Raw genomic sequence first — 115,343 nt, 5'->3', positions numbered from 1 at the left:
AGTTAAAAGATGTGAACGATGCTCACAATAAAAGGGTGTTACTTCGTGGTGACTACTTTAAATTTAATTACAACTTCATCAGCGACCATGCTGGTGTCTTTCCATTCGCCATCACCGATACCAAAGGCAAGGCGCTTAATCGGCAAACTACCTTCAAACAATTGTCCAGTTCCATCTGCTTTGTAGCTTAAAGGAAAACTGGTCGCGACAACTTTGCCTTTGATGGTCAGATTTCCGCTCACTTGAAGCTTGCCAGGTGCAATAAGCTTCATGGCTGTTGAAGTGAAAGTCGCTTTGGGGAATTGTGCGGCGTTAAACCATTCTTTCTTTTGCACCTCTTTGTTGTACTCGGGCGCGGGCAATTCTAAGCTATTCATATCGATTTCAACTTGAGCTTTCGACTGCTCGATTTGTTTTTCGTTGAGATCAATAATCACCGCATAGCGCTTGAAACTTGCCTGGACTGGTACTTCCATTTGCTTGAAGGTGATTTGCAGGCTACTTTTGGCATTGTCGAGTTTGAGGCTTCCCGCAAATACCAGCCCCGTTGTGATGCTCAATAAAGTAGCACTGCTGAGACGCAGAAAATTTTTCATTTGAAAATTCATATTCATTCCTTATCTTTAGTTTTTACCTGGAAGCATGCGCTCTAGGGTTCCATCTTTATCGATGAGTTTATGTTTCAATGCTGCTGCGAAATGCATTGCAACCAAGATTGCCATGATAGTCGTCAGAATTTCATGTACTTCTTTGAACGAATCTTTGAGTTCCGGCATGGGCGGAATCAATGCTGGCAATTGCACGATACCGAGGTAGACAACTGGAAAGCCTGCCGCATAGGAATACAAGTAACCAGAAATTGGCACTGCGAACATTAAAAAGTATAAAAACAGATGGGTGGCTGTCGCCAGATTCTTCTCCCAAGGCTTGAGTGATGCTTGATATGCAGGCGCACCTTTCCACAAACGCACCAGCAAACGAATCGCCACCAAGCCCAGTACCGTGACCCCCAGCCACTTATGCCAAGCGTAGTACTGTAATTTGGCTGGGCTAATGCGCATTTCTGTCATGTAGGTACCTAGCGCGAACGCCGCAACAATGAGGATCGCGATCAACCAATGCAAGAAAATACTAATGCCTGAATATTTTTGCATACCAGAAGCTCCAAGGAAATTAGTTCGAACTAGAACTAATATAGCAAAAAAAATGAAGTTGCGCAGAAAATATTCAAAATTCTGTCAAAGTTTCTAAGCTTCTTGAAGGCCCGTTTGTGCTGCTATTTGAGGGGAAAGCAGGGTGAAATTTAGTCATGTTAAAAGTGTAATTTAAAGTTTAATTTCGACAAGCTTTTTGGGTAATAAAATGAAAAAAAACAATCAAAATCAATTTCTTTGACGATAATACCACTTGTATTTTATATTGATACAAATTGAGACAAATGTAGATATTTTTGGAAATTTGTCGAAGAAAATTCAATTTTAGAGGGTTGGTTCTAGTCTTTTTAGAAAAAAACACCGTTTTTCTCTAATTCTTGCAATAAATTTGTAACTGGGAAATTAATTGCTTTTGATACCAGTTGCATTTTCAATACACTTTTGTCGTAAAAATGCAAAGAACAACAAAATCTTCATTTTTTTTCACAAAAAACCAAATTTCCGATTCATTTTTTGCGAAACGCATGTCATATTCTAGTCACACAGAGGTTGTAGTGAAGTGATAAAAAATACAGATTTTAATTTTTAATCAATTGAAACCGAGTTAAGTTTTATCGCTGTTGGGAGGGGGTTAATCGTAACCATCCATTACGAGGCGCCATCAAATTGAGTTATCAAACTCTTAATAATTATATGTAAAGGCCTAAAATGAAGAAATCAAACGTAATCGTTCGTCCGTTATTGTTGTCAATTCTCGTTGGCAGTGCATGCAACGCGATGGCTGCAGACCGTGTGGATTTGGAAAAAAATAACGGTGCAGCACGTGCATCTATTATGTCGATCGGCGGCCGCGTAACGGCAGCTCAGCATATCGGTTTGTCTAGCGATGAATTGAAAGAAGTCCGTTCACAAGCTTATGCTGGCGGCAAAACAATTACTCGTCACCAACAGTTTCACCAAGGCATTCCAGTGTGGGGTGAAGCGGTTATTGAGCACCGTGGCGCGAGCGACAATACACCAACAATGAGTGGTGCGATGTTGTCCGGTTTGGCACAAGATTTGCCAAGCGTGAAGCCAACATATAGCGCATCTCAAATTTTGTCTTTGGCAAAATCCAAAGCACAAGTTTCCCGTTCCAGCAACGATCAAGCTAAATTGTTCGTTAAGCAAGATGACAATGGCGTAGCACGTTTGGTTTATCAAGTGTCTTTCTTGGCTGATGATGCAGGCAAACCAAGCCGTCCATCATTCTTGATCGATGCGAATTCTGGCGCGGTATTGCAACAATGGGATGGCATTACACATTCTTTGACAGGAACAGGTCCTGGCGGTAATGCGAAAACTGGTCAACGTGAATACGGTACAACTGCTGGTTACGGTTACCTCGACGTATTGGTGAGTGGCTCTACATGTAAGTTGAGCAGCACTAATGTTGATACTTACAACATGAACGGTGCAACATCTGGTACAGGTACATTGCATTCTTTCACATGCCCACGTAACACTGTAAAAACAATCAACGGCGCTTATTCTCCAATGAATGACGCGCACTACTTCGGTAACAAAGTATTCGATATGTACCAAGCGTGGTTGGGTGTGCGTCCAATCAGCCAAAAATTGGTCATGAAAGTGCATTACGGCACAAACTACGAAAATGCATTCTGGGATGGTTCAGCAATGAGCTATGGTGACGGTGCAACTACGTTCTATCCATTGGTATCTTTGGACGTAACTAGCCATGAAGTTAGCCATGGTTTCACGGAGCAAAACTCTGGCCTGGTTTACTCTGGTATGTCTGGTGGTATGAATGAAGCGTTCTCCGACATGGCTGGTGAAGCTGCTAAGTACTATGTCACAGGCACGAACGATTTTAAAGTTGGTGTAGACATTTTCAAAGCAGCTGGCGCATTGCGTTATATGTACAACCCACCATTGGATGGTGCATCCATTGACAACGCAAGCAAGTACACAAGCAGCTTAGACGTTCACTATTCCAGTGGCGTGTATAACAAAGCTTTCTATTTGTTAGCAACGAAAGCCGGCTGGAACACACGTAAAGCATTTGAAGTAATGGCTGATGCGAACCGTTTGTACTGGACTGCAAGCAGCACATTCAATGCTGGCGCATGTGGCGTTGAAAAAGCAGCTGCTGCACGTGGTTATACAGTAGCAGACGTAACTGCCGCATTCGCAGGTGTTGGTGTGAGCTGCTCTGGTACAACGCCTCCACCAGCTGCAACAGCGTTGACAAGCGGTGTGACAGTAACAGGTATTACATTGGCTAAAGGTGCTACTAAGTTGTACAGCATTGTTGTTCCAGCAGGCAAAACAAGCTTGACAGTGAAATTGTCGGGCGGTACAGGTGACGGCGATATCTACTTGAAAGCTGGCGCTGCTCCAACAACAACTTCGTACACATTGAAGTCTGATGGTTCTACAAATACTGAAACGATCACTGTGACTTCACCAGCTGCTAATACTTACTACATTTTGGTAAGTGCTTATGCTGCGGTGTCTTCAACAACGATCAATGCAACAGTGAAGTAAAAAGGGAGGGTACGAGCACAGTATGAATTCATATTGTGTTCGTCAAAGTCAAACAATGCGTGTCATAGCGTATTGTTGATGAAAAAAGAAAGCGGCAAATTCAGAGATGAATTTGCCGCTTTTTCATTGGGACCTAGGTTTACGTATTGTTGTGAGTCTCAACTCAATATTCAAAGCTGAGACTTAAACTCGAAACCTAGATTGCTTTCGCCAATTTTGCTGCGATCCCCGTGTAGTTACCAGGGGTCATTGCCATCAAGTGATCTTTCGCTTCTTGCGGAATTTGCAGTTTGGCGATGAACTCACGCAAGGCTTCTTTAGAAATACCTTTGCCGCGGGTCAATTCTTTGAGTTGCTCGTACGGATTTTCGATGCCGTAACGACGCATTACTGTTTGCACAGGCTCCGCTAACACTTCCCAGCTATTGTCTAAGTCTTCAGCGAGGCGAGCGTGATTAGTTTCGAGTTTATTCAGGCCACGAACGCAGCTGTCGTATGCCAATAAAGTGTAACCGAGGGCAACGCCGATATTACGCAAGACAGTAGAATCAGTGAGGTCACGCTGCCAACGTGACACAGGTAATTTTTCTGCTAAGTGCTTGAGTAGGGAGTTGGCTAAACCCAAGTTACCTTCGGAGTTTTCGAAATCAATTGGGTTAACTTTGTGCGGCATGGTCGAGGAGCCAATTTCGCCTGCTTTGGTTTTTTGCTTGAAGTAACCAACAGAAATATAACCCCAAATATCACGGTTCAAATCGAGCAAAATCGTGTTGGCGCGAGCGAAGGCATCAAACATTTCAGCCATATAATCGTGCGGTTCAATTTGAATTGTGTAAGGGTTGTAGGTCAAACCCAAACGTTGTTCAATCACATTCTTGGAAAAGCTTTCCCAATCATGTTGTGGATAAGCTGATAAATGTGCATTGTAGTTACCAACCGCACCATTCATTTTGCCCAAAATTTCGACTTGTGCAATTCGTTGTGCGGCGCGCTGCAGGCGAGCAACCACGTTGGCCATCTCTTTGCCCAAAGTCGTTGGGCTTGCTGTTTGACCATGCGTACGCGAAAGCATAGGCACTTCAGCATTCTCAATCGCGATTTCTTTCAGGCGATTGATGAGCTTGTTTAACGCCGGCAACATGACCGAGTCACGTGCTGTCTTTAACATCATGCCGTGGGACGTGTTGTTGATATCTTCTGACGTGCAAGCGAAGTGAATAAACTCCGCCGCCGCTTTGAGCTCTTGGGTAATTTCAGATGCAATATTCAGGTCACGTTTTGGTAAATGCGCGTAGCTATCTGGTAGTGCCAAACCTACGGATTCTTTCAACCAATATTCAACTGCTTTTACGTCATGGTTGGTAACTGCTTCAATAGACTTGATCCGTGCTGCATCTTCTTCAGAAAAATCGGCCGCAATACGATTTAGTAACGCATTCGCTGCTTCTGAAAACGGTTTGATCTCGTTAAAGCCAGCTTGGGAAAGAGCTTGCAACCATGAGATCTCAACTTTGACGCGATGATGCATAAAGCCCGCTTCAGATAAGGTTGCGCGCAAAGCGTCGACCTTAGATGCGTAGCGGCCATCCAATGGCGAAAGAGCAGATAGGGTAGAAAGTGACATAGGTGTGGACCGTAAAGTGAAGATGAAACTTGCAGGCAAGAGAAAAACAACAGTTTAGAGAAATAGCGGAATTTGTTTAGTTCGCGGTGAAAAACACACAAACATGAAAGTATGGCTATTCATAATCGCCAAGAAATACCGCAAATTACGCCCAAAAAGGCTGTAATTTCTTTCATTCGACTTGCCGGAAAGCTCGTATTTTAACACGGCTTGATACGCTTTTTTCGTCATGGTTGACTGTCGATTGGGATCTGAAGGTCTTCTCGATCCAAGCATGTGACTGACAATGTTATAATTTCACCTAATTGAAACCCCCACTGAAATTGTTATTAATTCATTTTTCTAACAGTTCAATCGAATAGCTTATGAAACTCATTGGTTCCCTCGCCAGCCCTTATGTGCGAAAAGTCCGCGTCGTTATGGCGGAAAAGAAGTTGGACTACGCATTAATTCTCGAAAACGTTTGGGCAGCAGACACGACGATTCAGCAATCCAACCCATTGGGTAAAGTTCCTTGTTTGTTGATGGAAGACGGTGGCGCCATGTTTGATTCGCGCGTTATCGTTGAATATCTCGATACGCTAACCCCAGTAGGTAAATTGATTCCACCACATGGTCGTGAACGTGCTGAGGTCAAAAACTGGGAGGCATTAGCTGACGGTATTCTGGATGCAGCAGTGATGGTGTTCGTCGAACGCACGAAACGTGAGCCTGAGTTCCGCAGCGAAGCTTGGATAGGTCGTCAACTCGATAAAGTGAATGCGGGTTTGAAAGCGATGTCTCTAGGCTTAGGTGAGTCTGCTTATTGCGTGAGTAACCACCTAACCTTGGCAGATATCGCTGTAGCCTGTTGTTTAGGCTGGTTATCGTTCCGTTTCCCTGAAATACAATGGCGCGACGAATATCCGAATTTGGCGAAGTTGTTTGATAAATTGGGTGAGCGCCAATCGTTTAAGGATACTGTGCCACAGTGATCCTTTGCATCAAATAAGAAAGCGTGTAGAGCCATTTTTTCTCTACACGCTTTTTTTACGTCCCTAACACTCAATAATCGCCGGAATCAGCCTCGCAATGAGAAGTTAATGCTTGCCGTGGCAAGAACGGTCACCGATTTTCCATCTTCAACATAAGGCTTGAAAATCGCACGCATTAAAGCTGTTTTCGCAGATTCGTCTAATCGATTGAAGCCCGAGGATTTGATGATTTCAACTTTCTCCGCGCGGCCTTTGTCGTTCACCAGCACTTGCATCACCACACGACCTTCTTCGCCCATACGTTTGGCCATAGGCGGATAGTCTGCTTGTGGTGCTTGAATGTATTCAACGGCACTAATGACTTTGGGGCCACTTGGCTCTGCTTTCGCTACACTGGGCATTGCCGTAACTGGAACATGGCTAGGCGCTGGTGGTATTTCACTGACCGCCGGCGCTACTTGAATCGCATCTGGATTATCGGCTTTACTCGCCACAGCCGTTGGCATGTTAGTCGTAACAATATTCTCTTGTTTGCTGAGTTTTTCAGTCTTTTGTGCGGGAGGAACCTGGGCGGGCGGCTGTGCGGTCGGCACCATCATCACTATCGTTTGCTTTGGTTGAGTGGTGAGACGGGAAATCGGATTAGCTAAGATGGCTGCGAGCAGCACAACGTGAGCGAAAGCAATCATCGCAATTGTTGCGAATTGTCTTTGTGACTGAGGTGCCGTTGAAAAGTGCATGATATCCAATCTCCGCTAAACGAGTCGCTGTTTCCGCAAATCGATGCAAATAATCTAAATAAGAATAATTCGTATTTAGATTATGCTCGATTTTTTAAGCGACTGCAAGAATTTTGTGCAGTGCAAACCTCGGAGATTGATATTTCACAAACGAAATGCTGTGAAGAAGATCAATGCTGACGTGGTTCCTAGGCTGGTGCGATTGCGGGGGAGCATTGGAATGGGGGGGGGGATGGATTCGAGTCTCTAGATTCAAATCCACTTTTTTTGCGGTAGAAAGAGCTCAGCTACCCATTACTTCACCGAGGCGCACGGCGCCAGCAGGTTTCCATAAGGGATTAAATTGCATGCTTTCTTTTTGGAATAGCATCACCACTGTTGAACCCAGAAGAAAGCGTCCCATTTCTTCGCCTTTCTTCAGTTCAATCTGTTGGTCTGTATAAGTCCATTCACGAACTTGATTCGTGCGAGGCGGATTGACAATGCCGTGCCATGCAGTTTGCATGCTACCGACGATGGTAGCACCTACTAGTACCAGCACAAACTCACCCGCGGGGGAGTCAAACACGCAGACCACACGCTCATTACGAGCAAATAAACCAGGCACGCCGCGCGCCGTCGTTGGGTTCACAGAAAATAACTCGCCAGGTACATAGATCATGCGTTTCAATCGGCCATCGCAAGGCATATGAATACGGTGATAATCGCGTGGGCTCAGGTAGATATTGGCAAATTGACCGTCGTGATATTTTGCAGCGAGACTGGCGTCACCGCCAACAAGCGCGGTGGCACTAAATTCATGACCTTTCGCCTGAAAGATTTGTCCGGCATTGATTTGACCAAATTCACTGATTGCTCCATCGACAGGACAAACGTAGGCAGTGTCGGCAATCGGACGGGCGCCTTCACATAGCGGGCGAGTGAAAAATTCGTTAAAGCTGGCGTAGCTTGCCGTATCAGGGTTCGCTGCTTCCGCCATATTTACATTGTATTTCTTGACGAACCAATTGATGAGCTTAGTGGTGCGTGCACCGCCCCGATCATTGGCAACTAAACCTGCAAAAGCGGTCAGCAAATATTTAGGTAAAAGATACTGCGGCAAAACGGCAAGGCGGTCAGACACGGCAAGCTCATCATGTAATAAAAGATTCGCGATTATAACGGTTCATACTTGGAAACTGAAAATTTGCAGCCAATTTCGTCTCGAAATTAGCTTTCTTGAGATGTCATACGCCTTTAGTGAAATTGGCATAAGATGATTGCTAAGGGGTTGCGACGAAGAAAAATGCTTGTTTAGGATTTGACTAAAGATGATTTAGAAATATTCTATTGGATTAGTGAAATTCATAGTGATAAGCTTCTAGTCATCGAATCAGAAAACTATTCGCGGTACAGTTTATTGAGCAAGACTTGAAAATAGACTGAACGGCAATAAATGAAATACTCATTTCAATTTACTAGGAGAACTTAATGAAAACAGTAGGACAAAAACTCGAAGCGTTCAGCGTACCATCAGCAAAGCCAGGTTTTAATCATCATGAAGAAAACGGCGTTTCCGCATTCGAAACGATCACTGAGGCGTCTTTCCCAGGTAAATGGAAAATTATCTATTTCTATCCAAAAGATTTCACATTCGTTTGCCCAACAGAAATCGTTGAATTTGCAAAATTGGCAAATGACTTCGCTGATCGCGATGCAGTGTTGATGGGCGGTTCAACTGATAACGAGTTCTGTAAATTGGCATGGCGCCGTGAACACAAAGACTTGGATAAATTGAATCACTATGCATTTGGTGATGCAACAGGTTCTTTGGTAGACATGTTGGGCGTCCGTGATGTCAACGCTGGTGTAGCTTTGCGTGCAACTTTCATCGTTGATCCTGACAATGTCATTCAGCACGTTTCTGTGAACAACTTGAACGTAGGCCGTAACCCAACTGAAATCTTGCGTATTTTGGACGGTTTGCAAACGGATGAGTTGTGCCCATGCAACCGTACAGTGGGCGGCGCCACTTTGTAAATTCAATTGTAGGGGACATAGCGTTGTTGCTTGTCCTCGCAATACTCAAGTATTGCTGCAAGGGTTTGCAAGTTGGGCGCCTACCTCTGTCTCCCTAAAATTGAATTTCCAGCAGAATTTGGATTTTGAGGGTGATGAGTTCGAATCTCTGCAATGGCAGTACAATCAACCCGCTTCGGCGGGTTTTAAAACCACTTTTTAATAGGTGAAAACTATGGAATTTCTTACTTCAATTAAAAATAGCATTCCTGACTATGCTAAAGACATCCGTTTGAACGTGGATAGCACAATTGCTCGTTCTAGTCTCGAAGGAAACGATGCCGTAGGTGTAGCCTTGGCAGCAGCGTTCGCGGCGAAGAGTAAAGTGATCGTTGATCTGATTAAGAACTCCGGCAATATCTCTCCAGAAGAAATTCAGGCAGCGATGACAGCAGCGGCATTGATGGGCATGAATAATGTCTGGTATCCATTTGTCGAAATGGCCGATGATGAGGACTTGAAAACCCAAGGCGCGCAGCTGCGTATGAACGCATATGCGACCAACGGTGGTGTCGATAAGCGCCGTTTTGAGATGTATGCCTTAGCGGCATCGATTGTTGGTAAATGTCATTTCTGCGTGAAATCGCACTTTGACCTGTTGAAGAAAGAAGGCATGAGCACCGTACAATTGCGCGATGTAGGTCGTATTGCAGCTGTGATTAATGCAGCGTCTCAAGTGATTGCAGCAGAGGCTTGAGTCTAAGGGCGGCATTTCAGCGAACAGACAAATGTCTCCGCTTTCGTGCTAAAGCAACAGCTTTCCTCTCGGACAAAGATCACCATCTACCCTTGGTCGGCTTTTGATTGCCGACCATTTTCTTTTCTGTTAGCGTGCTTGCTCGGCTTTTTTCATTCGACTTCGGCTGGATGGGAAATTTAGTGCAACTGCAGACAGGACATAAGAAATGCAACATCCAGCATTCGATGAATTCAAACGTGCTTTTAACTCTAAACAATTTGATCAAGCTCTGAACCACGTAGAGCAACTTCTGCAAGAATTCCCGAATTCTGCCGCTTTGCGTTGGCATCGTGCGAATTGCCTCGAAAAGCTTGAGCGCTATATCGATCTACCCGACACTTTAGAAATCGTCATTCAAAAACTGCCAGACCATTTACCAGCACGCTTAATGCGTGTGGAGTACAGTGATTGGTATATGGAAAAAGAATTGCCTTTGATCGATGGCGAAGATGAGGCTGACGAAGATGACTTACCTGCCGCTGTGCAAGAAGTAAGAGCGCGCCGAGCTGAGAGACAAGTCGAACTCGATGCCCGCAATGAATCTGATTTACGCTTGATTTTAGCTAAAGAGCCTGAACACGCACAGGCAAGTTTTTTGCTCTCAAATCACTTACGTCAGATTGAATCGAGCGATGAGGTTAATGCCTTGCAGTTGGAGGAACGTGAACGTGAGGCCGCACAACTGCTTGATCAAGCCATTCAGGCAGCACCCAAACAAGCCGACTATTACTTAGCGCGCGCCGGTCATGCGCGCGCAAATGCATTTGCGAATATCAATGAGGAAGATGCAAATGCGGAATTGCCCGCCAACGTGGTGCGCACCTATAGTGGCATCTATTATTTGAAAGATCGTCTGCAAGCCGCAGCTGCCGACTACCGCACTGCTTGGAGCTTGTCGCAGCAACCAGGTCACGCGCTCAAATTGGCAACCACATTGCATGATTTAGGCCAATTCGATGAAGCCTTGGCTATTTATGATGATGCTCTCGCCAAAATGCCAGAAGATGCACCATTACGTGCCTACTTCATTGAACGCCGCACGATGTCTGAAAATAATGGAGCCGGTGAGCGCGAGCACTTTGCCAATATGTTGTTAAATGGCTTGGATGATAGCGGTAAGGATCGCAATCTGTCAGACAATATCGCTGCGCAAGCCATCATGGGAGCAGCCGATGCCATCCGCCGTGGCGCTAGTGTTTCAGACGCGCTAGCTGCCAATATCAGCGACGACCCCGATACCATGCGCGCCATGAGTTTGGCGAGGCAGTTATTGAATTTGGTCAATGAACCTCACCCTGAGTTGGCCGAAGTGGATGCGAAAGACTACCCAACGTATCAACGTCAACATGCGGACAAAACAGAGAAAGCCGCGCTGAAGGCCGGTATGCACAAGATTTGCGATGCCGAAGCCATGGGCATGTTCAAAATGTTGGGCCAACACGTGCTGCTGCGCTTTTATCGAGATGAGAGTGGTGAAATCGGCATGGCTAGCTTTAAGATGAAACACAAATGGCCAGGCTTTGTGGCGGTGATGATTTTGTTTGTGATGGGCAAATGGAAAGCTCATGCGATGGTCGAGTGTGTCACAACTTTCGATGATGGCACCTTGATTTCGACTCAGCCGGAAAGCATTTCGCCATTTAGTTATGGTGATCGCGTCATTCTACGTAAGCTGCCGAAAAACGTTAGCGTTGCTGAACTCATCACTGTTCATCAAGAAGCAGTGGCGGACTACAAGCTACAACATCCTGAAGCCAAAGCGCGTATCGTCAATGACTTAGCGGGTGTCGAAGCACGTTGGATAGAGGGCCAGCAAATTAAGGCAGCTTATCGGAAATCGATTGGTTACGCGAGTGATGAAGAGCTCCATAAAATGCTCGGTGCGCAATACGATAATTTAGCTGAAAAAATTCGCAAGCAATTGCAAATCATGACGGCTTAAGGCGTAACTTCGATTCGAAAAGATCTGGGTTCGAAGCAAAGGACTTGGATTTTTCGTGATTGCCCCGATCTATTAGAAATCTAGCGATAAGTATCGCCAGCTCCTATCGCAAATACGGGGGACGGTGCTACTATCCCCCACATTTCCTCGTCCCCTGATAATTTTTCCTTCATGCGCTTCTTTACACCACGCCCGACCTTCACCGAGTTACCCGCGATAGGACTGCAAGCGCAAGATATTCATATCTTACATTCCGCTGCAAGCTTTAAGCAGCGGTTACTGCAGCAGATCGCCTCCGCGAAGCGCAGAATTATTTTATGCTGCTTGTATTTGCAGCACGATGAGGCAGGACAAGAAATTTTAGATGCTTTATATGCAGCGAAAAAAGCCTCTCCCTCGTTGGAGGTTTTTGTTTTCGTTGACTGGCATCGCGGTCAACGCGGTCTCATCGGCGAACAAAAAATTCCCGGCAAAATTGCGGGGAATGCAGCGTGGTATCAAGCGCAAAGTGCGCTGCATGGCGGAACTGTTCCTATTTATGGTGTGCCCGTACAAACACGCGAATTATTCGGTGTGTTGCATTTAAAAGGCTATGTGATTGATGACACCGTGATTTATAGCGGGGCGAGTATCAATAATGTGTATCTGCAACAGTTCGAAAAATATAGACATGATCGATACTGGCTCATTAAGAACACGACGCTTGCCGACAGTATGGCTAGTTGGATGCGCGAACAGTTTTTAAACAGTTCCGCAGTTCATCGACTTGATCAAAACCAAGTACCTGCGACGCGCGCTATCCGCTCCGATATTCGTGCTTCCCGTGAAAAGATGAAGAAGGCCAGCTATCAATTGTCTATTGCGCAGAGCTTGCCGACTTTATCTCAGCAAAAAGCCTTGGCGGTGACTAATATTGTCGGCTTGGGTAATAATAATCGACTCAATCGCTACATTTGCCAGCTACTCGCTTCGGCACAGAAGCAGTTGACGATATGTACACCTTATTTCAATTTCCCTCTAGCGATTACGCGTGAAGTCAATCGTGCCATCAAGCGTGGGGTAAAAGTGCAAATCATCGTGGGCGATAAGCTTGCGAATGATTTCTTTATTCCGCCTGATCAAGCGTTCAAAGCGATTAGCTGTTTGCCCTACCTTTACGAGATGAATTTGCGACGCTTCGCCAAGAAACATCAGCAAGATATCGCAAGTGGTGCACTGAAGATCCAGCTCTGGCGAGATGGTGATAACACCTATCATCTGAAAGGGATTTGGGTTGATGAGCTATACACCTTGGTGACGGGGAATAATCTCAATCCGCGCGCTTTTAGATTAGATCTTGAGAACGCCTTGTTATTCAGTGATCCACAAGGCGAATTGCTGGCGCAGCGCGAAGCCGAATTGCAGCAAATTTTGCAGCACACGAAACTGGTCGAACACTATCAAGATTTGCAAAAACTGAATGATTATCCGCCGAAAGTGAGGCAGTTCTTGGCAAGGCTAAGCCGTGTCAGATTGGACCGGCTCGCCTACCGAGTTTTGTGATGAAGTTATCTTAGCGTGCGGTTAAAAAGTTCAAGGGTGCGTGACCAAGCGAGTTGCGCGGCTGTTTTGTCATAGCGTGGTGTCGTGTCATTGTTGAAACCATGCTCAACGCCTTCATACACGAAGCCCTGATACTTCACGCCAGCGGCTTTCAGTGCATCCTCATATTTTGGCCATCCCGCAACCAGTCGTTCATCTTTGCTCGCATGATGCACTAACACTTCTGCTTTAATGTTGGCTACTGTTTCTGCTGCTGGCGCTCCCCCGTAGAATGGTACTGCGGCTTTCAGATCGGGTATCTTCGTCGCCAGGAAATTAGCGATCGCTCCACCGTAGCAGAAACCCACCACACCAACTTTGCCGTTTCCACCATCAATGGTTTTTAGTATGCCAGCTGCGGTGATAAAGTCTTCTCGCGTTTTCGCTTGTTCGAGTTTTGGGAACAGTTCGCGTGCTTTTTCTTCAGTACCAGGATAGCCGCCTAATGGAAACAAAGCGTCGGGGGCAAAAGCGATGAACCCATCTAGCGCGAGGCGTCGTGCAACATCTTCAATATGCGGATTCAAACCACGATTTTCATGCACCACGAGTACGGTCGGTAGTGGTCCCTTAGCGTTTGCTGGGCGCACCAAGTAAGCTCGCAAGCTGCCATAGCCATTGGGAGAAGGGTATTCAACGTAACTGGCGACAATACGTTTGTCATCGGGAGCGATTTGCTGTGCCGCTGCGAAGTTCGGGCTGAGTGCCTGCAATAGGCCTTCGGCAGTGACGACACCAGCAGCGTATTTACTAGCTGAACTAAGAAATCCACGGCGACTAATTCCACCATGTACATATTGATCAAATAATTTAAGCACCTCTGGATGGAAGTCTTTTGCTGTTTGCATCCTTACTCTCCTCTTGGATAGATTGATGTACCGCTGAATTGTGTGCATACGATACACAAAATCCAGGTGATTTGCACTGACTTGGTCACTTTGACCCGCTTCTTCAAATTTGGAAAACGCATATCGATGTTCGAAATGATTCGTTTTCTGTATCTCTCCCACTCTTTATGCTCTCGTTTTCAAAGTTCAATTTGAGCTTAACTTAAATTTGGAGCACGTTTCTATGAAAGTATTTCGTGGTGTTAGTACCTACATTTTTTCCCTAATTATCGGACTCGCAACTCCGGCCCTCGCTTTTGCAGCAGACCTAAGTCTTCTGAACGTATCCTACGATCCGACCCGCGAGTTGTATCAGGAAATTAATCCCGCATTTGCCAAATACTGGAAAGCAAAAACGGGCGATAACGTCACGGTTAAGCAATCTCATGGCGGATCAGGAAAACAAGCGCGTTCTGTTATTGATGGCTTGAGTGCTGACGTGTTAACCCTTGCGCTCGCCTATGACATCGATGCAGTAGCCGAGAAAAATTTGTTGGCCAAGAATTGGCAAAAACGATTAACAAAGAATGCAGCACCCTACACATCAACCATCGTTTTCTTGGTGCGCAAAGGAAATCCAAAAGCCGTCAAAGATTGGCAAGATTTGCTTAAACCCAATCTCGCTGTGATTACACCAAATCCCAAAACTTCCGGCGGTGCACGATGGAATTACCTTGCTGCATGGGCCTATGCTTTGCAGCAGAAAGGCGCTACCGAAGCAAGCGCGCAAGAGTTTGTTAAGAAACTGTATAAGAACGTTCCTGTTTTAGATTCAGGTGCTCGAGGATCTACAGTGACATTTGCGGAACGCGGAATTGGTGACGTGCTATTGACCTGGGAAAACGAAGCCTACCTAGCGTTGAAGGAGTTCGGCGCCGATAAATTGGAAATTGTGACGCCTTCCATTAGTATTTTGGCAGAGCCGCCTGTGACTGTCGTTGATAGTGTGGTCGACAAGAAAGGTACTCGCACGGTTGCTGAGGCTTACCTCAATTTTCTGTATAGCGATGAGGCTCAAGACATCATTGGTAAAAATTTCTACCGTCCTAGTTCAGAAAAAGCTGCACAAAAATATGCAAAGCAGTTTGCTAAGTTGAAGTTGGTCAACGTCGACGACAGTTTTGGCGGTTGGACGAAGGCACAGAAAACTCACTTCGCTGACGGCGGCGTATTCGACCAAATTTACCAGCGTTGATCCGTATCTATCGAACGGTTCTGGTTTCGCCCTCATCGTTCCGCACCTCATGAATCATGGTCTGATAGATAACTACCTAAGTCTCTTTATGCGAAAAACGACTAAGTAAATAATAATTTATTCGTTTTTCGCATAACCGTTCTGTGGAAAGATGCGGAACCTTGAGCCAGCGATCTTCAATTGACTGGCGATCGCATCTACGAATTTCTTCTCAAAGGCAGCAAATGGCATTCTTAAGTACCAATCGAGCGAAGGCGAGACGCGTTATTCCTGGCTTCCACCTGTCGGTCGGATTCACTATCTTCTATTTGGGACTGATCGTTCTGATTCCTTTATCTGCCGTGTTTGTGAAGACTTTCACCATGACTTGGGATGCGTTTTGGCATACGGTGACTTCTGAGCGCGTGATGGCTTCTTATCGCCTCACCTTTGGTGCTTCTTTGTTGGCAGCTTTTATCAACGTCATTTTTGGCGGCATTTTGGCGTGGGTCTTGGTGCGCTATAAATTTCCAGGCAAGCGCTTGATTGATGCTTTCGTCGATTTGCCGTTTGCCTTACCTACCGCTGTCGCTGGTATCACCTTGGCGACTTTGTATAGCCCGAATGGATGGCTCGGTAGATTACTAGCGCCATTCGATATCAAAGTGGCCTACACGCCGCTCGGTGTCTTGGTGGCATTGATTTTTATTGGCTTGCCTTTTGTGGTTCGCACCGTGCAACCAGTCTTGGAAGAAGCTGAGAAAGAGTTGGAAGAGGCTGCCATTAGTCTGGGCGCAAGCCACTGGCAAACTTTTACCCGAGTGATTTTTCCAACGATCTTGCCTGCGGTATTAACAGGTTTTGCTTTGGCCTTTGCCCGCGCCACAGGTGAATATGGTTCCGTGATTTTCATAGCCGGCAATATGCCGATGATTTCAGAAATTACACCATTGTTCATGATCACGAAACTCGAACAGTATGACTACGCAGGCGCAACTGCTATTGCAGTCGTGATGTTGATTATTTCCTTTATTTTGTTATTGACGATCAATGCTTTGCAAGCCTGGACTCGTCGCCGCCAAACTGCTGGCAAAGCTTAAGGTTCATCCGTGCTATGACTACTACCGCTATCAATCCTTCATTGTCTGCTTCGGTCCCGAATCCGAGTCTTCGTATCGAGCCTCCCCTGCAATTGCAGGCCACACTTGAGCCATTGTGGGTGAGAATTACCTTGGTGACGGTGGCCTTGGCCTTTGTCATCCTGTTTCTCTTCGTACCTCTCGCTGCGGTGTTCACCGAAGCTTTGCGCAAAGGTTGGGAAGTCTATCTGACATCGATCCAAGAGCCTGATGCCTTATCTGCCATCAAATTGACTTTGACGGCCGCCGCCATCGCAGTGCCACTGAATTTAGTATTTGGTGTCGCCGCTGCTTGGGCCATTGCCAAGTTTGAGTTTCGTGGCAAGAACGTTTTGTTGACGCTGATCGACTTGCCGTTCTCGGTATCGCCTGTGATTTCTGGTTTGATTTATGTCTTGTTGTTCGGTGCTCAAGGCTGGTTTGGTGACTGGCTACGTGCGCACGATATCAAGATTTTGTTCGCGGTCCCCGGCATCGTATTAGCCACTATTTTTGTCACCTTTCCATTTATTGCACGTGAGTTGATTCCATTGATGCAAGCGCAGGGTAGTGAAGAGGAGGAAGCAGCGTTGGTACTCGGCGCTTCAGGCTGGAAAACGTTTTGGCATGTCACCTTGCCCAATATTAAATGGGGTCTGTTGTACGGCGTGATCCTGTGTAATGCACGTGCCATGGGCGAGTTCGGTGCGGTGTCGGTCGTGTCTGGCCATATTCGCGGTGAGACCAATACCATGCCTTTGCAAGTTGAGATTCTCTATAACGAATACAACTTCACTGCCGCTTTTGCGGTGGCCTCACTGTTGACTTTGTTAGCGCTGGTGACATTGGCATTGAAGACTATCGTCGAGTGGAAGACGGACGAATCACGTCAACGTATTCCGCAAGAGTGAGTGAAACATTCGAATTTCATCAGCACATTGTATTCCGAATTTAATCGTATTAAGTGTTAAGAAAGTGTCAGGAAAAGATTATGAGCATCGCCGTTAATCAATTGCACAAACGTTTTGGAAATTTCACCGCTTTGGATAATGTATCCCTCGATTTTCCGAACGGCGAATTGACCGCTTTGTTGGGGCCTTCGGGCTGCGGCAAAACTACGCTGCTGCGTATTATTGCTGGCTTAGAGTACGCTGACCAAGGCCAAGTCTTGCTAGACGGTGAGGATGCGTCGAATCAGCATGTGCGCGAACGCCAAGTTGGTTTCGTGTTTCAGCACTATGCTTTGTTCAAGCATATGACGATCTTCGAAAATATCGCTTTTGGCTTGCGTGTGAAACCGCGCCATCTGCGCCCAACAGAAGCGCAAATCAAAGAAAAAGTGACGAAGCTATTGGAGTTAGTGCAGCTTGATTGGTTGGCTGATCGTTATCCACCACAATTATCTGGTGGGCAGCGCCAACGTATCGCTTTGGCACGCGCCTTAGCGGTTGAGCCGCGTGTTCTGTTACTCGATGAACCATTCGGGGCCCTCGACGCCAAGGTGCGTAAAGAGTTGCGTCGTTGGTTGCGTCGTTTGCATGATGAACTTCATGTGACCAGTATTTTCGTCACGCATGATCAGGAAGAAGCCTTGGAAGTGGCGGATCAAATCGTGGTGATGAACCACGGTAAAGTTGAGCAAGTCGGCGCGCCGAATGAAGTCTATCAACATCCAGCGACACCATTTGTCTATGGTTTCTTGGGTAATGTGAACCTCTTCCATGGCCGAGTGCATGAAGGCATTTTGGATGCAGACGGTGTTGCCTTTGCTGCACCAGGCCATGCAGAAACGCGCGATGCAATCGGTACGGGTTATGTGCGTCCACACGAATTGGAAATCGATCGTTACACCGCTGGCGCTGAAGGTTTGCCAGTCAAATTGCGTCGTGTACATGGGATTGGTCCATTAGCGCAATTGGAGCTGGTGCGTGAAGATAATGGTCAGTTGATCGAGGCGATGATCAGCGCCGAAAGAGCTGTGCATTTGACTTTGCAAGTCGGCGAAATTTTGCTCGTGAAGCCGAAGCGCCTGCACGTGTTCGTTGAAAACCTTCCTGCGTAACGTGAGGACTTCCCCAAAACAGACGCTGGCGTTGTTGTGTTCGCCTCGCCGTGCAGGCGCACTGTCTTCGGCTCCACGCCTAGTCAGCGCAATTTTGAGTAAGTCCTGTTTGATTAAAGGGTGTTTATGAACTTCCAACAATTACGCTCAATACGTGAAGCCTGCCGTTGCGGTTATAACCTGACGGAAGTGGCTAATGTGTTATTTACATCCCAACCGGGCGTGAGCCGTCAGATTCGTGAAGTCGAAGAAGAATTAGGCGTCGATATTTTTGAACGGAATGGCAAACGTCTGACAGGCTTAACCGAGCCAGGCAAAGGTATTTTGCCAATTATTGAGCGATTACTTCTCGAAGCTGAGAACCTACGCCAAGCGGGCAATGATTATTCCGATCAAGCCCGCGGTACTTTGGCGATTGCGACGACACATACCCAGGCGCGTTATGTCTTGCCAAAAGTGGTGCAACAATTCCGTCATGCGTTTCCTGAAGTGCGTATCGCTCTACAGCAAAGTGCACCTGAACATATCGCGGAATGGGTGTTGTCAGGTAAGGCTGATATTGGAATTGCGACCGAAGGTCTATCTCAGTTTAAAGATCTTGTTTCTTTCCCTTGTTACGAATGGAATCACGTGGTCGTGGTTCCCGAAGATCATCCTCTGCTCAGTATTGAAGAATTGAGTTTGGCTGATCTTGCTAAGTATCCTTTGATTACCTATGACGTTGGCTTTACTGGTCGCGGGCATATTGATGAAGCCTTCCGTCAAGCGGGTTTGCGCACAGACATCGTGCTCACCGCGATGGATTCAGATGTGATTCAACAATATGTTGCTTTGGGTTTGGGCGTGGGTTTAGTCGCTTCGATGGCGATTGAAAGTAGCGCTGATAATCAACGTTCAAAAGGTTTGAGAACGCTCTCGGCTAGCCATTTGTTCCGTACCAATGTCACACGTTTGGCCGTGCGTCGCGGTGCTTATTTGCGCGCTTACACTTACGATTTCATCCAAAAGTTCGCGCCATCATTGAGTCGCGAAGATATTCGTAAGGCGATCGCAGAAGTCGAACTTGCCTAAAATTTATCATCCAAGCTAAAGCAATAGCCATTGGCGTTTCCTTATTGAGAACACATGCCATGCCTGAGCATGATTTGGTGTTCTTCTATAGAATCGTGCCTTTGCCGCGTCATTAACGCTCGTTCAGAGTGAGCTTTGGCGGTGGCTGTGCTGAATAACAAGAACAAGGCGAGTACGACGTGATTAAAATCGAAGCTTTAGAAAAAGAATACGTAGTGGGGCAGCGTCGAATTGCTGCCTTGCGCCGCATTGACCTACAGGTTGAGAAGGGCGAAATTTTCGGCATCATTGGCCGTTCTGGTGCGGGTAAGAGCACTTTACTACGTGCCCTCAATTTATTGGAACGTCCGACCGCGGGTAAAGTCATCATCGAAGGTGAAGATATAACCCAATACGACACGCAACAATTGCTGGCGCTGCGTCAGCGCATCGGTATGGTGTTTCAACACTTTAATTTGTTGAGCGCGAAAACCGTCGAACAGAACATTGCCTTTCCACTTAAACTCAGTGGCAAGTACAGCAAAGAGCAACGTCAACAACGGGTTGACGAATTGTTGGAGTTAGTTGGGCTGAGTGCACATCGTCACCAGTACCCTTCACAACTTTCCGGCGGTCAAAAGCAGCGTGTTGGTATTGCCCGTGCCTTGGCGAACTATCCGCACCTTCTCTTGTGCGACGAAGCGACCTCTGCGCTCGATCCTGAAACCACACAATCCATTTTGCGCTTGCTGCTCGACATCAACCAAAAACTGGGTTTAACCATCGTTTTGATTACCCATGAAATGCAAGTGATTCGCAGTATTTGCGACCGTGTTGCGGTGATTGATGGTGGTGAGATCGTGGAAAGTGGTGAAGTGGTCGATGTATTCCTCCACCCGCAACATCCATTGACACAAGGTTTAGTCGCCGAAAATCAAGCTTTAGATTTGGAACTCTTGCAGCAATTGCGCCAACGTGAGAACAGCGATTTGCTCCGTTTAACTTATGTGGGTGATGCGACCCACGAACCAATTCTTCACAGAATCGCCGCACAAACCTCGGCAGATATCGTGATTTTGCAAGGTGTGATCGCACGTATTAAAAACACGCCGTATGGCCAATTGATTGTAGAGCTGGCTGGTGAAACGAGTGAACGCATCAAGGTGAGACAGTTGCTGACCGCTGCGCAAGTGCGCATCGATGACTTGCACTCAAGTGCAGTGGAAGGAGTGCAATAATGGATTTTTCTGTCATTGATTGGGAAGATATTCTACAAGCGACGTGGGACACATTAACCATGACGGGCGTGTCACTGTTTTTTACTTTGTTACTGGGTTTGCCTCTGGGCGTCTTATTGTTTTTGACCAGTAAGCGACAATTGCTGGAGCAGGGCCTTGTGTATAACTTATTGTCTTTCGTGGTCAACATTCTGCGCTCAGTGCCCTTTATTATTTTGCTGATTGTATTGATCCCCTTAACTTTGTTATTGGTCGGCACATCGTTGGGCGTTGCCGGAACTATCCCGCCTTTAGTGATAGGCACGACCCCCTTTTTCGCTCGCCTCGTTGAGAACGTGTTACGCGAGGTCGATCGCGGCATTGTCGAAGCTTGCCAAGCGATGGGCGCGAAAACTCATCAGATTATTTTGCACGCCTTGTTACCAGAAGCATTACCGGGCTTATTAGCAGCCACCACGGTGACGACGATCGCTTTAGTCTCATACTCAGCAATGTCGGGTGTGATTGGCGGTGGTGGTTTGGGTGACTTGGCATTGCGGTTTGGATACCAACGATTCCAAACCGAGGTCATGATCGTGACCGTTGCGATCTTGGTGATCTTGGTGCAAGCGATGCAGTATTTGGGTGATTTCTTGGTGCGTAAATTCACGCGAAAATAAGCCTTTAAGCTATTAGGAGTTTTTAATATGTCATTCAACCTCAACCGTCGTCGCTCGTTAGCGGCATTGCCTGCGCTTATGGCAGGCATCGCTTTCGTATGCACTAGCCACTTGTCTGTGGCGCATGCGCAAGCGACTGATACCTTGACCATCGCCGCTAGCCCAGTACCGCATGCTGAGATTTTGGAGTTCGTTAAACCGATCTTGGCAAAGCAGGGTGTCGACTTAAAGATCAAGGTTTTTACCGACTATATTCAGCCAGGCGTGCAAGTGAATGAGAAACATCTCGATGGCAATTACTATTTGCATCAGCCTTTCTTAAACGAGTTTAAGAAAAGTCATAAGAATGATTTGCAGGTAGTGATCGCCAAAGTACACGTCGAGCCATTTGCTGCTTACTCAACGAAATACAAGAAGCTCAGTGATTTGCCAAATGGCGCGACAATCGCCATTCCAAACGACCCTTCGAATTCGGGGCGCTCTTTGCTGCTGTTGGCGAAGCAAGGTTTGTTGAAATTGAAGGACCCGAATAATATCTCCGCGACCAAGCGCGATATTATCGAGAATCCAAAGAATTTCAAATTCAAAGAACTTGAAGCAGCAACCTTGCCACGTATTTTGGGGCAAGTGGATTTGGCTTTGATTAATACGAATTACGCGATCGAAGCGAAATTGAATCCAGTCAAAGATTCTTTGTTTATTGAAGACGCAAATTCACCGTATGCGAATCTCTTGGTGGCACGCGACGACAATAAAGATCGCCCAGCCTTCAAAAAACTAGCTGCGGTATTGAACTCGGCGGAAGTGAAGAAATTTATTCAAGAACGCTATAGAGGCGCGGTAGTACCAGCGTTCTAATAAACGATAGACGTATTAATTTGCGCCAAGCCAAGTCACATGATTGGCTTGGCGCAGAACGATTAGCCGAAGCGCTTACGAATTGACAACTCAATACCTTCGGCATTCAATCCACATTGAGCTAGCAAAAGAGCAGGGTCGCCATGATCGACGAACTTGTCTGGTAAGCCCAGCATCAACACCGGTTTAGCCAAGCCTATTTCGGTCAAAGCTTCAGCCACCGCAGACCCAGCGCCACCCATGGTGCAACCTTCTTCGATGGTCACGATATTGTCATGACGGTTGGCGATGTCTTTGATCATCTCGATATCGAGTGGTTTCACAAAGCGCATATTGACCACAGTCGCATCAAGATTCTCCGCTGCTTTGAGTGCGGGATGCACCATAGAACCAAAGGCGAGGATGGCGACTTTCGAACCCTGACGTAGCAAATCGGCTTTGCCGATCACAAGATCTGTCAATGTGGCTTCGGTTACTTTACCGATACCAGCACCGCGCGGATAGCGCACTGCGGCTGGACCTGGATAGTGATAGGCCGTCGTCAGCATTTGACGACATTCGTTTTCATCAGCAGGCGCCATGATCACCATGTTCGGAATACAGCGTAAGTAGGCGAGGTCATAATTACCTGCATGCGTGGCGCCATCCGCACCCACTAGACCTGCGCGATCCAAGGCGAAAGTCACATCGAGATTTTGCAAAGCGACATCGTGGATCAATTGATCATAGGCGCGTTGCAAGAATGTCGAATAAATAGCCACTACCGGCTTTAAACCTTCGGTCGCCATGCCTGCCGCGAAAGTGACGGAATGTTGTTCAGCGATGCCGACGTCGTAATAGCGTTTCGGAAAACGCTGCTCGAATTCAACCATGCCTGAGCCTTCGCGCATCGCAGGCGTGATGCCGATGAGTTTTTCATCTGCGGCCGCCATGTCACACAACCATTCGCCAAACACTTGTGTGTACGTTTTTTTGGCGGGTGTGGCAGCAGGTTTGATGCCTTCTGCAGGATTGAACTTACCTGGGCCGTGATACAAGATTGGATCGGCTTCTGCCAACTTGTAGCCTTGTCCTTTTTTCGTCACTACATGTAAGAACTGTGGGCCTTTCAGATTCTTAATGTTTTGCAGTGTTGGAATCAAAGACTCTAAATCATGGCCATCGATTGGACCGATATAGTTAAAGCCAAATTCTTCGAACATGGTGGCTGGCACGATCATGCCTTTGGCGTGTTCTTCAAATTTACGTGCAAGTTCCAACATCGGCTGCGGCAACACAGATTTGCCGACATTGCGCGCCGCTGCATAAAACTTGCCGGACATTAAGCGTGCCAAGTAGCGATTCAATGCTCCGACTGGTGGCGAGATCGACATGTCGTTGTCGTTTAAGACCACCAGCATATTGATATCATCGTAGACACCGGCATTATTCATCGCTTCGAAGGCCATACCTGCAGTCATGGAGCCATCGCCAATGATGGCAACCGCATGGCGTGACTCACCCTTGGTGCGGGCGGCTAGTGCCATACCCAGAGCGGCAGAAATCGATGTCGATGAGTGCGCAGTGCCAAAGGTATCGTATTCACTTTCACTGCGACGCGGGAAGCCTGAAATACCGTTGAGTTGGCGCAGACTATGCATTTGATCGCGGCGGCCCGTTAAGATTTTGTGCGGGTAAGTTTGATGACCAACGTCCCACACCAAACGATCTTCGGGCGTGTTGAAGACATAGTGCAAAGCGATTGTGAGTTCGACTGTACCCAAATTCGATGATAAATGACCGCCTGTTTTAGAAACCGATTCGATCACGAAATTACGTAACTCATCGGCCAACGCAGGTAGTTGCGTGCGGCTGAGGTTGCGCAGGTCCGATGGTGAGTTGATAGTGTTGAGTAAGGACATTGTTATGCTTTCCGCTGAACGATCAAGTCTGCTAAATCATGCAGATGCTGGGCGGATTCTCCGAAAATAGCCAAGGCTTGATGTGCATCCTGGCAGAGCTGTTGTGCTAATTGTTGTGATGCTTCCAAACCTAATAATGACACGTAAGTTGGTTTGTTGTCGGCGGCGTCTTTGCCGGCCGTTTTGCCAAGCGTAGCGGAATCCGCCGTGGCGTCGAGTACATCATCGACGACTTGGAATGCGAGACCAACCGCAGCCGAATACGCATCTAAAGCCGCAATTTCATTGGTCTCTAAACGCTTACCACTCATCGCACCAAGAATAACCGAAGCACGTAGTAGTGCGCCTGTCTTTAAGCGGTGCATTTGTTCAAGTTGTTCACGTGTTAGTGAAAGACCGACGCTGGCTAAGTCAATTGCCTGACCGCCGCACATTCCTACTGAACCGGAGGCCTGTGCTAACAGTTGAATCATCGGCAGTTTTTGATCAGCATTGGCTTCAGATTCACTAAGTACTAAAAATGCTTGCGCTTGTAGTGCATCGCCGACAAGTAATGCCGTTGCTTCATCATATTTCTTATGAACGGTGGGTTTGCCACGACGAAGCGCATCATCATCCATGCATGGCATGTCATCATGTACTAAAGAGTAGGCATGAATCATTTCAACCGCACAAGCTGCTCGTGAGAGTAGTTCTTGAGGCGCATTGAATAGTTTGCCTGCTGCAAACACTAAGAGTGGACGCACGCGCTTACCACCGTCTAAAACAGCGTAGGCCATTGCTTCATGTAAACGCTGTGGCGTGGCTTGTACTGATGGTAAATATTCTTGTAAGGAGACTTCGACTTCACCTTGTATGGACTTCATCCATAGCTGAAACGTCCTGCTCATGCCTGACCCTCATTGCTATCTTCAGAATGAAAGGCCTTTAACATGCCGGCATCGAGGATCTTGACCTGTTGTTCTACTTTTTCTAATTGTGCAGCACAAAATTGAATCAGTTCGGAACCACGTTGATAAGCAGTCACTGACGCTTCAAGCGGAAGTTGACCGGATTCCATTTGTGAAACCAAAGCCGTGAGTTCGGCCATTGCTTCTTCGAATGACGCTGGTGTCACACTTGGGGGTAATTTCTTTGACATAGATTACTTTGCAAGGTAGATTGCAGGAGTGGCAAGCTAAACCCCGTATTTTAGATCAAAGGGGGCTTGCTATGGGGGATATCCATTAAGTCGACTTAGTGAGATTGCATTATAAAAAATCATGTTTTTCACGTTTGGGCTGTTGACACGTAAAAAAATGCTTAAAAAATGAGCGAAATTGCGTTTCAAACATTTCCATGTGGAAATAAAGTGGATATAGTCAAGGTTGTGTAGAGGCGCAATTTTGGCTTGACGGAGCAGTGTTGGAACAGTTTATGTCGACAAATCAAGCAGATCCGAAGTTATCGGGTAAGTTTTCTAAGGCCGAATACAAAGTGCCTTTAGAGAAGCTCGAAACCTGGCAGGCCCTGATACAACAGGCTTGCCAACTATGTGCGCCGCAAATCGAGCCATTTGCCGGTCGTTTGTCGCATGCCCTATTTGGGCAATCAGAAGACGCCAGTGATTCCAAATTAGCCAATACCTGCTTTCACGGCGCGCAGCTACTGAAAAACAGCACCTACACCTATTATTATTTATGCACTGCCGCTTTAGAGAAAATACTCAAATCGGAAGTGAAAGAATTTACACATAGTGATCCAAGCACACGCGCCGTCAAAAGTACAGAAGGCGAAGTGGAAATGAGTTTGGTTTCCTATGAGGAAATGGAACTTAAGCTGAGCTATAGCCGTGCCAGCCGTTCCTTAGAATTAGCGCACGCCGAGCCACTAGCAGCCTTGAATATGCGATTTGCCAGCATGCTTGGTCTGGAAAGCGTAGGTGTCGCGCAAAACCCTTTCCGACCTGAAGTCTTCTTGCGTGCGTTAAATAGCGCGTGGTGTGAATTCAATCCTGATACCAATTCTCATGCTCTCGTTTTACCTTTGTTGAGTGAGTTGGTGTTTGACTTGGCACCTGTGTATCACGCGTTAAATGAACTGCTTGTGGTACGTGGCGTGCTGCCTGATCTGCAAGAGACTTACCGCATGAAGCGCAAGCAAGCTGGTGTTGACGCAGAGCGTGTGGGTGAAGCAGTCAAGAATGAAGTCGCCCGTAAGCTTGAACAGTATTTTGCAGGCCAAAGTGCAGGTCCAGAAGCGCATGCGGCACAACACCAACAAGCCGTCCTCGCTAGCCACGGCGGCAGCGTTTCTGGTGCAGGCTCCAATACTGGCATCAGCGGTGGACATCAGCCATATGCTTTTTCTACAGAGGCAACTAATTTCAATCCTGCGAGTTCGGAACTATTCCAATACCTCGCTGGCGTACAAAAAAATATGGCGATCCATCAACTGGTCGCTGGTGCACAGAATGCCGTGCGTTTGTCGCAGATCCGTCAGGAAATGCCGAACGTCTTCCATACTGGAGTTGAACGTCACACCTTCGATTTGTTATCGCATGTGTTTGACGGTGTCTTTGGTAACCAAGATATTCCTGATCCGATCAAAGATTTAATTGGCCTGTTGCAGGTGCCAGTGCTTAAAGCCGCTTTGATGGACAAGGATTTCTTCTTCCAAGATAGCCATCCTGCGCGTCGTCTAATTGAATTGCTGTCCAAATACAGCGTCTCACTCGACCCTGAAAAAGGGCAGGAAGATCCTTTATTCCAGGCGATGCAACGTAATGTCATCCGGGTGCAAAAGGAGTTCGATCAACAACTGAGTTTGTTTGATGAAGTCGTCAATGATCTCGAAAGCTTCATACAAAAAGATGAAGCCGCCACGATTGATGCTTTGCAGGCGCCGATTAATCGTGCGATTCAGCGTGAGAAATTCAAACAAGCAAGTATCGCTGCAACGCATGAAGTCTCTTTGCGCATTGGTACAGGTGAGGTGTTAGCTTTCGTCGAGACCTTCCTCGAAAACCGCTGGACTAAAGTGCTAACGCTTGCCTATAGCGTGCGTGAAGAAAAACCGCATGCGGTCGAAGATGCAATCAAGACTATGGACGATCTGATTTGGAGCATTAAGCCAAAGATTACCTTGGCGCAGCGTCAGGAAATGATTAATCGTTTGCCTGGGATCTTGGCACGCCTCAACAAGTGGTTGAGCCTGATCAAATGGGAAGACGCAGACCGTGTACAGTTCTTTGCTGACCTAGCGGAATGCCATGCTTCAATTGTTCGTGCGCCTCTTGAATTGACGCCAGAACGACAAATGGAGATCGCAGTCGAGGCTGCGAAAATTGCCACTGAACGTCGCTTAGAAAAACGCGCTAAAGCAGAGGCAGAAGCAAAGGCAAAAGCCGAGGCTGAGGAAGCGGAAAAAGCGCGCTTAGTCGCCATGGCGATTGAAAAAGAGAAGGCGAAAGCACAAGCACCAGCAAAATCTTCATCTCAAACAAGTGCAGGCGAAGGTACAGGAGTTGGCGCAGGTACAGGAGTTGGCTCAGGTGCAGGCTCAGGTGTAGGCATAAATACCGGCGCAGTGACCACGGAAGCTTCAGGCACAGTGACTCACTTGGCGGGCACAGCAGTCGACAACAGCCCAGTCGCAGGTCTATCAAGCGCGACATCGTCGACGACGCCAATTGAGGGAGCAGTGCCGAGTACTGGCTTGGCTGAAACTGCACTGGCTCCAGTTAATGAAGAATCGATTATCGCTAAAGTTGAAAAAGCGATTGAAGATGCGGAAAGTTTGGTTGCATCTCTTGAACGTGGCATGTGGGTGCAGTTTGAAAAACGTGACGGCACTCACCAAAAAGTGCGCTTAGCTTGGGTTAGTCCGATGCGTAGCTTGTTTATTTTTACGTCGAGTCAGAAAGAGAAATCCTTCTCTGTTGCTGTCGATGAGCTTGAGCGTAACTTCCGTGAGGCACGTGCTCAGATCGTTTCCGTCGATAACGTGGTCGACAAAGCTTTGTTAGACGCATTGAACAAGCCTGTCGCTGCTGTGAGCGAACCAGAAATAGCAACAGTGAGTTAGTTCGGTATTCGATCACATGAAACTCAAAGGTATTCATCACGCCGCGATTATTTGCGGCGATTATCCTCGTTCAAAACATTTCTATTCCGAGATTTTGGGTTTGCCCATACTGGCCGAACAGTATCGTAGTGAAAGACGCTCCTACAAACTAGATTTGGCTCTGCCTGATGGCACGCAACTTGAGTTATTCAGCTTTCCTGATGCGCCACCACGGCCGTCATATCCCGAAGCGCAAGGCTTACGGCATCTTGCGTTTGTGGTTGAGAATGTCGATGCCGCGAAATCCGATCTGGAAACTGCTGGTGTCGCTGTCGAAGCGGTGCGGATTGATGAAACAACGGGCAAGCGTTTTACTTTCTTTGCTGATCCCGATGGCTTACCTTTAGAGTTGTACGAAGCTTAGGTTTGCTCTGTGTATGAGTTGTTTAGTGTGAGCCAAAAGTGTGAACAAAAAAGCGGATGAGGTCCCCCATGCTTGGGGACATAACGAGACCTCATCCAGGCTTCAAAAAATTGCTCTCATGTTGCTTGCTTAGGGGCGCTCAACTACTGACGCACGACATTCATGGCCTTGATCAAGGTGCCTTGCGCATCGTCACCATCTAAAGACCAACTAAACATACCACCTAAGCCTTGCGCTTTTATATAGGCAGACTTGGTGTTGATGACAGCAGGGTCGTCGTAGCTCCAAAACTCATTGCCGTCATAACTCCACAATTGTTTGGTCACTGGATGCACATAACGTGTGGCGCGTTTTTGTACTAAGACTTTGTAGTCATCGACGCCCGCTTCATAGGTGCCTGCGGCTGGGCTGGTCGCTGCTTGATACAGTCCATCTCCTTTAGGCCCCGCTTTCACGCCTTTCCAGCCACGACCATAGAATGGAATACCGACGATAATTTTTGCCTTAGGCATTCCAGCAGCAACTAGCGCAGCCACCGCATCATTGATATTGTATTTGATCAAATCGCCAGTCACTGGCGCTGCACTATCACCATACAAAGCCGATTGGAAATTAGTTGGCCCTACCGTTTCCCAGCCACCATGGAAATCGTAGCTCATGATATTGACCCAATCGAGGTAGCTGCTGTACAAGCCAGGCTCGGTATTGCGGATCTTATCGACGCCAGAGCCAATCGCAGCAGTGAGATAGTAACGACGTTTGTTGGCAGCAGCTAAGGCATCGAGTTGTGTGCGGAATTCTTTCATCAGCAAAGTGAAGTTTTGTTTATCACTCGGGTCGTAAGCATTACCAGCCAAGCCACCGCTCACTGGATATTCCCAATCGATGTCAATCCCATCGAAAATGCCTTTGGCAACACCAGCACCACCAGCACCTTCAGCAACAGGCAAATTACCTTTGACGTAGAGATCGATGCACGAGCTGACCAGCGCTTTCCGGCCTGCATCAGTGCGGGCGAAAGTGCTAAAATTTTTTGACCAGGTCCACCCGCCAAGCGAGATCATCACTTTCAAGTTTGGATTACGTAATTTCAGTTTCTTGAGTTGGTTGAAATTGCCTTTTAGTTTCGCATCCCATGTATCGCCTACGCCATCGACCGATTCATTGGCTGCAAAACCTCGTTGATAGTCTGCCCAACCATCACCACCATCGCCGTTACCATTTTCAGCGCGGGTCACGATATTGCACCGACCGTCCGCATACACATTACCAAACGCATAGTTGAGGAAAGTGAGATTTTTATCGCCGCCAGTATCGACTAAGTTGCGTAGTTTGTAGTTGCGACCATAAATACCCCATTGCGCGAAATACGAACCGAGATGTTTGCCGACGGTAGGCTTAGGCTCGGGAATGCCGCTACCATCGCCTCCTGGAGGCACTGTTGGTGTGCACTCGCTCGCTGGGCGCTCCTCCCACGGACCCCATTGATTGCTGCCAGGGATTTCGTTCTGGGTGTACCATTTGGCGCGCCAAGTCTTGCCTCCATAAGTTGAATAGAGGCCTTGGGTGTAGACACTTGCGCTGTTCCAAGGATTGCATTCGGCTGCGCTGGCGAGATTGCTGAGTGCCATGCTGGCGCAGGCGATCAGGAGTCGTAAACTCCATTTCCATTGTTGTTTCATATCGTCTCCGGTTTTCATGTTGTCACGCAATGCCGTGCCATTGCGTGTTGGTCGTTGGGATTGCCTTAGCACGGCGATGTTGATCTTTGATCGCTTACTTCAAAGTCACTTTGAAGTAGTACTCGACACATTTCACGTAGTCACCCGACTTCAGGGCATTGAACGGTGTTTGGTAATTCACCAGTTTGCAGGCGTAGCTTTTGCCATCAGGGCGGCTAGAGTCGTAGCTCCAGTCTTGTTCCCAATTGAGTAGTTGCGCGCCAGCGCCATTGTTGGGAAATGGTTTTTGTGTGGCGCAGCTCAAGGCTTCAGTATTTGGCACAGGCGCTGCAAGGTAGTTGGCCATACTCTTGTAGTAGCTAATCCGATTCGTGGCTTGCGGTTTGTCGGTGCCAGAGTTGCATTCGATACCGCCATTGATGATATTGATGGTTGCACCAAAACCAGCACTGATATTGGCCGCAGCGTCGGCTGCATTCGGTTTCCAGGTTCCATCAATCACGTGCAACATCGATGGTTTAGGTGGTTGTGGATAGACGTAGAAAAAGACGGCAGAGGCTAGATTTAACCAGGTGTCAGATACCAATTCGGGCTTATCGAGTAAGGTACGTACAGTGCCAAACATGGCATCTGAGAAGGGACCGTAGTTGTAGTTGTACGAGAGTTGTTTGGCGCCGCGTCCATAATATTTCTTCCATGTGCCATTCGGGTTTTTACCGCAAGCCCAAGTTTGACCTTGCCATGTACTCGGGTCACATTCAGCGTTGTAACCACAGCTAGTGTCGTCGTCACGGCAACCTGCTTCGCGCAAGAAGTACAAGCCTTGACGCCATTGCGGAATAGGCGAGCCTGGATCGTGTGCACCGGTTTCTTGAGCGAAATGCGCGAACATGGTGGCCAAGCCTTTACGACAAATGGCATCTGCATTCCGACCATCGCTGTAGTCGTCGCAGACTGCGGGGAATTTAGCAATGGCTTGCAGGAAGCGCGTATAGGTGTAACTGGCATCGCGTATCGCAAATAGGGTTTGCCAATCGGTGCTGCTGACGATTCGTTCAACACGTTTAACGTTGATCGGGTTAGCAGCACGACCAGGTTGTACGGCTTCGACCGAGGCGGTATCTAAGGTGCGTATCGAGGCTTTGATTTGTTGGAATAATGTGCTCGAAGTTTTGGCTGCTTCATCTGCTTGTGCCTCTTTCAAAGTGGGAATACCTTTGGGCGTGCCGCCGTCAGGCGGAGTCGTTCCTCCGTTAAAGGTACATTCCCCTGTGGGACGCGCTTCCCAAACATCGTTCCTTCCTGGCTCGTTGTTTTGTGTCCACCATTTGGCACGCCAATTGGTTTTGTTGGCGACCACATAGTCACCATTGACATAGACTTTGCTCGCTTGCCAATCACTGCAAGTGGGCGTTGCTGGTGCTGCATCTGCTTGACTGGCGGCGAGGCTGAGCATGCTAATACTCAGCAATAGTCGCCACAAGCGATGCGGTTGGTATGTGAATCTTGAAGTCATTTTTGGTCTCCTATTTTTTAGGCCAATGAAAAGTTTGAATGCGAAGCAAACAAAGCGAACGTAGTAGATCTCCCTCCATCAAGTCGATGGAGAGAGTGCATACAAGTTTGTGTTACGACAGAGTGAGTCTTATTTCACATAAGGGAGGTAAGGCTGTTCGCTGCGAATAGCGTAGGCTTTGCCATTAATGGTGACCGAGAAGTTCGTCGGCCCCGAGATCGGTAAGTAGTACACCACAGCCAGCGTCGTGCTTGCCCCTGGAGCGAGGCTGCTCCAACTTGGCAACTTCACTGACACGCGATGAAGATCACCTTTAAGACCACCAATATTGTTTCCTGCATGACCACTGGTGATCACTTTTAAGCCGAAGCCAGATTGATCCGCCATGGTATTGGGCGTGGACGTGGGAATGTCGAATTGAAATTCCGTACCACCTGGTAGTGCAAAGCTTGAATTATTGGTGATCTTTAGATTCGGATTGATCGGGTAATTTGCATCGCCCAATTTGTAGTCGAGCAATTCGAATTTCAAATCGATCGCACCGATCGTCGTCGCTTGTGTGCTGCGTTTATTGCCATACTGTGATGCGGTTTTAAAAGCATTATTGAACACACGGGTTAGGGTCGAGCCTATAAAGTATTCACCTCGGCCGTTGTTGCGTGTCGCATTCCAATCGTAGTCACCAGCCAGTTCCCAAATCATCGCGCCACCAATACCGCGGTCGATGATCCATTGCGCTTTCCTCTGTGCGGAGGTTTCATCTTCCGTGGAAAGGAAAACGCCTTTCTGCGCGTTCCATAACCATGGTGCAACGAGTGTCGCATCGTAGTAGCGAACATAACTTCCACTTAGACGATCATCGGCATCGGTGTTCGGAGTCAAACCATAGCTAGCGATATAAGTTCCGGCTTGGTTACGCTCGAGATTTTTTGCATGCCATAAAGGATTGCCACCGCCGCCTAACTCTTTGCCTTGTTCATCAAGGTCATGCCAGATATTGTCGATGCCAACAGCACCGTTACCACAACCAGTCACACCGGTTGGACAATTACTACCTACGGATTTACCCCACAAGCCATTGCTGCCACCAGTGACATTGCGCCAGCCGCGGGTGTAGTAGGGAATGCCCATGTTGATGCGACCGGCTTGTAATTCGCCACGATAATAGTGGAATGCCCAATCGGTATTGAGGTAGCCGATGCCACCATATTGCGCAGTGCTATACACGTTCCAATGCGCGAGTTCGGCGTCTTTGCCATCATCGAATAACGCAGCATTCGGACCCACAAATTCATTCCATGCGCCGTGCAAGTCATAACTCATGATGTTGGCGAAGTCGAGATACTGTAAGGCCGCCATGTTCTCCATGCCGCGCAGCAGATAGGCTGATGCTGGTGCTGCAATCGTTACTTGGTAGTAGCGATTGTCGACCGTTGCAGCAGCATCCAATTTCTCGCGTAAAGTTTTGAGCAGCACACTATAGCTGCGCATCAAGCCAGCACGTCTGGCGTTGGCCGTTGTCCAATCAAGTGGGTTGCCAGCATCTTTCATGGTTGTCGGGTATTCGTAGTCAATATCGACACCATCGAAATTATATTTGCGCAAAAAGGCGACAACGGAATCTGCAAACGTGTTGATGCCTGCGGTATTGACGCTACCATCGGCGTTGGTTGTCATGCTGTAAAAGCCACCGCTGTTCACCCGTTTGCCCGTGGCGTCGAAATAACCGCCGGTCTCTGCCCAGCCCCCGACTGAGATTAAGGTTTTGACGCTAGGATATTGCTTCTTGAATTTGTTCAGTAGATTAAAGTGACCCTTATAGGCAAATGCTGGATCCATTTCTGCACCAACCACGCCTGGCCATTGCATGGCAGTTGCTGCGTTGTTTGGATCAGTCTCATTGCCGATCGAAATTTTATTGCTGTTATCAACGTGGGCAAAAGCGAAATTGATGTGACTGATTTTGTCCCAAGGAATTTGATGCGCCAGGTACGCTGGGCTGCCATCTTTCCCTGTGCGCCAACTGGTGAAGTAACCGATGATGCGGCGTTTAAGATTACCCAATTTTTCACGCCCGTTGCTGTCATACGTCAGGCAATAGGGGGCATTTGTGCCAGCAGTAATGCTCATGCCGTCAGGGCGGCAGAGTGCATGCCCCGTCGGAGCGGGAACTGTGGTCAATGCAGGATCACCCGAGCCTCCACCAGTGCCTCCGCCGGTTCCACCACCACAATCACTGACATAGGCCCACGGTCCGTCTGGTGAAGTGGTGGGGGTATTCCCTTGCGTCCACCATTTGGCTCTCCATTCTTTGCTATCGTAGGATGCTGTCATCCCACCTGTATAGACCGCTGTTGCATTCCATGCGCCGGAGGCGCAAGCGGCTAGTGTCTTCGTGCTTAGCATTTTGAAAGGATTATTCGCCTGCGCGGCTGAAGCGTTGCTTGGTAGGTGACTGCCGATAGCGAATAAGATCAGTGTCAAGTGCAGTTGTTTAAATTGTTTCATTGTTCTTCCCCATTGATGACGATTTCTGAAAGTCGGTCTTCAGGTTCACCTTGGGAATTTCAAAGACGAGCAAGATCCTGCAAAAAGATGCATAAGGAAAAATTGTCTTTGAAATTACCCCTCCCTCTTTGCCATCCGATGGACTGATATAGGCAGCGGTGTATGGGTGTTTTCCATTTACGATGAAAAGTGATGCCCAGTCACGCTGTTCAGTTGGCAAAGTCTATTGGCTGCACCCACGCCTCTCTTTATTGATGTAGGTCTATTATGGTTTTGTAGTGGTATTTATTTGGTGTGCATCCAATGTGAGCCAGTGTAGTCAGAGTCTAAGAATAGACAAGTGGTTTTTTGTAATTTATTTTTGTAATGTGTAAATGAATAGATTTATCTATGATCTATTATTTTTTTCTGAAGCGAATAGCTAAACTGGTATGCAGGGCGCAATTCACCCGAAGCGCAGGGCATTTTTCGATTTGAATTTTTCTTTTCAAGTGTCGTTCTGGGTCTGTTCTATTTGCTTATTTTTATTGCACCCTTAATCGATATTGGAGCTGCCCTCGGCGGCGATTCGACATCGTTGGATAAATATATTCTAGCGTTCCCGATTCGACTAAATTCTTTTCACATCGTGTAGACTCGATGAAACAAAATCGTAAATTTGAAGTTGTAAATCATCTTCTCAGATGGAGATGCCGAAGGACTAAAAATTTGATCGCCAGTATATGAATGTTGCTTGATGAGTGAGTACAAAATGAAGAAGCTAATTCTCCAATATAGTGTGGGATTCGTCAGCGTATTGTTGATGATGAGCTGCGGCAAGAATGATTTGACAGAAACGGTATCACACAACTCGGGTGGTCAAGTTGGTGCCCAAGTCGCGCCAAAGTTGAGTTACTACGCGGCCTCACGTTTTGCTGAACAAGTTAGTTTTGGCGCTACACCTGCTTTGGTCGCAGAGATACAAAGTAAAGGTGCCGAAGTTTGGATTGATGAACAATTAGCGATGCCAATTACTGCTTCGAGTATTCCGCGTGAGCTTTTGAATTTTTCCAACCAGGCGGGTGAACCGCCGGCTTGGTTATTTCGTAACGATGAGTTTTGGAATACGGCTCTAACGGCGCCAGATCAGCTTAGGCAAAGGGTCGCTTGGGCTTTGTTCCAGTACATACCTGTGAGCATGGGACAGGCTAATGGCAGTATGGAGTATTACAACGTGTTGCGTCGCAATGCCTTTGGGAATTATGCCAAACTGTTGCGCGAGGTGACGATCAATCCGCATATGGGTTTCTACCTGAATAATGAATTAAACCGCCCAACTTCGCCCCAGTGCCTAGGATGTACACCAAATGAAAATTATGCGCGTGAGTTGATGCAATTATTTACGGTCGGCGTGGTTCAGCTCAATAGCGATGGCTCAGTGATTCGCGATGCGCAAGGCAAGGTAAAAGAGACATATACGCAAAAAGATGTAGAAGAATTAGCTCGTGCGTTAACCGGTTGGCGAGTGCCTACTAATACGACAGGTCTACCCAATCATAGTTGGCCCCACTATGGCCAAGCAATGGAGCCTGAATCCGCGACCTATTTGCATGATAGCGGGCAGAAAACAGTAATGGGTTCAACACTAGCTGCGGGCATGAACGCCTCTACTGAACTTGATGCTGTCGTTGCGCTTTTGTTGAAACACAATAACATTGCCCCGTTTGTTAGTCTGCGTTTGATCCAACATTTGGTCGCTAGTAATCCTAGCCCACAATATCTCGCGCGTGTTAGTGCTGTGTTCCGTAACAACGGCAAAGGCGTAGCTGGAGATTTGAGTGCAGTTGTGAAAGCGATCTTGCTTGACCCCGAGGCGCGTCAGGGCGATGAGCTTGGTCGCAATGAAAAGCAGGCAGGTTATTTGCGTGAACCTGTACTTTGGATGTCATCGGTTTACCGCGGCTTAGGGTGCCAGCATATGACGCATGGAATCTGGGAAAATAATGAGTATGTTGATCAACCAACTAACCAAAATACGATTTCGCCACCAAGTATTTTTTCCTACTATCAAGCAACAGATAGAGCTCCCGGCAGTAACTTGCTAGCACCTGAACAAAAACTGTTAAATACTTTGGAGTTCACCTCACGCCTGAGTAGTTTGTCTTGGCGTTTAGCTGACAAAAATAATCCCTCTTATGCAAACAATCTGCAAAAGACCGGATGTAATTTGGATGAGCTAACGAAAAGTTTTGCGAAGTCTCCGTCTGAGTTTGTGGATTTAATTAGCAAGCGCTGGTTCCGTGGCGCGATGCCAGCTACCTTGCGTAATAGTTTAATTAGTCTCATTAACGGCGAACGCTGGGAAAGCAATGAGGCAGGCGCGATGGCAAGTTTGCAGTTCGCCTTAACGAGCCCGACATTTGGAGTGATCAAATGAAACGACGTGACTTTTTAAAAGCTATCGGACTTCCAACCCTAGCCGGTATTGGCGTCAACACTTTGATGAGTGAGATGCAAACAAGTCAGGCTGCAACAACTGACTATAAAGCGCTAGTCTGCATTTTTTTAGCTGGCGGCAATGATGGACACAATAGTTTAGTGCCCACCGACGCAGCCTATAACGACTACGCTAATGCGCGACCTATCCTCGCTTTACCGAAAGATTCGCTGATTACACTCAATGGCAGTAGTGCAGGCCATAATTTTGGCTTACATCCTGGGCTCGAGCCACTTGCTGGCCTATATAACAAACAACGGTTAGCGTGGATCGCAAACGTTGGTCCGTTGATTGTGCCGTCTACGGCAAGACAAGTTATGGATAAAGCTGTTGCGATTCCTCCTTATTTGATGTCGCATAGTGATCAAACTGCCATTCAACAAGGGTGGGGTGGAGACTTTGATCAAAGTGGTTGGGCAGGGCGAGGATTGGAGTTGATGCCCGCGAGTTATCAGAATAAGTTAAGTGCAGTGACTACGACCTCGGATCGAACCCTAGTATTAGGCAAAAGCTCCAGTGTTTCATTTATGTCTCCAAATGGAGCACGATATTGGGGGAGAGCTGACCTCGCATCACCACAAGGTTATTGGGCTCAGGCACTCAATAATATGTCTAAATTGCAATTTTCGAATCAGTATGAAGCTGAGTACGCACGTACTTTGGATGTGAGTGTGAGTGAGTCGACTCTGCTGACACAAGTCTTTATGAAAGCGGTGACGCCGAAAGGAAATTTCGGTAGTGACGATCTCGCCACGCGTTTGAAATCCCTGGCGAGCGTGTTGCCAGCATTTAAGAATCTTGGTTTCAAGCGCCAAGTGTTCCTGATTAATTGGGGTAGTTTCGACACCCATTATTCGCAACGCGGTAGCGATTCACGGACGCAAGACGCTCAACTAGCATTACTCGGCAAAGCAGTCGCTGCTTTTGATGAATCGATTCAGGCTGTCGGCATGGATACCGATGTCACCACTTTTGCAATGAGTGATTTTGGACGAACCTTGCGGCCTGCCTCAGGAGCTGGCTCAGATCATGCATGGGGAAATCATTGGTTTGTGCTTGGTGGTGCCGTCGCCGGGGGGCAAGTCTTAGGACAGTTTCCATCACTTGTTCTGGGAGGTCCTGAAGATGGCGACCCCGGTCGAGGAGGAAGGCACGTGCCGACTACAAGCACCGATCAAGTTGGGTCGAGCCTGATGCAATGGTTAGGTTTGCCACCATCGCAGCTGAATAACGTATTCCCCAATTTGGCCAATTTCACACAGAAATCTGTGCCAATCTTTAAGGTATAGGGAAGACGAAAATGTCGATCAATAATTTTGTTTGCGTCAGGTTGGGGAAAGGATAAACCGTATGCCAGATTTACACTTAAGTAACGGCAACGATGATTACACACAACCATCGTCGGAAAAAGACAACGGGGTCAATATTTTTGGCGAGGCAGGTGACGACATTATCCGTAGCTATGGCGGTAACGTCTTGGGTGGCAAAGGAAACGACACAATCCAGTTTATTCCAACTCCAGGTCAAACTTGGCGGCAGTTGATTGCTGCTTATTGGGATGGCGCGCCAGGTAAGGTGGTTGTTGATTTATTGGGAGGCTGGGCCCAGGACGGTTGGGGTACGAGAGATACCTTGATCGGTGTTGAAGCCGTCGCAGGTGGAGGCAGCGAGGTCGAGTTATATGGAACAAATAATGACAACAGTTTTTGGATTACTACTGCAAAGAACACTGTCGATGGTCGCGGTGGGTTTGATGTGCTTAACCTTCCTTGGTTTTCAAATACAGCACCCAGTTGGTCCGATTTCAATATCAAGGTAAGTGTTGATGGCAAGAGCGCAGTATTGAGTTCCCCAAAGTCGACCAGTTTCAGTGCCACGATTAGTAATGTGGAAGCCCTATCCATTTGGGATGGTAAGGTTAGCACTCAACGTTCGCTAAGTGACTTCGTCACGGTACAAGACCTTGCGATCGGTGGTTTGGTACAAGGAAATGTGAATCGTTGGAATGCCGCATCACCTGTTGGTACGGCGGTTGAAGTGAGTTTTAGTTTTGTGGCTAAAGCACCAGGTAGTGGAGTTGGTGCCAATCAGTTTCGTGTGTTCACCACAACAGAGAAAGAGGTAGTTCGAAAGATTTTGCAAGATCTTACTAGCTTCACGGGATTGAGTTTTAAAGAAGTCGACGAGAGCAGTGGAACTGTCGGTAGTATGCGATTCGGCGTGAGCCAACAAACAGTGACTAAAGGCACTAGTAATTTTCCCGGAGAGGCGGGAGATGCTGCCGGCGATGTTTGGATGGACATTGAATCCATGTTAAATCTCGCTCCTGGTAGTGAGGGCTATGCAGCTTTGCTACACGAGATTGGACACGCACTGGGCTTGCGGCATCCGAGTAATGTGGACGCCAGTGATCACTATGTGCAAGAAATTCTTCCTGCATACAACCAAACCACTTACACGGTGATGTCTCAGAATTTTTCAAGCGATGGCTTGTTTCCGTCTACTTGGGGAAATATGGATATTTCGGCCTTGCGTTACTTGTACGGTAATAAGGCTCTAAATATCGGCAATTCCACACTGGTCTTGTCTGATGCGCAGGCAAGATCTCAGTCGAGTCTCGTGGACGATGGTGGCGTCGATACCCTTGATGCGAGTGGATCAAAGGTGGGTGTCAGTATTGATTTGCAACCTGGTCATCTCAGCAGTTTTGGCGTCACAGCAAATGGCATACCTGCAGTGAACAACCTGTCGCTTGCGATCGGTACTGTGATCGAAAATGTGATTGGTTCAAATGGCGATGATTATTTACTCGGTAACGATGCTGATAACCGTATCACTGGAAATTATGGGAACGATTGGATTGACGGTGGCAATGGTATCGATACTGCCGTTTTCTCCTCACCCCGAAGTAATTACTTCATTAGTACTGCCTTTGGCAAAACCTTTGTTAGCTCTAGAGATGGTAGCGGCGGTTTTGATACTTTACTCAATATTGAAAAATTACAGTTTTCAGATGGTACGATGAACTTGACAAGCAAGGCCTTGGGCGCAGATGCCGAAGTTGTCGTTGATCTAGGGAATACACTGAACGCCAATTTGCCAGTGTCGAGCGATTTAGATAGCAGTAACGCGACTTATCAATTATTAAAAGGACCAACCATTGGCGTTGCTTCGATCAAGCCGAATGGCGAATTTACGTATCTGGCGAAACCGGGTGCGGTCGCAGATAGTTTTTCTTATACACTGAGTGACGGCAAAGGTAACAGTAATGTGTACACAGTGTTTGTGCAAATTAATGCGGATGTCCAGGCACTCAATGGAAGTGCTGCTAATGATCAATTGAATGGTAGTGAAGTTAATGATTTGATTAATGGCATGGGGGGCGATGATCAACTTTCTGGCGCTGGTGGTAACGATATAGTCGAGGGAGGTAACGGCATTGATACAGCGATCTACCGCGGGAAATTAATGGATTATCGCGTCAAAATCTTTGGCGACATTTACCAGGTTTATTCGAAAACTGGGGTGGACGGTACAGACACTCTTTCTCATGTTGAAAAACTGCAGTTTAGTGATATGACTGTAAATCTAATGGTGCAAAGCTTGGCTGCTACAGCACCAACCGCAAACGTGCAGCGCCTGATGGAACTGTATGTCGCGTTTTTTAACCGCGTTCCTGATGCAGATGGGATGGCGTATTGGATAGGCGAAATGCAGTCAGGGCGTTCCATTAATCAGATCGCTGATATTTTCTACGGTGCGGGTGTGCAATTCTCGAGTTTGACAGGTTTTACGGCAACCATGACGAATACTGATTTTATTAACGTTATTTATAAAAATGTGCTCGGTCGTGCTGATGGTGCCGATGCAGGCGGTCTTAATTACTGGAATGCCGAATTAACCAGCGGACGAGCTAGTCGAGGTTCTTTAGTGTCGACCATTCTCGACGCCGCACATATTTTTAAAGGCGATAGCACTTGGGGCTGGGTAGCGAATTTACTCGATAATAAAATCACAGTCGCAAAGGCGTTTTCCGTCGACTGGGGTTTAGGCTACGCAATACCTGATGATGCAATTAAGCACGGTATGGAAATCGCTGCCGCAGTGACACCAACCGATACGAGTGCAGCACTGAACCTGATTGGCATTAACGGTGCTGACCTCGCCCTGTTTTGAATTGTAGGTGCGTTTTTTAGGCGTGAACAATAAACCTGGCGCAATCTTTTATGAGGAAGAGCCTTCCCTTTCATTCTGGGGAAGGCTTTTTTTTGGGGGACTTCGTCGTTAGTGCTACATTTTTCGTCTTTTGTCGCTTCGCGCTAGAGAAGAGGAGATCTGATCATTTATAGTGAGGGAAATTATTCATTGAATGGAATGTTATGTGGCATAGACTCACAACCTGGTACCACAAGTGGAACGACGAATTGTTAGACGTGTTGGCAGATCCCACACGGGTCCAAACCATAACTGATCCGCGCCGTCGTAAGTTTGCGCAACAGTTGGCCGATCTTTCAGCGATCGAACGTATGCAGATACGCGAGTTTAGCCTGAAGTACAAAGGCCCGACCTTATGGAAATCAATAGCTAAGCTGAGTGTCTTCTTTAGCGTTTGTGGTTTGGGCTTTCTACTCTTTAAACCAAACTTAAATCCGTGGATGTTATTGGCCATTGCGAATTTATTGGGTTGGAGCATGATTGTTTCTCTTTTGGGCGTCTGGTTCAATTATCGTCAAATTAAATCTTCACGTAGCCGTATGGTTGCTAAGATCGTCGTTGGCATGGTGCTGGGTGCTTTGTTTGGAGCTGGATTAGATAGTCTTATTTTTGGGCAGCCCTTATTTGAACGCATGCTGTCAATTGGCCCTTTAGTGCTCAAAGTTGCTCTAGTTTGCGCTTTGGCATTTGTGGTGATGGTAGGACTCGTTGCTAGTTGGCGAAATCAAGCTTACGAAATGATGAATGCGCAACTTGAACTCGAAGCTGAACGCGAGAAAAATGCGCGTCAGCAAAGCGAAACCCAGCTGCGAATTTTGCGTGCTCAGATCGAACCCCATTTTTTGTTCAATACTTTAGGAGCGGTTCAGCAATTGGCGGAACAGGGCGCGCCTCGTGCTGCTGAACTTACACGCAATTTGATTGTATTCCTACGCTCAAGCATGAGTGAAATTCGTTCGGAACGAGTCAGTTTGCAAGATGAATTTCGTATGATTGAGGCTTACCTCAAAGTCATGCAGGTGAGGATGGCACACAGACTGACATTCGAATTAGATTTGTCTGAAGATTTGAAACAGATTGAGGTGCCGAGCATGATGTTATTAACTCTGGCAGAGAACGCGATTAAACATGGTCTAGAACCTTCGATCGCGGGTGGTAAGATTGAAATTAGAGCGAGTCGTGAAGGTAGCGACGTCATTCTCGAAGTCAAAGATAATGGTGTTGGCTTGAGCGATAATCCGGGCAATGGTTTGGGCTTGCAAAATGTGCGTGATCGCCTGCATTTGATGTTTGGTGAACGTTCTAGCTTTGAGATTGCAGAAAACATAGAAGCCGGCGTTTGCGCGGAAATACGATTGCAAGACATTGCAGAACCGAAAGTGAAATAGGGAACAGTATGACCACAAAGATTTTGATTGCAGAAGATGAACCCTTGATGCGCGAGCGTCTGCTTCACCAACTAGAAAAATTGTGGCCAGAAGCGGAAATCGTTCATCAAGCGGAAAACGGCAATGATGCGTGGGATAGCTTTTTGGAATTTCAACCAGAGCTCGTGTTCTTAGATATTCGCATGCCTGGAATGTCGGGCGTCGAAGTGGCAAAGAAAATTGGCACTGCAGCACACATAATTTTCATCACCGCCTACGATCAATATGCTGTTCAAGCATTTAATGCGGGAGCGGTCGATTATCTGTTAAAGCCGGTGGAAGAAGACCGTTTGAGCTTGGCGATTGATCGTGTGAAGCAAAAAATGGCAGTGCCTGTTCCTGATCTTTCAGAGGTCCTTAAAGGCTTAGGCTTGTCGCATTTACAGCCGAAAACCGAAAAAATGAAATGGATTAAGGCCAGCGTCGGTAAACAAATTAAGCTGATCGATATTGATGAAGTGCTGTTTTTTCAATCTGATACCAAATATACGCGCGTGGTGTTGGCCGACTATGAGGCTTTGATTCGCACACCTCTCAAAGATTTGCTCGATGGCTTAGATGATCAGAAATTTTGGCAAATTCATCGATCGACGGTAGTGAATACGAAAGCGATCGCAGCTGCCGAACGGGTAGATGCAGAGCGTATGCAGGTCCTAATAAAAGGGCGCCATGAGAAATTAATGGTCAGCCGAAATTTTACTTACCTGTTTCGCGAATAGGTTTTGCAAGGCGGTTTTGGAATGGTAATTGCATTTTGATATGCCTTTTCCTCCGGCGAAATTGACTTATTGCAATGCTTTTCCCTAAAACGTTTGCAAAACAAGACCTTAGGAAGGGTTTCGGGTATAATCTCGCGTTCTGTCCAAAATTTCCTCATCAAGTGCCTATTGTTGTCTCTTGTTTGAATTTTCGACGCAGCACAAGCGCTCGAAAAAAGGTATTTGTGGATTCTTTCTCTCTTAGGTTGGTGCAAATTAATTTGGGGGGTGGGGATGTCCGATCTGGCTTCTTTGTCTACATTAGCGCGTTCTGATGCGCAACTTCCGGTTCATGTTTATTTCGATCAAGGCTTGTTAGAGCGCGAGATCAAACAATTATTTCAAGCGGGCCCACGGTATGTTGGCCACGAATTGATGGTGCCGAACAACGGCGATTACGCTACTTTAGCGGCCGAAAACGAAGGCCGTATGTTGGTGCGTAGTGCCTCTGGTATCGAATTATTGTCGAATGTGTGTCGTCATCGCCAAGCCCTAATGTTTGGTGGCCCTGGTACGAATGGCCGTGGAAATGCTAAACAAATTGTATGCCCTCTACATCGTTGGACTTACGATCTCAAAGGTGAGTTAATTGGCGCCCCTCACTTCGCCGACACACCGTGCTTGAATTTGTCCCGTACGCCTATCCAAAATTGGAATGGTTTACTGTTTGAACAAAACGGTTACAACGTCATGGAAAAAATGGCGAAGTTATCGGTGACCAAAGATCTAGATTTCACTGGCTATATGTTAGACCACGTCGAAGTGCACGAGTGCGATTACAACTGGAAGACCTTCATCGAAGTGTATTTGGAAGACTACCATGTAGAGCCTTTCCATCCTGGCCTCGGTAGTTTCGTCACCTGCGATGATTTAACCTGGGAATTCGGCGAAGACTACAGCGTGCAAACGGTCGGTGTGCATAAAGGTTTGTCGAAGTCGGGCTCAGAAAAATACAAGGCTTGGCAAGAGCAAGTCTTGAAGTTTCGCGGCGGCGAACCACCGAAGTACGGCGCGATCTGGCTGACTTTATATCCGAACATCATGGTCGAATGGTACCCCCATGTTTTGGTGGTATCGACTCTATGGCCTACCGCAACCGGTAAAACTAAGAACGTCGTCGAATTCTATTATCCAGAAGAGATCGTCTTGTTCGAACGTGAGTTCGTGGAAGCAGAACGTGCGGCCTACATGGAAACTTGTATCGAAGACGATGAAATCGCCTTACGTATGGATGCGGGCCGCAAGATTTTGTTTGATCGTGGACAAAACGAAGTTGGGCCGTATCAATCGCCGATGGAAGATGGCATGCAACATTTCCATGAATGGTATCGTCGTAAAATGCAGTTCTGAGCAGGATAATCTGGGGAAGCGAATGCTTCCCTTAATTTTTTTATCAGACTAATTTTTTTGAAATTCTCCTCCTTTTTTCTCTCTGATTTTCTATGCAAGCACTGTGGATGTTAGCGGCAACCTTCTTCTTTTCTGTGATGGGGGTATGCGTCAAGCTTGCTTCGGATACGTATACAACGGCTGAGATTGTCACCATCCGTGGAGCGGTTGGGGTGCTTGTTACCTTCTTTCTCATGTGGTGGGGAAGTGGAACCTTGCGTACGCCTTTGGTAAAAGGGCACATTTGGCGCGGTATCTTTGGGGTGACTTCGTTGTGGCTCTGGTTCTATTCGATTTCCAAATTGCCTTTATCATTATCGATCACGCTCAGTTATATGTCGTCGATCTGGGTCGCCGTGATTCTGTTTACGACATCATGGTGGAAAAATCGTGGTAAGCAAGTGGTGCATATTCCGCAGAGTTTGATGTGGTCGATTTTGTTAGGCTTTATCGGTGTGGTGATGCTGTTGCGCCCGACTATTCGTCCCGATCAAATTCCCGATAGTATTGTCGCTTTGGTCTCTGGTTTTATCGCCGCACTCGCCTATATTCAAGTGCGCCAAATGGGGGTGGCGGGGGAGCCTGAATATCGCGTGGTATTTTATTTTTCCTTGGTCTGCACCATGTTCGGAATGCTCGGGCAAGTCAGCGAATTTAATGTGCTATCTGCCCAGCAAGTCGCAGCCCATCAACAGCACCTACTCTTCGGGTGGCAAGGTATAGCGCTTTTGCTAGGAGTCGGTATCTTTGCTTCAATGGGCCAGCTCTTTATGACGCGAGCCTATCGTTTGGGAAATCCTTTGGTTGCCGCCAATTTGCAATATGTGGGCATTGTATTTACTAGTGCATTCGATATCTGGATTTGGAAAGTGAATTTGAGCTGGATCAGCTGGTGCGGTATTGCGGTTATTCTCGCAAGCGGTATGATAGCTTCTAGTTTTAATAGCCAAACCAATAAAGCAGCCGACTAAAGCGCTCGAACTAGCTTTGAATTCCACGGTATGAATTTTCGAAGAGGAAAAAGATGTTTTCAACTTTAATTTCGGCACAAGAACTCGCACACATAAAGGATCAAGCAAAATTAGTGATCGTCGATTGTCGGCATGATCTGATGGATGCCGCCGCCGGCAAGAATGCCTATGATGCAGGGCATATTGCTGGTGCGATGTTTGCGAATTTAGATCAAGATTTGTCTGGGCCTAAAGTCGGTAGTGACGGCAAATTTCAAGGCCGTCATCCGCTACCACAGACAGATAATTTGATTTCGGCATTGCGTCGTTTTGGCATTGATCACGATAGCCAAGTCGTTACGTATGATGCGCATGGCGGTATGTTTGCGGCGCGTTTGTGGTGGCTGTTGCGTTCCATCGGTCACTCGGCAGTAGCGGTGCTTGACGGTGGAGTTGCGGCTTGGTCCGCACTCGGACATGCATTGCAAACCGAATCCCCACAGCCAGCATTGGGCAATATTGAAGTACGCGTTGCCTTGACGCGTCAGGTCGATGTCACGCAAGTCTTGGTGAGTCTTAATGCAGCTGCCGACCAAACTTTTCAAGTCGTCGATGCCCGCGCGGCCGATCGTTTCCGTGGTGAGAATGAAACCATTGATCCCATCGGCGGCCATATTCCAGGCGCGGTTAACCGCTTCTTTAAAGATAACTTAGATGCGAATGGTTTGTTCAAATTACCGCAACAGTTGCGTGAGGAATGGCTGAGTAAAATACGTGATCCGCAAAGCGCCGTGATGCAATGCGGATCTGGCGTGACAGCTTGCCACAATTTATTGGCCTTAGAAGTTGCCGGCTTGAGCGGAGCTGCTTTGTATCCGGGCTCGTGGAGCGAGTGGTGTGCTGATGCGAGTCGACCAGTGGCAACAGGGCCAAATTAAAAAGGCTTAGTCGTGGTGGTGCTGTGTCACAAACAGCACCAACAGGACGCCGCAGGCCACTAGGATGATTTGCGGGATGGTTTCCTTGAGTGTGGCACGACGCTGCATCTGTGGCATTAAGTCACTGACTGCAATATAGATAAAGCCGGAAGATGCCAGCACCAGAACGTAAGGTATTAGCGAACTTGCCTTATCTAAAGTGAAGTAACCGATCACTCCACCCAACACTGCCATGAGGCTACATAGTAAGTTGTAGATATAGGCTCGTAAACGTGAGAAGCCCGCATTGAGTAATACAATAAAGTCGCCGACTTCTTGTGGAATTTCATGGGCGATAATCGCTAAAGCGGTCACCATGCCGAGATTCGGATCAGCAAGAAAAGCGGCAGCGATCAAAATGCCATCGGTGAAATTGTGCATGCCATCACCAATCAAAATCATCCATCCCGCTTTGCCTGCTTCGTGCGCATCATGACCGTGTTCGTGATGGTGACCATCACCTTCGTGATGATGCGAATGACGCAGAATAGCAAACTTCTCGAGCAAGAAAAACGCCAGCAAACCACCCAATAAACATCCAAACAAAGAACGCACATCAGCGCCAGACTCGAAAGCGCGCGGCAGGGCGTGCAAGAGTGAGGTCGACAGCATAATGCCGACTGATAAACTGACCATGCGGTCGACCAGTTTAGACAGTAGGGAAAATGAAAATATAGCAGCGAAGCTGATACTCAACACACCGGCGATTGTCGTTGTGAAGAGGATGGACGTTAAAGTGGAATGAATTTTGAACCTCGAGTGGACAGCGTATTTGCAAGGATATTGCAACTAAGTTGCGATTAGACCACAAATACACTTAAACCGCAATTTTGCCGTGTCATGGAGTGGCCGTAAAGACAACTAAAATTAGCGCCTACGGGCGAAAAAGATTCATCCGCTAGCGGGCTTGTAGGATTGGATTAATCGCTATCGAACTTGCATGCCTTAAGTCGTTCTCCGAGATCTTTGATGCTTTCCAAGCGTTTCTTGTCATCCATGTAAATAGGTGTGCCATCAGACTCCTTACCAACTTCGATCGGACCTTCGATGAGCAAGCCCGAGAGTTTCTTCTTGTCTTCGTAGCATTTGTTGTCGATTTGTCGCTGATTGTCGCGCTTACCTGCATCGGCTTCTTGTTTCTTGAGTTCGCGCGTACGAAATTCTTCATCGCGTTCTAACATCCGGAGCTTGGCGCGGGCGTTGTATTCTTTGACTGCCTTGGTCTCCGTTGGAGGGCTCAAGATTTCGACTTCTCTTACTTGAGTTGATCCTTTGGGGCAAACGCTGGCGAAAAGTTTCTTACCATTGCTATCTCGGCATTCGAGCACTTGAGCCGAGGTGGTGCTAGCGAAGGAAATTGCGATCAAGCACAGTAATGCTTGTTTCAAATGGGAGCGAGATAACATGGTTTCCACACAATGAAATAGTTTCGTTAATTAAGCAAGAATATACGCTGTTCTGCGTTCTTGGGTTCAGAATCAATCAATATGTCTTTTGCTAGTCACGCGATTGAGGCTATTGTTAAGAGCGCATGTTGGTGATGGTATAATATGTTTTTGTCATTACCATTCAGAAACAACCATGCACGCCACTCAAAAATACTTATTCCCCTCAGTCTTACTTTGTTTCTTAGCGGCATGCGGTGGCAATTCAGCACAAGATGCACAATCAGAGCGTGCAATGGCGGGTCCGCCAGAGATGGAATTGTCGGCAGATGATGGTCGCCTGGCGGCGGGTTCAGAGCACGTGCTTGCTGTACACACAGATGGACGCGTGTTTGCGTGGGGGCGAAATGATTTCGGTCAATTAGGCGATAACAGCCATGCGAATTCAAATGTTGCCGTTAGCGTAGTCGGATTGAGTGCTGTGAAATCAGTGCAAGCGGGCGAATCGCATTCCTTAGCGTTGAATCGCGATGGTAGTGTTTGGGTTTGGGGCAATAACTCTCAAGGCCAACTTGGGATAGGTTTCTTGTCGTGGGAGCGTGTACCGGTCAAACTGACTGGTTTAAGCAATGTTCGCTCCATCGCTGCTGGCAATAATCATTCTGCTGCGGTCACCAATAATGGTATGGTGTGGGGATGGGGAAGAACAAGTTATTTGACAAGCAATTTGCCGAAGCAGTTCATTGGACTTTCTAATGTGCGCAGTGTATCCGCAGGTTCAGATTACACGCTAATGTTAAAAAATGATGGCACAGTCTGGGCAATTGGCACGAATGCGCAGGGGCAGCTTGGCAATGGAAGTTTTGTATCAGCTAGGGTACCGGTAATGGTCGCTGGCTTGAGTCAAGTGAAGGCAATTGCAGCAGGTGATAGTCACGCTTTAGCTTTACTGCAAAATGGTACGGTCAAAGCATGGGGGGGAAATAGTAACGGTCAGTTGGGAACAGGTAGTTTGCAATCAACTACGGTGCCCGTTACGGTAGTCGGATTGTCTGGCATTAAGTCGATTGCAGCAGGTGCAAAAAACAGTATGGCACTTGATGTCTATGGTCGAGTAAGCGCCTGGGGTGATAATGAGAAGGGACAACTTGGTATTGGCAACCGTACCCGCCAAACGCGCCCTGTGCTAATGCCGACATTGAAAAATGCTGCAGCGATAGCGGTTGGCGGCGAAATGACCGGAACACTGCATGCAGATGGCGCGGTGTCTATGGCCGGCAGCAATAACAAAGGACAGCTCGGTGATCGTAGTTCACAAACTTCGGCGAATCCAGTTCGTGTAATAGGGCTGAGTAATGCACGCGCACTTAACCTTGGTTCAGCACGTTCACAATAATGAGGGCGAAGTCTCGCTAAATGAACAGATGAATAATGAGTGCTTCTAGGCACTCATTATTTTTTGTAGATACACTTTATGTATTTGAATCAAACACAAGAACAACTTGCACGACAACAGCAAGTGCAAGCGCAGTACTCGCTGCCTCTTCTTCTACTCTGTCTTGCACTGAATATTCCATTTTTTCTCCCTTGGCACACGCTACCATTTACATCCTTTTGTTCTGAGTTGGCAGCCTACATATTGGGGATGACGGCGGTGTTAGGCATGATGATCAGTCATAGCTCAATGCCAACGATCTCTTTGCCGCGTAATATCTTGGCTCCCGTTTTCTTTGTTCTTCTAGTACTTCTGCAGTGGAGTTCAGGATATTTTGCGTATGCAAGTAATGCCATTTTGATGCTGATGTGTGGGGCATTTTTGTGTTTGTTGATGTTGGTTGGGGCGACGCTGAAAAAAGCATGTGGCATACAGGTGCTGATGACGAAGATTGCGCAGTCGGTGTTGATCGGAAGCGTATTATGTGCCTTGATTGGATTCGTACAAGCCTTAGGTTATGCGAAGGTCTTTGCGGGCTTGATTGCTAACCCAATGATAGCCTCTGGTGTATATGGAAATATCGCGCAACAAAATCACTATGCGACTTATCTTGCGTTTGGTTTAGCTTCGATGTCCTATTTGAGCCTGACGAACAAAATCTCCTTAAGAACAACTCTCTTGGCATTGACTACTTTACTGGTAGGACTTTTTCTCTCTGCATCGCGTAGTGCCTACATTTACGCCGCGATGATGGTCTTAATCCTGTCGTGGCATCGTTTTTCTTCTTTGGTTAGAACTAGGTGGTCGGTTCGCTCCCTTTATCTTATCCTTGGGCTCATCATTTTTTTGATCGTATTTGTAGGACTTGTTTCGCAAGGTTCAGCGTTGCCCCAGTTGAAACGTCTTACGAATCTTTCTGAGAGCCTGGGAGCGCGAGCATTTTTATGGCGACATAGTCTTGAAATGGCGCAAGAATCACCACTGCTTGGGGTGGGGTTTGACGCGTTCGCTTGGCGCCTAACCGAACAAATCGGGACGGGAAGTCTCCCAAATATGTGGGGTGTCGACCAATACGCACACAACATTTTCTTGCAGCTACTCGCTACGTTAGGGGTAGTCGGTCTGTTCTTAATCTGTTCGCCGATTCTGGCCAGTATCCCGTGGCGTAGTTGGCGTCAGAGCTCAACGTCCCGCTTTTTTATAGCGATGTTATTGGGAATTTTGTTGATCCATAGCTTACTTGAGCAGCCGCTTTACTTTACCTATTTTTCAATTTACGCCGCTTTGCTGTTGAGTTTTGTTGATGACCAACCATGGACCATATGCTGGGGGCAAGTGCAATCCACCCTCATCGGTATGGCTGCCATATTCTTGTTAAGTATTGCAGCTTATTGGGGATATCAATACAAACAATTTGAAACGATCTTCAACCAGGCGAGCGCAAATGAGCTGCGATCGGATACGACGGCGGAACGATTGAGGGAGTTACATCAACTTTGGGTCTTGCAGCCTTTAATTGAAGGTTATGCACCAGAGCTATTCGTTGCTCATGATGGACCAGTGCAGGAGAAGCTAAAGCTGAATCAACGCCTGATCCGTTTTGCACCTTTGCCAGAAAATATGTATCGGCAGGCCGCACTTCTGGCGGAGAAAGGACAGACTGAGGCGGCCAAATATCAAGTGCGAAAAGCTATTTTAGTTTATCCGGACATGGCTCGGCTTTACCTTGAACGTTACCGCTTCTTGGCAACCGAGAACCCAGAGTTATATGCGGAACTTGCCATGTTTACGGAGCAGGAAATCGACCTGTATCTCAATAAGTAGTTAATCTTTAGCTTTTCTTTAAGAGTTCGGCGATTGCCAAACGAAGGTTTGATGGCGTTGTTTGTGGTGCGAAACGTTCGATTGCGCTACCATCGCTCGTAAGCAAAAATTTGGTGAAGTTCCACTTAATCGATTTACTTCCGAGAATGCCAGGAGCCATTTCTTTGAGGTGATGGAATAATGGGTGAGTATGTTCACCATTGACGTCTATCTTCGCAAACATGGGAAAGCTGACCCCATAGTTACGCTGGCAAAACTCACCGATGTTCTGATTCTCCCCCGGCTCTTGGGCACCAAACTGATTACAAGGGAAACCAAGAATTTGCAATCCTTGGTCTTTGAACTCTTGATACAGATCTTCAAGGCCAGCGTATTGTGCTGTGTAGACGCAGCGACTGGCGGTGTTGACGATTAGGTATGCCTTAGCAGGAAATTGCTGCAATGTGACATGTTTTCCATCGATAGTTTCAAGCGCAAAATCGATACTCGTCATACGATACCAAGATGATGCGTGCCAGCCGAAAGATCGCGATTGCTAGCATCTTTCCCTTTAAGTTTAATTGCAAGGCGAAGCTCATTAACAGAGTCTGCGTTTCGTAACGCGTCTTCATAAGAAATCAAATCTGCTTCATGTAAATCGAATAGTGCTTTGTCGAAAGTCATCATGCCTAGCTCTTCTGATTTCTTCATGATTTCTTTGATTTCGTGGACATCACCTTTAAAGATGAGGTCTGAAATCAATGGAGTATTGAGCATGATCTCGATTGCCGCCACACGACCTTTTTGATTGCGTAGTGGAACCAAGCGTTGAGAAATAACGGCCTTCAAGTTCAAAGATAAGTCCATCAACAATTGCTGGCGGCGTTCTTCAGGGAAGAAGTTGATCATACGGTCAAGCGCTTGGTTAGCGCTGTTCGCATGCAGCGTGGCCAAGCATAAGTGACCCGTTTCAGCAAAAGCGATCGCTAAGTCCATCGTTTCACGGGAGCGGATCTCACCAATTTGAATCACGTCGGGTGCCTGACGCAAGGTATTCTTGAGAGCGATTTCCCAATCGTCGGTATCGATACCAACTTCACGTTGTGTAATGATGCAATTGCCGTGTGGGTGAACATACTCAATTGGATCTTCAATTGTGATGATATGTCCGTGACTATTGGCGTTGCGGTGACCTACCATGGCAGCTAAGGTAGTTGATTTACCAGAACCTGTCGCACCGACCATAATAACCAAGCCGCGCTTGGTCATCGAGATGTCTCTTAATTGACCGGGAAGGCGCAATTCATCGAAAGTTGGAATCGCTGACGTAATCGTACGTAATACCATACCAACTTTACCTTGTTGCAAAAACGCAGAGACACGGAAGCGCCCAAGGCCTGGTGGATTGATCGCGAAGTTACATTCTTTAGTCGATTCAAATTCTGACGCTTGGCGGTCATTCATAATCGCGCGCGCCAAATCAATCGTGTGAGCAGAACTCAATACTTGGTTTGAAACTGGGGTGACTTTGCCATCAATTTTGAACGCAGGTGGAAATTCCGCGGTGATGAAAAGATCGGAACCATTTTTGCTCAACATCAGTTTGAGCAAATCGTTCATAAATTTGGTGGCCTGATCGCGTTCCATGAAACGTCCTTAAAAATACTGTAAAAAATGCTGTAAAAAGTAAAAATATTAGCCAGGGAAATTCTCTGGAATCTTCGCTGCTGCGCGTGCGGTTGCCGCTGAAATGACGTTGCGACGTACTAAATCCGAGAGATTTTGATCTAGTGTCTGCATACCCATGTTGCTACCTGTTTGGATGGCTGAGTACATTTGCGCAATCTTCGCTTCGCGAATCAGGTTACGAATCGCTGGAGTGCCGACCATGATTTCATGTGCAGCAACGCGACCAGATCCATCTTTAGTCTTGAGCAGGGTTTGTGAGATAACCGCTTGCAAAGATTCAGACAACATCGCACGCACCATTTCTTTTTCTTCCGCAGGGAAGACGTCGATAATACGATCGATGGTTTTAGCAGCGGAAGATGTATGCAAAGTGCCGAACACTAAGTGACCTGTCTCCGCAGCGGTGAGTGCCAAACGAATGGTTTCCAAGTCACGCAACTCACCCACCAGAATGACGTCAGGATCTTCACGCAGTGCAGAGCGCAAGGCATTTGAGAAGGAGTGGGTATGCGGGCCGACTTCACGTTGATTGATCAAACATTTTTTCGAGTCGTGCACAAATTCGATTGGATCTTCAACGGTCAAGATATGACCATATTCATTTTCATTAACGTGGTTCACCATGCCGGCCAAGGTGGTCGACTTGCCTGAGCCTGTTGGCCCGGTGACGAGAACCAAACCGCGTGCCTTTAGCGAGAATTCAGCGAAACACTTCGGAGCATTCAACTGTTCCAAGGATAAAATCTTGGAAGGAATGGTACGCATAACAGCCGCTGCGCCGCGTTCTTGGTTAAACGCATTGACACGGAAACGAGCCAAACCCGGAATCGCAAAAGAAAAGTCGCATTCGAGGTTTTCTTCATATTGCTTACGCTGACCGTCATTCATAATGTCGTAAATCAGCGAATGGACGTCTTTGTGTTCTAATGGCGGCAAATTGATGCGTCGTACGTCGCCATGGACACGAATCATCGGTGGCAAACCTGAAGATAAGTGAAGATCGGATGCGTTATTCTTAACCGAAAATGCGAGAAGTTCTGAGATGTCCATTTATAATCCAATACTAAAACTGGGAATTCGTCTGATTACTTGATTATGTCCTCAATCTCTCAAAACTTGCAAGCCGTACACGAGGCAATTGCGCAGTCTGCGCAGTGCTATGACAGGAATCCAACTGATATTGTTTTATTGGCAGTTTCTAAGACCTTTCCAGCTGAAGATGTGGTAACAGCTTGGCAAGCGGGTCAAATCAGATTTGGCGAGAACTATGTACAGGAGGGGGTCGATAAAATTGCAAGAGTTGCAGAATTATTGGGTTTGCCAGTGGTGGATGGCAATGCGATAGGCAAGCCTGCACCTGAATGGCACTTTATCGGCCCGATACAAAGTAATAAAACGCGCCCGATTGCCGAGCATTTTTCGTGGGTGCATTCTGTTGATCGCGACAAAATAGCGTCTCGACTATCAGAGCAAAGGCCAGCCCACCTCCCGCCGCTCAATGTGTGTATCCAGGTCAATATTAGTGGTGAAGTGAGTAAAAGTGGGATCGCGCCAGATCAATGTGCCGCCTTAGCGCGCCAAATTCAGAGTTTGCCGGGCTTGCTATTGCGAGGTTTGATGGCTGTACCAGAGGCAACAGAAGATGAGTCTGCACAACGACGCTCTTTCGCTGCTTTACGCGAATTGTCACAGCAGCTAACACAAGAAGGCATACAGCTTGATACGCTCTCAATGGGAATGAGCGGTGATCTTGCAGCTGCGGTAGCAGAAGGCAGTACGATGGTAAGAATTGGCAGTGCTATTTTTGGGAAAAGAAATTATGCAGTCTAGTTTGAAGATCGGCTTTATCGGCGGCGGCAACATGGCTTCTGCTTTAATTAGTGGTTTGGTAAAAGTGCTGGATTCTGCGACACAGATCCATGTCGTAGATTTAAATCCAGCAGGATTGGATCATCTGCGCGAGCGTTTCGGGGTGAGTGTGGCAGCACAGATGGATGAATCTTTGCGTGATTTGGATGTGGTTGTGTTTGCCGTTAAACCGCAGAGCATGCGTGAGGTAATGACACAATTTTCACCATATCTGGGTCAGCAATTATTGTTATCTGTCGCTGCTGGCATTCGTGCCAGTGATATCTCTCGATGGTTAAAAGGCTATCCGAAAATCGCTCGTGCGATGCCAAATACCCCCGCCATGCTCGGTCTGGGAATGAGCGGCTTATTTGGACTTGATGGATTGAGCGCTGACGAGCGCCAACAGACTACAAGCATTATGCAAGCGGTCGGTAAAACCGTGTGGGTGCAGGAAGAGTCGATGATTGACGCAGTGACTGCTGTCTCTGGTAGTGGTCCTGCTTATGTTTTCTATTTTATAGAAGCCTTACAAGAGGCCGCGATTAAATTGGGTTTTAATGCCGAAGATGCCAACACTTTGGCATTGCAAACCTTTCGTGGAGCAGCTGAGTTAGCGATAAGTTCGAATGAACCTGTGAATATACTGCGTGAGCGCGTTACTTCGAAAGGCGGGACAACGTACGCAGCACTATGCAGTTTTGACGACAGTCAAATAAAAACTGCAATCGAGCTTGGCGTGACAGCAGCAGCTCAGCGCGGCAAACAGCTCGGTGATGAATTTGGTCAGTTACCCTAATCAAGTAATCCTTTAACCTTAATTTTTTGAATTTCGAAAGTCCATCTGAAAACACCTAAACGATTACTTCCGCTGGTGGAAGAGGGCATGATAGATGAAGTCTTGCGCCAGCTCATGAGCGGAAAAGAAGCCACAGTATATGTAGTACGCTGTGGCGAGGAGATCCGTTGCGCCAAAGTTTATAAAGAAGCCAGTCAACGTAGCTTTAAACAAGCAGCCGCTTATCAAGAAGGTCGTAACGTCAAGAACAGCCGTCAAGCTCGTGCCATGCAGAAGGGCAGTAAATACGGGCGCAAGATGCAAGAAGAAGTTTGGCAAAATGCCGAGGTCGATGCGCTGTACAAGTTAGCCGCCGCCGGCGTACGCGTGCCGAAGCCTTACATTTGTTTTGAGGGTGTGTTACTGATGGATCTCATCGGCGATGGTCAGGGAGATGTCGCCCCTCGGTTAAACGACGTTGCACTTGATGCCGATACCGCGCGCACCTATTTTCACCAACTACTGCATCAAGTAGTGTTGATGTTGGGCGCTGGCATTGTGCATGGCGATTTGTCTGAGTTTAATATTTTGCTCGATGCCGATGGCCCAGTGATTATCGACCTACCGCAAGCGATCAACGCTGCAGGCAATATGGGCGCCGAAAGTATGTTGATCCGCGACGTCGATAACCTGACACAGTATTTCTCTCAATTCGCGCCTGAACTGAGTGGAACTCAATATGGTAAAGAAATCTGGCAGTTATATGCTGCTAGCTTGTTAAGCCCAGAAACACCTCTAACCGGAAAAGTGGCAGCTCCCACCAAGATGGTGGACCTTGATGCAGTCATCGAAGAGATTGAATTGGTGCGTCAAGAAGCGGAAGATCGAGCACTTTATTTAGCGACTCGTAACGAAAAATGATTATGGCGCAGTGTTCTGCGCGTCCAAATTTGAACGGCGTGAGGCACTCACTACAGCGTTAAATAAGGGTGACAAACGCTGCCACCATGACCAATAGCGAACGGCGGTTGCCGCCAAAGATAAGGCTTTCTTGGGACGACTGAGCACGAGGCCTGCTAAGCCGGCGAGGACGCCGTATTTAAGCGGTGTTGAAAATTGATTGGCGACGGTCATGACTTCAGCGCATTGATCCAAGCTGCTCAAAATTGGTTGCAGTTCTCGAACATCGCGCGCCAGATATTCACGCTGTAGTTGGCAACGCACTTGTAGTTGCGTTATACGTTGTAAGACACGTTGTTCACCGCTAACGACTATTGAGAGTGGTCTGGTCGGCATACTATCCTTGCCGATCTGCGGCAGCACGTAATTGCTCCACGTCGCGTGCCAGTTCGGCGCTGCTCAAAGCAAATAATTTCGGCTGCATTGCTAGACTATTTTTGACCCATGCGAACAGACAAAGTGCAAGGCCTAGAAATGCGCCTGCCATACACCCGATCGCCAAAAGGCGATGGGTGTCCCAGTAATAGGCAATCACCAAAAGCAATAGCAGCATTAAGCCTACGCTAGCGAACAATATCGCAATTAAAGAGCACAGCAGATAGCGGATATAGGCTTGCAGCCGCGCTTCAGTTTCTACGCTGAATAATTCAAGGCGCGTTTGCACCGTCTCCAAAACGGAGGCGGAAAAACGCGCAAGACTGTCTGAGATCGTCATCTGAGTCGACTTTTTCGCTTACTTATTTCGACCAATCAAGAGACCGACGAGTAGGCCAACACCAGCGGCAATACCCGCGGTTTTCCATGGATTTTCACGAACATAGTGGTCGGTTGCTTGTGCCGAATCCTTAGCCTTTTGTACCACTACACCTTCAATGCGATGCATCTCGGTTTTAGCGGTCTTTAGCGTTTTTTCGAGTTTTTCTTTGGCACTGTGAAAACCTTCACCTGCTTGTTGCTCGGAATTTTTGATCAATTCTTGTGCATCATGCAGCACTTGATTGAGTTCACGGAGTAGGGTTTCTTTGGTTTGTTCAACGTTGCTCATGACGATTCCTTTGGTGGTATGCACTTCAATCAGCACTAGATTGAGTGTAGTGCTGATATAGGAATCGCATTTGCGTTAGCACAAACGTGATGCACTTAGGCGAAAGCCGGATCTGCCTTGGCCTCCAGCAGCCGGTTGTAGCGATTTAGCGTAGGGCAAAGTCGACGACGATACCTGCAAAAATCGCTGCACCTATCCAATTGTTATGGCGAAAGGCGGCAAAACAGCTCATGCGTTCTCTAGCTTTGATCAATTGATAGTGATAGACCGAGATGGCTGCAGCGATAGCTATACCGATAAAGTAGGCTAGGCCGGCACCTACTAGGTAGCCACAATAGGCAGTGATGGCGAAAGAGAGTACATAGCTACACATGACAGCCAAGACATCAAAGCGGCCAAAGGTAATGGCAGAAGTCTTGATACCGATTTTTAAATCATCTTCACGATCGACCATCGCGTATTCCGTGTCGTAGGCAATCGCCCAAAAAATATTGGCGACCAATAGATACCAAGCGATAGCAGGCACAGAATTGCCAACGGCGGCATAGGCCATGGGAATCCCAAAGCCAAAGGCGATGCCAAGGTAGGCCTGCGGAATAGCGAAAAATCGTTTGAAATAGGGGTAACTGCCAGCCACAATCACGGCAACGACGGACAATTGTTTGGTCAGCGCATTGAGGGGCAGAATCAGGGCAAACGAAACCAAGGCTAAAATCACCGCAACCATTACGGCTTCCCAACTTTTGATCTTGCCGCTGGTGAGAGGACGCTCTGCCGTACGTTGAACAAATTTATCAAAATCGCGATCGGCAAAATCATTGATGGCACAACCTGCGGAGCGCATCAAGGCTGTTCCTAGTGTGAAGATCAGCAGTAAATGCCAAGTTGGAATGCCGCCGCTAGCCAGCCATAGTGCGGCTAGGGTAGGCCACAAGAGTAGCAAGATGCCGATAGGCTTATCGAGGCGAATCAGCTTGTGGTAAAGCGCGAGGCGTTGCAATAGAGCGTCCATTGGTAGCATTCAATCAGGCGAAAAACCTAATCTAGGAATAGAGAACAAGGACGCATTATAAACCAGCCGGCAATTGCTTTTATCGCTGCGCTGCTATTGTGCGATGGCGGCTTCATCCAGCATGGTGACCCCTGGCAACTCACACGCCAATACCGCTTGGCGGATAGCTTCGATCGCCGCTTGTCGTGTAAAACTCTTGCGCCAAGCAATCACCACGCGTCGATCTGGTGCGCGATCACTAAACGGTACATAGCGCAACATACTGTCTTTAGCATGCATATCAGTGATTGATGCGCGTGGTAACACCGTGATACCTATACCGGATGCGACCATGTGACGTATCGTTTCGAGTGAAGAGCCTTCAAAAGTACGAGCGATACCATCGCTCGCCGTAGAGAAACGCGCCATTTCTGGGCACACTTCCAATACTTGATCACGGAAGCAGTGACCATTGCCGAGGAGTAGCATGGTCTCGGATTTGAGTTCAGCGGCCGAAACTGAATCGCGCTCGGCCCAAGCATGGTCTTTTGGCATGGCGACTACAAATGGTTCGTCATACAAAGCTTGTACCATCATGCCTTGGTCGGGCAAAGGCAGTGCCATGATGGCAGCATCAAGCTCACCTTGACGCAGCAATTCCATTAGCTTGACGGTGAAATTTTCTTGCAGCACAAGCGGCATTTGCGGCACTTTGTCTATCATGGTTTTGACCAAGGTAGGCAGAAGATAAGGACCGATGGTGTAGATGATGCCGAGACGGAAAGGGCCGCTCAGTGGGTCTTTGTTTTGTTTGGCGATTTCTTTGATAACTGCTGTTTGCTCTAACACACGTTCAGCTTGAGCCACGATTTGGGCGCCAAGAGGAGTGGTCGATACTTCAGTGCCACCACGTTCAAAAATAGTGACGCCTAATTCATCTTCGAGCTTTTTAATGGCAACAGAAAGAGTCGGCTGGGCGACAAAACAAGCCTCTGCCGCGTGTCCAAAGTGCTTTTGACGGGCAACTGCAACAATGTATTTTAATTCAGTGAGTGTCATGCCTAGAGTTTGGCACAGACTGCGCTTGCCGTCAGCATTCCCTGTAAAAATTTTTCCTTCGGTTCTGATGCACTGCAATGTCGCTTAAACATGAACACTGATTTTTACTGCGCAGATAACTTGGTAAATAATTAAGGATGAATTCTTATTCAATCTTCTGTTGCAACGGATAAGCTCAAATGCGCGTCCCCTCTTAACGTCGCCAATGTCTTTTCCATAAAACCCGAGGCGAATCGATGTCCGTGCTTGGAGTCACGCAGGGCGATATACCATTGACCCACCACCGCCATGAGTTGCGGTGCATCTTTAGCGCGTTCGATCCGGTGAATGAGATCGGCCGATAGTAATCCGAGATAGGTGTGTGCCGTGCTGGTCATGAAGTCTTTCACTTCGCGCAGTTTTTCTTGATCTTCGAGAAATGCCGGTTTTACCGTGCTTAATGTTGCCTCTTGCTGGTGAAAGGCAGCAATCGTCGCGTCGCAAACTGCTTCAGGGACTTGTTCGTCGACGGCACTGACTTGGATCAGTTCTTTCTTTGCTAAACGATCGACAATTCTTCCAAGTTCTTCTTCTGGCATGGCGGTGAGAAGTCGATCTAAACGCTTGATACCATCAAGCATAATCAAGACACTGCGTTCGCGTACGTTGAGCCCAGCCACACGACGAATAACTTCCTCACGTCCTTTTGCCGTCTTAGAAAATACGGTCGACCATGTGAACCATAATTGAAATGGTGTAATCCCTGCGCTCGCTGCCTGCATTGCTCTTCACTCCTCCTTCGAAAACGGAGTGAAGTGTAATGTTCTTTTGTTACGAGTTGATGGCAGAGTTTACTACATCGTGAAAAAGTGATTTACATACTCTTGAAGCGCCAAGCATAGGTCTGACTCACCTTGAGCTGTTCTTTATGATTTTTGAGTTCAACAAAAATATTGCCCATCTCATCGCGTCGCGCACGGGCAATCGCATGCGGGTTGACCATGATACTGCGGTGAATCTGCCAAAACTGTTCGGGTGCCAGCCCTTTTTGTAGATCTTTAATTGAGGTGCGAATATGGCCTTCGTCGTTGGCGCTGACCACACGGGTATAGCGCAGATCCGATTCGAAAAATAAGACTTCTTCAATCGGAAATAACTTAATCGTATTGCCGGAGCTGGCGCTAATCCAGCGAATTCTTTCTGCCTCTTGCGGAGCACGCAATTGTTGATCGAGCGCTGCCATGACCTGCATTAAATTCTGCGGAAGCGCTCCGGCTTCTAGCTGTTGTTGAATTCGCGTGATGGTTTGTTGTAAGCGTTCCTCGGTAATCGGCTTCAATAAATAATCAATGGCGCCTAGCTTGAACGCTTCAATTGCATGGTTGTCATAGGCTGTCGTGAACACCACGCGGCATTTGCCGTCGCTCGCCCGTGCTACGTCGAGGCCGTTGATTTCAGGCATGCGAATATCAAGAAAAGCGATGTCAGGTTGGAGTTTAACAATCGCATCTAAGGCATCGCCACCATCTTCGCATTCGGCAAGTATGCGTAATTCGGGCCAGACGATTTGTAGTATACGTTTGAGATCGTGTCTTTGCAGGTCTTCGTCGTCAGCAATAATGGCGGTTGGCATGTGGTTCTCGCTTATACAGAAATATTGTCATTTTCAAGTTCAAGATTGAGGTCGAAGCTCAAGGGCAAACGTATGCTCGCCTCAATTCCACCTTGCTCACGCATATTCAGCGTGAGGGCGGCATCATCACCGTACAATTGCTTGAGTCGCTCGCGGATATTCGTTAACCCGATACCGGTACCAGAGCTCGTCGTGCCGAAACCAACGCCATTGTCTGCGACGCTCAGAACCAATTCTTCACCGATTGATGCATTCTGTTTTTTTTCTTTTCTGGCTGTCACGACAATTTCCACTGGTCCTTTTTTGGGCTCGATCCCATGTTTGACTGCATTCTCAACAAGGCTAATCAACATTAGGGGTGGCACCACACAATCTTTAAGTTCGGTCGGACATTCGATAGAGAAGCTGAGGCGTGGGATACGTGTATGAATCACGCCAAGATAGGCTCTGACTGATTCAAATTGGTTCTGTACCGTGGTCAACATTAAGTTACCGTCGTCGCGCATTTGGGGGATGGTCGAACGCAGATAGTCGACGAGATGATCGATTATAACTACGCCACGTGCAGGATCGCTCAACATCGCTGCGCGTACACCAGAAAGCGTGTTGAATAAAAAATGTGGTTCAACTTGGCTGGCGAGTACGGAAAGTCGCATCTGTGCTTGATTGCGTTCACGCTTATATTTTTCCAATTTCTCTTGAATCATGGCTTCCTCTAATGCACGCCCTTGTTTTAAGTAGGCGACATAGTCAAAAGCGCCGCCCCACCAAATCATTAAGATGAGCCAAAAAACCAAATTCACAACGCCCGCTTTTCTTTCCGACTTGGGAGGTTCGTCGGTGATGATTACGCCGAATTGGACCTGTTCATTATTGATGATTTTTTTAGCTTCTTCCTTTTTGACTGGCGTGCTTTGCGTCACTTTTTTTTCTAAGACACGGTCTGCAGACTCGGTGATGCCAAACGACAAAGCAATCCCAATTACGAGTACAGCGGCAATTCCATATTTTTCTTTCTTGGCTGACCACCTACGTCGACGAACTTGGCATGCCAACCATCTACCGAGTAATAAATTGATGGCAATACCAAGGTAAATGACGAGAAACATTAAGTGCGGCTTGACCTGGTTTGGCGAGACTTTAGGTTCGAGCGAAATAAGAACCGCGATGCTACCTAAAATAAAGGCAAGTACAACCATCGGTAGCGCAAAACTCAGCGCCCTATAACGAAACCAGGTTTGACTAAAGATAGGATAGTGCTGGGCACGCACAGACCAACTGCCAAGTTTGGCAGTGAGCTTTTCTGGCAAGGGTTGGTCGGGCAGAGGCGCCGTCTTTTCTATATTGGACATGTTGATGTCTGGTTTTCTTCAAGTGGTTAAAACAAAGAGTGATGCTGTACTATCGCAGGTCGACGAGACCAATTGTAAAGAAGCGATAGGATAGTCCTAGATACGCATTAAGCCGTCTTTTTTTGACATGAATATTGGCAGAGCTCCGCAGGTACCCCAAAACTAAGCAATTCTTGGTTCATTGTATTGTGACTATATGGCAAAAGACAAACCGATCGAAGTAGGTGTTGTTCCTTGCATTAAACTAATCGATCATGTCTCTAAAGGCAATCTCAAAGAAATGTCTACTAATTGAGTGGATTGTAAGTGAACTGTAAGCGAGAAGAAGATAAGCGATAAACTCTCCATGAGATAAAGCAAGTCTAGTCTTCCATAGCTCCAAATAAAAAGCCCCGTAGATTCAACTTACGGGGCTTTTTGTTAATTGTAGCTTGGCTTAGTCGCGATGTGCCGCCATCGCTGCCATGATTTCCTGGTGGCCTTGTGCCATACCGTTTTCAGGAATCTTTTGTTCGTTGCTATCTTTGACTTCTTGCAGGCGGGCCATTAGTTCTTCGTCGACTGACTCACCACGTCCAAGATAGACACCTTGCGTCAAACTAATGTGTGCTGCTTCAAAGCTACCTGCACCTGCACACAAGATAGTGCGATTCGGTGCATCTTGCGCAGCCAATACCAACATCGCTGGCACCACATCACTGGCTTGAATCGCGTTTAACATCGCCTCTGGGTAGAGACCGTTGGTCATCCGAGTCGCAGCAGTGGGTGCTAGAGAGTTGACGCGAATATCGTGTTTCGCACCTTCGATCGACAAGGTTTGCATCAAGCCGACTAATCCTAATTTCGCTGCGCTGTAGTTGGATTGACCGAAGTTGCCATACAAACCTGACGAAGACGTCGTCATCATGATGCGGCCATAGTTTTGCTCAACCATAATAGGCCAGACAGCTTTACAGCAATTGACGCTACCCATCAGGTGTACCTCGACCACTAAGCGGAAATCTTCCAACTCCATTTTGCCGAACGATTTATCACGCAAAATGCCAGCATTGTTAATTAGGATATCAACACGACCCCATTTATCCATGGCGTCTTGCACCATCGCTTGCACAGCGGCGAAATCGGTTACCGAAGCGCTATTCGCAATTGCTTCGCCGCCAGCAGCGATAATTTCATCTACGACGGCTTGTGCTGCGCTAGCAGAACCACCAGAACCATCACGTGCGCCACCAAGGTCATTCACCACTACTTTGGCACCGCGTTTGGACAAAGCAAGTGCATGTTCGCGACCCAAACCACCACCAGCACCGGTAACAATGGCAACGCGTCCTGAAAAATCTAAACTCATGAGAACTCCTAAAATGATGTTGTTCTGGCGATAGGGGAAGATAGTCGAAAATCTGATTGCTGGCGAAATTCAAGCAGGCATTACGATAACTGAAAATTGCGTTTCGAGCAGAGAAAATTTCCCGAAGAAAAGGTCTAGCTGGTGTGTAGACGGCTCAAGACTGATGCAGATCAAGCTTAAACACGCAGAAATTCCTCTCTCTGCCCCATCCAACGCTGCAAATGGGCCTCTACCGTAGGAAGGTCGTGTGCCAGTAATTCAACCGCGAGGTTACGCGCCTTTTCTACCAAGTATTGGTCTTTTTCGAGATTGGCAAAACGGAGCAAAGCCTCACCCGATTGGCGCGCACCGAGAAACTCGCCAGGCCCACGGAGTTCCAAATCTTTGCGCGCAATTTCAAAACCATCGGTGCTTTCACGCATAGTGAGTAAGCGTTGTTTCGCGGTATGACCCAAGGGACCTTGATACAGTAAGAGACAGACACTGGCGGCGGCGCCGCGTCCGACACGTCCTCGTAATTGGTGCAACTGCGAGAGACCAAAACGCTCCGCATGTTCGATCACCATTAAGCTGGCATTGGGCACGTCAACACCAACTTCAATCACGGTGGTTGCTACGAGGACTTGAATTTCATTGCGAGTGAAAGCGTCCATCACCATTTGCTTTTCAGCGGCTTTGAGCTTGCCGTGAACTAAGCCCACGCGGCAGTCCGGCAAGGCTTCGCTGAGCATGGCTAAGGTATCGGTGGCTGTTTGTAATTGCAGTGCCTCAGACTCTTCAATCAAAGGACACACCCAATACACTTGTTTGCCTTCGAGTGCAGCAGCATGAACGCGTTCGATTACTTCATCGCGCCGATTCTGATCGACCACACGGGTGACGATAGGGGTGCGGCCCGGCGGCAGTTCATCGATGACAGAGACTTCTAGATCCGCGTAATACGTCATTGCTAATGTGCGCGGAATAGGGGTGGCTGACATCATCAATTGATGAGGAATTTTACCTGCTTCGGCCTTATTTCTGAGTGTAAGGCGTTGCGCCACACCAAAGCGATGCTGTTCGTCGACAATCACTAAACCAAGCTTGGCAAATTGCACGCTGTCTTGTATCAGCGCATGGGTACCAATCACCAATTGTGCTTCACCCGAAGCGATCATCTCCTGAGCTTTTTCTTTGTCTTTCTTTTTCAAACTGCCAGTCAGCCAAGCTGTCTTAACGCCCAAGGGTTCTAACCAGCCAGCCACCTTCCTGAAATGCTGTTCCGCCAGAATTTCGGTCGGCGCCATCAAAGCTGCCTGATAGCCGTTGTCGATCGCTTGTGTTGCCGATAATGCAGCGACGATGGTTTTACCGCTGCCAACATCACCCTGAAGCAAACGCTGCATAGGAAAAACTTGTTTTAAGTCGGCGCGAATTTCCTCTAACACACGTTCTTGTGCTCCGGTCAGTTTAAAGGGCAGGGTCTGCAAGAACGCATGGGTCAGCGCGCCAACGATAGGGAGGGCGGTGGCGCCTTTGGCACGGCGCGACGCTTGTGCCCGTTTGAGTGAGAGCTGTTGTGCCAATAATTCGTCGAACTTCATGCGCTCCCAAGCGGGGTGCTCGTGTTCGAGTAAAGCGTATTGGTCGACATCGGGCGGTGGGTTGTGTAATAACTTGACCGCAGATTCAAAATCTTGCAGGCCCATTTGTCCCAAAATGGTGGGGGATAAGGTATCAAACCACTGCACGCGAGCCAAGGCACTGGTGATCGCTTTACGTAGCATCAGCTGCGAAACACCATCGCCAGCGTGATAAACAGGCGTCAAGGCGGTCGGCAGCGGCGCGCCTTCATTGACCATTTTGTAAGTCGGGTGCACCATCTCCGCGCCGAAGAAACCATGACGCAACTCGCCACGGGCGCGTACACGCATGCCGACCGCCATCTGCTTAATTTGACTACCGTAAAAATTAAGGAAGCGCAGTACGACTTGGGCCGTGTCATCACTGATGGTGACTACTAATTGGCGGCGAGGGCGATATTGAATGTCGCATTCGGTGACTTCACCTTCGACTTGCACCGAGCTGCCGCCGCGAAAACCCGCGTCGCGCATGCTGACGATTTCGGTCTCGTCTTCGTAGCGCATAGGTAAATGCAGCACGAAGTCCATATCGGAGCGTAAGCCAAGTTTGGCAAACTTCTCCTCAAGCCGTACTGGCTTGGCGGGGGCTTTCTTTTTGCTGCTAGCCTTATTAGGTGCGCTTTCAGACATAGGGTAAAATGACGGGTTGGTTTTCGAGATTCTACTGGTTTTTTATACAGTGCTGTGATTTTTTGTTGTGTGATTGTTTATCTTCCGCTAAGTAATGATTACTTCGGCGAGGAAAACATGGTGCGACTTTACTGTTTTCCTTTTGTTCTGATGGCGTATTTATGATGTATTCACTGAGTGACTTTGATTTTGACTTACCGCCCGAACTGATCGCGCAAACTGCGCTACCAGATCGCACGGCTTCGCGTTTATTGCATGTTAGTGATGATGGCATCGTCGATCGTCAGTTTTCAGACATTATCGACCAACTTCACGCGGGCGATTTGCTGGTGTTCAACGATACGCGAGTTTTAAAGGCACGCTTTTTCGGTGCTAAAGAGACGGGTGGCAAGGTCGAAATGTTGGTCGAGCGCGTCATCAAAAATACCGCTGACGAACATATCGTGCATGTACAGTTACGTGCCTCAAAGTCGCCATTGGCAGGAAGTAAGATTCGTTTGGCAGATGCTTTCGACGTTACAGTGGGTGAGCGTGCGGGCGAATTTTTTACACTGCATTTCCCTGGCGATGTGTTTGAACTGATTGAAAAATACGGTCGTTTGCCTTTGCCGCCATACATCAATCATGAGGCGGATGATTTCGACGAGCAACGCTATCAGACTGTGTATTCACGTGTGCCCGGCGCCGTTGCGGCGCCAACAGCAGGCTTGCACTTTGATCAGCCACTCTTGGATAAATGTAAAGCTAAAGGCATACAATTGGCATTTGTGACTTTGCACGTTGGCGCCGGTACCTTCCAACCAGTACGTACGGAAGACCTCAGCAAACACGATATGCATAGCGAATGGTACACCGTGCCAGAAGAAACTGTGGCTGCGGTGCAAGCGGCGAAAGCAGCCGGTAAAGATGTGATTTGCGTGGGCACTACTAGTATGCGGGCGATTGAGTCCGCTTCACAAAGCGGCGCTTTAGTCGCAGGCAGTGGTGATACGCGTTTGTTCATTACCCCAGGATATGTATTTAAAACGGTAGATCGCTTAGTGACAAATTTCCATTTGCCGAAATCGACATTGATGATGTTGGTATCAGCATTTGCTGGTTATGATGCAATACGTGAAGCCTATGCTCATGCGATCGCACAGAAGTATCGTTTCTTTAGTTATGGAGATGCGATGCTATTAACTAACCGTTCTAGTGCGCACCAATAAATTCAATCTCAGGGCGCATTACTGCGTTACTAATGTTCGCAATACCAAAGTATTGCCTTGCTTGGCGCCTTGTACTGCATCGCTGACATTGAACTTCTCGGAGCATTTGATACGCAATAATACGCAACAATATGCGGAAAAAATTCAATCTGCGTTTAAGCTCTTAATTTCTTGTTTCATTTTTATTTAGGTCGGTAAATCCTATGCTGCAATTTCAATTACTCAAAAAAGATAAAACTACTGCGGCACGTCGTGGTCGTGTGACGGTAAACCATGGTGTGATCGAAACACCGATCTTTATGCCTGTTGGTACGTACGGTTCGGTGAAGGCGATGTCGCCACTCGAACTCAAAGAAATTGATGCCCATATTATTTTGGGTAACACTTTCCACCTGTGGCTACGCCCGGGATTGGACGTCGTTAATAAGTTTGGTGGATTACATGATTTTATGGGCTGGGATAAACCCATCCTGACAGACTCAGGTGGTTTTCAAGTGTTCTCTTTGGGCGCGATGCGCAAGATCACCGAAGAAGGCGTGAAGTTTGCTTCGCCGATTAGTGGTGAACGTCTGTTCTTGTCGCCTGAAATTTCCATGCAAATTCAACGTGCCTTGAATTCCGATATCGTGATGCAGTTCGATGAATGTACGCCATACGAAATTGACGGTCGTCCTGCGACGAGCGAAGAAGCAGGCAAGTCCATGCGCATGTCTTTGCGTTGGGCGCAACGTTCGATGAATGAATTCAACGGCGGTGAAAATCCGAATGCGTTGTTCGGCATTGTGCAAGGCGGTATGTTTGAAAACTTGCGCGACGAATCTTTGGCCGCGTTGAACGAAATGGGTTTTGACGGCATGGCGATTGGCGGCTTGTCGGTCGGCGAGCCAAAAGAAGACATGCTGCGCATTCTCTCGCATGTAGGTCCGAAACTGCCAGAAAATAAGCCGCACTATTTGATGGGAGTTGGCACGCCAGAAGACTTAGTCGCTGGTGTCGCCAATGGTATCGACATGTTCGACTGCGTGATGCCAACTCGCAATGCGCGTAATGGCTGGATCTTCACTCGCTTTGGCGATATCAAAATTAAGAATGCACGCTACAAAGAAGACAAAGCACCGCTTGATGAGACGTGTACTTGCTATGCCTGCAAAAACTTCTCACGTGCTTATTTGCACCATCTGCATCGTACCGGTGAGATTTTGGGCGCACGTTTGAACACGATCCATAATTTGCATTACTACCTTGAATTGATGCGCCAGATTCGTCTGTCCTTAGACGAAGATCGCTTCCCGCAATTTATTGCGGAATTCAAAGCCGATCGAGCGCGTGGCGTGTAAAAGGTCCTTAAGAGAGTCATCAACGTGAACGGCTGATTTAACTGGAGTACATGCATGCAAACTTTTCAAACGATGCAAGGATTAAATCAGTTGTGGACACGAGAGCAGTTGCTGGCGACGCTTCGCGCGCTGCTACTATTGCTTTCAATTGCGACTTTGGTGTGGACTTTGCGTATGGTTCACTATGCATCAGTCGGTCATATCTACGGTCAGATTCCTGATCTTACTATGTTCACGCCTTGGTTGCGCTTGTACGCACAATCAAGGAAAGGCATTGAACTGCCAGTTTTATTTGCGGCCTTATTGAGCTTGTGCCTCGGTGTTTGGGTTTGTTCCCGTTATTTCTCAACGCGCCTAAAGCAAGCTTTTCATAGCTTGCCGTCTCTGTTATTGGGCAATTTTCTAGCATTGTTCGCGATAGTTTTCTTCCTCTTTCCAGGCAAGGAACACTCAGTCAGCACGTTTTTTCATTGGGAATTGCATCCGAGTTTGCTTGGATTTTCCCTGTTTATTGCCTTCAGCTTGATTCCTTATGGTAGGAAATACAGTTACCCGCTGATTGGGTTTTTGATCGTCGTCATTTGCACACTCATTTCTACTTCACCATTTAGTTTATATAACTACTCCTATATTATTGAGCCAGCCATGCGAGCATTGGCCGGGCAATCATTGTCTGAAGTAGTCAGCCAGTATGATGTATTGCTGCCGCTTTCGATTTCTCCGTTTATCGCGCAGCATTGGGATTTGAACCAATACAAAGTACTCCTACAGATTGCGAATACCATTTTTAATGTGTGGATGTTTTATGCTTTGTATAAGGTCGTTCGCAAAGAAGTGTTTCTGTTTGCGGTTATTCTTTTTATTTTAGCGAAGTACCATTTAAATCTCTCCGATGCGACAAAAGTGCCGCAGGTCTCGTTCTTGCGTTTAGAGATTTGGCTGCCGTTGTATGTCTTGGTCCGTCGTTATGGATTGGTGTCGATCGCACCTGTGTTGTATCTGCTTGTCATGATCGTTTTAAGCAAGACCTTCGCTACTATCTTCGCGGGTATGTATCTTGGATATTTGGTCTTACGTAAGTTGAGCGGCAGTCAAGAACTTAGTTGGAAACGCATCATGACCATTAGTTTGATTTTGGTCAGTGTGGCAGTACTGGCACAATTATTTTTTAGTAATGCCCGCCTTTCAGATTACTTACGTTTTCAGATTTCGTTTTGGCCTCTGGGAACACAATCCTTTTTTTGGGTGGTAGCGCCACTACTTATCTTTTGTGCGGGCTTAATTTTTTCTCAAAAAGGCGAGGAGACAAACAATTACAACGCTAATGGGCTGTTGATTTTCCTTTGTTGTGGTGCCTTGGTTTATTTCTTGGGGCGCAGTCACGAGAATAACCTTCTCAATATTTCCTCTATTTTGATTTTTACCTTGGCGATCGCACTGAATTATTTGTCTCACGAGATGAAGTTGTTGGTGCCAGTCTTGAGTTTGATATCGGCCTTTTTTGTCACTGATGTCGCGACCGAAGTAAAACTTAAGCTAGATTCTTTCGCTCAAAATGGATTAAATCCGCATATGCCTTTTGCCGCCGGAGACTTTAGTGCCTTGCAATCTGCGCCTAATTTCCCTGCTTTTTTTGATGGCAAGAGTCTTTACTGTTTTCCGAATTCCTCGCTTGAGCTCTATTTTTATCACTATCAACTTGGTAACTACAAGAAACTTCCTATCCAGCAGTTCCGTACCTGCAGTACGATTCTCTATATGCAAGACCTCCAAAGTTACGCTCGAGAGTTAGAGACGAATGGATATCAGTTGCAAGTGATCAATTCCCCTGAATTCTAGGAGAGTGCCTGCATTCGTTGAAATGGATCATCAATGTCATCATTGAAATTCATTTCAGCCACTGAAAAACCCGTAATTCTTGTTGCGTGAGCATTTTTTGCACAAATTCGCCTTGGCTAACTGTGGGAATCTCGCCCAGCCAGTGACCCTGATGCTAGAATGTTGCGCTTTGTCGTCGAACTTAATACTTTCACAAAACTAACCTAGCGTTGTGATCGTTTCGGCGCTAGATCGATAGTTATCAAACAGCGTTGGGGACTTTAAAACGGCGAAATTGGCCCAAGATACGACCAACGTGCTGTTAAATCATCGTTTATAGAATCATTTAAATTGGAGTTTGATTGTGTTTATTTCTAATGCTTACGCTCAAGCAGCAGGTGCTGCACCAGAATCATCAATGATGAGTTTTTTGCCTTTGTTGTTGATGTTCGTGGTTTTATATTTTGTGATGATTCGTCCTCAAATGAAACGTCAAAAAGAGCAGAAAGCGATGATTGACGCATTGTCTAAGGGTGATGAGGTCGTCACTGCTGGCGGGATCGTTGGTAAGGTTAATAAAGTTAGTGATGCATTTGTGACGATTGAAGTAAGCAACGGTACAGAAATGCACGTACAAAAAAGCGCAGTAACTACACTGCTACCAAAAGGCACGATTAAGTCCATCTGATCGATGTCAGTCTTAAGGGCGCTTGGCGCCCTTATTCTTTATTTAGTTCTTATTTAATACAGCCGCTATGAATCGTTATCCTCTCTGGAAGTACATACTGATACTGTTCACCTTGGTGTTCGGCACGTTATACACTCTTCCTAACTTCTTGGGCGAGTCGCCTGCTTTGCAAATCAATAGTGGGAAAACGACTGTGAAGGTCGAAAGTGAGTTGATCCCAAAGATTGAAAGTATCTTGAAGGAGGGCGGTGTTCCTTCTGCAGGCGTCAACTTTGACTATAGCGGCACGCAAGCGGTGATCCGGGCGCGATTCGCTGATACAGATACGCAATTCAAAGCCAAAGCGATCTTGGAACACGGCTTGAATCCTGATCAAACTGATCCGATTTACACCGTTGCTTTCAGTAAATTGCCAAATACACCGAAATGGATGCAAAAGATTCATGCATTGCCTATGGTCTTGGGTCTCGATCTCCAAGGTGGTGCCCATTTCTTGTTGAAAGTCGACACGGAAGCTGTATTGAAGAATAAGTTGGCGGCGATGCAGGCCTCCGTGCGCTCTAGCTTGAAAGACAAAGAAATTAAACACGCAGGTATCTCGCGCGATTCCACAACAGTGACAGTCAAATTCCGTGATTTGGAAACTCGTGTACGTGCACGTGAATTGTTATCACGTCAAATGAATGAAGCTAATGTTGTGGATGTGCCTGTGACTGGCACGGACGGCGATATTTCATTGCAACTATCAGTAAAACCAGATGCTTTGGTCACTTTGCAAAATGAAGGTGTCAAACAAAATATTGAAGCGTTGTCTAAGCGTATCGCTGGTATTGGTGTAACTGAACCATTAATTCAACAACAAGGCCCAGACCGCATCGTGGTGCAGTTGCCTGGTGTGCAGGATGTCGCTCAAGCAAAATCGATCATTGGCCGTACCGCGACGCTGGAAGTGCGTTTGGTCGATGAAACTGTGATCGGCCCCATTGATGACAATACCACTGTACCTTTCGGCTCTGAATTGTTTAAAGTGGGCCGCGGCGGTCCAGCAATTCTGTACAAAGATCCTGTGGTGACTGGTGATGCGATTATCGGCGCGATGGCAACGCTTGATGAAAACCAGCAGCCTGCAGTTAGTATTGACCTTAACAGTGAAGGTGGCCGTCGAATGGGGGATGCGACTCGAGTGAACGTTGGCAAGCGTATGGCATTCGTATTGTTCGAAAAAGGTAAGGGCGAGTTGTTGCAAGTTGCGACAATTCAAGGGCACTTCAGTAATAAATTCCGTACGAATGGCATGCGTACTTCTAGCGAAGCAGCCGAACTCGCTCTGTTATTGCGTTCCGGTGCGTTAGCAGCCCCAATGGAAGTGATCGAGGAACGTACGATCGGCCCACAATTAGGTAAGGAAAACATCCGTAAGGGTATTTATTCCACGATGTATGGTTTCGCGGCGATTGCTGTGTTCATGATCATCTACTACATGATGTTCGGTTTCTTTAGTGTCACCGCATTGGCGATGAACTTGTTGTTGTTGGTTGGTATTTTGTCGACCTTGCAAGCGACCTTGACTTTGCCTGGTATGGCGGCGATTGCTTTGGCTCTCGGTATGGCGATTGACGCCAACGTCTTGATCAATGAGCGTATTCGAGAGGAGCTGAGGGCAGGGGCGACACCGCAACATGCGATTCTGCAAGGTTTCGATCGTGCTTGGGCAACCATTCTTGACTCGAACGTCACCACGTTGATCGTTGGTTTGGCCTTGTGGGCATTTGGTTCTGGTCCGATTAAGGCCTTTGCGATCGTTCACTGCTTGGGTATTTTGACATCGATCTTCTCCGCAGTGTTTGTGTCTCGTGGCGTAGTTAACTTGTGGTACGGCCGTCAGAAGAAATTGGCGTCTGTGTCGATTGGTCAAATTTGGAAACCAACAGAAGATGCTGTTGCCAAATAAACGACCCAATCAATTGACCCAAGAATTTAGAAATTAGGATTTATCATGGAATTATTCCGAATTAAGAAAGACATTCCTTTCATGCGCAATGCGCTGATTTTTAATGTCATTTCCGCTTTAACTTTTGTCGCCGCAGTATTTTTCTTGCTTACCAAAGGCTTGCACTTGTCAGTGGAGTTCACTGGCGGTACGACAATGGAAGTCAGTTATAGCAAACCAGCGGATACCGACAAGATTCGCGCCACAGTTTCAGGCTTAGGCCTCGAAGGCGTGACAACGCAAACTTTTGGCCGCGCTCAAGATGTGGTGATTCGTTTGCCATTGCCAAAGCGCGAACCTGGTGCGGCGAAGCTGTCTGAGAAAGAAGCCAATCTTTTGATTGGTGCGCAAAATGACAAAGTGTTGGCAGCATTAAAAGCCAACGACCCAGACGTACAACTGCGTCGTACAGCGGTCGTGGGTGCGCAAGTCGGTGACGAATTGGCGCACGATGGCGTGATGGCATTGCTGTTCGTGATTGTTGGCGTTATGGCATATTTGGCGATTCGTTTCGAATGGAAATATGCGGTGTCAGCCATTATTGCTAACTTGCATGACGTCGTTATTATTCTTGGTTTCTTCGCGTTCTTCGAATGGGAATTTGACTTGGCGGTGCTGGCCGCGGTATTAGCGGTGTTGGGCTATTCAGTGAATGAGTCCGTCGTTATTTTCGATCGTATTCGTGAAAACTTCTTAAAGTTGCGCAAAGCAACAGTCACTGAGGTCATTGATAACGCCATTACAAGCACGATTTCTCGTACTATCATCACTCACGGCTGTACACAAATGATGGTGTTGTCGATGTTATTGTTCGGTGGTCCAACATTACATGGCTTCGCGATTGCTTTAACGATTGGTATTTTGTTTGGTATCTACTCTTCCGTATTCGTCGCAGCAGCGATTGCGATGTGGTTGGGCGTTAAGCGTGAAGACTTGATCAAACCAGTCAAAGAAAAAGATGAAGCCGACGGTGCAGTTGTATAAAAATTATTGATACTCGCTGTTAAACTGTTCAGAAAGCAGCAGTTTGGTAACAAAAAGTATAAACAAGAGAAGCCAGCCTAAGTGCTGGCTTTTTCTTTGTTAAGATAGCTACTTTCCCAGAAAAAATGGTTTTAGACTTAACTCTGTTCAAAATGTGCGCTTTGAACCGGAAAGTGGCTCGTCTTATTTCATGCCATTTCAGCTATGTGGCGGTGAGGTCTTTAACATCGGTCCATTCGGTCTAAATAACGTAAATGCCGCGAACTTTCCAAGATTCAACTGTCTAACGTTCATCAAGAAACCTTCTTCAAATAAAAATGAAAAATACCAAAGTCTCAGTGCTCCTCATTTCCCTATTGGTCATTGCAGGGGGCGGTTACTATTTTTGGAAGTCAAAAAAAGGCGAGTCAACTGAATTCGTCGCTGGTCAAACCTTAGGGGCGAAACCAGATGCGAAAAATAAGCCTGTCTTTGTTAATACGATCTTGGCGCAAAAACGCGATTACGAAGTGAAGCTCAATGCCAATGGCGTTGTTACTTCGCTCAATATTGTTGATGTGCGTCCGCAGGTCAGCAGTATTATCGAGAAAGTTCATATTAAAGAAGGTCAATTTGTACGCGCTGGTGAAGTCTTGTTCACCTTGGATAACCGTGCCGACACGGTGAACCTTGCGAAAGCCCAAGCACAACTCGATAAAGAACTCGCGACCTTGGCAGAGAATCAGCGTCAACTGGTGCGCGCGAAAGAATTATTCGAAAAGAAATTCCAGTCGCAAAGCGCGGTCGATGCAGCCAACACCATCGTTCAAGCACAGCAATCCGTGGTTGATGGTGCGAGAGCAGCGGTAGGTGCGGCGAAAGTCAGTTTGGGATACAGCCGCATTGTTGCTCCCGTGAGTGGGCGGACCGGCATCATCAATGTTTTTCCTGGTAGTTTGGTGCAGCCAAGTACTAGCGGTTCCGCTCTGGTGACTATCACTCAAATGGATCCGATTTCAGTGGCATTCCCATTACCTCAGCGTAGTTTAAGTGATGCGTTGGATAGTATGAAGCGCGGTGATAGTGTTGCCATGGCGAGTCTGCCTGATTCTAAGCAAAAGTTTAAAGGCAAACTGCAATTCATCGACAACGTAGTTGATGCGACATCGGGCACTGTAAAAGTGAAAGCGATTTTCGACAACAAAGAAATGAAGCTCTGGCCAGGCGCTTTTGCCAATGTGGATTTGAGCGTATTGACCTTGAAAGACGTAGTGGTGGTTCCACAAGATGCCTTGGTGTTCGGTGTGAATTCGACTACTGTATTTGTGGTGGATGTAGAAGGTAAGGCTGCTCAAAAGAAAGTCGAAGTGAAATTTAGCTCAGGCCTTGATGCTGTCATTAGCGGAATCGAGCCTGGTACGAAGATCGTATTAGAAGGGAAACAAAACCTGCGTCCTGGTGTGCCAGTTAAAGAGCGTACCGACGAAGGAAAAGAGGAGAAGTCTTCAGGTAAGGGCGGTAAGAAAGAGGGTGCTTCATCGGCGACTTCGACTGTACCCGCGACTCCTGCTAGTGCGCCATCTACAACTGCCTCTGCAGCGAGCGCATCATGAATTTGTCGGAGTTATTTATTCGTCGTCCTGTGATGACGATATTATTGAATCTGTCGGTGGTTGTTGCCGGTATTCTTGCTTATCGCTTTATTCCAATCGCGGCGTTGCCAAGCTATAACACGCCAGTGATCAGCGTCGGTGCGGGTTTACCCGGAGCGAGCCCTGAAACCATGGCAACTTCAGTGGCATTGCCATTGGAAAAACAATTCGCAACGATTCCAGGTTTAGCGACGATTAGTTCAAGCAGTACGCTCGGCTCTACCAGCCTCACGCTTGAGTTTGATGCGAGTCGCAATGTCGACGATGCAGCGGTTGACGTACAAGCGGCTTTGCTTCGTGCGCAACGAGCTCTGCCAATTGAGATGACCTCACCGCCTTCATATCGCAAGGTCAACCCTGCCGATTCTGCTGTGTTGATCTTGGCCTTGACCTCACCTAGCCTGAGTTTGGCCGAGCTGACCAACTACGCTGAACATTTGATCTCACCTAACTTGTCAACGCTGCCTGGCGTTGCGCAAGTCAATATCTTCGGTATTCGTCGTTATGCGGTGCGGATTCGAGTCAATCCAGGTGAGTTAGCGGCCCGCAATATTAGCTTTGAAGAATTAACCACCAGCGTTCGTTCTGCGAATTCAATCGCGCCTGTCGGTACAATTGATGGCGATAAACAGATGTTGACCATCGTCGCCAACAAGCAGCTACAAAATGCCTCGGAATTTGCCAACATCATCGTTAGTAACAAGGGTGGTCAAGTCGTTCGACTACGCGACGTGGCAGCGGTTGAAGACAGTTATGAAACTGTGAAGTCAGTCGGTAACTTCAATGGCGAACCTGCGATCATGTTGGCGATTCAACGGCAGACCGATGCTAACACCGTCAAAGTTGTCGATTCTATCAAGGCAGCAGTACCTGGTTTTAAATCTCAGTTGCCAGCCTCTGTGAATATTACCTTGGCGAATGATCGCTCTGTCTCAGTGCGCGATGCTTTGCATGATGTGAATTTGACTTTGATCTTGACTATCTTCTTGGTTGTGGTCGTGATCTTCTTGTTCTTGCGTCACATGGTCGCCACGATTATTCCAACATTGTCTTTGCCAGTCTCTCTTGTGGGGGCGGTGAGTCTCTTGTGGGGCTTGGGCTATACCCTCGATAATATTTCTCTGCTCGGTATTACCCTAGCAGTCGGCTTGGTAGTCGATGATGCGATTGTGATGTTGGAAAATATCATGCGCCACGTTGAGATGGGCGAGCCACCATTTGAGGCAGCCTTAAAAGGTTCGCGCGAAGTCGGTTTTACGATTATCTCTATTTCTACCTCCTTGATCGCTGTATTCATTCCCATTTTCTTTATGCCGGGCGTGATCGGTCAGTTATTCCATGAATTTGCGGTAATTGTGAGTTTGGCGATCGTGGTCTCCGCCTTCGTGTCGTTGACTTTGGTTCCGATGCTGGCAAGCCGTTTCCTGAAACCAGAAAGTGCACACAAAACTGGGTCCAAGGGCTTGCATGTTATTACGCATAGTTTTGAGCGTATGTTTGATGCTTCCTTACGTTCTTATACTCGGGGACTAGATTTGGCATTAAAACACCGTAAGTCAGTGCTGTTCGTCGCTTTCCTAACCTTTGTGGCGACAGCCTATATGTTCATGACCATTCCGAAAGGCTTCTTTCCAGAGGAAGATATTGGTCAGATTAATGTATCGACCGAAGCAGCAGAAGATACGTCTTTCCCAGCAATGGTGATTCTGCAGGAAAAAGCCGCCAAGATCTTGCGTGAAGACCCTAATGTGTTAACTGTTTCTTCGTTCCATGGTGGTGGTGGCGGCTCACAAAATACAGGACGGGGTTTCATTAATCTGAAACCACGCGATCAACGCAAACCAATGAAAGAAGTGGTTGAGGGATTGCGCAATAAACTCAAAGCAGTGCCAGGCATTACGGTGTTTTTGCGCCCAACGCAAAACTTGCAATTGGGTGGACGCCCAAGCAAGAGTCAATATCAGTACATTATGCAAAGTGTAGACGCTAGCTCGCTCAGCGACTGGGCATTTAAGATGCAAGATAAACTACGTTCTGATCCTGGTTTTAAAGATGTCACTACCGATTCGCAGTTGCGTGGTTTGCAGGCCTCTATCGAAATTAATCGTGATCGTGCGAATTCCCTAGGTGTTGGCATCGATGCCATCCGTTCAAGTTTGTATAGTGCCTTTGGTGAACGCCAAATTGCGACGCTGTTCACCTCTGTCGATAGCTACGCGGTGATTCTTGAAGTAAGCCCTGAGAACAAGAACGACGAGGCGGATATCGGTGGTATCTATGTTCGTAGCAATACAGGAAGCCTCGTGCCCATGTCGAGTTTTGCAACAGTCAAACGTACGGTTGGCCCAACGTCGATCAACCATGTTGGTCAATTGCAAGCGGTCACGGTGTCGTTTAACTTGGCACCGGATATGCCTCTTGGTGACGCCACCAATAAGATCGAAAAGTATCGTGAAGAACTCAAATTGCCGTCCACTATCATTACTTCGTATGGCGGCGATGCGGCGGTATTCAAAGATTCACAATCTGGACAAACGATTTTGATCGTATCAGCCTTGTTAGTGATCTATGTTTTGCTCGGCGTGCTGTATGAAAGTTTTATCCATCCGATTACGATTTTGGCAGGCTTACCTTCCGCTGCGGTTGGGGCCCTGATTGCCTTGGAGTTGGCAGGTAAAGATCTGACCTTGATCGCGACGATTGGTATCTTGCTTTTGATTGGTATCGTCAAGAAAAATGCGATTATGATGATCGACTTCGCACTGGACGCGCAGCGCAATAAAGGCATGTCACCGTTAGAAGCGATTCGTGAAGCTTGTATTGAGCGCTATCGCCCGATCATGATGACTACCTTAGCTGCATTGGTCGGCGCCTTGCCGATTGCATTCGGCTTGGGTGCTGGTGCGGAGTTGCGTCAGCCACTAGGTCTGGCGGTAGTCGGCGGATTGGTGTTCTCGCAAGCGATTACCTTGTTCATTACGCCCGTCATTTATCTGGCTCTGGATAAATACAGCGGCAAAGGGCCTATCGTCGGCAATTCGATTTAAGCTCCTGCACCGAACCAGCGGCCTGATACTTCAGGCCGTTTCTTTTTTCCTTATTCTATTGAGCACCCGTGATTTTGTTGACGGGTTTGACACGCTTTCAAACATGCAAAATTCATTACCTAATTTTATTGTTCGACTCATCTATTCTTGTTGTCAATTAACAGTAAGACCACTGCTTGCTTGGATCTTTTTGCGGGATAAGCAAAATCGAATAGCCAGCGATCACTGGACCACTGCTGTAGTCGGTGCCACAGACGATACACAACAAAGTACCCTGAGGGTAATCCTCATTTCAAGCTTGATTCTTGGTGGTTGTATTGGAATGCACAGCGCTGTCACGGCATTGTTTTTGGGCCAAACATATGTTTTGGCAATTGTATTGATTGTTTTCGCGAGTCTCTCTGTCACGATTTATTTCGCGGGGAAACATCTGCGGATTGGCGTGATCTCCTTACTCATAACAATCTATTTAGCAGCGGCCGCGATGCTTTTATCGACAGCATATGCGCCACATCTATCGCACTTAGGCTATATCTTGACGTATGTAACGCCAATGATTGCGGGACTCATTTTGAATTGGCGAGTGGCCGTCTTGCTCATGACGATCAACTGTGCACCTTTTGTTCTTGCGGTTTTTAATGCACCTCTGCCGCAGTTGCCGCCGGAGTTGATTCGTCAACCTCACGCTGATCTTTATATCCACTCTGTCTTGTTTGTTTTTTTTAATTTATGTTTACCACTCGCGGTCTTCCGCATCATTTCGTCTAAGAATGCCACTCGAAGACAGCTTTTGCGCAATTCCGAGTTGACGGAAAATCTCTTCCAAACGATTGCTAGTCCACTTGTTGTTTTTGATTCGGAGCAGAAGATTATTCGTGCGAATGATCGGTTTTTGGCCTCGGTAGGAGCGGTCGCTGAATCAGAGTTGATCGGACATCCTTTAGATAAACTGTTTATGGCCGGCTCCGTTGGATCGGGATTCTATCTCGGTCAAGTTTTTCATCATGTGAGTGCACATAGCTTCACGCTGCTCAGTTTGAAGACCGACACATTATTAGATCGCGGCCGCCGAGCACTTAGTTTTGAAGACATTACTTTGCTCAAGAAATTTGAAACAGATTTAGCAAACGCTACGCAGCGCGAAACTTTAGTATCAGAAACGGATCGTTTGACGGGGCTTAAAAATCGCGAAGCTTTTTTGTGGCAGCTTCAAGCGAGAATGGCGGGTTTGCAGCGCAATAGCGAAATCGTTTTAGTTTCTGTACGGTTGGTGAACATGCGTCAGATTAACGCGCAATTTGGTCCCCTAGTTGGTGATCGCATTCTTAGTGAATTGGCCAACCTTTTGAAAACGCGCACGCCTAATGCTGGCGTTTTAGGACGTGTAAGAGGGTCAGTACTAGCGTTTGCTTTTGAAGATGCTAAGCACACTTTGACGGTGGCAGAGCAAGTGTCTAATGTACGCGATCAGATTCCTAGCTATTTGAAGATTGATGGCCAATCGATTAGTGTTGACTTGGTGTTTGGTGCGGTAACGATCAATCAATCCGACAATGCGGTTTGTTTATCGACATCCGCTGAATTCTTACGTCGTTGTGAACTGGCATTGGATATGGCAGTTGAGCCGCGTTGGAGAGCGAGAGCAGAAGGGATTGTTATTTACACCGATGAAATCGCTCAGTATATGTTGCGGGATTTAGCAATTCGAACTGCCTTACCTCGTGCGATTGAGAATAATGAATTGGTTCTGTTCTTTCAACCGAAAATTGATGCGGGATTCAAGATATGTGGCTTCGAAGCCTTGTTGCGCTGGAATTGTGCGGCACTTGGTCATGTCTCGCCAATGGAGTTTATTCCCATCGCGGAAGAATGTGGACTCATCTCCCAGTTAACTGACTGGGTTATACGTAACGCATGCAGGCAGTTGGCGAGTTGGAATGCTTTGGGTATTGTTACTAAAGTCGCGGTCAATATTTCAGCGATAGACTTAGAACGAACAGATTTTTTTGATTACGTAGTGGCCTGTATTATTCGTTATCGCATTCCACCCAATTGCATTGAGGTCGAAGTGACCGAATCGGCTTTGGCAAGAGAGCCAGCGGCAGCGCAGTGTCAGCTTCAGCGGTTTCATGAAGCGGGTATTCGCATCGCTATTGACGATTTTGGTACTGGTTATTCGTCGCTAGACAAACTAGTTGATTTACCCATTTCCACTTTGAAGATCGATCGTTCATTCTTGGTGAATTTGCCGCAAGATCGACGTCGCGAGCGCGTCGTCAAATCTATCGTCTCTTTGGCTCATGGTTTGCAGCTGAGTATTGTGGCGGAAGGCGTTGAAAATGAGGATCAATACAAATGGCTCTTTGATTTGGCTGTGGATGAGTTGCAGGGTTACTATTTTGGAAAGCCAGCTTTGGCGAGCTCTTGGGAGAATCGCCTTTTGCAGGAAGCTCAGTAGTAAAAGCAACTAGAGGTGCGGCGGGCTGCGATCATCAATGTTAAAAGCGGTCTTTGCCGCAATTACAAAAAGCCCGCGCCTCGCGTTATTTCGCAGCGTTGATAATGCCACCGCCCAAACATACATCACCATCGTACAAAACGGCCGATTGTCCGGGCGTGACCGCCCATTGTGCATCGTCAAAGCGCAATTGGAATTGCTCAAGGTTACCATCAAATGTGCAGGCCATATCGGGTTGGCGATAACGCGTTTTGGCCGAGAGTTTTTCAATCGACGGTGCTTGGCCGGCGATCCAACTGACTTGACCCGCTTCTAAAGCTTGCGACAACAGCCATGGATGATCGTGTCCTTGCACAGCATATAAGCGATTGTTCGGCACATCTTTACGTGCGACATACCAGGCGTCGCTGCTACCATCTTCTTTTTGACGTGATTTGATACCGCCAATGCCTATGCCTTTGCGCTGACCTAATGTATAGAAACTCAAACCTACGTGTTGGCCGATCACTTCTTCTTCAGGAGTGCGAATCTCACCGGGCGCGTAGGATAAATAACGATTCAAGAACTCACGGAAAGGGCGTTCACCGATAAAGCAAATGCCAGTTGAATCTTTTTTCTTGGCGTTCGGTAAATTAATTTGTTCGGCAATTTTGCGCACTTCGGTTTTGTTGATTTCACCTAGTGGGAATAAGGTGTTCTTCAATTGTGCTTGATTTAATCGATGTAAGAAATAACTTTGATCTTTGCTGGAATCGAGCGCCTTGAGCAATTGAAACTGGCCGTTAACTTCGCGGACGCGAGCGTAGTGGCCCGTTGCAATATAATCGGCACCGAGCTTCATGGCATGGTCGAGGAAAGCTTTGAATTTAATTTCGGCATTACATAAGACGTCGGGGTTCGGCGTGCGGCCGGCTTGATATTCACGTAAAAATTCCGCGAATACGCGATCTTTATATTCACTCGCGAAATTGACGGTTTCGATATCGACGCCGACCACATCAGCAACGCTGACGGCATCAATTAAGTCTTCGCGCGTTGAGCAGTATTCAGAATTGTCATCATCTTCCCAATTCTTCATAAACAGTCCAATGACTTCATAGCCCTGTTGTTTCAGTAACCATGCTGAAACTGAAGAATCTACGCCACCGGACATCCCGATGACTACACGTTTTTTACTCATTGCTTACCTGTGATTCAGAAATTGGAAAAAGGGAAGTGGTTTCGCCGTATATTTGTTGGTCGCCATTACACATCACTTGTTATTTACATTGGGGTGCGTGTACATCAACTGCAGCGGTGCTCGTTGCCCGGCTAAAAAATCTTCCAAACAACGCAACACTAAAGGGCTGCGGTGCTGGTCTTGGCAGGCGACGATCTCTTCGTAGGACATCCACATCGCGCGCAAGATGCCCTTATCCAAAGGCCGATCGTGCTTCGCCACAATTTGACCACAAAATGCAAAACGTAAATAGGTCACTTCCTCACCCGTTTTGGGTGAGATAAATTTCGACATATAGGTACCAACCAAAGCTTCTGGAACAAAATCATGTGCAGTTTCTTCGAGAGTTTCTCGAATCACTGCTTGTTCTAAGCTTTCGTGCGGATCAAGGTGGCCAGCGGCTTGATTGATTCTAATGCCATCAGGAGTGATCTCTTCAATCATCAAAAACTCTTGACGTCCTTGCTGTTGACGATGAACGACTGCAGCGACGGTGACGGAAGGCTTCCAGACATCAGACATGTCTTGTATCTCATATAAAACGGGGTTGATCAGGTCGTCATTTTACCCTTTGCGCCCGGCTTTCACAGCCGCACGGGCTAAAAATGCGCAACGCATTTGCTAATAAAGATTCTATCTATGCGTTTTGCTTTCATTTTTGTTGTAATTTTATTTATCTAAATGAGCGAAATACGGACTAGGTTTGATCGGTAAAATACAGGCGCAAGCCTTGTAGCGTGGGGCTTTCGGGGGTGAGTGTGAAGGCGAAGTTGCTTTGCATATGTATGGCGTAATCCAAAATCGCCAAATTTTGTTCGACTATTTCCTCGGAACTACCGTGACTTTGTTTTGTCGTTTTCGTGTAATATCGTTGTCGAATATTAAAGCTAGAATCAGCGTGTTATTGGAAATAAAGTCCTGACCTGTTTCCAATAACCATCGAAAGTTCATTTACCCTTGATGTTTTTGTCGCGTCCAAGTTTTATGTGTCTGGACGTTGGCGGTTCTTTACCAAAGACTCGCATCGATAGAGTAATCGAGGTCGGAAGTCATCACTTTTGATTGTTTTAAACGTTTTACTCGGCAGCTTCGATGAAATAGCTGAGAAAAATAGGGCAACGCAAGATAGTCCTGGCAGATGCCAGTGTCTGCTTTGAGGTAGTTCTAGAAATAAGTCTTTTGAACGACGGCGCAAATTTACGACATACAACAAACTGAGGAGTACTCTATGAGAATCGGCATTCCCGCCGAAACACGGGCGGGCGAAACACGAGTCGCAGCGACCCCTGAAACGATCAAAAAATACGTCAATGCTAAACACGAAGTGATTGTGCAAGCAGGCGCAGGCATTAGCTCATCGATTACTGATGAAGCTTATCAAGCGGCTGGCGCTACCATCGGTAGTGCGGCAGATGCTTTTGGCGCTGACTTAGTGCTGAAGGTGCGCGCACCTTCCGCTGAAGAACGTGCATTGATTAAATCCGGCACGGTTTTAGTTGGCATGCTCAATCCATTTGATGCAGACAATATCGCAGCGATGGCAGCGCATGGCATTACAGCATTCTCACTGGAAGCGGCACCGCGCATTACACGTGCGCAATCGCTTGACGTCTTGTCATCGCAAGCTAATATCGCTGGTTATAAGGCGGTGATGTTGGCAGCCAACACTTACCAACGTTTTATGCCTATGTTGATGACGGCGGCGGGTACCGTGAAAGCGGCACGCGTTTTGATCATGGGTGTAGGTGTCGCCGGCTTGCAAGCAATTGCGACAGCTAAACGATTGGGCGCGGTGATTGAAGCGTCCGACGTGCGTCCACCTGTTAAAGAGCAAGTCGAATCTCTTGGTGCGAAATTTATCGACGTGCCATTTGAAACCGATGAAGAGCGTGAAATTGCCAAAGGCGTGGGCGGCTATGCTCGTCCTATGCCTGCGGCATGGATGGAGAGACAAGCTGCCTTGGTTCATGAACGCGCTAAGCAAGCCGACATCATCATTACCACAGCTTTGATTCCTGGTCGTAAGGCGCCAACCTTGATCTCGGAAGAAACCGTGAAAGCGATGAAACCCGGATCCGTGATCGTCGATATGGCGGTCGAGCAGGGTGGTAACTGTCCTTTGTCCGAGCTGAATAAAACCGTCACCAAATATGGCGTCCACATTATTGGTGAACCAAATTTGGCGACGCTAGTAGCAGCGGATGCTTCAGCTCTTTATGCGCGTAATATTCTCGATTTCTTGAAACTGATTATTGATAAGGACGCCAATTTGGCGGTCAATAAAGAAGATGAGATCGTCGTCGCAACCATGATGTGTTCAGGTGGTGAAGTGTTACGTAAATAAGATCGTGATGCAAATGCATATTGGCGAGTGATTTAAGCAATTTAACGAATTCTGGAAAGTGAGCTTGAGATGGAAGTGAGTCATACCCTGACCAACCTGATCATTTTTGTGTTGGCAATTTATGTCGGTTACCACGTTGTGTGGACCGTTACTCCTGCGCTGCATACGCCTTTGATGGCGGTAACCAACGCGATTTCCGCGATTATTATCGTCGGTGCGATGTTAGCTGCAGGCTTGACTGAAGGCGCCTTGGCGCAGGTGATGGGGACGTTAGCCGTTGCCTTAGCTGCGGTCAATGTGTTCGGTGGCTTCTTAGTTACGCAAAGGATGTTGGAAATGTTTAAGAAGAAGGAACCGAAGGCTCCGGCGAAGACTGATTCTAAGGAGGCGCAATAATGAGTATGAATTTGGTGACGATGCTGTACCTGATTGCATCGGTATGTTTTATTCAAGCGCTCAAAGGACTGTCACATCCATCCACTGCACGTAAAGGCAATGCCTTCGGTATGGTCGGTATGGCGATTGCAGCCTTCACGACAATCGCCTTGATTGTCAAACTAAAGAACGAAGCCATTGGTGGTGCGAACCTCGGCTATGGTTTGGTGGCTCTTGGCGTAATCGTTGGTGGCGGTATCGGTGCTACTTTGGCCAAACGTGTCGAGATGACTAAGATGCCAGAACTGGTCGCAGCGATGCATTCCTTGATTGGTTTGGCGGCGGTTTGTATTGCGGTGGCTGTTGTTGCAGAACCTTGGATCTTCAATATCACGACACGTGATGCAGCGATTCCGTTTGGTAACCGTATTGAATTGTTCATTGGTACCTTTGTCGGTGCGATTACTTTCTCTGGCTCCGTGATCGCCTTCGGTAAATTGTCTGGTAAGTATAAATTCCGTCTGTTCCAAGGTGCGCCAGTGACTTTCTCTGGTCAGCATATGTTGAACCTGGTATTGGCGATCGCGATGGTCGGCCTCGGTTTGGTATTCTGTTTTGATGCGAATGTGGCTCCTGCGTGGACCCCATTCTTGCTGATGACGGCAATTGCCTTTGTACTTGGTGTGTTGATCATCATTCCAATTGGTGGCGCCGATATGCCAGTGGTGGTATCGATGCTCAATAGTTATTCTGGTTGGGCAGCAGCAGGTATCGGCTTCTCACTCAATAACTCGATGTTGATTATTGCCGGCTCATTGGTGGGTTCTTCTGGTGCGATTCTTTCATACATCATGTGTAAAGCGATGAATCGTTCCTTCTTCAATGTGATCTTGGGTGGTTTCGGTGGTGCGCCAGCGGAAGCCGCAGCAGGTGGTGCCGTACAACGTAATGTGAAATCCGGTTCTCCAGACGACGTCGCCTTTTTGCTTGGTAATGCTGAAACGGTGATTATCGTTCCGGGCTATGGTTTGGCAGTGGCACGTGCGCAACATGCTTTGAAAGAATTGACCGAGAAGTTGACGCACAAAGGCATTACGGTCAAGTACGCGATTCACCCAGTAGCAGGTCGTATGCCAGGTCATATGAATGTGTTGTTGGCAGAAGCTGAAGTGCCTTACGATCAAGTGTTCGAGATGGAGGACATTAATAGCGAATTTGGTCAGGCTGACGTGGTCTTGGTATTGGGCGCGAATGACGTGGTTAACCCCGCGGCTAAAGATCCAAAATCACCGATTGCTGGCATGCCTATTTTGGAAGCCTATAAAGCGAAAACCGTTATCGTTAATAAGCGTTCTATGGCCTCAGGTTATGCTGGGCTCGATAACGAATTGTTCTACATGGATAAAACCATGATGGTCTTCGGCGATGCTAAGAAAGTTATCGAGGATATGGTGAAAGCCGTAGAATAAATTCAATTGTGGGGCGCATTACGTTGTTGCAAAGCCTCGCGATAATGAGGTATCGCTTCATGGTGCAATAAATTCGGCGCCTAGCGCTGCATGCCCAACATTGAATTTCTACGGTTCTAATAGCGCTGTCAAATATGAAAAACCACCTTGCTTGTGCTTGGTGGTTTTTTTGTTTGTGTGTATGTGTTCAGTAACTGTTCGTATCAACGCTAGGGCTGGAATCTACGCTGCAGCTGCTTGATCCTGAGTCCCAACTTGAATTAGAGGATGACGTACTGTCACTAGCCACCACATCGTTGCAGTTGCTTGGTGCAACGTTGTTGTCTTGCTCGGGTGCTGAGTGACGATGTGTTTGAGTTTGGACTTGCGAGCTTTGGTCATTGCTATCGTCAGTTGTGAAGATCGGCACATCGTTCCAGCTCTTATCAGTGTTGGATGGTTTTGGCGGCTTTGAACTTTGCCCCTGCGAACGCAGGACCATGTATCCGATGATAACGACTGCGACCGGTGCAATAAAGAGTAGAGGGTACATAGCAGATTTCACAATGAATTGGATGGAAACTTGAGTGTAAACCAAAATCAGAAAAAATGCATAAATGTCATTTTTTTATGAAAACAATATTCTTCGTTTTTTTGTACAATTTACGCCAAGAACCGGCTAACTTTAGACTTCAATAATTGAATCAAGACAGGATCCATGTACTCGTACTCATCAGGAATATCGAGGCAAATGATGCGTTTGCCGTTAAGGTAGGTTCGAAATTTTTTTGAGAGTTTGGCGCGGTGAGCTTTTTCCATCACAAAGATCATGGTAGCCCACGCAATCTGCTCTGAGGATAGTGGCGTGATCGCATCGTTACCTAGGCCTGCTGAATCAGTTTCAACGTTTGGCCATTCGGCAAAAATAGACTCTGCTGTGGGGCTGCGGAGTCTATTTTGAGTACAAATAAAAAGTACGCGCTTCAAGGAGTGTCAGAGTTTGAACTTAAGTATTTAGCTTGATGGAGCGGTCAAAGCGGCAATTATGGAGAACGCTGCAGAGATTCATTGCGACGAATTCTATGCAAAATCTTGTCGATGCTGCCGGAGATACGGTCGTAGTCGCAGACGAAATCCCATGCCAATGTGCTGTGCTGACGATTCACCCCGCTATTACTAATGCTCTCCCAATCGGTACGACGAGATTCTGACCAAGATCCGTCTTTTCGTCCAAAGGCAAATAGACGTTTCTGCTTGGTTTCACAGAGCAAACCTTCATAGCTGACATTGCTTGCACCGGACCTGCTTTTACCCACCATGGTGTAACGCAGGCTTCCATCAGCCGCGATAGTGATCGATTTTGTGTCGAGATAGAAGCTTTGGGTGTCGCTTTCGTAGAACAAGAGCAAACTCGCGGCATCTGGTGCGGACGGCAGCACCAATGGGCTTTCACTGAAAACCTTTTTTTCTTCCACATTTTGCGCCGCTACTGCAAAGGAAGCGCACAGGGCGGCAAGGCTTAATAAGCTTAGCGATAACTTTTTCATAATGCGGCATCCTTGGTATCTGCTGAGAGGAATTCTGGTGTCGGCGCTACCTCTATCGGTGCAGTGAGCGTATCGCTATTAGGCTGCCGTGCTTCGATTCCAGCATTCCCGTTCGTTGCATTTTCATTGCGACGATCTCGTCCCTTGTGTGGGCCACGCGGATGCGGCTTACGGTAGTTCTCGCCGCGATGAATAAAGCGCGACAACTCCTGTAACGCAAGTTGATAAACACCACGTTTAAATTCAATCACAGTGTCGAGTGGTACCCAATAATCATGCCAACGCCATGCATCAAATTCAGGATGGCTGCTCGCACGTAAATTGACGTCGCAATCACGGCCCACCATGCGCAGCAAAAACCAAATCTGTTTTTGACCACGGTAGTGGCCGCGGATCTCGCGTTTGATGAAATGATCGGGAACTTCATAGCGTAACCAGTCACGGGTACGACCTATGATTTTGACGTGCTGAGGTAGCAAGCCAGTTTCCTCTTCCAATTCGCGGAACATGGCTTGTTCCGGCGATTCGCCATACTTAATGCCGCCTTGAGGGAATTGCCATGAATGCTCGCGCACTCGCTTGCCCCACCAGACTTCATTATTGGCGTTCAGCATAATAATGCCTACGTTAGGCCTAAAGCCTTCACGATCCAACATGGTTGACCCCAATTTCTTTTGTGGCCAGCGCTGAACTTAGACGCAAGTCGACAGACGGACGAAGTTTTTTAAGGACTCTAGGCGCGCGTTAGTGCAAAAAGCGCAAAAAACGGGCGAAAAAAGCCTTCAAATCTTAAAAAAGTGCATTTAAGCAGTCGAATCCATCATCAAAAGTGCAAACAGTGAGCGCATGAGCCAGCATATCCTTTAAAATTGAGTTGATTATAACCTAGTACTTCTCAAAAAAAGTTCCAGCGTTGTTGTATCTTTCTTGGCAAGCTTCAAAGTGGGCCAAGGGAAGTATTGCTGCCGGAAACTTTTCGGAAGTTTCATTTTTTGAAAAGAAACAAAGCTATGCGCGCTACCCGTTTTTTCATTTCTACTCTAAAAGAAGCTCCAGCAGATGCGGAGATTGTGAGCCACAAGTTGATGATGCGTGCCGGCATGATCAAACGCCTTGGCGCCGGTATCTACAATTACATGCCGATGGGCTTGCGCGTCATTCGTAAAGTTGAAAAAATTGTACGTGAAGAAATGGATCGCGCTGGCGCCATCGAAATGCTAATGCCGGTCGTCCAACCAGCTGAGTTGTGGCAAGAGACCGGTCGCTGGAACAAAATGGGTCCAGAATTGATGCGCGTGAAAGATCGTCATGGCCGTGATTACGCTATTCAACCAACGTCGGAAGAAGTGATTACTGATGTTGTACGTTCGGAACTGAAGTCTTACCGTCAGTTGCCTGTCAACTTTTATCATATTCAAACCAAGTTCCGTGATGAACGCCGTCCACGTTTTGGTTTGATGCGCGGTCGTGAATTCACGATGAAAGATGCTTACTCTTTCGACCGTGATTTAGATGGTCTGAAAAAGTCCTACCAAAATATGTACGACGCTTACACACGCATCTTCAATCGCTTTGGTTTGCAATTTAGAGCGGTTGCTGCCGACAACGGCGCGATTGGTGGCACAGGCTCACATGAATTTCACGTGATTGCGGACACAGGCGAAGACGCCTTGGTTTACTGCCCAACGTCTGATTACGCGGCCAATATGGAAGCAGCCGAAGCAGTCTCGTTATTGGCAGAACGTCAGCCAGCGAACGCAGCATTGACGAAAACGGCAACACCATCCAAATCTAAATGTGAAGATGTGGCAGCTTTGCTTGGTATTCCATTGGAAAAAACCGTGAAGTCGATTGTGTTGACCGTCGAGATCGAAGAAAAAGAGCAGATCAAGAAACAAGTTTGGTTATTGCTCTTACGCGGCGATCATGAACTCAATGAAATCAAAGCGAGCAAAGTGCCAGGTTTGGCGAACTATCGTTTCGCGACGGAAGATGAAATCGTTGAGCATTTCGGCACTAAACCAGGCTACCTCGGCCCGATTAACACAAAATTGCCAGTGAAGATCGTAGCTGATCGCACGGTGGCGATGATGGGTGATTTCGTTTGCGGTGCGAATGAAGAAGATTTCCACTTTACCGGCGCTAACTGGGTGCGCGATGTGGCCGAGCCAGTAGTGGCTGATTTGCGTAATGTAGTGGCAGGCGATCCATCTCCAGATGGCAAAGGCGTGTTAGCGATTCAACGCGGCATCGAAGTTGGTCACGTTTTCCAACTCGGCACAAGCTACTCTGAAGCGATGAAAGCAACTTACCTCGACGAAAATGGTAAGCCACAAATCCTGCAAATGGGCTGTTACGGCATTGGTATCACACGTATTTTGGGTGCCGCGATTGAACAGAATTTCGACGATAAAGGCATCATTTGGCCAACTTCGATCGCACCGTTTGAAGTGGTGATCTGCCCTATGGGGATGGAAAAGAGCCCAGCGGTTAAAGAACAAGCAGAAAAATTGTATGCGGAATTGAGTGCAGCCGGCGTTGATGTCTTGCTTGATGATCGCGACCTGCGCCCCGGTGCGATGTTTGCTGACTGGGAGCTGATCGGTGTCCCCCATCGCGTGGTCATCGGTGACCGCGGCTTGAAGGAAGGCAATCTCGAATACAAAGGCCGTCGTGATGCGGAAGCAAGCAATGTGGCAATCGCTGATATGTTCAACTTCTTGCAAGCTAAATTGAAGTCTTGATTTTGACGACTATGCAGTTGTGTAGTGAACGATACACAGAAACGCGGAGGGGCAGCAGCATCAAGCGCCTCCGCGTTTGCCTTTTGCTGCCTGCTATTGTTCTATCGCTAGTGGTTTCAAGCGTATCGCATGCAGGCAATCAAAAAGAAGAAGCGATTGCCGATTCTGTACGTCTGGCGTTAGCAAAAGTCATTGCCGACCCCAGGCCGCCAAAACCTAGCTTCGATAAAATCGAAGAGCGTATTAAATATCTGCATTGGTTAGGCGAGATGTCCGATCGACTCACACGCCGCATTCCCGACCGTCAAACTCGACTCGAACTATTAGAAACCATTTGGTATGAGTCTAAACGAGCAGGCTTAGAGCCTGCGATGGTGATGGGCTTGATGCAAGTGGAATCAGGCTTCAAGAAATACGCCACCTCGATTGTTGGTGCGCGTGGTTACATGCAAGTCATGCCGTTCTGGTCGCGTGTCATTGGCGATGGCGATCCGAAAAAACTCTTCCATATGCAAACCAATCTCCGTTACGGTTGTTCCATATTACGTATGTATATCGATATGGAAGGCGGCAATCTCTATCTAGCACTCGGCCGATATAACGGCAGCCGTGGTCGCCCTGAATATCCCAACGCTGTTTTAGCGAATTGGAAGAATTGGGAGTTCAAAGGATAAACGGCGTTTACCCGGTGCCTAATTTGGACATCACTCGGCAAGTCACCAGCGTAGCTTAGCCCACGATGCTTGTTGGCTCGGCGTCAGAAAAGTCCAAGCAATAAAGCGACTTTGTTTTTGTCCTTGTTGCATCTCTATCGTTTTGATTTGTAATGCCTGTACGCGTTTGAGTAATTTGATGAGCGTTGTTAAGTTTGAGGCTTTCGATACTAAACAAGTAAACCAAAAACATTGGGTTTTGAACAGAGCGCTTTCCAGAATCATTTTTTCGATGAATGCAGCCTCACCGCCTGGACACCACAACTCGGCGTCGGTGCCACCGAAATTAAGTGTTGCTTTCTTATTGGCGTTTTGATTGCCAAGGTTTTTCCACTTTCGTTTGGTACCTGCTTCAGCGTCTTCCAAAGAGGCGTGAAAAGGTGGATTGCACATGCTGAGGTCAAACCATTCGTCTGCCCCAATCACATTTCGAAAAATCGCATTTGCATCTCCTTGTTTGCGTATTTCAATTTGTTTTGCGATTGATGGATTGGCCTCAAGAATCCCTTGCACATTCGATAGCGATGATTGGTTGATGTCGCTTGCAACGAAATGCCATGCATATTCGCTAGCACCAAGGAGCGGGTAGACGCCATTTGCACCAGTCCCTATGTCGAGCACATGAATGCTTGATTTCTTTGGTGTCTTGCCATGGTTGCTCATCTTTAGAAGGTCGGCGAGGTAATGAATGTAATCGACGCGTCCCGGAATTGGCGGGCACAAATTACCATCTGGAATATTCCATCCACGAATATTGTATTGCGAGGTGAGTAGTGCACGGTTCAAGGCTTTGACCGCTGCTGCCTGACTAAAATCGATGCTCAATATGCCTGCTAGATTCGCTTGTACGAAGTCAGCTAACCGCGGTTCAGGGTTGACTTCATCGGCAGCAATCAATTGTTTAAAATCGTACTCGCCCTGATGTTTGTTACGGGGATGGAATATGGCTTGCCTTTTGGGCGCATTGACTGAAATAGACATAAGCAGAAGAGTAGAGAGCTACAAACAAAAACGCCCGCGCGATGCGGGCGTTTTTGTTTGGGATTGGGGTTGAATAATCATCCCCAGGAATTGCCCAAAGCAATATGGAAATCGTTTCCCAGATTAGGAAAGATGACCAGAAATGAGTTTAGTCATTTCAAACATAGAGACTTGTTTCTTGCCACCGAAAACGGCTTTCAACTTGTCATCTGCATTGATATTGCGTTTGTTAGCTTCATCTTGCAGCTTGTGCTTCTTGATGTATTCCCAGATTTTTTTCGTGACTTCAGTACGTGGCATTGGTGCTGCACCGATCACTGCTGCCAAAACTGGAGACAAAGTCATTGGCTTCATGAATGCTGCATTTGGCTTACGTGCTGCTGCTGGCTTTTTCGCTGCTGCTGGTTTTTTAGCTGCTGGCTTCGCTACTGCTTTAGCTGGTTTCGCTGCTGCTTTAGCTGGCTTTGCTGCTGGTTTAGCTGCTGCTTTTGCTACTGGTTTTTTCGCTGCTGGTTTAGCTGCCGCTTTCGCTGCAGGTTTTTTTGCTGCTGGTTTAGCTGCTGCTTTTTTTGGTGCTGTTGCCATATTGAGGCTCCTTCACAATTGTCTTGAAAATGCGCCATTTCACGCAGTGCTTATAGTGGTGCTGTTTATCGAGTGATGCAAGTGTTTTTTTTTAGTTTTCGTAAAAAAACTGTGAGAAATCATGCGTAGCGCCACTTTCAGAGGGAAAAATGTCGTTTTTCCTCTGCAGAATAGAGAAAACGAGAGACAGATTCGTGTGAGAAACGCTTAGCCGTGAAAGAAAAAAATAGACTCTGCTGAACGAAGAGATGCCAAAGCACAGTGAGAAATAAGGAGGAAAAAAGAGAGAGGGCTTTTGATTTGAAAAAACAACGGGCGATTTGCCTGCAGAAATGCAGTTTTGCTGAGGCCGTAATAGGCGCTAAAGACAGCAATGAAGGCTTACGTTAAGGGACGCAACGGTGGATTGCGCCCCCCAATCGGAGATATGTGATAACTAACGCATCATGCCCTTCAAGCCGCGCATCATTTTCATCATGCCGCCACCTTTGAGTTTTTTCATCATGCTCTGCATTTGTTCAAATTGCGCCAACATGCGGTTGACTTCTTGAATTTGGACGCCTGCACCCGTCGCAATACGACGTTTGCGAGATGCTTTGATCAGTTCTGGTTTACTGCGCTCCAGCGGCGTCATGGAGTTGATGATGCCCTCCATGCGGCGCATGTTTTTCTCTGCGTGATCCATGTTGGCGCCAGACGCTGCTTGTTGAAATTGTGCTGGGAGTTTATCCATCAAGCTGGACAGGCTACCCATATTTTTCATCTGTGCGAGCTGCGCTTTAAAATCGTTCATATCGAACTTGCCGCCCACTTTGATCTTTTCCGCTAATCCTTTAGCGGCTTCGATATCCATGCCTTTTTGAGCGGATTCGACCAAGGCCAGAATATCGCCCATACCGAGAATACGGTTGGCCATGCGCGTGGCGTCGAAAGCTTCGAGACCATCAAGTTTCTCGGAAACACCAGCAAATTTGATCGGTTTACCCGTGACATGGCGTACGGAAAGCGCCGCACCACCGCGTGAATCACCATCGAGTTTAGTGAGCACTACGCCAGTCAACGGCAACGCATCGTTAAATGCTTTTGCCGTATTGACTGCGTCTTGACCGAGCATGGCGTCAACCACGAACAAGGTTTCAATAGGTTTGACGGCAGCATGAACGGCGGCGATCTCTTGCATCATCGCTTCATCGATACCGAGGCGACCCGCTGTATCGATGATCAAGACTTCATGATGATGCTTCTTGGCCCAATCAAGCGCAGCGAGAGCGATATCGACAGGTTTATCATTGATCGTGGTGGGGAAGAAATCCGCGCCGGCTTGCGCAGTGACTGTTTCGAGCTGACCAATCGCAGCGGGACGATAAACGTCGGCAGAGACCGTCAATACTTTTTTCTTTTTGGTTTCACGTAAATAGCGCGCTAATTTACCAACGGTAGTGGTTTTACCCGCACCTTGTAAACCGGCCATCAAGATGATCGCCGGCGGCTGTGTGGCGAAATTGAGTTCCGAAGCGTTCTCACCTAAGTCTGCACCGATTAAGGAAGCCAATTCTTTTTGTACGACACCGACCAAAGCTTGACCTGGTGTAAGTGAGCCGATGACTTCTTCACCCATCGCTTTTTCTTTAACGCGGGCGATCAGTTCGCGCACGGCAGGCAACGCTACGTCAGCTTCGAGCAAAGCCATGCGCACTTCGCGCAGCATGTCAGCGGTGTTGGATTCGGTCAAACGGGCTTCGCCGCGCATCGTTTTCACGACTTTAGCAAGGCGTTGGGTTAAATTGTCGAGCATAGTGAACCTTCAATCAGAAATCAGTGGCTGCATCAGTCGAAAGAAAATACTGAGGCCGAGAGACATATAAAAATACGTCGATAAGCTGCCATTTTACCCGAAAAGGGCTGTGCTCCGAAGCTTTGGCAACTGGCATTGGCAGCTAGATGTTGCCGGTTGGGTGGGTTTTGTACGCATGTGTGAATAAAAAAAGCCATGCCGACGTAGGTCGGCATGGCTTTATTGTTGAAGCTAAATAACTATTACTTATTCGGCGTTCATTTCTTTTAACAAGTTATCAGCCTTGTCGACGTGTTTCATCTGCCACAACATGTAGCGCAAGTCGACTTGAATAGAACGGCTTGACGCTTTGTTGTAATCCCAGTCAGCAATGATGGAATCGAGCGTGCCATCAAATGCCAAACCAATAAATTCACCCTTTGAGTTCAAGGCCGCAGAACCGGAGTTTCCGCCTGTGATATCGAGGGTTGCGAGGTAGTTCACCGGCACAGTTTTTAACGTTGGATCAACGAACTTACCGAAGTCTTTGGCTTTGATTGCCGCCAATTGATTCGCTGGTGCATTGAATTCACCTGTGCCAGTTGCTTTCGCTGCCACACCTTTCACGGTCGTGAACGCTGTCCAAGTTGTGCCATCAGCACCGAATGGGCGGCTCGCAACTTTACCGAAAGTAACACGTAAGGTGCTATTGGCATCAGGGTAAACCGCTTGACCTTTGCTCTTCATGTAAGCAATTTTTGCCTTCATATAGCTGGCATAGGCTTTTTGCGTATTACCGCCTGTTTCTTGATCTGCCATTTCGCGTTTCATGCCTTCTTCGTACATAGCGACGGCGGCTTTAATGAAGCTATCGTTGCTCGTTTTGAAGTCGTCAACGGATTTATTCAACCAAGAAGCACGGAATGCTTTGTCACCAAATTGGCTACCTGCATACATCGTGTCGAGAAGCGCTTTCAACTGGTCTTTACTCATGCCATCTTTGATGCCCATCGCGCTATCAAAATTGGCGTTACGTTCCGCCGCTGGTGCTGCTGCGTATTTGACCAAGCTATTCAAGACCAAAGCCTTGTCGACTTTTTCATCGTAGCTGCGTTCGACACCATCAATACCGGCTTTGAATCGCGGTAAGTCACGGTCTTGGAAGCCTGCACGACGATCTGCGTTCGGCTTGGTTTTTTCATGGGCCAAACGATACAAAGTGCGTGCTGTTGACAAGAAACGTGGGTAAGAAGAGGCGAGGTAAGACTCCTTCTTTGCCGTTGCATCGCGCTTAGCGTAGATTTCTTCAATCTTATCGATATCTGCTGCAAATTCTGCTTTTGTCTTTGGATTGGAATTGACCCAAGCTTTCAATTCAGCGTGTTCTTTGGTTTTACGTTCCAAAATATCGCTACCTTCGTAGCTATCGAGCATACCTTGGCGATTTTTGTAGTAGTTATTGATGTTAGCCACCATGCCCGCATACTTTAACGAGGCATCTTTGTTATCTTTAGTTTCGTTGGCGATGATCGCTAAAGTTTCTGCTGAATTTTTGACGAAATTTGGATATTCAAAATCAAAAGTGTATGCAATTTCAGACGGCAAACGATGACGATTAGTACGGCCAGGGTAGCCCAATACCATCACGAAATCACCTTCTTTCAAGCCATCTTTAGCCAATTTCAAGAAATGTTTTGGTACGTAAGGAACATTGTCTTTGCTGTATTCAGCAGGCTTACCGTCTTTGCTAACGTAGGCGCGATAGAAGCCATAGTCACCGGTATGACGTGGCCACATCCAGTTGTCAGTGTCGCCACCAAATTTACCTACACCTTCGGCTGGCGCATGGACTAAACGAACGTCTTTGATTTCCATTTGTTTGATTAAATAGAATTCGAGGCCGCCGTAGAAAGTAGGGATGCTGCAACGGAAGCCAGCTTCTTTTTCACAATCTGCAACCATTGTTTTTTGATTTTTTTCGATCGCTTCTACGCGTGCTTTGCCTGTGAGTTTGGCGACATCTGCGTTGATAATCTTATCGCTCACGTTCGTCACATCAGTGGTCACGAAGATGCGTGAGCCTGGAGCAGCGGGGACCTCTTCCGCCAAAGTTTTGGCCAAGAAACCGTTGGCCAAATAGTTGTGTTCTGGTGTGGACGCGCGAGCAACACTGTCATAAACGCAGTGATGGTTAGTCGCGACCAAGCCTTGTGGGGATACGAATGAAGCCGAGCAGCCTCCGAGGCTGACGATGGCTCCCATCGGGAATTCTGTGAGTTTCGTCAAACTAGCAGGGTCTAACTTAAGACCAGCGGCCTTTAACTGTTTGGCGATTTGTGGCAACTGTTGTGGCATCCACATACCTTCATCGGCATGGGCTACCGCACTCATGGTGGCGAGGGCAGCAAGGGCGAAAAGTGATTTTTTCATTATGTATCCTGCAAAAAATAAATCTTAATAATAAATTCTCTTGAGAATTCCAAAGGGTTGTTTCTATCAATTGCTCAGCTTGTGGCTATTCAATTTTACTCGGTTTGAAATCAGACTTCTTTGGGTGCTAGGAGTATCTAGAAGCGAATGCGCAACGTCAAGCGATTAGCGCAGGTCAAGGTGTGAAAAAAACAGAAAAAGTGGGCGGCTGTTGTTATTGGACTAGTGAGTCGCAGCGGAAAAGTTAGGGAAAGTTGCCCAAAGGGACTTATTTTGCGTTAGCGCAGAAACTCCTATATTGCCGGAAAACTTTTTTCAACATAGTGTAAACTTAGTGGATGCTAACTCAAATCTCCCTTATTGCAGCTCTCTTATACGCGATCTGCACCTTCATTCCTAGCAAGCGCAAATGGACAGCGCTATGTGTGGCGGCATTTGCCTGGGCCCTGCATGGACTGGCTCTAGGGATGAATATTTATGCTGATGCTGCGTTGCGGGTAGGGTTTGCGACCATGTGGTCCGCCGCAATTTGGGTTTCTGTGCTGGTCTTTCTAGTTGAAAACCGAAATTTCTCATTAGATGGTTTACGTTTCCTGGTATTACCACAAGCCGCATTGACTGTTGTATTGCCTTTGTTTTTCCCCGGAAGCTTAATTTCCTTGTTGGGTAAGACGGCTATGTTTCCTTGGCACGTGGGCATCGCGCTCCTAGCCTACAGTACCTTGAGTATTGCAGCATTTCATGCATTGGTTATGTATGTGCAAGACAGACACCTGCATAAAATGCGAGGACGTTCGGTGCAAACTTGGTTAGAAAAAGCGATAGATCAATTACCAGCGCTACTCAAAATGGAACAGCTGCTTTTTATATTAGTGAGCATCGGCTTTATTTTGCTTAGCTTAACGGTATTATCGGGAGTAGTGTTTTCCGAGCAGGTACTCGGCGTTGCCTTTAAGTTAGACCACAAGACAGTGCTTTCTTTATTCTCTTGGGTGCTATTTGCGACCCTGTTGATAGGCCGGCAATGGAAAGGGTGGCGCGGAAAAGCCGTGTTACGAATGACCTTGTTCGGATTCTTGTTTTTACTATTGGCTTATGTTGGTAGCCGTTTTGTTTTGGAAGTATTGCTGCATAGGAGTGTGATGTGAGAGTACTGGTTTGGTTCTTATTAGCCTTCATCGTTTATCTCGCGTTGCGGAAGAAGTTCATTTCCAATCTCAAGTCGACTCATTCCAATGGCTCTTTTGCGTCGCCACCAGCGGCGAGTGAAGCCGGCGAGGCCATGTTAGCTTGTGCCCATTGCCAAGTATTTATTCCTGCATCCGAGGCGGTGTTCCGCAATGAGATCGCTTACTGCTCGGTTGAACATGCTGACGTCTCCCGATGACGAATAAAAGCCTTTCCTCTAACGCCGCGAGTTCTACATTGTGGCGATCGCTCCAGACATTTAATGTGTCGCGAGTTTTAATCGCGATCATCTTAATTACCTACCTCGGCATTAAATCAAACCGCGATACTTGGCAGCTTGACTTAGTATTGCTCAAGGCTGTAACCGCTGCCTATTTGATGTTTGCCGTCGCGTTTGTTGTGCTCAAGGCGCGTTGGCCTTCGCGCTTCATGTTGCAGCTTGTCTCTCAGATTAGTCTTGATCTATTAGTCATTTCGATTTTATATATAGGCGCAGGTGGCAGTAAAAGTGGTTTAGTCATTCTGTATTTGTTTCCTTTGGCCGGTGCAGGGATTCTTGGATCACTCTTATTAGCGTCAAGTTTTGTCTCTGCCGTATCGCTCTTCTTGTTGGTCGTGAATGCATATCAGGTCTTGCAAAGCGACGATAGTAATTTAATTTCGCAGGCTGGTTTGTATGGGGCAACCTATTTCGCGGTAGTGTATGTACTCAATCGTCTAGCCCGCAATTTGATCGGACAAGAGGAATTAGCTCGACAACGCGGTTTTGAACTCGCTTTGCAACAAGCGATCAATCGCACCGTGATCGCGGATATGGAAGATGGTGTATTGGTCATTGATCAATACGGCTATTTATTTGAGTCTAATCCTGCTGCAAATCGCATGTTAGGCCTAGATGCTTTGGAATTGGATGGCTCGCTGCAGATCAAATTAGGGCAGATTCCATTTCTGATACCAATCGCTGAAGCGCTCGAAAAATGGACGGATGGACAGCAAGCTCACACTACTACTTGGTTACGGCAAGAGGGTGCATCTTTCGTCGTCATTAGACAGTTCACAGGTCACTCAAGGTTGTCGACCGAAGAGTCGAATGCGGAAGACAGCCTAGATACAGGAACGCATCTCAAATTGAGGTTTGTCGCGATCGATGATAGCGAATTTGATCATCTAGAAGGGGCTGCAACACCTTGTACGATCATCTTCATGCAAAACGTGTCGGATATTGAAAATCAAGCTCAGCAGCTAAAACTAGCGTCGATGGGACGCCTGACAGCCAGTATCGCCCACGAAGTACGCAATCCTCTGTCCTCGATTTCTTACGCGACATCGCTCCTCGGTGAAGACGTTCAAAATGAGATGCAATCGCGTCGCCTATTGAAGATAGTAGAAGACAATGTAGCGCGCCTAAATAAACTGATCGAAGATATTTTGAAATTATCTCGTAAGGCGCAAACGAATTTGCAGCCAATTTTATTAAAAAATGAGTTGCAGGAAATTGTTCAGGAGTTTGTAGAGACACGCGGTATCGCCAACGATACGATCCAACTTCAAGATATGGGTCAATTTTATGTGACGTTCGACCCTGGGCATTTGCATGAAGTTATTACCAATCTTTTATCAAACGCAGTACGTTACGCGAGTGGTAAGTCAGGAAGTATCCGTCTGACGATTAAAATTACCAATGGAAATCGTCGTGAGTTGCATATTCAAGATGACGGTCCTGGCATCTCTGCATCAGTCCGTTCACATTTGTTTGAACCCTTTTATACGACGTCTAGTAAAGGCACCGGTCTCGGATTGTATATGGCGAGGGAACTGTGTTTAAATAATCACGCGGTACTTGATTATGAGTATCGTAATGATGAAACTTCTACCAATTGGATAGAACCGGGCGGCCGGTTCGTTATCAACTTCTCTTCCACTGATAAAGTATGAGCGTCAACGAATCAACTATGAAGCCACGTATACTCGTGATTGACGACGAGGCCCATTTGCGTGAGCTGCTTGAGATTACGTTGATTAAAATGGGACTCGATGTTGATAGTGCTGAGACCTTGGAAATCGCACGGGGTTTGTTGGCAAAAACTGCTTATTCTCTGGTTCTAACGGACATGCGCTTGCCGGATGGTTCAGGTTTGGAGATGGTTGAGTTGGTCACAAACACCCATAAGAACACTCCGATCGCCGTGATTACTGCGTTTGGTAGCGCTGAAAATGCGGTAATTGCGTTAAAAGCAGGTGCGTTCGATTATGTTTCAAAACCTGTTGCTCTTGACCAGCTCCGAAAATTAGTTCGTTCAGCTTTGCAAATGCACGAAGTTAAACCTGCTGATGAAGTAGTTGAAGTGCTGGTCAAGCCTGCCAGCCCTTCTTTCTTAATCGGTAGTTCGCCTGAGATCCAACATGTTCGCTCACAGATTGGTCGCTTGGCACGCAGCATGGCGCCAGTGATCATCACAGGTGAGTCGGGTAGTGGTAAAGAACTCGCGGCCCGCGAGATTCACCGTAATAGTGGGAGAGCGGAGAAACCATTTATCGCGGTCAACTGTGGCGCTATTCCTGAGATGTTGATGGAAGCAGAATTTTTCGGATACCGAAAAGGTGCCTTTACCGGCGCAAACGATGATAGAGACGGTTTCTTTCAAGCGGCTAACGGTGGAACCTTAATGCTCGACGAAGTGGCGGATCTGCCTTTGGCAATGCAGGTTAAACTTTTGCGTGCTATTCAAGAAAGACGGGTTCGTAAAGTTGGTGCGACCAACGAAGAAGCCGTTGATGTTCGAATTTTAAGTGCAACGCATCAAAATTTGGCAGACTGCGTCACTGCTGGGAAATTCCGTCAAGATCTTTATTATCGTCTGAATGTGATCGAGCTGGTGTTGCCACCACTGCGCCAACGTCTCGATGATGTTGAAGAATTGGCTAGCGCTATCTTATTGAAGTTGGCAACGCCAGGTTATTCAATCAAACTCAATCAAGCAGCACTTCAAGCACTCAAACTCTATGAGTTCCCTGGTAATGTTCGGGAGCTAGAAAATATTCTTGAACGGGCGGCCGCATTCGCCAATGATGGAATAGTCGATGTCATCGATCTTGGGCTGCGAAGTCAACATAGCCTGCCGGATCAACGATCTCGCAATGCCAACGACCAAACCCTAAATTTAGGCGACGATAGCGAAGTTTTTGTTAAGCCTGATTTTCCCTGCAGTTTGCCGGAATACTTGGAAGCAATCGAGAGAGACGTCATTCGTGCCGCCTTGCGTCGTACTCAAAATAATCGAACCCAAGCGGCCGACTTACTCGGTGTTAGTTTTAGACAGCTTCGTTACTCAATTCAAAAGTTGAAAATTTCCGACGAATAGTTTTCCTCTTTAGACCAGTCAGCTTGGTCCGACTTGCCGCTGGAAATTTACTTGCAAAAAATGCTGATCGCTTTGCCATCACATCTTTCTCATTTCCTATATTTAGTGTTTTGAGAGCGTATTTTTTAAGCAAATCACCTAAATGTAGTGTCAAATTTGCGACACTGCTTTTCTCACTTTTGTCCTCAAAAACATCTAATGCACATCATTTAAGCAGTTGAATGTTAGTGCCCGCTCACTCTCTCACATGCATAGTTTTGTGGGTTCTTTAAAGTCAAACAGAACTCAAACTGAATTCAAAAATAAACTTGGTGTTTGTAAAAAAAAGCGGTTGCGCTCTTACCGCCTCGGCACTAGAATTAGTGCAAATAAAAATAAACGCACTAGATCTAGTGGTTTGAGAAAAGTTTCTCTCGGTTATTTTTTTCTGCAATTGGTCCCCGTTTTTACATGTTAAGTGCGCCATGGATGTGTGCTTGAAGAGTTGATGGCTCGGACTAATACGCAAATAAGTCGTTGAAGTGATGGTTAATTTCAGGTGTGCGCACCTGGTGAATTTGAGCAGTAGCAGTACGTTGTATTAAGTGTGTGGTAGTGAACATGCAGTAATGATTACGTAGTGGCAGCACAGACATCGCAACACAATCATATTAATAAGACCCTGAACCTGGAGGCGAAATGCACTCTTCTATAGAAACATCACCTATTCAATCGTTTGATTCCGCGGCCTATGCAAGCTTGGAGGCGAGTACTCCAGCTGCGACCGCTAGCTATAATGATTACCGTATCATCCGTCGTAACGGAGCGGTAGTTGGATTCGAACCGTCCAAGATCGCGATCGCGGTAACGAAGGCATTCTTGGCAGTGAATGGTGGGCAAGGTGCCGCCTCTGCACGTATTCGTGAATTGGTTGAACAGTTGACGTCAACGGTAGTAAATGCATTGATGCGTCGCCAGCCCGCAGGTGGCACTTTCCATATTGAAGATATTCAAGATCAAGTCGAATTGGCCTTGATGCGTTCTGGTGAACACGATGTGGCGCGCGCATATGTGTTGTACCGTGCAAAGCGCATGGAAGAGCGTCGTTTGCAATTGGAAGCACAGGCAGCTGGCAAGCCAAGCGCCGTGGTTCCTCAAATTCATGTTGTTGTTGATGGTCGTCCGCAATTATTAGAAGTAAGCCAAGTTCGTGCATTGATCGATGCAGCTTGTGTCGGTTTAGAAAAGTTGGTTGATGCAGAAGCGATTCTGATCGAAACTTTGAAGAATTTGTACGATGGCGTACCGGTCGAAGAATTGCATAAATCTGCAATCTTGGCCGCACGTGCGATGATGGAAAAAGAACCAGCGTACAGCCAAGTGACGGCACGTTTGCTGTTGCATACAGTTCGTAAAGAAGTGTTCGGTCGTGAAGTGGCACAAAAAGATGCGGCAACAGAATACGTAGAATATTTCCCTAAATTCGTCAAAAAAGGTATCGAAGCTGGTTTGCTTGACGCGAAGCTGGGACAATTTGATCTGAAGAAATTGGCGAACGCGATCGTGAGCGACCGTGACTTGCAGTTCGGTTACCTCGGTCTGCAAACTTTATATGACCGTTATTTCTTGCATATCCGTGATGTTCGCATTGAAATGCCACAGGCTTTCTATATGCGCGTCGCTATGGGCTTGGCTTTGAATGAGATCGATCGTGAGGCGCGTGCGATTGAATTCTACAACTTGTTGTCGACTTTCGACTTCATGAGTTCGACTCCAACACTATTTAATAGTGGTACACAGCGTTCACAATTGTCGTCTTGCTATTTGACGACGGTTGCCGATGATCTCGACGGCATCTACGAAGCGATCAAAGAAAATGCGTTGTTGGCCAAATACGCAGGTGGTTTGGGTAATGACTGGACGCCAGTTCGTTCTTTAGGCGCGCACATCAAAGGCACAAACGGTAAATCGCAAGGTGTGGTTCCATTTTTGAAAGTGGTGAACGACACTGCAGTTGCAGTGAACCAAGGCGGTAAGCGTAAAGGTGCGGTCTGTGCTTACCTTGAAACTTGGCATATGGACGTGGAAGAATTCTTGGAATTGCGCAAAAACACAGGTGACGATCGTCGCCGTACGCATGACATGAATACTTCTAACTGGATTCCTGACTTGTTCATGAAACGTGTGATGGAGAAGGGCGATTGGACTTTGTTCTCACCTTCCGACGTTCCAGATTTGCATGATAAGTTCGGCAAATCCTTCGAAGAGGCTTACACAGCATACGAAGAAAAAGCGGCACGTGGTGAGATCAAGTTGTCAAAGAAAGTAGCTGCACTCGACTTGTGGCGCAAGATGTTGTCGATGTTGTTCGAAACTGGCCATCCATGGATTACATTTAAAGATCCATGCAACATCCGTTCTCCGCAACAGCATGTGGGCGTGGTTCATAGCTCAAACTTGTGTACAGAAATTACATTGAACACCAACGACAGCGAAATCGCCGTATGTAATTTGGGTTCAGTGAACATGCCAGCACACATGAAAGATGGCAAACTTGATCACGAAAAACTCAAGCGTACGATTACAACGGCGATGCGTATGTTGGATAACGTTATCGACATTAACTACTACGCTGTGAAAAAAGCACGTGACTCGAACTTGCGTCACCGTCCAGTTGGCTTGGGTATTATGGGCTTCCAAGATTGCTTGCACATGATGCGTATCCCTTATGCGAGTCAAGAAGCGGTGAGTTTTGCCGATACATCGATGGAAGCAGTGTGCTACTACGCTTACTTAGCATCCACCGAATTGGCGCAAGAACGTGGTCGTTATAGTTCTTATACAGGTTCTTTGTGGGATCGCGGCATCTTGCCACAAGACTCCGTTAAGTTATTGGCGCAAGAACGTGGTGGCTATTTGGAAGTGGACTCCTCTGAAACGATGGATTGGGCAATTGTTCGTGATCGTATCAAGCAATATGGTATGCGTAACTCTAACTGCGTGGCGATTGCGCCAACGGCGACAATCTCTAATATTATTGGTGTCGCTGCTTGTATTGAGCCAACTTACCAAAACCTGTACGTGAAGTCGAACTTGTCCGGTGAATTCACTGAGATCAATGAGCACTTGGTGCGTGATTTGAAAGAGCGTGGTTTGTGGGATGACGTCATGATCTCCGACTTGAAATACTTTGACGGTAGCTTGGCGAAGATCGATCGTATTCCAGAAGATCTGCGTCAACTCTACGCGACCGCGTTTGAAATCAGCCCAACTTGGTTGGTGGAAGCGGCTTCGCGTCGTCAAAAATGGATCGACCAAGCACAGTCTTTGAACATCTACATGGCGGGCGCTTCTGGTAAGAAGTTGGACGAAACTTACAAATTGGCGTGGTTACGCGGTTTGAAAACAACTTACTACTTGCGCACAATCGGTGCAACGCATACAGAGAAGTCGACAACTAAGACAGGTTCTCTGAATGCAGTGGCGGTTGACGGTGGTTCGGGCGGATTTGCAGCAGCGGCAGCCGATGTGGCAGCCTTGCCAGCGGTTGAGGCGGAAGGCGCAGCATGCTACTTGCGTCCTGGTGACCCTGGCTTCGAAGAGTGCGAAGCTTGCCAATAAAAGAGGAAGAGCTTTGCGATTTGATGTGACGCAAAGCTTTTTCTACTACCTAGAAGACAATTTAAGAATATTTAACAAAACCCGTCGACCTAGAAAGTCGGCGGTGTATAAAAGGAACTCACATGCTCTCTTGGGATGATGAAGTAGCGCCAGCGGCTCCAGCCCCGCGCCAAGCACCACCAGCAGCACCAACTGCATTCGATCAATTTCAAACACGTATGCAAACGCAAGACGTAGCGTTGAACCCAGCCTTGGTTACGAAACCTGTGACGGTTTCTGCAGAGGACGTAGCTCGTCGCGTGAATGCTGCGGACAAGCGTATTATCAATGGTCAGACTGACGTCAACCAACTCGTACCGTTCAAATATAAATGGGCGTGGGATAAATATTTGGCAGGTTGTGCAAACCATTGGATGCCACAAGAGATCAATATGCAGCGCGATATCGAGCTCTGGAAAAACCCAAATGGCTTGAGTGAAGATGAGCGTCGTTTGGTAAAACGTAATCTCGGATTCTTCGTTACTGCAGATTCTTTGGCTGCAAATAATATTGTGCTCGGCACTTATCGTCACATCACTGCGCCTGAATGTCGCCAGTATTTATTGCGTCAAGCGTTTGAAGAAGCGATCCACACGCATGCATACCAGTACATCGTTGAGTCGCTTGGTTTGGATGAGGCAGAGATCTTCAATGCCTACAACGAAGTCGAATCGATTCGCGATAAAGATCAGTTCTTGATTCCATTTATCGATGTTCTGACAAACCCGGAATTCAAGACTGGCACTACGGAAGCGGACCAAACGCTGTTGCGCTCGTTGATCGTTTTTGCGTGTTTGATGGAAGGACTTTTCTTCTATGTTGGCTTCACACAGATCCTCGCGCTCGGTCGCCAAAATAAAATGATGGGTGCTGCGGAACAATACCAGTACATCTTGCGCGACGAGTCGATGCACTGCAATTTCGGAATCGATTTGATCAACACAATCAAAATGGAGAACCCACATTTGTGGACCGCTGCATTCCGTGAAGAGATTAAATCGTTGTTTTTGCGTGCGGTGGAGTTGGAATATCGTTACGCAGAGGATACAATGCCGCGAGGAGTGCTCGGCTTGAATGCGCCAATGTTCAAAGGCTATTTACGATTCATCGCAAATCGTCGCGCACAACAAATTGGACTTGACGTTTTGTTCCCACAAGAAGAAAATCCGTTCCCGTGGATGAGCGAAATGATCGATCTGAAAAAAGAGCGTAACTTCTTTGAGACCCGTGTCATCGAATATCAAACAGGTGGTGCACTCAATTGGGAATAAATTTTTGTAGTCGAAGATGTTCAGGACTGAAATCGCAAAGCGATTGAAACAGCGAAACGCGGTGCTTGAACAAGAAAGGCTTCACAAAACTGAATGAACTTGATTGACTCATTCGAATTGCTAAATTTAAAGCGCGAACCCGGCGAGGCTGGGTCTCGCGCATTTGTGTTTTCTAAATCTACGTCTACACTGGTAGATATGTGAAAGAATTCCAGCGCTGTTTATAGCAGTCTATATAAATAGCGTGTTTTTGGCTGTTGTCATTAATCGTTAAGGTCTGTTCGTAGTAAAAAAGAATAAGGGACAAACGACATAGCCATTTGATAGTAGCGAAAGTGAGCATCTTTCGTTGCTGTTGGTGCCAAATTCATTAGCGCAACCAGACGTCATGTTTGTGCCGATGAATAATCCGCTTACTTGAATTCGAGCGGATTTTAACTTTAATCTGATTTTTTTCCGACTAACGTGAAGGAGAAACAAAATGGCAACAGCACCAGAAGCCAAGAAAGTAGCTGCGGCAAAGCCGGCAGCGAAACCAGCGGCCAAGAAAGCAGCAGCTAAACCTGCAGCAAAACCAGCAGCTAAGAAAGCAGCAGCTAAACCTGCAGCAAAACCAGCAGCTAAGAAAGCAGCAGCTAAACCAGCAGCTAAACCAGCAGCTAAACCAGCAGCTAAAAAAGCAGCAGCTAAGCCAGCAGCAAAACCAGCAGCTAAAAAAGCAGCAGCTAAGCCAGTAGCTAAAAAAGCAGCAGCTAAGCCAGCAGCAAAACCAGCAGCTAAAAAAGCAGCAGCTAAGCCAGCAGCAAAACCAGCAGCTAAAAAAGCAGCAGCTAAGCCAGTAGCTAAAAAAGCAGCAGCTAAGCCAGTAGCTAAAAAAGCAGCAGCTAAACCAGCAGCGAAACCAGCAGCTAAAAAAGCAGCAGCTAAGCCAGCAGCTAAAAAAGTAGCAGCGAAACCAGCAGCTAAAAAAGTAGCAGCTAAGCCAGCAGCTAAAAAAGCAGCAGCTAAGCCAGCAGCTAAAAAAGCAGCAGCTAAGCCAGCAGCTAAAAAAGTAGCAGCTAAGCCAGCGGCTAAAAAAGTAGCAGCTAAGCCAGCAGCTAAAAAAGTAGCAGCTAAACCAGCAGCTAAGCCAGCAGCGAAGCCAGCAGCAAAAAAAGCGGCGGCTAAGCCAGCCGCAAAAAAGGCCGCAGCTAAACCAGCAGCGAAAAAACCAGTAGCAAAAAAAGCAGCAGCTAAACCAGCTGCACCAGTAGCGGCAGCTAAGCCAGCGACACCTGATGCAAAGACGGTGGTCAGCCCAACAGCAGCTTGGCCGTTCCCAACTGGTACTCGTCCAGCGTAATTTTCTTACTTGGACGCCTGGTTTTATTCAGGCACAATACCCACTGTGTGTTAATCACCCAGTGGGTTTTTTTTTTGAGGATTCACCTATGTTGTACGAGATGTTCAGCTTGATTATTAACGCGGTTGCAGGTGTATTGGCCGGATTTCTGTTACTGAGGTTCTGGATGCAGGCGCTCCGAGTCCGCCCGCCTATGTCATTTGCTAACTCGATTTTCCAATTGACTGATTGGATCGTGAAACCCATTCGGCGTATCGTTCCCGGTGTTTTCGGCCTTGATTGGGCAAGTTTGATTGCAGCTTGGTTGGTCGCCATCTTGGCCAGTGGTCTGTTGTCTTTGCTCAGTAATCGATTAGATATTAGTCTGCTGTTGATCTTATCCGTGTATAAGCTCTTGCAGTGGGCGATTTATGGCTTGATGGGTTTGCTCTTGCTTGAGGTGATCTTCAGCTTCGTCAATCCGCATGCGCCTCTGGCACCTCTGGTGAGAGCCTTAAATCAACCATTTCTGTCACCGATTCGACGAGTAATTCCACCGATCGGTGGTTTTGATTTCTCTGTTTTGGTCGCTTTTATTATTTTGCAGTTGCTCGAACGTGGTTTGGCCGCGATGATGGCTCAACTTCTTTATTACTTACTGTAAGCGCTTGGCATACCTCGTGCGTTGTTCTATTTATCTCATTTATGGAGGTTTGCCATGTTAAGAAATACGGGTTTTTTTCTAGTTTGTTTGTCATTGAGTGCCGCCGCATTGGCGCAAGAGAATGAGCAGCGTACGACGTTGGCAGATCAAAAAGAAGTCGCTGTCACGATTTATAACGAGAATTTGGCCTTGGTTAAAGATGTGCGACGCTTCACGATGAAGCGGGGAGCAGTGAATCTTGCTTTCCGTGATGTCAGCGCCAATATGCGCCCAGAGACAGCGTTGTTACGCAGCATTTCTTCGCCCGGCAGCCTGTCAGTGCTTGAACAAAATTTCAATTTTGAGTTGCTCACACCTCAGAAAATGCTGGAGAAATTTGTCGGACAAACGGTCAATGTTATTCGTACCAATCCGGCGACGGGTGCAGAAACCAGCGAAGTCGCTGAAGTCTTATCAGCCAATGATGGGGTCGTGCTGAAGATAGGCAACCGTATCGAAACAGGTTTGCCGGCGCGTATTGTCTACAACAGTGTACCGAGCAATTTACGTGATCGACCGACCTTAATGATGGCTTTGGATAATACGCAAAATGCCACTCAAGACGTTGAGCTTAGTTATTTGACTGGGGGCTTAGCTTGGAAGGCTGACTACGTGTTAGAGCTCAATCCTACAGAGGAGAAACTCGATATTTCTGCTTGGGTGACTTTGACTAATACAAGCGGCGCAAGCTATAAGAACGCCAAGTTACAGTTGGTTGCAGGCGATGTTAACCAGGTGAGAAATCAGTTTGGTGCGACCACCGGTGCCGTGATGCCGATGGCAGCAGCGCCAGTCGCGAAAGTGCGGGAGATGGCGACAGAGTCTTTGTTTGAGTACCATTTGTATACTTTAGGTCGTCCAACCACGATCGCTGAAAACCAAACAAAGCAAGTCTCTTTGCTTGGAGCGACGAACGTGCCTGCACGTAAAGAGTACCTGTTGCGTGGCGCTGACTACTATTATCAAGGCGCCGTAGGCGACCTTGGTCAAAAACTAAAAGTTGGTACTTTCTTGGAATTTGACAATAAAGAAAGCAGTCAACTTGGAATGGCTCTGCCGAAGGGTATCGTGCGCGTCTATAAGAAGGATAGCACCGGCAGCGCGCAGTTTATTGGTGAAGATAGTATTGATCACACACCTAAGAATGAAAAAATTCGCTTGAAATTGGGCGATGCATTTGACATTACTGCGGATAAGAAACAGACCGACTTTAAGAAAATTGCAGGCAATTCAAAGTATAACTATGTATTCGAAAGTGCCTATGAAGTGGTGCTGAAGAATGCCAAGAAAGAGGCGGTGACGGTCACTGTACAAGAGCCTATTCCTGCCGATTGGCAGATTCAAAGTACTAGCCATCCTTATACAAAAGGAAGCAGCAACACAGCGGTATGGAAGGTGCAAGTACCTGCAGAAGGCTCGACGAAATTGATATACCGTGCGCAGATACGTTATTAAATTAGGTTCCTAACCTCAAAAGAAAAGCCCCGTTCCTGGGGCTTTTTTTCTGGGCGCTATTCCTGTTGTCTCTAAGACGAAGTGTTGACGATGCTGGCTGCGATATTGATCGAAAATCCAATAATTGCGAGATTAAAAAAGAAACTGAGGACGGCTTGAGCTAACACGGTTTTTCGCATGCGACGCGAGCGGATGACGATGTCTGAGGTTTGCGCAGCGACTGCAATCGTGAATGAGAAGTACAGGAAATCCCAATAGTTCGGCTGCAATTCTTGATCAGGAAAACCAAGTGGAGGTTGATTATCGCTGGCGGTGTAATAGAGGCGAGCATAGTGAAACGTAAACAAGACGGCAACAAAGCACCAAGAACCGATAATCGTCGCCGCTGTGAGGGCATAGTGAGCGAGCCTTAAAGGTGAATTGGCTTGCGAGGGCAGGGTGAGTTCCCAGATGATCGCTACGATGCTGGCCATGGCGCCTAGCGACATGAGGAATAACACCATTACGCCGCTACGATCTTCTTGTTGTGCAATCTGACACACCCGAGCATGGTTAGCGGTCGTCATGAGCCATGCCATCAGCAGCAGGTAAATCCAGATTCCGGTTGTCCAAGCCAGCAACCCCTGTGTGACGGGGCTATATTCGCCGGGCAGGAAAAGACCCAAACCCAGTCCCGCGACGATGGCAGTCGTCAGTCTTGGACGATGATAGACGAAATGGTGTATCGGCATGAAATTTCTCGAATTTTCGATCATATAAACGGAATGCCAGCGCAGGCATTGGTCCCTGTTGGCTTCGCGCCGATGATACTCCCATGGTTCGGGAGGCACAATCAGAAATATGGATCTGCTCTTAAACATCCTGTGGGTGCTTATGCAAACGCAGGATGTTGAGCAGCGATGAGATTAAGGATTATTACAAGGATCTTGGATCTTAGCGTTGTGACCAAAGCCAGGATCGATCGCGATTAGAGAGGCGCGTGCTTGTTCAAGGTCTTTACCAAATTCTTTCAGATAGCGTGATCGTTCTTCGCTTTCCCATTCGGCGTCCGAAAAGGTCTTTAGTGAATATGATTTACTGACATACTGTTGGCCCTCGAGTCTGGCCATTAAGGCGCGGTCAGGGTCGACGTTTTCCTTTAGAAGATAGGCATCAACATCGCGTAAGCCTAGAGGGAAACTGACTTCGCTATCGCGTAATAATTTGCCGGCTACGTTTAGCGGTATCTCGGTATTGCCAACCGCTAGTAAGTCATTGAAGCTCAAATAGGCAAATGGCTTGCCTTTGGCGTCGTCTAACCTCGCGCTGACTATGTAACGGCCCGCCATTTTGACCGATACAGGTAAATAAAATTTGAGATTGCCATTCTCCACGGTCTCTCTAATTTTTCCTGTCCATACCGCGGGCACCTCTGGGGTGTATATAACATCGAAGAAAACTTGACCACGGTTGCCATTGACCGCGTAGTTGACTTCAATGCGTATCGTGCCGTCGAAAGCAGCGAACGGGCTGGCTCCTGGTGTTAATCGTCCACTGGCAATGCCATCACCCGCGACTTGATCACCATCGCGACCATTATCGGCAAGGTTAATTGCTAGCTGTGGAACGGTGCGGTTATCGCCGAACGTTAGCCCTCTCGCAGCTGCCCCTTCTACGATCAACGGCAAACTGTTGCCGCTGGCGTCAAGCGCCCGCAAATTAATCTCAACAGTTTCTTTTGCCGAAAGGTAGACGCGACTTTGGGTCGTTTGAATTTGAATGTTTTTATCACTGCCGCCATGTCGATTGCGCATGGAGTGGGTTTCTTTAATCGCTAGATTCGGATAGACCTGATCAGGATGCTGAGAAATGGGACGCGAGGAGTTTGGATACTTCGTACTCTCGCGGTAGTTACAGAAGGTTTTACTGACTTCATCGAAGCGCATTTGCAGCTGCTTCTTCTGTTGTTCTTTTTCTGCTGCAGTTTTAGCATCGATTACCCCTGAGCCTGCGGGCATGCTTAGAAATTCGGTGTTTGGAGTTTGCGATTTGTTCGCGAGTGGAGGAGCAATTGTTTCATTCGACGACGAAAAGCTGATGCCAATGACTACGGTGGCGACGAGGCCAACAAGCGCGGCGATCATCAATACCTTTCGTTTTTTATTCACCTGTGGAGCAGAAAAACCACCAGGAGGTGGCTGGTGGTTTTTCTTAGATTGCGGTTTATTAGAGCGCATTAGCGACGACAGCGGCTCGGACTACCGAGATAATCCCCTGCCAGTTACCGTTGGCGTAATGGTTGTAGGCTTCGGCATCATCACGGAAGACGACGGAGTGGTATGCCCACTTGACTGACCCGCCTTCGTTCGCCGCCGTGCCCATGGTCAGGTCATTGCAGAACCAATCACTTGGATTGCACAACGAAGTACCTGACGAGCCAGCGGTGCCACCAGTGCTGTGGTAGGCTACTGCTTCATCATCTTGTCCTGGCAGGATGCCAGAGTAGATGGTGCCTTTTGCGCCAGCATACATGTAGAACCAGACATTACGTGTTTCGTTGTGGTTATACATGGCACGCGCCGTGCTCGTTTTCAAATCTTTCACCAGTGGCTCGGATACTGCCCATGAGCCTGCATCAGAAAGTTCGGAGCCGCCGCCGGCACCGGAAGCTGTGCGTACCCATTTGATGTTCCAGCCAACTTGTGCTGTGCCATCTGAGTTGCCACATTGACCGGAAGAATTGGCAACCGCGTTTTTCTTCATGCGAGAAGATCCACCATAGTTGGCCAGCGTGTAGCCCAGCATCAAATCTCCTGCGCTATGGGTAGCAACGTAACACCAGTTTGAGCCGGTGCAGAAACAATCCAAGGCGTCGCGAATTTTGCTATTTTGTGATGAGATGCTGTTATAACCATCCCAGTTAACTGATTTCTTGTTGACGCCGGCGGCAGTGGTGGACGGCCCCCAGTAAGTGAAACTATTGTAATTCCCGACCACACCACCTCCAGTGCGACCGTTGATCCAAAGTGTGTAATTTTCTGCGCTTGCTAAACCAGATACAGCCGTGAGTGATAGCAAAACAACTGATAGGAAAAGCTGCTTCAAGCTAAGTGTAAACTTCATCATGCGACTCCCATTGAGCACTATTGAGTATTCTTAATTGGCTTCAATGCTTGGTTCGTTTGGGCAAAGCAAGCCCCTACCAAGATCTCGGCAATTCAAAAAACTCAAATGGATGAAAGAAACTAAAACACTGACTAATGTGGGTGCTGCGGCTCGGACTGTCTCCCCCAAGCGTCATTACTCAGCGACGTGAAAATCAACAAAGCACTTTGTCCAATGATTTGGATCTGTAGTTGTGTCATTGCTGATTTGAATGCATTATCAATATCTGTCTCTGTCAGTGTCTATTTGCGATGCAACAAAAAAAACACCGAAATTAAAAAGAATTCAGTCTTGTTCTCCTATGAGAGTATGATCAATTCTCGGGTTTAGAGAACTGACTCTAAAGTGCACAAAAACAGCGATTTGTTGGTAATCACGTACAGACTAGTAGTGTCCTTATTGATGGAATTAGAAAGCAAACCATGAACAAAAAAATCTTGGCGGCAAAATCTTCTTCGAAGTGGTTCCCCATGAGCGCCGTTGGCCTCGCTTGTATGCTGGCATGGAACTCAAATTTGTACGCCCAGCAAATGAGTGCGCCGCCCGCGAATGTTGACCTTGGTCGACAAGTGCTCTCCGAGTTGGTGGCAGTGAAGTCCGTCCATAGTCTGGGGTCGACCAAGGCGGCCCAGTTGCTTGCTGATCGTTTGTTAGCGGCGGGTTTTAGTGCTGATGATGTTCATGTTGTCGCGCCTAAAGGGCATCCGGAAAAGGGCAATACCGTTGTGCGTTTGCGAGGCAAAGCCCAAGGCAAACCGACTTTATACATTGGCCACCTAGACGTAGTTGAAGCGAAACGCGAAGACTGGAATTTTGATCCATTCACCTTGTCGGAAAAAGATGGCTGGCTCTATGGACGAGGCGTGATCGATATGCTCGGTCAAGATAGTGCAATGCTGGCGAGCTTAATCCGTTTGAAGCATGAAGGCTTTGTCCCCGAGCGCGATATCATTGTCGCTTTTACAGCCGATGAAGAGGCGGGCGGAGATGCCAATGGTGTTGATTTTCTATTGAAAGAGCATCGTTCTTTGGTCGATGCAGGTTTGGTGATTAACCCTGATGCGGGTGAGGCGGCAATCAAAAATGGCAAGAAGATTTATTTGACCATGCAAACGAGCGAAAAGATGTTTCTGAGTTTCGAGGTCGAAGTCACCGATAAAGGCGGCCATAGTTCACGCCCAACTAAAGAAAATCCGATATATCGTTTATCTAAGGCTTTGGCGCGACTCTCAGATTATTCATTTCCATTGCACCTTACAGATACTGTTAAGTTATATTTCAAAGGTCGCGCCGTTTTAGAGCAAGGGCAAGTAAAGAAAGATATGCTTGCGGTCAGTGGCGATAAGCCTGATCTGGGCGCTGCGCAGCGATTGTCACAAGAAGTAGAGACCAATATCCAGATGCGGACAACGTGTACAGCGACCGAGATCATTGGTGGGCATGCGGAAAATGCTCTTCCTCAGCGTGCAAAAGCGACAATTCAGTGTCGTGTCGTGCCAGGTGAAACGCAAGCTGGAACCGAAGCCTTGTTAAAACGGGTGATGCGCGACCCTAGCGTGAAGTTTAGCGTACGTACGCCAGCTCGTCCTAGTCCAGAGTCTGCACCGTCGGGGCCAGTGCGCGCAGCCGTTGAGCGCGTGACAAAATCCATGTGGCCAGAAATCGCGGTGTTGCCAAGCATGACCGCCGGGGCCTCAGATAGTATCTATA

Annotated in this window: 93 protein-coding genes (1 of these 93 only partly in view); 53 read left to right on the top strand and 40 right to left on the bottom strand. The window is 47.3% G+C overall.

Annotated elements, in window-relative coordinates:
* Positions 1 to 38 precede the first annotated feature (38 nt).
* Complete coding sequence (locus tag H8K36_RS08525) at positions 39 to 608, bottom strand: YceI family protein (RefSeq protein WP_230404422.1); 570 nt, start codon at positions 606 to 608, stop codon at positions 39 to 41.
* 15 nt (positions 609 to 623) lie between these two features.
* On the bottom strand, positions 624 to 1,154 hold the full coding sequence (locus H8K36_RS08520; RefSeq protein ID WP_186916070.1) for a cytochrome b: 531 nt from the start codon (positions 1,152 to 1,154) through the stop codon (positions 624 to 626).
* Positions 1,155 to 1,862: 708 nt separating this feature from the next.
* Here H8K36_RS08520 and H8K36_RS08515 point away from each other — a divergent pair.
* Positions 1,863 to 3,701: a M4 family metallopeptidase gene (locus H8K36_RS08515; RefSeq protein WP_186916071.1), complete on the top strand. Its 1,839-nt coding sequence runs from the start codon at positions 1,863 to 1,865 to the stop codon at positions 3,699 to 3,701.
* A gap of 196 nt (positions 3,702 to 3,897) precedes the next feature.
* Here the strand turns inward: H8K36_RS08515 and purB are convergent, their stop codons facing one another.
* Positions 3,898 to 5,325 carry an adenylosuccinate lyase gene (gene purB / locus H8K36_RS08510; protein ID WP_186916072.1) on the bottom strand — a complete coding sequence of 476 codons (1,428 nt, stop codon included), beginning with the start codon at positions 5,323 to 5,325 and terminating at the stop codon, positions 3,898 to 3,900.
* A 365-nt stretch (positions 5,326 to 5,690) separates the two neighbouring features.
* Here purB and H8K36_RS08505 point away from each other — a divergent pair, with 365 nt between their 5' ends.
* A complete protein-coding gene (locus H8K36_RS08505; protein ID WP_186916073.1) occupies positions 5,691 to 6,299 on the top strand; it encodes a glutathione S-transferase N-terminal domain-containing protein in 609 nt (202 codons plus the stop codon).
* Between the two features lie 86 nt (positions 6,300 to 6,385).
* Here H8K36_RS08505 and H8K36_RS08500 read toward each other — a convergent pair whose 3' ends face one another.
* Complete coding sequence (locus H8K36_RS08500; RefSeq protein WP_186916074.1) at positions 6,386 to 7,039, bottom strand: energy transducer TonB; 654 nt, start codon at positions 7,037 to 7,039, stop codon at positions 6,386 to 6,388.
* A 283-nt stretch (positions 7,040 to 7,322) separates the two neighbouring features.
* Positions 7,323 to 8,162 carry an archaetidylserine decarboxylase gene (gene asd / locus H8K36_RS08495; protein WP_186916075.1) on the bottom strand — a complete coding sequence of 280 codons (840 nt, stop codon included), beginning with the start codon at positions 8,160 to 8,162 and terminating at the stop codon, positions 7,323 to 7,325.
* Between the two features lie 347 nt (positions 8,163 to 8,509).
* On the opposite strand from asd, the gene H8K36_RS08490 reads away from it, so the two are divergent.
* The 4 genes from H8K36_RS08490 (at position 8,510) to pssA (ending at position 13,320) form a co-directional block, all read left to right on the top strand.
* Positions 8,510 to 9,058, top strand: a complete 549-nt coding sequence (locus H8K36_RS08490; protein WP_186916076.1) for a peroxiredoxin — start codon at positions 8,510 to 8,512, stop codon at positions 9,056 to 9,058.
* Between the two features lie 214 nt (positions 9,059 to 9,272).
* Entirely contained in the window at positions 9,273 to 9,794 is a 522-nt protein-coding gene (locus H8K36_RS08485) for a carboxymuconolactone decarboxylase family protein (RefSeq protein ID WP_186916077.1), read from the top strand.
* 208 nt (positions 9,795 to 10,002) lie between these two features.
* Positions 10,003 to 11,778, top strand: coding sequence for a tetratricopeptide repeat protein (locus tag H8K36_RS08480; protein ID WP_186916078.1), 1,776 nt, complete (start codon positions 10,003 to 10,005; stop codon positions 11,776 to 11,778).
* Between the two features lie 171 nt (positions 11,779 to 11,949).
* Positions 11,950 to 13,320, top strand: coding sequence for a CDP-diacylglycerol--serine O-phosphatidyltransferase (gene pssA, locus H8K36_RS08475; protein WP_186916079.1), 1,371 nt, complete (start codon positions 11,950 to 11,952; stop codon positions 13,318 to 13,320).
* A gap of 5 nt (positions 13,321 to 13,325) precedes the next feature.
* Here pssA and H8K36_RS08470 read toward each other — a convergent pair whose 3' ends face one another.
* A complete protein-coding gene (locus H8K36_RS08470) occupies positions 13,326 to 14,207 on the bottom strand; it encodes a dienelactone hydrolase family protein (RefSeq protein ID WP_230404420.1) in 882 nt (293 codons plus the stop codon).
* 223 nt (positions 14,208 to 14,430) lie between these two features.
* On the opposite strand from H8K36_RS08470, the gene H8K36_RS08465 reads away from it, so the two are divergent.
* The 8 genes from H8K36_RS08465 (at position 14,431) to H8K36_RS08430 (ending at position 22,405) form a co-directional block, all read left to right on the top strand.
* Positions 14,431 to 15,441 (top strand): sulfate ABC transporter substrate-binding protein, encoded by a 1,011-nt coding sequence (locus tag H8K36_RS08465; protein ID WP_186916081.1) that lies wholly within the window; start codon positions 14,431 to 14,433, stop codon positions 15,439 to 15,441.
* Between the two features lie 224 nt (positions 15,442 to 15,665).
* Entirely contained in the window at positions 15,666 to 16,520 is an 855-nt protein-coding gene (gene cysT, locus H8K36_RS08460) for a sulfate ABC transporter permease subunit CysT (RefSeq protein WP_186916082.1), read from the top strand.
* A gap of 14 nt (positions 16,521 to 16,534) precedes the next feature.
* Positions 16,535 to 17,449, top strand: coding sequence for a sulfate ABC transporter permease subunit CysW (cysW, locus tag H8K36_RS08455; protein WP_186916083.1), 915 nt, complete (start codon positions 16,535 to 16,537; stop codon positions 17,447 to 17,449).
* Positions 17,450 to 17,529: 80 nt separating this feature from the next.
* The gene (locus tag H8K36_RS08450; protein ID WP_186916084.1) at positions 17,530 to 18,600 is read left to right on the top strand and encodes a sulfate/molybdate ABC transporter ATP-binding protein; all 1,071 of its coding nucleotides are present in this window, start codon (positions 17,530 to 17,532) and stop codon (positions 18,598 to 18,600) included.
* Positions 18,601 to 18,726: 126 nt separating this feature from the next.
* Positions 18,727 to 19,671, top strand: a complete 945-nt coding sequence (locus H8K36_RS08445; RefSeq protein WP_186916085.1) for a CysB family HTH-type transcriptional regulator — start codon at positions 18,727 to 18,729, stop codon at positions 19,669 to 19,671.
* 179 nt (positions 19,672 to 19,850) lie between these two features.
* A complete protein-coding gene (locus H8K36_RS08440) occupies positions 19,851 to 20,888 on the top strand; it encodes a methionine ABC transporter ATP-binding protein (RefSeq protein ID WP_186916086.1) in 1,038 nt (345 codons plus the stop codon).
* The gene (locus H8K36_RS08435) at positions 20,888 to 21,547 is read left to right on the top strand and encodes a methionine ABC transporter permease (protein WP_186916087.1); all 660 of its coding nucleotides are present in this window, start codon (positions 20,888 to 20,890) and stop codon (positions 21,545 to 21,547) included. Before H8K36_RS08440 ends, H8K36_RS08435 begins: the two co-directional genes overlap by 1 nt.
* Positions 21,548 to 21,625: 78 nt before the next feature.
* Complete coding sequence (locus H8K36_RS08430; protein ID WP_230404489.1) at positions 21,626 to 22,405, top strand: MetQ/NlpA family ABC transporter substrate-binding protein; 780 nt, start codon at positions 21,626 to 21,628, stop codon at positions 22,403 to 22,405.
* Positions 22,406 to 22,467: 62 nt separating this feature from the next.
* On the opposite strand, the gene dxs is transcribed toward H8K36_RS08430, so the two are convergent.
* Genes dxs through H8K36_RS08415 form a run of 3 tightly spaced genes read right to left on the bottom strand, consistent with a single transcriptional unit; the run spans position 22,468 to position 25,447 of the window.
* Positions 22,468 to 24,306, bottom strand: coding sequence for a 1-deoxy-D-xylulose-5-phosphate synthase (dxs, locus tag H8K36_RS08425; RefSeq protein WP_186916089.1), 1,839 nt, complete (start codon positions 24,304 to 24,306; stop codon positions 22,468 to 22,470).
* 2 nt (positions 24,307 to 24,308) lie between these two features.
* Complete coding sequence (locus H8K36_RS08420; protein WP_186916090.1) at positions 24,309 to 25,196, bottom strand: polyprenyl synthetase family protein; 888 nt, start codon at positions 25,194 to 25,196, stop codon at positions 24,309 to 24,311.
* On the bottom strand, positions 25,193 to 25,447 hold the full coding sequence (locus tag H8K36_RS08415) for an exodeoxyribonuclease VII small subunit (RefSeq protein WP_186916091.1): 255 nt from the start codon (positions 25,445 to 25,447) through the stop codon (positions 25,193 to 25,195). The genes H8K36_RS08420 and H8K36_RS08415 overlap by 4 nt, the downstream gene beginning before the upstream one ends.
* A 275-nt stretch (positions 25,448 to 25,722) precedes the next feature.
* On the opposite strand from H8K36_RS08415, the gene H8K36_RS08410 reads away from it, so the two are divergent.
* Both H8K36_RS08410 and gloA2 read left to right on the top strand, forming a co-directional pair.
* Positions 25,723 to 28,371: a DUF1631 family protein gene (locus tag H8K36_RS08410; RefSeq protein WP_186916092.1), complete on the top strand. Its 2,649-nt coding sequence runs from the start codon at positions 25,723 to 25,725 to the stop codon at positions 28,369 to 28,371.
* Between the two features lie 16 nt (positions 28,372 to 28,387).
* Entirely contained in the window at positions 28,388 to 28,774 is a 387-nt protein-coding gene (gloA2, locus tag H8K36_RS08405; protein ID WP_186916093.1) for an SMU1112c/YaeR family gloxylase I-like metalloprotein, read from the top strand.
* Positions 28,775 to 28,917: 143 nt separating this feature from the next.
* On the opposite strand, the gene H8K36_RS08400 is transcribed toward gloA2, so the two are convergent.
* The 3 genes from H8K36_RS08400 to H8K36_RS08390 all read right to left on the bottom strand — a co-directional run bounded on the left by H8K36_RS08400 (position 28,918) and on the right by H8K36_RS08390 (position 34,480).
* Positions 28,918 to 30,456 carry a glycosyl hydrolase family 18 protein gene (locus tag H8K36_RS08400; protein WP_186916094.1) on the bottom strand — a complete coding sequence of 513 codons (1,539 nt, stop codon included), beginning with the start codon at positions 30,454 to 30,456 and terminating at the stop codon, positions 28,918 to 28,920.
* Between the two features lie 94 nt (positions 30,457 to 30,550).
* Positions 30,551 to 31,972, bottom strand: a complete 1,422-nt coding sequence (locus H8K36_RS08395; protein ID WP_230404419.1) for a glycoside hydrolase family 19 protein — start codon at positions 31,970 to 31,972, stop codon at positions 30,551 to 30,553.
* Positions 31,973 to 32,101: 129 nt separating this feature from the next.
* On the bottom strand, positions 32,102 to 34,480 hold the full coding sequence (locus tag H8K36_RS08390) for a chitinase C-terminal domain-containing protein (protein WP_186916095.1): 2,379 nt from the start codon (positions 34,478 to 34,480) through the stop codon (positions 32,102 to 32,104).
* Between the two features lie 751 nt (positions 34,481 to 35,231).
* On the opposite strand from H8K36_RS08390, the gene H8K36_RS08385 reads away from it, so the two are divergent.
* The 8 genes from H8K36_RS08385 to H8K36_RS08350 all read left to right on the top strand — a co-directional run bounded on the left by H8K36_RS08385 (position 35,232) and on the right by H8K36_RS08350 (position 46,633).
* On the top strand, positions 35,232 to 36,896 hold the full coding sequence (locus H8K36_RS08385) for a DUF1800 domain-containing protein (protein ID WP_186916096.1): 1,665 nt from the start codon (positions 35,232 to 35,234) through the stop codon (positions 36,894 to 36,896).
* Complete coding sequence (locus H8K36_RS08380; RefSeq protein ID WP_186916097.1) at positions 36,893 to 38,245, top strand: DUF1501 domain-containing protein; 1,353 nt, start codon at positions 36,893 to 36,895, stop codon at positions 38,243 to 38,245. The genes H8K36_RS08385 and H8K36_RS08380 overlap by 4 nt, the downstream gene beginning before the upstream one ends.
* Positions 38,246 to 38,306: 61 nt before the next feature.
* Entirely contained in the window at positions 38,307 to 41,132 is a 2,826-nt protein-coding gene (locus tag H8K36_RS08375) for a DUF4214 domain-containing protein (RefSeq protein ID WP_186916098.1), read from the top strand.
* A 203-nt stretch (positions 41,133 to 41,335) separates the two neighbouring features.
* Positions 41,336 to 42,559, top strand: a complete 1,224-nt coding sequence (locus H8K36_RS08370; protein WP_186916099.1) for a sensor histidine kinase — start codon at positions 41,336 to 41,338, stop codon at positions 42,557 to 42,559.
* Between the two features lie 8 nt (positions 42,560 to 42,567).
* Complete coding sequence (locus H8K36_RS08365) at positions 42,568 to 43,317, top strand: LytR/AlgR family response regulator transcription factor (protein ID WP_186916100.1); 750 nt, start codon at positions 42,568 to 42,570, stop codon at positions 43,315 to 43,317.
* A gap of 273 nt (positions 43,318 to 43,590) precedes the next feature.
* Positions 43,591 to 44,706 (top strand): aromatic ring-hydroxylating oxygenase subunit alpha, encoded by a 1,116-nt coding sequence (locus tag H8K36_RS08360; protein WP_186916101.1) that lies wholly within the window; start codon positions 43,591 to 43,593, stop codon positions 44,704 to 44,706.
* A 92-nt stretch (positions 44,707 to 44,798) separates the two neighbouring features.
* Positions 44,799 to 45,716, top strand: a complete 918-nt coding sequence (locus H8K36_RS08355) for a DMT family transporter (protein ID WP_186916102.1) — start codon at positions 44,799 to 44,801, stop codon at positions 45,714 to 45,716.
* A 53-nt stretch (positions 45,717 to 45,769) separates the two neighbouring features.
* The gene (locus H8K36_RS08350) at positions 45,770 to 46,633 is read left to right on the top strand and encodes a sulfurtransferase (RefSeq protein WP_186916103.1); all 864 of its coding nucleotides are present in this window, start codon (positions 45,770 to 45,772) and stop codon (positions 46,631 to 46,633) included.
* Positions 46,634 to 46,639: 6 nt separating this feature from the next.
* Here H8K36_RS08350 and H8K36_RS08345 read toward each other — a convergent pair whose 3' ends face one another.
* Positions 46,640 to 47,347, bottom strand: coding sequence for a ZIP family metal transporter (locus tag H8K36_RS08345; protein WP_329604222.1), 708 nt, complete (start codon positions 47,345 to 47,347; stop codon positions 46,640 to 46,642).
* Between the two features lie 245 nt (positions 47,348 to 47,592).
* Complete coding sequence (locus H8K36_RS08340) at positions 47,593 to 48,078, bottom strand: hypothetical protein (protein ID WP_186916105.1); 486 nt, start codon at positions 48,076 to 48,078, stop codon at positions 47,593 to 47,595.
* A gap of 175 nt (positions 48,079 to 48,253) precedes the next feature.
* On the opposite strand from H8K36_RS08340, the gene H8K36_RS08335 reads away from it, so the two are divergent.
* A complete protein-coding gene (locus H8K36_RS08335; RefSeq protein WP_186916106.1) occupies positions 48,254 to 49,453 on the top strand; it encodes an RCC1 domain-containing protein in 1,200 nt (399 codons plus the stop codon).
* Between the two features lie 78 nt (positions 49,454 to 49,531).
* Positions 49,532 to 51,316 carry a PglL family O-oligosaccharyltransferase gene (locus H8K36_RS08330; protein WP_186920443.1) on the top strand — a complete coding sequence of 595 codons (1,785 nt, stop codon included), beginning with the start codon at positions 49,532 to 49,534 and terminating at the stop codon, positions 51,314 to 51,316.
* A gap of 7 nt (positions 51,317 to 51,323) precedes the next feature.
* Here H8K36_RS08330 and H8K36_RS08325 read toward each other — a convergent pair whose 3' ends face one another.
* From H8K36_RS08325 to H8K36_RS08315, 3 genes are read right to left on the bottom strand one after another with little or no spacing between them, the layout of a single operon-like run.
* Positions 51,324 to 51,809 (bottom strand): glutathione peroxidase, encoded by a 486-nt coding sequence (locus H8K36_RS08325; RefSeq protein WP_186916108.1) that lies wholly within the window; start codon positions 51,807 to 51,809, stop codon positions 51,324 to 51,326.
* A complete protein-coding gene (locus H8K36_RS08320; protein ID WP_186916109.1) occupies positions 51,806 to 52,942 on the bottom strand; it encodes a PilT/PilU family type 4a pilus ATPase in 1,137 nt (378 codons plus the stop codon). The genes H8K36_RS08325 and H8K36_RS08320 overlap by 4 nt, the downstream gene beginning before the upstream one ends.
* Positions 52,943 to 52,990: 48 nt before the next feature.
* The gene (locus H8K36_RS08315; RefSeq protein ID WP_186916110.1) at positions 52,991 to 54,034 is read right to left on the bottom strand and encodes a type IV pilus twitching motility protein PilT; all 1,044 of its coding nucleotides are present in this window, start codon (positions 54,032 to 54,034) and stop codon (positions 52,991 to 52,993) included.
* A gap of 45 nt (positions 54,035 to 54,079) precedes the next feature.
* On the opposite strand from H8K36_RS08315, the gene H8K36_RS08310 reads away from it, so the two are divergent.
* Genes H8K36_RS08310 through H8K36_RS08300 form a run of 3 tightly spaced genes read left to right on the top strand, consistent with a single transcriptional unit; the run spans position 54,080 to position 56,531 of the window.
* Positions 54,080 to 54,814: a YggS family pyridoxal phosphate-dependent enzyme gene (locus H8K36_RS08310; protein ID WP_186916111.1), complete on the top strand. Its 735-nt coding sequence runs from the start codon at positions 54,080 to 54,082 to the stop codon at positions 54,812 to 54,814.
* Complete coding sequence (proC, locus tag H8K36_RS08305) at positions 54,804 to 55,631, top strand: pyrroline-5-carboxylate reductase (protein ID WP_186916112.1); 828 nt, start codon at positions 54,804 to 54,806, stop codon at positions 55,629 to 55,631. The genes H8K36_RS08310 and proC overlap by 11 nt, the downstream gene beginning before the upstream one ends.
* A gap of 45 nt (positions 55,632 to 55,676) precedes the next feature.
* Positions 55,677 to 56,531: a PA4780 family RIO1-like protein kinase gene (locus H8K36_RS08300; RefSeq protein ID WP_186916316.1), complete on the top strand. Its 855-nt coding sequence runs from the start codon at positions 55,677 to 55,679 to the stop codon at positions 56,529 to 56,531.
* On the opposite strand, the gene H8K36_RS08295 is transcribed toward H8K36_RS08300, so the two are convergent.
* The 10 genes from H8K36_RS08295 to recG form a co-directional block, all read right to left on the bottom strand.
* Entirely contained in the window at positions 56,532 to 56,906 is a 375-nt protein-coding gene (locus H8K36_RS08295; protein ID WP_186916113.1) for a YqjK family protein, read from the bottom strand.
* Position 56,907: 1 nt separating this feature from the next.
* On the bottom strand, positions 56,908 to 57,285 hold the full coding sequence (locus H8K36_RS08290) for a phage holin family protein (RefSeq protein ID WP_186916114.1): 378 nt from the start codon (positions 57,283 to 57,285) through the stop codon (positions 56,908 to 56,910).
* 18 nt (positions 57,286 to 57,303) lie between these two features.
* The gene (locus H8K36_RS08285) at positions 57,304 to 57,615 is read right to left on the bottom strand and encodes an ElaB/YgaM/YqjD family protein (protein WP_186916115.1); all 312 of its coding nucleotides are present in this window, start codon (positions 57,613 to 57,615) and stop codon (positions 57,304 to 57,306) included.
* Positions 57,616 to 57,760: 145 nt separating this feature from the next.
* Positions 57,761 to 58,627, bottom strand: a complete 867-nt coding sequence (ubiA, locus tag H8K36_RS08280) for a 4-hydroxybenzoate octaprenyltransferase (RefSeq protein ID WP_230404412.1) — start codon at positions 58,625 to 58,627, stop codon at positions 57,761 to 57,763.
* A 93-nt stretch (positions 58,628 to 58,720) separates the two neighbouring features.
* The gene (locus H8K36_RS08275; RefSeq protein WP_186916116.1) at positions 58,721 to 59,665 is read right to left on the bottom strand and encodes a hydrogen peroxide-inducible genes activator; all 945 of its coding nucleotides are present in this window, start codon (positions 59,663 to 59,665) and stop codon (positions 58,721 to 58,723) included.
* Between the two features lie 149 nt (positions 59,666 to 59,814).
* Positions 59,815 to 60,426: a hypothetical protein gene (locus H8K36_RS08270; protein WP_186916117.1), complete on the bottom strand. Its 612-nt coding sequence runs from the start codon at positions 60,424 to 60,426 to the stop codon at positions 59,815 to 59,817.
* 92 nt (positions 60,427 to 60,518) lie between these two features.
* Positions 60,519 to 61,277, bottom strand: coding sequence for a LytR/AlgR family response regulator transcription factor (locus H8K36_RS08265; protein ID WP_186916118.1), 759 nt, complete (start codon positions 61,275 to 61,277; stop codon positions 60,519 to 60,521).
* Between the two features lie 11 nt (positions 61,278 to 61,288).
* Positions 61,289 to 62,629 carry a sensor histidine kinase gene (locus H8K36_RS08260; protein WP_186916119.1) on the bottom strand — a complete coding sequence of 447 codons (1,341 nt, stop codon included), beginning with the start codon at positions 62,627 to 62,629 and terminating at the stop codon, positions 61,289 to 61,291.
* 436 nt (positions 62,630 to 63,065) lie between these two features.
* The gene (locus H8K36_RS08255; protein ID WP_186916120.1) at positions 63,066 to 63,977 is read right to left on the bottom strand and encodes an SDR family NAD(P)-dependent oxidoreductase; all 912 of its coding nucleotides are present in this window, start codon (positions 63,975 to 63,977) and stop codon (positions 63,066 to 63,068) included.
* Positions 63,978 to 64,153: 176 nt separating this feature from the next.
* The gene (gene recG / locus H8K36_RS08250; RefSeq protein WP_186916121.1) at positions 64,154 to 66,229 is read right to left on the bottom strand and encodes an ATP-dependent DNA helicase RecG; all 2,076 of its coding nucleotides are present in this window, start codon (positions 66,227 to 66,229) and stop codon (positions 64,154 to 64,156) included.
* A 164-nt stretch (positions 66,230 to 66,393) separates the two neighbouring features.
* On the opposite strand from recG, the gene queA reads away from it, so the two are divergent.
* From queA to H8K36_RS08205, 9 genes are all read left to right on the top strand, one after another.
* On the top strand, positions 66,394 to 67,437 hold the full coding sequence (gene queA, locus H8K36_RS08245) for a tRNA preQ1(34) S-adenosylmethionine ribosyltransferase-isomerase QueA (protein ID WP_186916318.1): 1,044 nt from the start codon (positions 66,394 to 66,396) through the stop codon (positions 67,435 to 67,437).
* Positions 67,438 to 67,640: 203 nt separating this feature from the next.
* Positions 67,641 to 68,774, top strand: coding sequence for a tRNA guanosine(34) transglycosylase Tgt (gene tgt, locus H8K36_RS08240; protein ID WP_186916123.1), 1,134 nt, complete (start codon positions 67,641 to 67,643; stop codon positions 68,772 to 68,774).
* Positions 68,775 to 68,828: 54 nt separating this feature from the next.
* Complete coding sequence (locus H8K36_RS08235; RefSeq protein ID WP_186916125.1) at positions 68,829 to 70,613, top strand: hypothetical protein; 1,785 nt, start codon at positions 68,829 to 68,831, stop codon at positions 70,611 to 70,613.
* A 340-nt stretch (positions 70,614 to 70,953) separates the two neighbouring features.
* The gene (gene yajC / locus H8K36_RS08230; protein WP_186916319.1) at positions 70,954 to 71,280 is read left to right on the top strand and encodes a preprotein translocase subunit YajC; all 327 of its coding nucleotides are present in this window, start codon (positions 70,954 to 70,956) and stop codon (positions 71,278 to 71,280) included.
* 67 nt (positions 71,281 to 71,347) lie between these two features.
* Positions 71,348 to 73,231: a protein translocase subunit SecD gene (gene secD / locus H8K36_RS08225; RefSeq protein ID WP_186916126.1), complete on the top strand. Its 1,884-nt coding sequence runs from the start codon at positions 71,348 to 71,350 to the stop codon at positions 73,229 to 73,231.
* A gap of 45 nt (positions 73,232 to 73,276) precedes the next feature.
* Positions 73,277 to 74,254, top strand: a complete 978-nt coding sequence (secF, locus tag H8K36_RS08220) for a protein translocase subunit SecF (RefSeq protein ID WP_186916128.1) — start codon at positions 73,277 to 73,279, stop codon at positions 74,252 to 74,254.
* Positions 74,255 to 74,571: 317 nt separating this feature from the next.
* On the top strand, positions 74,572 to 75,846 hold the full coding sequence (locus H8K36_RS08215) for an efflux RND transporter periplasmic adaptor subunit (protein WP_186916130.1): 1,275 nt from the start codon (positions 74,572 to 74,574) through the stop codon (positions 75,844 to 75,846).
* Positions 75,843 to 78,932, top strand: coding sequence for an efflux RND transporter permease subunit (locus tag H8K36_RS08210; protein WP_186916132.1), 3,090 nt, complete (start codon positions 75,843 to 75,845; stop codon positions 78,930 to 78,932). The genes H8K36_RS08215 and H8K36_RS08210 overlap by 4 nt, the downstream gene beginning before the upstream one ends.
* A 190-nt stretch (positions 78,933 to 79,122) precedes the next feature.
* The gene (locus H8K36_RS08205) at positions 79,123 to 81,390 is read left to right on the top strand and encodes a putative bifunctional diguanylate cyclase/phosphodiesterase (protein WP_186916134.1); all 2,268 of its coding nucleotides are present in this window, start codon (positions 79,123 to 79,125) and stop codon (positions 81,388 to 81,390) included.
* Between the two features lie 85 nt (positions 81,391 to 81,475).
* Here the strand turns inward: H8K36_RS08205 and mnmA are convergent, their stop codons facing one another.
* Both mnmA and H8K36_RS08195 read right to left on the bottom strand, forming a co-directional pair.
* Entirely contained in the window at positions 81,476 to 82,570 is a 1,095-nt protein-coding gene (gene mnmA / locus H8K36_RS08200) for a tRNA 2-thiouridine(34) synthase MnmA (RefSeq protein ID WP_186916136.1), read from the bottom strand.
* Between the two features lie 72 nt (positions 82,571 to 82,642).
* The gene (locus H8K36_RS08195) at positions 82,643 to 83,131 is read right to left on the bottom strand and encodes an NUDIX hydrolase (RefSeq protein ID WP_186916138.1); all 489 of its coding nucleotides are present in this window, start codon (positions 83,129 to 83,131) and stop codon (positions 82,643 to 82,645) included.
* A 706-nt stretch (positions 83,132 to 83,837) separates the two neighbouring features.
* Here H8K36_RS08195 and H8K36_RS08190 point away from each other — a divergent pair.
* From H8K36_RS08190 to H8K36_RS08180, 3 genes are all read left to right on the top strand, one after another.
* The gene (locus H8K36_RS08190; RefSeq protein WP_186916139.1) at positions 83,838 to 84,953 is read left to right on the top strand and encodes a Re/Si-specific NAD(P)(+) transhydrogenase subunit alpha; all 1,116 of its coding nucleotides are present in this window, start codon (positions 83,838 to 83,840) and stop codon (positions 84,951 to 84,953) included.
* A gap of 69 nt (positions 84,954 to 85,022) precedes the next feature.
* Positions 85,023 to 85,349 (top strand): NAD(P) transhydrogenase subunit alpha part 2, encoded by a 327-nt coding sequence (locus H8K36_RS08185; protein WP_186916141.1) that lies wholly within the window; start codon positions 85,023 to 85,025, stop codon positions 85,347 to 85,349.
* On the top strand, positions 85,349 to 86,797 hold the full coding sequence (locus H8K36_RS08180; RefSeq protein WP_186916142.1) for an NAD(P)(+) transhydrogenase (Re/Si-specific) subunit beta: 1,449 nt from the start codon (positions 85,349 to 85,351) through the stop codon (positions 86,795 to 86,797). The genes H8K36_RS08185 and H8K36_RS08180 overlap by 1 nt, the downstream gene beginning before the upstream one ends.
* Positions 86,798 to 87,019: 222 nt before the next feature.
* On the opposite strand, the gene H8K36_RS08175 is transcribed toward H8K36_RS08180, so the two are convergent.
* From H8K36_RS08175 to H8K36_RS08160, 4 genes are all read right to left on the bottom strand, one after another.
* On the bottom strand, positions 87,020 to 87,178 hold the full coding sequence (locus H8K36_RS08175; protein WP_222611175.1) for a hypothetical protein: 159 nt from the start codon (positions 87,176 to 87,178) through the stop codon (positions 87,020 to 87,022).
* Positions 87,179 to 87,439: 261 nt separating this feature from the next.
* On the bottom strand, positions 87,440 to 87,763 hold the full coding sequence (locus H8K36_RS08170) for a low molecular weight protein tyrosine phosphatase family protein (RefSeq protein ID WP_186916144.1): 324 nt from the start codon (positions 87,761 to 87,763) through the stop codon (positions 87,440 to 87,442).
* A 56-nt stretch (positions 87,764 to 87,819) separates the two neighbouring features.
* On the bottom strand, positions 87,820 to 88,323 hold the full coding sequence (locus tag H8K36_RS08165; RefSeq protein ID WP_186916145.1) for a CNP1-like family protein: 504 nt from the start codon (positions 88,321 to 88,323) through the stop codon (positions 87,820 to 87,822).
* Entirely contained in the window at positions 88,320 to 88,979 is a 660-nt protein-coding gene (locus H8K36_RS08160; RefSeq protein ID WP_230404410.1) for an RNA pyrophosphohydrolase, read from the bottom strand. Before H8K36_RS08160 ends, H8K36_RS08165 begins: the two co-directional genes overlap by 4 nt.
* A 354-nt stretch (positions 88,980 to 89,333) precedes the next feature.
* On the opposite strand from H8K36_RS08160, the gene H8K36_RS08155 reads away from it, so the two are divergent.
* Both H8K36_RS08155 and H8K36_RS08150 read left to right on the top strand, forming a co-directional pair.
* The gene (locus H8K36_RS08155; protein WP_186916147.1) at positions 89,334 to 91,067 is read left to right on the top strand and encodes a proline--tRNA ligase; all 1,734 of its coding nucleotides are present in this window, start codon (positions 89,334 to 89,336) and stop codon (positions 91,065 to 91,067) included.
* Between the two features lie 83 nt (positions 91,068 to 91,150).
* Positions 91,151 to 91,741, top strand: coding sequence for a lytic transglycosylase domain-containing protein (locus tag H8K36_RS08150; RefSeq protein ID WP_408058390.1), 591 nt, complete (start codon positions 91,151 to 91,153; stop codon positions 91,739 to 91,741).
* Between the two features lie 42 nt (positions 91,742 to 91,783).
* On the opposite strand, the gene rlmF is transcribed toward H8K36_RS08150, so the two are convergent.
* The 4 genes from rlmF to H8K36_RS08130 all read right to left on the bottom strand — a co-directional run bounded on the left by rlmF (position 91,784) and on the right by H8K36_RS08130 (position 97,550).
* A complete protein-coding gene (rlmF, locus tag H8K36_RS08145; protein WP_186916149.1) occupies positions 91,784 to 92,761 on the bottom strand; it encodes a 23S rRNA (adenine(1618)-N(6))-methyltransferase RlmF in 978 nt (325 codons plus the stop codon).
* Positions 92,762 to 92,884: 123 nt separating this feature from the next.
* Positions 92,885 to 93,346, bottom strand: coding sequence for an SWIB/MDM2 domain-containing protein (locus H8K36_RS08140; protein ID WP_186916151.1), 462 nt, complete (start codon positions 93,344 to 93,346; stop codon positions 92,885 to 92,887).
* 436 nt (positions 93,347 to 93,782) lie between these two features.
* Positions 93,783 to 95,141, bottom strand: a complete 1,359-nt coding sequence (gene ffh, locus H8K36_RS08135; protein WP_186916153.1) for a signal recognition particle protein — start codon at positions 95,139 to 95,141, stop codon at positions 93,783 to 93,785.
* 246 nt (positions 95,142 to 95,387) lie between these two features.
* The gene (locus H8K36_RS08130; protein WP_186916155.1) at positions 95,388 to 97,550 is read right to left on the bottom strand and encodes a S46 family peptidase; all 2,163 of its coding nucleotides are present in this window, start codon (positions 97,548 to 97,550) and stop codon (positions 95,388 to 95,390) included.
* 338 nt (positions 97,551 to 97,888) lie between these two features.
* On the opposite strand from H8K36_RS08130, the gene H8K36_RS08125 reads away from it, so the two are divergent.
* From H8K36_RS08125 to H8K36_RS08085, 9 genes are all read left to right on the top strand, one after another.
* On the top strand, positions 97,889 to 98,698 hold the full coding sequence (locus tag H8K36_RS08125) for a cytochrome C assembly family protein (protein WP_186916156.1): 810 nt from the start codon (positions 97,889 to 97,891) through the stop codon (positions 98,696 to 98,698).
* Positions 98,695 to 98,937, top strand: coding sequence for a PP0621 family protein (locus H8K36_RS08120; protein ID WP_186916157.1), 243 nt, complete (start codon positions 98,695 to 98,697; stop codon positions 98,935 to 98,937). Before H8K36_RS08125 ends, H8K36_RS08120 begins: the two co-directional genes overlap by 4 nt.
* A complete protein-coding gene (locus tag H8K36_RS08115; protein WP_186916159.1) occupies positions 98,934 to 100,673 on the top strand; it encodes a sensor histidine kinase in 1,740 nt (579 codons plus the stop codon). Before H8K36_RS08120 ends, H8K36_RS08115 begins: the two co-directional genes overlap by 4 nt.
* A gap of 17 nt (positions 100,674 to 100,690) precedes the next feature.
* Entirely contained in the window at positions 100,691 to 102,100 is a 1,410-nt protein-coding gene (locus H8K36_RS08110) for a sigma-54-dependent transcriptional regulator (RefSeq protein WP_186916160.1), read from the top strand.
* A gap of 678 nt (positions 102,101 to 102,778) precedes the next feature.
* Positions 102,779 to 105,700, top strand: a complete 2,922-nt coding sequence (locus H8K36_RS08105) for a ribonucleoside-diphosphate reductase subunit alpha (protein ID WP_186916161.1) — start codon at positions 102,779 to 102,781, stop codon at positions 105,698 to 105,700.
* Between the two features lie 122 nt (positions 105,701 to 105,822).
* On the top strand, positions 105,823 to 107,010 hold the full coding sequence (locus H8K36_RS08100; RefSeq protein WP_186916163.1) for a ribonucleotide-diphosphate reductase subunit beta: 1,188 nt from the start codon (positions 105,823 to 105,825) through the stop codon (positions 107,008 to 107,010).
* Between the two features lie 481 nt (positions 107,011 to 107,491).
* A complete protein-coding gene (locus tag H8K36_RS08095; RefSeq protein ID WP_186916164.1) occupies positions 107,492 to 108,352 on the top strand; it encodes a hypothetical protein in 861 nt (286 codons plus the stop codon).
* A gap of 88 nt (positions 108,353 to 108,440) precedes the next feature.
* Positions 108,441 to 108,995 carry a YggT family protein gene (locus H8K36_RS08090; protein ID WP_186916165.1) on the top strand — a complete coding sequence of 185 codons (555 nt, stop codon included), beginning with the start codon at positions 108,441 to 108,443 and terminating at the stop codon, positions 108,993 to 108,995.
* A gap of 54 nt (positions 108,996 to 109,049) precedes the next feature.
* Complete coding sequence (locus H8K36_RS08085; protein WP_186916166.1) at positions 109,050 to 110,489, top strand: DUF4139 domain-containing protein; 1,440 nt, start codon at positions 109,050 to 109,052, stop codon at positions 110,487 to 110,489.
* A gap of 71 nt (positions 110,490 to 110,560) precedes the next feature.
* Here H8K36_RS08085 and H8K36_RS08080 read toward each other — a convergent pair whose 3' ends face one another.
* The 3 genes from H8K36_RS08080 to H8K36_RS08070 all read right to left on the bottom strand — a co-directional run bounded on the left by H8K36_RS08080 (position 110,561) and on the right by H8K36_RS08070 (position 113,594).
* Entirely contained in the window at positions 110,561 to 111,220 is a 660-nt protein-coding gene (locus tag H8K36_RS08080) for a DUF1345 domain-containing protein (protein WP_186916168.1), read from the bottom strand.
* Between the two features lie 174 nt (positions 111,221 to 111,394).
* Entirely contained in the window at positions 111,395 to 112,705 is a 1,311-nt protein-coding gene (locus H8K36_RS08075) for a hypothetical protein (RefSeq protein ID WP_186916169.1), read from the bottom strand.
* Positions 112,695 to 113,594, bottom strand: coding sequence for a hypothetical protein (locus H8K36_RS08070; RefSeq protein WP_230404407.1), 900 nt, complete (start codon positions 113,592 to 113,594; stop codon positions 112,695 to 112,697). The genes H8K36_RS08075 and H8K36_RS08070 overlap by 11 nt, the downstream gene beginning before the upstream one ends.
* Positions 113,595 to 114,055: 461 nt before the next feature.
* Between H8K36_RS08070 and H8K36_RS08065 the strand changes: the two genes are divergently transcribed.
* Positions 114,056 to 115,343, top strand: the 5' portion of a protein-coding gene (locus H8K36_RS08065; protein ID WP_186916170.1) for a M20/M25/M40 family metallo-hydrolase. Its footprint extends 167 nt past the window's final position; the window shows 1,288 of its 1,455 coding nt (coding positions 1-1,288); its start codon is at positions 114,056 to 114,058; its stop codon lies off the right edge, out of view.

This window comes from Affinundibacterium nitidum (assembly GCF_014284155.1).
Lineage (GTDB): Bacteria > Pseudomonadota > Gammaproteobacteria > Burkholderiales > Burkholderiaceae_D > Undibacterium > Undibacterium nitidum.
The sequence above is the reverse complement of the archived record's forward strand: the minus strand, read 5'-3'. Positions and strand labels throughout refer to the sequence as shown.

Excerpts from the sequence above, each read along its gene's own strand:
- H8K36_RS08470 (WP_230404420.1), bottom strand. The coding sequence starts at position 14,207 with ATGCAAACAGCAAAAGACTTCCATCCAGAGGTGCTTAAATTATTTGAT.
- H8K36_RS08285 (WP_186916115.1), bottom strand. The coding sequence starts at position 57,615 with ATGAGCAACGTTGAACAAACCAAAGAAACCCTACTCCGTGAACTCAAT.
- H8K36_RS08080 (WP_186916168.1), bottom strand. The coding sequence starts at position 111,220 with ATGCCGATACACCATTTCGTCTATCATCGTCCAAGACTGACGACTGCC.
- H8K36_RS08430 (WP_230404489.1), top strand. The coding sequence starts at position 21,626 with ATGGCAGGCATCGCTTTCGTATGCACTAGCCACTTGTCTGTGGCGCAT.
- H8K36_RS08500 (WP_186916074.1), bottom strand. The coding sequence starts at position 7,039 with ATGCACTTTTCAACGGCACCTCAGTCACAAAGACAATTCGCAACAATT.
- H8K36_RS08450 (WP_186916084.1), top strand. The coding sequence starts at position 17,530 with ATGAGCATCGCCGTTAATCAATTGCACAAACGTTTTGGAAATTTCACC.
- H8K36_RS08385 (WP_186916096.1), top strand. The coding sequence starts at position 35,232 with ATGAAGAAGCTAATTCTCCAATATAGTGTGGGATTCGTCAGCGTATTG.
- purB (WP_186916072.1), bottom strand. The coding sequence starts at position 5,325 with ATGTCACTTTCTACCCTATCTGCTCTTTCGCCATTGGATGGCCGCTAC.
- H8K36_RS08290 (WP_186916114.1), bottom strand. The coding sequence starts at position 57,285 with ATGACGATCTCAGACAGTCTTGCGCGTTTTTCCGCCTCCGTTTTGGAG.
- H8K36_RS08115 (WP_186916159.1), top strand. The coding sequence starts at position 98,934 with ATGACGAATAAAAGCCTTTCCTCTAACGCCGCGAGTTCTACATTGTGG.
- H8K36_RS08485 (WP_186916077.1), top strand. The coding sequence starts at position 9,273 with ATGGAATTTCTTACTTCAATTAAAAATAGCATTCCTGACTATGCTAAA.
- H8K36_RS08165 (WP_186916145.1), bottom strand. The coding sequence starts at position 88,323 with ATGAAAAAGTTATCGCTAAGCTTATTAAGCCTTGCCGCCCTGTGCGCT.
- H8K36_RS08390 (WP_186916095.1), bottom strand. The coding sequence starts at position 34,480 with ATGAAACAATTTAAACAACTGCACTTGACACTGATCTTATTCGCTATC.
- H8K36_RS08070 (WP_230404407.1), bottom strand. The coding sequence starts at position 113,594 with ATGATGAAGTTTACACTTAGCTTGAAGCAGCTTTTCCTATCAGTTGTT.
- H8K36_RS08395 (WP_230404419.1), bottom strand. The coding sequence starts at position 31,972 with ATGACTTCAAGATTCACATACCAACCGCATCGCTTGTGGCGACTATTG.
- H8K36_RS08380 (WP_186916097.1), top strand. The coding sequence starts at position 36,893 with ATGAAACGACGTGACTTTTTAAAAGCTATCGGACTTCCAACCCTAGCC.
- H8K36_RS08310 (WP_186916111.1), top strand. The coding sequence starts at position 54,080 with ATGTCCTCAATCTCTCAAAACTTGCAAGCCGTACACGAGGCAATTGCG.
- tgt (WP_186916123.1), top strand. The coding sequence starts at position 67,641 with ATGCTGCAATTTCAATTACTCAAAAAAGATAAAACTACTGCGGCACGT.
- pssA (WP_186916079.1), top strand. The coding sequence starts at position 11,950 with ATGCGCTTCTTTACACCACGCCCGACCTTCACCGAGTTACCCGCGATA.
- H8K36_RS08340 (WP_186916105.1), bottom strand. The coding sequence starts at position 48,078 with ATGTTATCTCGCTCCCATTTGAAACAAGCATTACTGTGCTTGATCGCA.
- H8K36_RS08480 (WP_186916078.1), top strand. The coding sequence starts at position 10,003 with ATGCAACATCCAGCATTCGATGAATTCAAACGTGCTTTTAACTCTAAA.
- H8K36_RS08155 (WP_186916147.1), top strand. The coding sequence starts at position 89,334 with ATGCGCGCTACCCGTTTTTTCATTTCTACTCTAAAAGAAGCTCCAGCA.
- dxs (WP_186916089.1), bottom strand. The coding sequence starts at position 24,306 with ATGTCCTTACTCAACACTATCAACTCACCATCGGACCTGCGCAACCTC.
- H8K36_RS08100 (WP_186916163.1), top strand. The coding sequence starts at position 105,823 with ATGCTCTCTTGGGATGATGAAGTAGCGCCAGCGGCTCCAGCCCCGCGC.
- H8K36_RS08190 (WP_186916139.1), top strand. The coding sequence starts at position 83,838 with ATGAGAATCGGCATTCCCGCCGAAACACGGGCGGGCGAAACACGAGTC.
- H8K36_RS08410 (WP_186916092.1), top strand. The coding sequence starts at position 25,723 with ATGTCGACAAATCAAGCAGATCCGAAGTTATCGGGTAAGTTTTCTAAG.
- H8K36_RS08185 (WP_186916141.1), top strand. The coding sequence starts at position 85,023 with ATGGAAGTGAGTCATACCCTGACCAACCTGATCATTTTTGTGTTGGCA.
- H8K36_RS08140 (WP_186916151.1), bottom strand. The coding sequence starts at position 93,346 with ATGGCAACAGCACCAAAAAAAGCAGCAGCTAAACCAGCAGCAAAAAAA.
- H8K36_RS08085 (WP_186916166.1), top strand. The coding sequence starts at position 109,050 with ATGTTAAGAAATACGGGTTTTTTTCTAGTTTGTTTGTCATTGAGTGCC.
- H8K36_RS08295 (WP_186916113.1), bottom strand. The coding sequence starts at position 56,906 with ATGCCGACCAGACCACTCTCAATAGTCGTTAGCGGTGAACAACGTGTC.
- H8K36_RS08130 (WP_186916155.1), bottom strand. The coding sequence starts at position 97,550 with ATGAAAAAATCACTTTTCGCCCTTGCTGCCCTCGCCACCATGAGTGCG.
- H8K36_RS08445 (WP_186916085.1), top strand. The coding sequence starts at position 18,727 with ATGAACTTCCAACAATTACGCTCAATACGTGAAGCCTGCCGTTGCGGT.
- H8K36_RS08160 (WP_230404410.1), bottom strand. The coding sequence starts at position 88,979 with ATGTTGGATCGTGAAGGCTTTAGGCCTAACGTAGGCATTATTATGCTG.
- H8K36_RS08360 (WP_186916101.1), top strand. The coding sequence starts at position 43,591 with ATGTCCGATCTGGCTTCTTTGTCTACATTAGCGCGTTCTGATGCGCAA.
- H8K36_RS08515 (WP_186916071.1), top strand. The coding sequence starts at position 1,863 with ATGAAGAAATCAAACGTAATCGTTCGTCCGTTATTGTTGTCAATTCTC.
- H8K36_RS08235 (WP_186916125.1), top strand. The coding sequence starts at position 68,829 with ATGCAAACTTTTCAAACGATGCAAGGATTAAATCAGTTGTGGACACGA.
- H8K36_RS08505 (WP_186916073.1), top strand. The coding sequence starts at position 5,691 with ATGAAACTCATTGGTTCCCTCGCCAGCCCTTATGTGCGAAAAGTCCGC.
- H8K36_RS08105 (WP_186916161.1), top strand. The coding sequence starts at position 102,779 with ATGCACTCTTCTATAGAAACATCACCTATTCAATCGTTTGATTCCGCG.
- proC (WP_186916112.1), top strand. The coding sequence starts at position 54,804 with ATGCAGTCTAGTTTGAAGATCGGCTTTATCGGCGGCGGCAACATGGCT.
- recG (WP_186916121.1), bottom strand. The coding sequence starts at position 66,229 with ATGTCTGAAAGCGCACCTAATAAGGCTAGCAGCAAAAAGAAAGCCCCC.
- H8K36_RS08275 (WP_186916116.1), bottom strand. The coding sequence starts at position 59,665 with ATGACACTCACTGAATTAAAATACATTGTTGCAGTTGCCCGTCAAAAG.
- H8K36_RS08095 (WP_186916164.1), top strand. The coding sequence starts at position 107,492 with ATGGCAACAGCACCAGAAGCCAAGAAAGTAGCTGCGGCAAAGCCGGCA.
- secF (WP_186916128.1), top strand. The coding sequence starts at position 73,277 with ATGGAATTATTCCGAATTAAGAAAGACATTCCTTTCATGCGCAATGCG.
- H8K36_RS08365 (WP_186916100.1), top strand. The coding sequence starts at position 42,568 with ATGACCACAAAGATTTTGATTGCAGAAGATGAACCCTTGATGCGCGAG.
- H8K36_RS08525 (WP_230404422.1), bottom strand. The coding sequence starts at position 608 with ATGAATTTTCAAATGAAAAATTTTCTGCGTCTCAGCAGTGCTACTTTA.
- queA (WP_186916318.1), top strand. The coding sequence starts at position 66,394 with ATGTATTCACTGAGTGACTTTGATTTTGACTTACCGCCCGAACTGATC.
- H8K36_RS08270 (WP_186916117.1), bottom strand. The coding sequence starts at position 60,426 with ATGCAGGCAGCGAGCGCAGGGATTACACCATTTCAATTATGGTTCACA.
- H8K36_RS08175 (WP_222611175.1), bottom strand. The coding sequence starts at position 87,178 with ATGACCAAAGCTCGCAAGTCCAAACTCAAACACATCGTCACTCAGCAC.
- H8K36_RS08520 (WP_186916070.1), bottom strand. The coding sequence starts at position 1,154 with ATGCAAAAATATTCAGGCATTAGTATTTTCTTGCATTGGTTGATCGCG.
- H8K36_RS08320 (WP_186916109.1), bottom strand. The coding sequence starts at position 52,942 with ATGGAACGCGATCAGGCCACCAAATTTATGAACGATTTGCTCAAACTG.
- gloA2 (WP_186916093.1), top strand. The coding sequence starts at position 28,388 with ATGAAACTCAAAGGTATTCATCACGCCGCGATTATTTGCGGCGATTAT.
- H8K36_RS08125 (WP_186916156.1), top strand. The coding sequence starts at position 97,889 with ATGCTAACTCAAATCTCCCTTATTGCAGCTCTCTTATACGCGATCTGC.
- H8K36_RS08260 (WP_186916119.1), bottom strand. The coding sequence starts at position 62,629 with ATGTCCAATATAGAAAAGACGGCGCCTCTGCCCGACCAACCCTTGCCA.
- ffh (WP_186916153.1), bottom strand. The coding sequence starts at position 95,141 with ATGCTCGACAATTTAACCCAACGCCTTGCTAAAGTCGTGAAAACGATG.
- H8K36_RS08435 (WP_186916087.1), top strand. The coding sequence starts at position 20,888 with ATGGATTTTTCTGTCATTGATTGGGAAGATATTCTACAAGCGACGTGG.
- H8K36_RS08400 (WP_186916094.1), bottom strand. The coding sequence starts at position 30,456 with ATGAAACAACAATGGAAATGGAGTTTACGACTCCTGATCGCCTGCGCC.
- H8K36_RS08265 (WP_186916118.1), bottom strand. The coding sequence starts at position 61,277 with ATGCCAACCGCCATTATTGCTGACGACGAAGACCTGCAAAGACACGAT.
- H8K36_RS08420 (WP_186916090.1), bottom strand. The coding sequence starts at position 25,196 with ATGAGCAGGACGTTTCAGCTATGGATGAAGTCCATACAAGGTGAAGTC.
- mnmA (WP_186916136.1), bottom strand. The coding sequence starts at position 82,570 with ATGAGTAAAAAACGTGTAGTCATCGGGATGTCCGGTGGCGTAGATTCT.
- H8K36_RS08180 (WP_186916142.1), top strand. The coding sequence starts at position 85,349 with ATGAGTATGAATTTGGTGACGATGCTGTACCTGATTGCATCGGTATGT.
- secD (WP_186916126.1), top strand. The coding sequence starts at position 71,348 with ATGAATCGTTATCCTCTCTGGAAGTACATACTGATACTGTTCACCTTG.
- H8K36_RS08465 (WP_186916081.1), top strand. The coding sequence starts at position 14,431 with ATGAAAGTATTTCGTGGTGTTAGTACCTACATTTTTTCCCTAATTATC.
- cysT (WP_186916082.1), top strand. The coding sequence starts at position 15,666 with ATGGCATTCTTAAGTACCAATCGAGCGAAGGCGAGACGCGTTATTCCT.
- rlmF (WP_186916149.1), bottom strand. The coding sequence starts at position 92,761 with ATGTCTATTTCAGTCAATGCGCCCAAAAGGCAAGCCATATTCCATCCC.
- ubiA (WP_230404412.1), bottom strand. The coding sequence starts at position 58,627 with ATGGACGCTCTATTGCAACGCCTCGCGCTTTACCACAAGCTGATTCGC.
- H8K36_RS08330 (WP_186920443.1), top strand. The coding sequence starts at position 49,532 with ATGTATTTGAATCAAACACAAGAACAACTTGCACGACAACAGCAAGTG.
- H8K36_RS08355 (WP_186916102.1), top strand. The coding sequence starts at position 44,799 with ATGCAAGCACTGTGGATGTTAGCGGCAACCTTCTTCTTTTCTGTGATG.
- H8K36_RS08255 (WP_186916120.1), bottom strand. The coding sequence starts at position 63,977 with ATGAGTTTAGATTTTTCAGGACGCGTTGCCATTGTTACCGGTGCTGGT.
- H8K36_RS08335 (WP_186916106.1), top strand. The coding sequence starts at position 48,254 with ATGCACGCCACTCAAAAATACTTATTCCCCTCAGTCTTACTTTGTTTC.
- H8K36_RS08490 (WP_186916076.1), top strand. The coding sequence starts at position 8,510 with ATGAAAACAGTAGGACAAAAACTCGAAGCGTTCAGCGTACCATCAGCA.
- H8K36_RS08415 (WP_186916091.1), bottom strand. The coding sequence starts at position 25,447 with ATGTCAAAGAAATTACCCCCAAGTGTGACACCAGCGTCATTCGAAGAA.
- H8K36_RS08075 (WP_186916169.1), bottom strand. The coding sequence starts at position 112,705 with ATGCGCTCTAATAAACCGCAATCTAAGAAAAACCACCAGCCACCTCCT.
- H8K36_RS08215 (WP_186916130.1), top strand. The coding sequence starts at position 74,572 with ATGAAAAATACCAAAGTCTCAGTGCTCCTCATTTCCCTATTGGTCATT.
- H8K36_RS08110 (WP_186916160.1), top strand. The coding sequence starts at position 100,691 with ATGAAGCCACGTATACTCGTGATTGACGACGAGGCCCATTTGCGTGAG.
- H8K36_RS08325 (WP_186916108.1), bottom strand. The coding sequence starts at position 51,809 with ATGACGAGTATCGATTTTGCGCTTGAAACTATCGATGGAAAACATGTC.
- H8K36_RS08370 (WP_186916099.1), top strand. The coding sequence starts at position 41,336 with ATGTGGCATAGACTCACAACCTGGTACCACAAGTGGAACGACGAATTG.
- H8K36_RS08375 (WP_186916098.1), top strand. The coding sequence starts at position 38,307 with ATGCCAGATTTACACTTAAGTAACGGCAACGATGATTACACACAACCA.
- H8K36_RS08090 (WP_186916165.1), top strand. The coding sequence starts at position 108,441 with ATGTTGTACGAGATGTTCAGCTTGATTATTAACGCGGTTGCAGGTGTA.
- H8K36_RS08315 (WP_186916110.1), bottom strand. The coding sequence starts at position 54,034 with ATGGACATCTCAGAACTTCTCGCATTTTCGGTTAAGAATAACGCATCC.
- cysW (WP_186916083.1), top strand. The coding sequence starts at position 16,535 with ATGACTACTACCGCTATCAATCCTTCATTGTCTGCTTCGGTCCCGAAT.
- H8K36_RS08195 (WP_186916138.1), bottom strand. The coding sequence starts at position 83,131 with ATGTCTGATGTCTGGAAGCCTTCCGTCACCGTCGCTGCAGTCGTTCAT.
- H8K36_RS08350 (WP_186916103.1), top strand. The coding sequence starts at position 45,770 with ATGTTTTCAACTTTAATTTCGGCACAAGAACTCGCACACATAAAGGAT.
- H8K36_RS08210 (WP_186916132.1), top strand. The coding sequence starts at position 75,843 with ATGAATTTGTCGGAGTTATTTATTCGTCGTCCTGTGATGACGATATTA.